Source organism: Nitratireductor luteus (assembly GCF_026162365.1).
Taxonomy (GTDB): Bacteria; Pseudomonadota; Alphaproteobacteria; order Rhizobiales; family Rhizobiaceae; genus Chelativorans; species Chelativorans luteus.
This window is the reverse complement of the sequence record NZ_JAOANW010000005.1, coordinates 282,287-395,395: the sequence shown is the minus strand read 5'-3', so window position 1 is coordinate 395,395 and position 113,109 is coordinate 282,287. Positions and strand designations below refer to the sequence as shown.

Annotated in this window: 109 protein-coding genes, 1 tRNA gene and 2 pseudogenes (2 of these 112 only partly in view); 56 read left to right on the top strand and 56 right to left on the bottom strand. The window is 62.7% G+C overall.

What is annotated here, in order from left to right:
• On the top strand, window positions 1-1,544 hold the 3' portion of the coding sequence (locus N1058_RS08870; RefSeq protein ID WP_265517167.1) for an SMP-30/gluconolactonase/LRE family protein. It extends 352 nt beyond the left edge of the window; the window shows 1,544 of its 1,896 coding nt (coding positions 353-1,896); its start codon lies beyond the left edge, outside the window; it ends in the stop codon at window positions 1,542-1,544.
• 11 nt (window positions 1,545-1,555) lie between these two features.
• On the top strand, window positions 1,556-5,104 hold the full coding sequence (locus tag N1058_RS08865; protein WP_265517138.1) for a DUF7929 domain-containing protein: 3,549 nt from the start codon (window positions 1,556-1,558) through the stop codon (window positions 5,102-5,104).
• A 158-nt stretch (window positions 5,105-5,262) separates the two neighbouring features.
• On the opposite strand, the gene N1058_RS08860 is transcribed toward N1058_RS08865, so the two are convergent.
• Window positions 5,263-7,311, bottom strand: a complete 2,049-nt coding sequence (locus tag N1058_RS08860) for an OmpA family protein (RefSeq protein ID WP_265517137.1) — start codon at window positions 7,309-7,311, stop codon at window positions 5,263-5,265.
• Window positions 7,312-7,457: 146 nt separating this feature from the next.
• On the opposite strand from N1058_RS08860, the gene N1058_RS08855 reads away from it, so the two are divergent.
• The 3 genes from N1058_RS08855 (at window position 7,458) to N1058_RS08845 (ending at window position 8,832) form a co-directional block, all read left to right on the top strand.
• A complete protein-coding gene (locus tag N1058_RS08855) occupies window positions 7,458-7,910 on the top strand; it encodes a YcgN family cysteine cluster protein (RefSeq protein ID WP_265517136.1) in 453 nt (150 codons plus the stop codon).
• A gap of 23 nt (window positions 7,911-7,933) precedes the next feature.
• Window positions 7,934-8,347 carry a ketosteroid isomerase-related protein gene (locus N1058_RS08850; protein ID WP_265517135.1) on the top strand — a complete coding sequence of 138 codons (414 nt, stop codon included), beginning with the start codon at window positions 7,934-7,936 and terminating at the stop codon, window positions 8,345-8,347.
• A 125-nt stretch (window positions 8,348-8,472) separates the two neighbouring features.
• Window positions 8,473-8,832: a hypothetical protein gene (locus tag N1058_RS08845; RefSeq protein ID WP_265517134.1), complete on the top strand. Its 360-nt coding sequence runs from the start codon at window positions 8,473-8,475 to the stop codon at window positions 8,830-8,832.
• A 75-nt stretch (window positions 8,833-8,907) separates the two neighbouring features.
• Here the strand turns inward: N1058_RS08845 and N1058_RS08840 are convergent, their stop codons facing one another.
• Entirely contained in the window at window positions 8,908-9,630 is a 723-nt protein-coding gene (locus tag N1058_RS08840; RefSeq protein ID WP_265517133.1) for an SIMPL domain-containing protein, read from the bottom strand.
• A gap of 110 nt (window positions 9,631-9,740) precedes the next feature.
• Between N1058_RS08840 and N1058_RS08835 the strand changes: the two genes are divergently transcribed.
• From N1058_RS08835 to N1058_RS08800, 8 genes are all read left to right on the top strand, one after another.
• Window positions 9,741-9,817: transfer RNA gene (locus N1058_RS08835), tRNA-Ile, on the top strand.
• A gap of 422 nt (window positions 9,818-10,239) precedes the next feature.
• On the top strand, window positions 10,240-12,057 hold the full coding sequence (locus tag N1058_RS08830) for an IlvD/Edd family dehydratase (protein WP_265517132.1): 1,818 nt from the start codon (window positions 10,240-10,242) through the stop codon (window positions 12,055-12,057).
• A 28-nt stretch (window positions 12,058-12,085) separates the two neighbouring features.
• Window positions 12,086-13,072, top strand: coding sequence for a D-erythronate dehydrogenase (gene denD, locus N1058_RS08825; RefSeq protein WP_265517131.1), 987 nt, complete (start codon window positions 12,086-12,088; stop codon window positions 13,070-13,072).
• A gap of 76 nt (window positions 13,073-13,148) precedes the next feature.
• On the top strand, window positions 13,149-14,045 hold the full coding sequence (locus N1058_RS08820) for an NAD(P)-dependent oxidoreductase (RefSeq protein ID WP_265517130.1): 897 nt from the start codon (window positions 13,149-13,151) through the stop codon (window positions 14,043-14,045).
• A gap of 41 nt (window positions 14,046-14,086) precedes the next feature.
• Window positions 14,087-14,863, top strand: coding sequence for a GntR family transcriptional regulator (locus N1058_RS08815; protein ID WP_265517129.1), 777 nt, complete (start codon window positions 14,087-14,089; stop codon window positions 14,861-14,863).
• 180 nt (window positions 14,864-15,043) lie between these two features.
• Entirely contained in the window at window positions 15,044-15,778 is a 735-nt protein-coding gene (locus tag N1058_RS08810; RefSeq protein ID WP_265517128.1) for an SDR family NAD(P)-dependent oxidoreductase, read from the top strand.
• 31 nt (window positions 15,779-15,809) lie between these two features.
• Window positions 15,810-16,652 (top strand): fumarylacetoacetate hydrolase family protein, encoded by an 843-nt coding sequence (locus N1058_RS08805; protein WP_265517127.1) that lies wholly within the window; start codon window positions 15,810-15,812, stop codon window positions 16,650-16,652.
• A gap of 21 nt (window positions 16,653-16,673) precedes the next feature.
• Complete coding sequence (locus N1058_RS08800; protein WP_265517126.1) at window positions 16,674-17,594, top strand: NAD(P)-dependent oxidoreductase; 921 nt, start codon at window positions 16,674-16,676, stop codon at window positions 17,592-17,594.
• A 133-nt stretch (window positions 17,595-17,727) separates the two neighbouring features.
• Here N1058_RS08800 and N1058_RS08795 read toward each other — a convergent pair whose 3' ends face one another.
• The 7 genes from N1058_RS08795 to pyrC all read right to left on the bottom strand — a co-directional run bounded on the left by N1058_RS08795 (window position 17,728) and on the right by pyrC (window position 25,232).
• A complete protein-coding gene (locus N1058_RS08795; RefSeq protein WP_265517125.1) occupies window positions 17,728-18,630 on the bottom strand; it encodes a carbohydrate ABC transporter permease in 903 nt (300 codons plus the stop codon).
• A gap of 11 nt (window positions 18,631-18,641) precedes the next feature.
• Window positions 18,642-19,574, bottom strand: coding sequence for a carbohydrate ABC transporter permease (locus tag N1058_RS08790; protein WP_265517124.1), 933 nt, complete (start codon window positions 19,572-19,574; stop codon window positions 18,642-18,644).
• A 103-nt stretch (window positions 19,575-19,677) separates the two neighbouring features.
• Window positions 19,678-20,994, bottom strand: a complete 1,317-nt coding sequence (locus N1058_RS08785; RefSeq protein WP_265517123.1) for an ABC transporter substrate-binding protein — start codon at window positions 20,992-20,994, stop codon at window positions 19,678-19,680.
• Between the two features lie 123 nt (window positions 20,995-21,117).
• Window positions 21,118-22,182, bottom strand: a complete 1,065-nt coding sequence (locus N1058_RS08780; protein ID WP_265517122.1) for an ABC transporter ATP-binding protein — start codon at window positions 22,180-22,182, stop codon at window positions 21,118-21,120.
• 216 nt (window positions 22,183-22,398) lie between these two features.
• Window positions 22,399-23,277 carry an SDR family oxidoreductase gene (locus tag N1058_RS08775; protein WP_265517121.1) on the bottom strand — a complete coding sequence of 293 codons (879 nt, stop codon included), beginning with the start codon at window positions 23,275-23,277 and terminating at the stop codon, window positions 22,399-22,401.
• Window positions 23,278-23,358: 81 nt separating this feature from the next.
• Complete coding sequence (locus tag N1058_RS08770; RefSeq protein WP_265517120.1) at window positions 23,359-24,063, bottom strand: orotate phosphoribosyltransferase; 705 nt, start codon at window positions 24,061-24,063, stop codon at window positions 23,359-23,361.
• A gap of 119 nt (window positions 24,064-24,182) precedes the next feature.
• Window positions 24,183-25,232, bottom strand: coding sequence for a dihydroorotase (gene pyrC, locus N1058_RS08765; protein WP_265517166.1), 1,050 nt, complete (start codon window positions 25,230-25,232; stop codon window positions 24,183-24,185).
• A gap of 165 nt (window positions 25,233-25,397) precedes the next feature.
• On the opposite strand from pyrC, the gene N1058_RS08760 reads away from it, so the two are divergent.
• The 7 genes from N1058_RS08760 to N1058_RS08730 all read left to right on the top strand — a co-directional run bounded on the left by N1058_RS08760 (window position 25,398) and on the right by N1058_RS08730 (window position 31,137).
• Complete coding sequence (locus tag N1058_RS08760; protein ID WP_265517119.1) at window positions 25,398-25,784, top strand: YciI family protein; 387 nt, start codon at window positions 25,398-25,400, stop codon at window positions 25,782-25,784.
• Window positions 25,781-27,046 carry an RNA polymerase sigma factor gene (locus N1058_RS08755; RefSeq protein WP_265517118.1) on the top strand — a complete coding sequence of 422 codons (1,266 nt, stop codon included), beginning with the start codon at window positions 25,781-25,783 and terminating at the stop codon, window positions 27,044-27,046. Before N1058_RS08760 ends, N1058_RS08755 begins: the two co-directional genes overlap by 4 nt.
• 99 nt (window positions 27,047-27,145) lie before the next feature.
• Window positions 27,146-27,502 carry a YciI family protein gene (locus tag N1058_RS08750; RefSeq protein ID WP_265517117.1) on the top strand — a complete coding sequence of 119 codons (357 nt, stop codon included), beginning with the start codon at window positions 27,146-27,148 and terminating at the stop codon, window positions 27,500-27,502.
• Window positions 27,503-27,602: 100 nt separating this feature from the next.
• The gene (locus N1058_RS08745; protein WP_265517116.1) at window positions 27,603-28,319 is read left to right on the top strand and encodes a DUF899 domain-containing protein; all 717 of its coding nucleotides are present in this window, start codon (window positions 27,603-27,605) and stop codon (window positions 28,317-28,319) included.
• Window positions 28,320-28,457: 138 nt separating this feature from the next.
• The gene (locus N1058_RS08740; protein WP_265517115.1) at window positions 28,458-30,005 is read left to right on the top strand and encodes an MFS transporter; all 1,548 of its coding nucleotides are present in this window, start codon (window positions 28,458-28,460) and stop codon (window positions 30,003-30,005) included.
• Window positions 30,006-30,100: 95 nt separating this feature from the next.
• The gene (locus N1058_RS08735; protein ID WP_265517114.1) at window positions 30,101-30,514 is read left to right on the top strand and encodes a VOC family protein; all 414 of its coding nucleotides are present in this window, start codon (window positions 30,101-30,103) and stop codon (window positions 30,512-30,514) included.
• A 182-nt stretch (window positions 30,515-30,696) separates the two neighbouring features.
• A complete protein-coding gene (locus tag N1058_RS08730; RefSeq protein WP_265517113.1) occupies window positions 30,697-31,137 on the top strand; it encodes an FKBP-type peptidyl-prolyl cis-trans isomerase in 441 nt (146 codons plus the stop codon).
• 418 nt (window positions 31,138-31,555) lie between these two features.
• Here the strand turns inward: N1058_RS08730 and N1058_RS08725 are convergent, their stop codons facing one another.
• The 4 genes from N1058_RS08725 to N1058_RS08710 form a co-directional block, all read right to left on the bottom strand.
• On the bottom strand, window positions 31,556-31,837 hold the full coding sequence (locus N1058_RS08725) for an HlyU family transcriptional regulator (RefSeq protein WP_265517112.1): 282 nt from the start codon (window positions 31,835-31,837) through the stop codon (window positions 31,556-31,558).
• Window positions 31,838-31,871: 34 nt separating this feature from the next.
• Window positions 31,872-32,291 carry a secondary thiamine-phosphate synthase enzyme YjbQ gene (locus N1058_RS08720; RefSeq protein WP_265517165.1) on the bottom strand — a complete coding sequence of 140 codons (420 nt, stop codon included), beginning with the start codon at window positions 32,289-32,291 and terminating at the stop codon, window positions 31,872-31,874.
• 44 nt (window positions 32,292-32,335) lie between these two features.
• Complete coding sequence (locus N1058_RS08715) at window positions 32,336-32,629, bottom strand: GYD domain-containing protein (RefSeq protein WP_265517111.1); 294 nt, start codon at window positions 32,627-32,629, stop codon at window positions 32,336-32,338.
• Between the two features lie 132 nt (window positions 32,630-32,761).
• Window positions 32,762-33,172, bottom strand: a complete 411-nt coding sequence (locus N1058_RS08710) for a VOC family protein (protein WP_265517110.1) — start codon at window positions 33,170-33,172, stop codon at window positions 32,762-32,764.
• Between the two features lie 66 nt (window positions 33,173-33,238).
• Here N1058_RS08710 and N1058_RS08705 point away from each other — a divergent pair, with 66 nt between their 5' ends.
• Window positions 33,239-33,817, top strand: coding sequence for a TetR/AcrR family transcriptional regulator (locus tag N1058_RS08705; RefSeq protein ID WP_265517109.1), 579 nt, complete (start codon window positions 33,239-33,241; stop codon window positions 33,815-33,817).
• Between the two features lie 47 nt (window positions 33,818-33,864).
• Here N1058_RS08705 and rpoD read toward each other — a convergent pair whose 3' ends face one another.
• The 3 genes from rpoD to N1058_RS08690 all read right to left on the bottom strand — a co-directional run bounded on the left by rpoD (window position 33,865) and on the right by N1058_RS08690 (window position 38,758).
• A complete protein-coding gene (gene rpoD / locus N1058_RS08700) occupies window positions 33,865-35,865 on the bottom strand; it encodes an RNA polymerase sigma factor RpoD (RefSeq protein WP_265517108.1) in 2,001 nt (666 codons plus the stop codon).
• Window positions 35,866-36,195: 330 nt separating this feature from the next.
• A complete protein-coding gene (gene dnaG / locus N1058_RS08695; protein WP_265517107.1) occupies window positions 36,196-38,118 on the bottom strand; it encodes a DNA primase in 1,923 nt (640 codons plus the stop codon).
• Between the two features lie 190 nt (window positions 38,119-38,308).
• Window positions 38,309-38,758: a GatB/YqeY domain-containing protein gene (locus tag N1058_RS08690; RefSeq protein ID WP_265517106.1), complete on the bottom strand. Its 450-nt coding sequence runs from the start codon at window positions 38,756-38,758 to the stop codon at window positions 38,309-38,311.
• 408 nt (window positions 38,759-39,166) lie between these two features.
• Here N1058_RS08690 and carA point away from each other — a divergent pair, with 408 nt between their 5' ends.
• A complete protein-coding gene (gene carA, locus N1058_RS08685; RefSeq protein WP_265517105.1) occupies window positions 39,167-40,369 on the top strand; it encodes a glutamine-hydrolyzing carbamoyl-phosphate synthase small subunit in 1,203 nt (400 codons plus the stop codon).
• A gap of 56 nt (window positions 40,370-40,425) precedes the next feature.
• Here the strand turns inward: carA and N1058_RS08680 are convergent, their stop codons facing one another.
• From N1058_RS08680 to N1058_RS08665, 4 genes are all read right to left on the bottom strand, one after another.
• Window positions 40,426-42,084, bottom strand: a complete 1,659-nt coding sequence (locus N1058_RS08680; RefSeq protein WP_265517104.1) for a vWA domain-containing protein — start codon at window positions 42,082-42,084, stop codon at window positions 40,426-40,428.
• Between the two features lie 88 nt (window positions 42,085-42,172).
• The gene (locus N1058_RS08675) at window positions 42,173-42,682 is read right to left on the bottom strand and encodes a DUF2937 family protein (RefSeq protein ID WP_265517103.1); all 510 of its coding nucleotides are present in this window, start codon (window positions 42,680-42,682) and stop codon (window positions 42,173-42,175) included.
• 51 nt (window positions 42,683-42,733) lie between these two features.
• On the bottom strand, window positions 42,734-43,654 hold the full coding sequence (gene ypfJ / locus N1058_RS08670; RefSeq protein WP_265517102.1) for a KPN_02809 family neutral zinc metallopeptidase: 921 nt from the start codon (window positions 43,652-43,654) through the stop codon (window positions 42,734-42,736).
• A 210-nt stretch (window positions 43,655-43,864) separates the two neighbouring features.
• Entirely contained in the window at window positions 43,865-45,196 is a 1,332-nt protein-coding gene (locus tag N1058_RS08665; RefSeq protein WP_265517101.1) for an MATE family efflux transporter, read from the bottom strand.
• A 293-nt stretch (window positions 45,197-45,489) separates the two neighbouring features.
• Between N1058_RS08665 and N1058_RS08660 the strand changes: the two genes are divergently transcribed.
• From N1058_RS08660 to N1058_RS08650, 3 genes are all read left to right on the top strand, one after another.
• Window positions 45,490-46,161: a glutathione S-transferase family protein gene (locus N1058_RS08660; protein ID WP_265517100.1), complete on the top strand. Its 672-nt coding sequence runs from the start codon at window positions 45,490-45,492 to the stop codon at window positions 46,159-46,161.
• Between the two features lie 193 nt (window positions 46,162-46,354).
• Window positions 46,355-49,849 carry a carbamoyl-phosphate synthase large subunit gene (gene carB, locus N1058_RS08655; RefSeq protein ID WP_265517099.1) on the top strand — a complete coding sequence of 1,165 codons (3,495 nt, stop codon included), beginning with the start codon at window positions 46,355-46,357 and terminating at the stop codon, window positions 49,847-49,849.
• Between the two features lie 315 nt (window positions 49,850-50,164).
• Window positions 50,165-50,518, top strand: a complete 354-nt coding sequence (locus tag N1058_RS08650) for an endonuclease domain-containing protein (RefSeq protein WP_265517098.1) — start codon at window positions 50,165-50,167, stop codon at window positions 50,516-50,518.
• A gap of 14 nt (window positions 50,519-50,532) precedes the next feature.
• Here N1058_RS08650 and N1058_RS08645 read toward each other — a convergent pair whose 3' ends face one another.
• Complete coding sequence (locus N1058_RS08645; RefSeq protein ID WP_265517097.1) at window positions 50,533-51,522, bottom strand: GlxA family transcriptional regulator; 990 nt, start codon at window positions 51,520-51,522, stop codon at window positions 50,533-50,535.
• Window positions 51,523-51,660: 138 nt separating this feature from the next.
• On the opposite strand from N1058_RS08645, the gene N1058_RS08640 reads away from it, so the two are divergent.
• Window positions 51,661-52,272, top strand: a complete 612-nt coding sequence (locus N1058_RS08640) for a cysteine hydrolase family protein (protein ID WP_265517096.1) — start codon at window positions 51,661-51,663, stop codon at window positions 52,270-52,272.
• Window positions 52,273-52,336: 64 nt separating this feature from the next.
• Complete coding sequence (locus tag N1058_RS08635) at window positions 52,337-52,783, top strand: cupin domain-containing protein (protein ID WP_265517095.1); 447 nt, start codon at window positions 52,337-52,339, stop codon at window positions 52,781-52,783.
• A 48-nt stretch (window positions 52,784-52,831) separates the two neighbouring features.
• On the opposite strand, the gene N1058_RS08630 is transcribed toward N1058_RS08635, so the two are convergent.
• From N1058_RS08630 to N1058_RS24115, 3 genes and pseudogenes are all read right to left on the bottom strand, one after another.
• A complete protein-coding gene (locus N1058_RS08630; RefSeq protein ID WP_265517094.1) occupies window positions 52,832-53,641 on the bottom strand; it encodes an ABC transporter permease in 810 nt (269 codons plus the stop codon).
• Window positions 53,638-54,648 carry an ATP-binding cassette domain-containing protein gene (locus N1058_RS08625; protein WP_265517093.1) on the bottom strand — a complete coding sequence of 337 codons (1,011 nt, stop codon included), beginning with the start codon at window positions 54,646-54,648 and terminating at the stop codon, window positions 53,638-53,640. Before N1058_RS08625 ends, N1058_RS08630 begins: the two co-directional genes overlap by 4 nt.
• Before the next feature lie 173 nt (window positions 54,649-54,821).
• Window positions 54,822-55,268 (bottom strand): annotated as a pseudogene (locus N1058_RS24115) (transglycosylase SLT domain-containing protein); the annotation flags it as partial.
• A 320-nt stretch (window positions 55,269-55,588) separates the two neighbouring features.
• On the opposite strand from N1058_RS24115, the gene N1058_RS08615 reads away from it, so the two are divergent.
• Window positions 55,589-56,134: a methylated-DNA--[protein]-cysteine S-methyltransferase gene (locus tag N1058_RS08615; RefSeq protein WP_265517091.1), complete on the top strand. Its 546-nt coding sequence runs from the start codon at window positions 55,589-55,591 to the stop codon at window positions 56,132-56,134.
• Window positions 56,135-56,568: 434 nt separating this feature from the next.
• On the opposite strand, the gene N1058_RS08610 is transcribed toward N1058_RS08615, so the two are convergent.
• The 3 genes from N1058_RS08610 to N1058_RS08600 all read right to left on the bottom strand — a co-directional run bounded on the left by N1058_RS08610 (window position 56,569) and on the right by N1058_RS08600 (window position 59,097).
• Window positions 56,569-57,180, bottom strand: coding sequence for a glutathione S-transferase family protein (locus N1058_RS08610; protein WP_265517090.1), 612 nt, complete (start codon window positions 57,178-57,180; stop codon window positions 56,569-56,571).
• Between the two features lie 103 nt (window positions 57,181-57,283).
• Window positions 57,284-58,147, bottom strand: a complete 864-nt coding sequence (locus N1058_RS08605; protein WP_265517089.1) for an EAL domain-containing protein — start codon at window positions 58,145-58,147, stop codon at window positions 57,284-57,286.
• Between the two features lie 2 nt (window positions 58,148-58,149).
• Window positions 58,150-59,097 (bottom strand): EAL domain-containing protein, encoded by a 948-nt coding sequence (locus N1058_RS08600; RefSeq protein WP_265517088.1) that lies wholly within the window; start codon window positions 59,095-59,097, stop codon window positions 58,150-58,152.
• A gap of 192 nt (window positions 59,098-59,289) precedes the next feature.
• Here N1058_RS08600 and N1058_RS08595 point away from each other — a divergent pair, with 192 nt between their 5' ends.
• The 4 genes from N1058_RS08595 to msrP all read left to right on the top strand — a co-directional run bounded on the left by N1058_RS08595 (window position 59,290) and on the right by msrP (window position 65,488).
• Window positions 59,290-60,492, top strand: a complete 1,203-nt coding sequence (locus N1058_RS08595) for a pyridoxal phosphate-dependent aminotransferase (protein WP_265517087.1) — start codon at window positions 59,290-59,292, stop codon at window positions 60,490-60,492.
• Between the two features lie 152 nt (window positions 60,493-60,644).
• On the top strand, window positions 60,645-62,177 hold the full coding sequence (locus tag N1058_RS08590; protein WP_265517086.1) for a putative bifunctional diguanylate cyclase/phosphodiesterase: 1,533 nt from the start codon (window positions 60,645-60,647) through the stop codon (window positions 62,175-62,177).
• 221 nt (window positions 62,178-62,398) lie between these two features.
• A complete protein-coding gene (locus N1058_RS08585; RefSeq protein WP_265517085.1) occupies window positions 62,399-64,432 on the top strand; it encodes an elongation factor G in 2,034 nt (677 codons plus the stop codon).
• 99 nt (window positions 64,433-64,531) lie between these two features.
• A complete protein-coding gene (msrP, locus tag N1058_RS08580) occupies window positions 64,532-65,488 on the top strand; it encodes a protein-methionine-sulfoxide reductase catalytic subunit MsrP (RefSeq protein WP_265517084.1) in 957 nt (318 codons plus the stop codon).
• A gap of 123 nt (window positions 65,489-65,611) precedes the next feature.
• Here msrP and N1058_RS08575 read toward each other — a convergent pair whose 3' ends face one another.
• The gene (locus N1058_RS08575; RefSeq protein WP_265517083.1) at window positions 65,612-66,103 is read right to left on the bottom strand and encodes a MarR family winged helix-turn-helix transcriptional regulator; all 492 of its coding nucleotides are present in this window, start codon (window positions 66,101-66,103) and stop codon (window positions 65,612-65,614) included.
• An 80-nt stretch (window positions 66,104-66,183) separates the two neighbouring features.
• On the opposite strand from N1058_RS08575, the gene N1058_RS08570 reads away from it, so the two are divergent.
• Together N1058_RS08570 and wrbA are read left to right on the top strand one after the other, a co-directional pair.
• Window positions 66,184-67,116 (top strand): EamA family transporter, encoded by a 933-nt coding sequence (locus N1058_RS08570; RefSeq protein WP_265517082.1) that lies wholly within the window; start codon window positions 66,184-66,186, stop codon window positions 67,114-67,116.
• Complete coding sequence (gene wrbA / locus N1058_RS08565; RefSeq protein WP_265517081.1) at window positions 67,113-67,760, top strand: NAD(P)H:quinone oxidoreductase; 648 nt, start codon at window positions 67,113-67,115, stop codon at window positions 67,758-67,760. The genes N1058_RS08570 and wrbA overlap by 4 nt, the downstream gene beginning before the upstream one ends.
• Before the next feature lie 226 nt (window positions 67,761-67,986).
• Here wrbA and N1058_RS08560 read toward each other — a convergent pair whose 3' ends face one another.
• Together N1058_RS08560 and trxB are read right to left on the bottom strand one after the other, a co-directional pair.
• A complete protein-coding gene (locus N1058_RS08560; protein ID WP_265517080.1) occupies window positions 67,987-68,877 on the bottom strand; it encodes a LysR family transcriptional regulator in 891 nt (296 codons plus the stop codon).
• A 134-nt stretch (window positions 68,878-69,011) separates the two neighbouring features.
• Window positions 69,012-69,986, bottom strand: coding sequence for a thioredoxin-disulfide reductase (gene trxB, locus N1058_RS08555; RefSeq protein ID WP_265517079.1), 975 nt, complete (start codon window positions 69,984-69,986; stop codon window positions 69,012-69,014).
• Window positions 69,987-70,339: 353 nt separating this feature from the next.
• Between trxB and N1058_RS08550 the strand changes: the two genes are divergently transcribed.
• Window positions 70,340-70,819 carry an Lrp/AsnC family transcriptional regulator gene (locus tag N1058_RS08550; protein WP_265517078.1) on the top strand — a complete coding sequence of 160 codons (480 nt, stop codon included), beginning with the start codon at window positions 70,340-70,342 and terminating at the stop codon, window positions 70,817-70,819.
• On the opposite strand, the gene N1058_RS08545 is transcribed toward N1058_RS08550, so the two are convergent.
• Genes N1058_RS08545 through greA form a run of 5 tightly spaced genes read right to left on the bottom strand, consistent with a single transcriptional unit; the run spans window position 70,777 to window position 75,709 of the window.
• Window positions 70,777-72,249 carry a glycosyltransferase family 4 protein gene (locus N1058_RS08545; RefSeq protein ID WP_265517077.1) on the bottom strand — a complete coding sequence of 491 codons (1,473 nt, stop codon included), beginning with the start codon at window positions 72,247-72,249 and terminating at the stop codon, window positions 70,777-70,779. The two genes, N1058_RS08550 and N1058_RS08545, sit on opposite strands and share 43 nt — an antisense overlap.
• A gap of 35 nt (window positions 72,250-72,284) precedes the next feature.
• Complete coding sequence (locus tag N1058_RS08540; RefSeq protein ID WP_265517076.1) at window positions 72,285-73,166, bottom strand: FkbM family methyltransferase; 882 nt, start codon at window positions 73,164-73,166, stop codon at window positions 72,285-72,287.
• Window positions 73,167-73,209: 43 nt separating this feature from the next.
• Window positions 73,210-74,145 carry a glycosyltransferase gene (locus N1058_RS08535; RefSeq protein WP_265517075.1) on the bottom strand — a complete coding sequence of 312 codons (936 nt, stop codon included), beginning with the start codon at window positions 74,143-74,145 and terminating at the stop codon, window positions 73,210-73,212.
• Window positions 74,142-75,227 carry a glycosyltransferase family 4 protein gene (locus N1058_RS08530; protein ID WP_265517074.1) on the bottom strand — a complete coding sequence of 362 codons (1,086 nt, stop codon included), beginning with the start codon at window positions 75,225-75,227 and terminating at the stop codon, window positions 74,142-74,144. Before N1058_RS08530 ends, N1058_RS08535 begins: the two co-directional genes overlap by 4 nt.
• 8 nt (window positions 75,228-75,235) lie before the next feature.
• Window positions 75,236-75,709: a transcription elongation factor GreA gene (gene greA / locus N1058_RS08525; RefSeq protein WP_265517073.1), complete on the bottom strand. Its 474-nt coding sequence runs from the start codon at window positions 75,707-75,709 to the stop codon at window positions 75,236-75,238.
• Between the two features lie 341 nt (window positions 75,710-76,050).
• On the opposite strand from greA, the gene N1058_RS08520 reads away from it, so the two are divergent.
• The 6 genes from N1058_RS08520 (at window position 76,051) to N1058_RS08495 (ending at window position 81,759) form a co-directional block, all read left to right on the top strand.
• Entirely contained in the window at window positions 76,051-77,181 is a 1,131-nt protein-coding gene (locus N1058_RS08520) for a PQQ-dependent sugar dehydrogenase (protein WP_265517072.1), read from the top strand.
• A 116-nt stretch (window positions 77,182-77,297) separates the two neighbouring features.
• Window positions 77,298-78,188, top strand: coding sequence for a DMT family transporter (locus tag N1058_RS08515; RefSeq protein ID WP_265517071.1), 891 nt, complete (start codon window positions 77,298-77,300; stop codon window positions 78,186-78,188).
• A 70-nt stretch (window positions 78,189-78,258) separates the two neighbouring features.
• Complete coding sequence (locus tag N1058_RS08510) at window positions 78,259-78,684, top strand: DUF3775 domain-containing protein (protein WP_265517070.1); 426 nt, start codon at window positions 78,259-78,261, stop codon at window positions 78,682-78,684.
• Between the two features lie 55 nt (window positions 78,685-78,739).
• Window positions 78,740-79,462 (top strand): extensin-like domain-containing protein, encoded by a 723-nt coding sequence (locus N1058_RS08505; protein ID WP_265517069.1) that lies wholly within the window; start codon window positions 78,740-78,742, stop codon window positions 79,460-79,462.
• 170 nt (window positions 79,463-79,632) lie between these two features.
• Window positions 79,633-80,406, top strand: coding sequence for an extensin-like domain-containing protein (locus N1058_RS08500; RefSeq protein WP_420847958.1), 774 nt, complete (start codon window positions 79,633-79,635; stop codon window positions 80,404-80,406).
• A gap of 54 nt (window positions 80,407-80,460) precedes the next feature.
• Window positions 80,461-81,759 carry a hemolysin family protein gene (locus tag N1058_RS08495; RefSeq protein ID WP_265517068.1) on the top strand — a complete coding sequence of 433 codons (1,299 nt, stop codon included), beginning with the start codon at window positions 80,461-80,463 and terminating at the stop codon, window positions 81,757-81,759.
• 104 nt (window positions 81,760-81,863) lie between these two features.
• Here the strand turns inward: N1058_RS08495 and N1058_RS08490 are convergent, their stop codons facing one another.
• The 8 genes from N1058_RS08490 to N1058_RS08455 form a co-directional block, all read right to left on the bottom strand.
• On the bottom strand, window positions 81,864-82,256 hold the full coding sequence (locus N1058_RS08490; RefSeq protein WP_265517067.1) for an acyl-CoA thioesterase: 393 nt from the start codon (window positions 82,254-82,256) through the stop codon (window positions 81,864-81,866).
• A gap of 133 nt (window positions 82,257-82,389) precedes the next feature.
• A complete protein-coding gene (locus N1058_RS08485; RefSeq protein WP_265517066.1) occupies window positions 82,390-83,277 on the bottom strand; it encodes an NAD-dependent epimerase/dehydratase family protein in 888 nt (295 codons plus the stop codon).
• Window positions 83,277-84,092: a glycosyltransferase gene (locus tag N1058_RS08480; protein ID WP_265517065.1), complete on the bottom strand. Its 816-nt coding sequence runs from the start codon at window positions 84,090-84,092 to the stop codon at window positions 83,277-83,279. Before N1058_RS08480 ends, N1058_RS08485 begins: the two co-directional genes overlap by 1 nt.
• Before the next feature lie 43 nt (window positions 84,093-84,135).
• The gene (locus tag N1058_RS08475; protein ID WP_265517064.1) at window positions 84,136-85,410 is read right to left on the bottom strand and encodes a TRAP transporter large permease; all 1,275 of its coding nucleotides are present in this window, start codon (window positions 85,408-85,410) and stop codon (window positions 84,136-84,138) included.
• Between the two features lie 2 nt (window positions 85,411-85,412).
• Complete coding sequence (locus tag N1058_RS08470; RefSeq protein WP_265517063.1) at window positions 85,413-85,943, bottom strand: TRAP transporter small permease; 531 nt, start codon at window positions 85,941-85,943, stop codon at window positions 85,413-85,415.
• Window positions 85,944-86,005: 62 nt separating this feature from the next.
• Window positions 86,006-86,989 carry a TRAP transporter substrate-binding protein gene (locus N1058_RS08465; RefSeq protein ID WP_265517062.1) on the bottom strand — a complete coding sequence of 328 codons (984 nt, stop codon included), beginning with the start codon at window positions 86,987-86,989 and terminating at the stop codon, window positions 86,006-86,008.
• 108 nt (window positions 86,990-87,097) lie between these two features.
• Window positions 87,098-88,318: an NAD-dependent epimerase/dehydratase family protein gene (locus tag N1058_RS08460; RefSeq protein WP_265517061.1), complete on the bottom strand. Its 1,221-nt coding sequence runs from the start codon at window positions 88,316-88,318 to the stop codon at window positions 87,098-87,100.
• A 226-nt stretch (window positions 88,319-88,544) separates the two neighbouring features.
• Window positions 88,545-88,862, bottom strand: coding sequence for a BA14K family protein (locus N1058_RS08455; RefSeq protein ID WP_265517060.1), 318 nt, complete (start codon window positions 88,860-88,862; stop codon window positions 88,545-88,547).
• Between the two features lie 226 nt (window positions 88,863-89,088).
• Between N1058_RS08455 and N1058_RS08450 the strand changes: the two genes are divergently transcribed.
• The gene (locus N1058_RS08450) at window positions 89,089-89,334 is read left to right on the top strand and encodes a hypothetical protein (protein WP_265517059.1); all 246 of its coding nucleotides are present in this window, start codon (window positions 89,089-89,091) and stop codon (window positions 89,332-89,334) included.
• Window positions 89,335-89,406: 72 nt separating this feature from the next.
• On the opposite strand, the gene N1058_RS08445 is transcribed toward N1058_RS08450, so the two are convergent.
• Together N1058_RS08445 and N1058_RS08440 are read right to left on the bottom strand one after the other, a co-directional pair.
• Window positions 89,407-89,760, bottom strand: a complete 354-nt coding sequence (locus tag N1058_RS08445; protein WP_265517058.1) for a DUF1428 domain-containing protein — start codon at window positions 89,758-89,760, stop codon at window positions 89,407-89,409.
• A gap of 176 nt (window positions 89,761-89,936) precedes the next feature.
• Window positions 89,937-90,332, bottom strand: coding sequence for a hypothetical protein (locus N1058_RS08440; RefSeq protein ID WP_265517057.1), 396 nt, complete (start codon window positions 90,330-90,332; stop codon window positions 89,937-89,939).
• A gap of 846 nt (window positions 90,333-91,178) precedes the next feature.
• Here N1058_RS08440 and clpS point away from each other — a divergent pair.
• A complete protein-coding gene (clpS, locus tag N1058_RS08435; protein WP_265517056.1) occupies window positions 91,179-91,484 on the top strand; it encodes an ATP-dependent Clp protease adapter ClpS in 306 nt (101 codons plus the stop codon).
• A gap of 130 nt (window positions 91,485-91,614) precedes the next feature.
• Here the strand turns inward: clpS and N1058_RS08430 are convergent, their stop codons facing one another.
• The 3 genes from N1058_RS08430 to N1058_RS08420 form a co-directional block, all read right to left on the bottom strand.
• A complete protein-coding gene (locus tag N1058_RS08430; RefSeq protein ID WP_265517055.1) occupies window positions 91,615-94,137 on the bottom strand; it encodes a DEAD/DEAH box helicase family protein in 2,523 nt (840 codons plus the stop codon).
• 226 nt (window positions 94,138-94,363) lie between these two features.
• Entirely contained in the window at window positions 94,364-97,246 is a 2,883-nt protein-coding gene (gene uvrB / locus N1058_RS08425) for an excinuclease ABC subunit UvrB (protein WP_265517054.1), read from the bottom strand.
• Window positions 97,247-97,347: 101 nt separating this feature from the next.
• On the bottom strand, window positions 97,348-97,866 hold the full coding sequence (locus N1058_RS08420; RefSeq protein WP_265517053.1) for a SixA phosphatase family protein: 519 nt from the start codon (window positions 97,864-97,866) through the stop codon (window positions 97,348-97,350).
• A 129-nt stretch (window positions 97,867-97,995) separates the two neighbouring features.
• Here N1058_RS08420 and N1058_RS08415 point away from each other — a divergent pair, with 129 nt between their 5' ends.
• Window positions 97,996-98,577, top strand: coding sequence for a DUF2239 family protein (locus tag N1058_RS08415; protein WP_265517052.1), 582 nt, complete (start codon window positions 97,996-97,998; stop codon window positions 98,575-98,577).
• Between the two features lie 103 nt (window positions 98,578-98,680).
• Here N1058_RS08415 and N1058_RS08410 read toward each other — a convergent pair whose 3' ends face one another.
• Entirely contained in the window at window positions 98,681-99,565 is an 885-nt protein-coding gene (locus tag N1058_RS08410) for a LysR family transcriptional regulator (protein ID WP_265517051.1), read from the bottom strand.
• A 79-nt stretch (window positions 99,566-99,644) separates the two neighbouring features.
• Here N1058_RS08410 and N1058_RS08405 point away from each other — a divergent pair, with 79 nt between their 5' ends.
• From N1058_RS08405 to N1058_RS08385, 5 genes are all read left to right on the top strand, one after another.
• On the top strand, window positions 99,645-100,304 hold the full coding sequence (locus N1058_RS08405; RefSeq protein WP_265517050.1) for a class I SAM-dependent methyltransferase: 660 nt from the start codon (window positions 99,645-99,647) through the stop codon (window positions 100,302-100,304).
• Between the two features lie 161 nt (window positions 100,305-100,465).
• On the top strand, window positions 100,466-101,227 hold the full coding sequence (locus tag N1058_RS08400; protein ID WP_265517049.1) for an NIPSNAP family protein: 762 nt from the start codon (window positions 100,466-100,468) through the stop codon (window positions 101,225-101,227).
• A 296-nt stretch (window positions 101,228-101,523) separates the two neighbouring features.
• On the top strand, window positions 101,524-101,736 hold the full coding sequence (locus tag N1058_RS08395; protein ID WP_265517048.1) for a cold-shock protein: 213 nt from the start codon (window positions 101,524-101,526) through the stop codon (window positions 101,734-101,736).
• A gap of 343 nt (window positions 101,737-102,079) precedes the next feature.
• Entirely contained in the window at window positions 102,080-102,292 is a 213-nt protein-coding gene (locus N1058_RS08390; protein WP_265517047.1) for a cold-shock protein, read from the top strand.
• Between the two features lie 183 nt (window positions 102,293-102,475).
• Window positions 102,476-102,949: a BA14K family protein gene (locus tag N1058_RS08385; protein ID WP_265517046.1), complete on the top strand. Its 474-nt coding sequence runs from the start codon at window positions 102,476-102,478 to the stop codon at window positions 102,947-102,949.
• 6 nt (window positions 102,950-102,955) lie between these two features.
• Here N1058_RS08385 and N1058_RS08380 read toward each other — a convergent pair whose 3' ends face one another.
• The 3 genes from N1058_RS08380 to N1058_RS08370 form a co-directional block, all read right to left on the bottom strand.
• A complete protein-coding gene (locus tag N1058_RS08380; RefSeq protein ID WP_265517045.1) occupies window positions 102,956-103,591 on the bottom strand; it encodes an MBL fold metallo-hydrolase in 636 nt (211 codons plus the stop codon).
• A gap of 177 nt (window positions 103,592-103,768) precedes the next feature.
• Window positions 103,769-104,044 (bottom strand): hypothetical protein, encoded by a 276-nt coding sequence (locus N1058_RS08375; RefSeq protein WP_265517044.1) that lies wholly within the window; start codon window positions 104,042-104,044, stop codon window positions 103,769-103,771.
• A 119-nt stretch (window positions 104,045-104,163) separates the two neighbouring features.
• The gene (locus N1058_RS08370) at window positions 104,164-105,057 is read right to left on the bottom strand and encodes a branched-chain amino acid aminotransferase (protein ID WP_265517043.1); all 894 of its coding nucleotides are present in this window, start codon (window positions 105,055-105,057) and stop codon (window positions 104,164-104,166) included.
• A gap of 237 nt (window positions 105,058-105,294) precedes the next feature.
• On the opposite strand from N1058_RS08370, the gene N1058_RS08365 reads away from it, so the two are divergent.
• The 6 genes from N1058_RS08365 to N1058_RS08340 all read left to right on the top strand — a co-directional run bounded on the left by N1058_RS08365 (window position 105,295) and on the right by N1058_RS08340 (window position 109,986).
• The gene (locus N1058_RS08365; RefSeq protein WP_265517042.1) at window positions 105,295-105,819 is read left to right on the top strand and encodes a MarR family winged helix-turn-helix transcriptional regulator; all 525 of its coding nucleotides are present in this window, start codon (window positions 105,295-105,297) and stop codon (window positions 105,817-105,819) included.
• The gene (locus N1058_RS08360; RefSeq protein WP_265517041.1) at window positions 105,816-106,553 is read left to right on the top strand and encodes a response regulator; all 738 of its coding nucleotides are present in this window, start codon (window positions 105,816-105,818) and stop codon (window positions 106,551-106,553) included. Before N1058_RS08365 ends, N1058_RS08360 begins: the two co-directional genes overlap by 4 nt.
• 129 nt (window positions 106,554-106,682) lie before the next feature.
• Window positions 106,683-108,095, top strand: coding sequence for an ATP-binding protein (locus N1058_RS08355; protein ID WP_265517040.1), 1,413 nt, complete (start codon window positions 106,683-106,685; stop codon window positions 108,093-108,095).
• 335 nt (window positions 108,096-108,430) lie between these two features.
• On the top strand, window positions 108,431-109,012 hold the full coding sequence (locus tag N1058_RS08350; protein WP_265517039.1) for a TetR/AcrR family transcriptional regulator: 582 nt from the start codon (window positions 108,431-108,433) through the stop codon (window positions 109,010-109,012).
• A 40-nt stretch (window positions 109,013-109,052) separates the two neighbouring features.
• A complete protein-coding gene (locus N1058_RS08345; protein WP_265517038.1) occupies window positions 109,053-109,340 on the top strand; it encodes a YciI family protein in 288 nt (95 codons plus the stop codon).
• 34 nt (window positions 109,341-109,374) lie between these two features.
• Window positions 109,375-109,986, top strand: a complete 612-nt coding sequence (locus tag N1058_RS08340; protein WP_265517037.1) for a DNA-3-methyladenine glycosylase I — start codon at window positions 109,375-109,377, stop codon at window positions 109,984-109,986.
• 51 nt (window positions 109,987-110,037) lie between these two features.
• On the opposite strand, the pseudogene bla reads toward N1058_RS08340, so the two are convergent.
• From bla to N1058_RS08320, 4 genes and pseudogenes are all read right to left on the bottom strand, one after another.
• Window positions 110,038-110,912 (bottom strand): annotated as a pseudogene (bla, locus tag N1058_RS08335) (class A beta-lactamase).
• A gap of 359 nt (window positions 110,913-111,271) precedes the next feature.
• Window positions 111,272-111,625 carry a tRNA-binding protein gene (locus tag N1058_RS08330; protein ID WP_265517036.1) on the bottom strand — a complete coding sequence of 118 codons (354 nt, stop codon included), beginning with the start codon at window positions 111,623-111,625 and terminating at the stop codon, window positions 111,272-111,274.
• Between the two features lie 18 nt (window positions 111,626-111,643).
• Entirely contained in the window at window positions 111,644-112,144 is a 501-nt protein-coding gene (locus tag N1058_RS08325) for a type III secretion system chaperone family protein (RefSeq protein ID WP_265517035.1), read from the bottom strand.
• Window positions 112,145-112,480: 336 nt separating this feature from the next.
• The gene (locus tag N1058_RS08320) at window positions 112,481-112,786 is read right to left on the bottom strand and encodes an accessory factor UbiK family protein (RefSeq protein WP_265517034.1); all 306 of its coding nucleotides are present in this window, start codon (window positions 112,784-112,786) and stop codon (window positions 112,481-112,483) included.
• A 226-nt stretch (window positions 112,787-113,012) separates the two neighbouring features.
• On the opposite strand from N1058_RS08320, the gene lgt reads away from it, so the two are divergent.
• Window positions 113,013-113,109, top strand: partial view of a prolipoprotein diacylglyceryl transferase gene (gene lgt / locus N1058_RS08315; RefSeq protein ID WP_265517033.1) — the 5' end (the start) only. It continues 755 nt past the right edge of the window; only the first 97 of its 852 coding nucleotides appear in the window; it begins with the start codon at window positions 113,013-113,015; its stop codon lies beyond the right edge, outside the window.

Genomic DNA, 113,109 nt, shown 5'->3' with positions numbered 1-113,109 from the left:
ATGCCGCCGCCACATCTTTCCACGGTGTGCAGATCGTCACACCGGACGAGGACGAGGACGGCAGGCCCGAGCGACGGCGGCGCGGCGAGCCCGATGCACGCTTCATGGACGGCCAGTTCGGCGCCGAGAACGGCGGCGGTCCCGGCTCGATCTGGAAGATCGACGGGCTGACCGGAACGGCAGAGCTCTTCGCCGACATCGACACCAACAGCGGCCCTGGCATCGGCAATATCGCCTTCGACCGCTCACACAGGCAGTTCTTCGCCTCGGACCTCGATTCCGGTCTCGTCCATCGCATCGACATCGACGGCAACCTGATCGACACCTTCGATCACGGTATCGACGGAAGGCTCGCGCGCGGGCTGGACGCGATAGCCGACGTTGGCGCGGTCATGGACATCCGCGGCGCGGCCTTCGACACGGAGGAAACCCGCACCTGGGGCTATACCCAGGAGGAGCGCCGCATCTACGGCCTCGCCGTTCACGGCGGTCGGCTCTACTACGCCGTCGGCGAGGAAGCCGAAATCTGGTCCATCGGCATCGCCCGCGACGGAACCTTCGCCGGCGATCCGCGCTGGGAGCTGACGGTCGACGCGGAAGAAGACCTGCCCGTCACCGACATCGCCTTCGACACCAAGGGCTTCATGTATCTGGCCCAGCGCGGCGAGATCGAAAACCGCTACGATTATTCCAGCTTTGCCGACAGCGGCGAGGCCGAGGTCCTGCGCTACTGGCGCGAGAGCCCCGACGACCCTGAAACCGAAAGCATCTGGGTCCCGGTTCCCCAAACCTACGCGGTGGGTTTCCCCCAGCCGCACCTGCAGGCGGCCGGCGGCATCGATCTTCAGTACGGCTATGATTCACAAGGCCTCATCAACACCAGTGCCTGCGCCGCCACGCTGGTGAAGACCGGCGACAAACTGCGCGACGATCCGGCATTCGCCGACCGCCTTATCGAGGGCGGGCCGCTCTCCGTCCACGGCGTCCAGCTCACCACTTCCTTCCTGGTGCGGCCGCAAAACGAGCCGCCTTTCGGCTCGTGGTTTGCCGATTTCGACGGCTTCTTCGCCGATCCGGAAGTCAAGGGCCATGTCGGCGACGTTGAAGTCTGGCGTCCTTGCGAAGGCCGTGCCGGCTGGTACGAGCCGTTGCCCTATCCCGGCGATCTGCCCGTGCCCGGCTGGCCGCCCGGATGGCCGCCAACGGACGAACTGCCCCAATGTCTCGAGGTCGAGGTGGTGGAATATTTCTGCACGCCCGCCGGTCTCGAGGCCGACCTTTATGTCCATGACCGCGCCGGCATCGGCGGTGATTCGCTGGTCAGCAAATCGCTCACCCCCGGCGTTGGCGTTTCCCCGTCAAAGCAGACGGTTCCAAGCCTGGCGACGCCCTTCACGCTTGGCGTGACCGGCCATCTGCCCGGCGAGACCGTCGACCTCGGCCTTTGTTTCTTCAAGGATGCCGATGCCAAGGCGGGCGGCTACTTCCCTTGCTGCAAGGTGACGCTGCCGCTTGAGACGCCCCTTGAATCCTGTGCGCCGTGAGGGAGGGAGAGATGACCATGTTCACTTTCGCCCCTTCGCGGGAACGCAGTTCAAATCCGGTCATGGAGACGATCATGAACCCCCTGTACCAGGCCGCGCGTGCACCGCGCTGGCTCATGGCGGCAGGCATGGCGCTCTCCACAGCGCTCATGCCGCTGACCATCGCACCTGCCAACGCGCAGGATCCCGGAGGCATGGAGCCTCGCATAGAACTCGAACCCCTGGAACCGCTGGAGCCGGCGCCGGAGCGTGAAAAGCTCGCCCCCTTCTTCGAGAAGACAGGCCGGCAGCTCGATTGCGATTATGTCCAGTACCGCCTGCGCTTCGGCGTGCGCGGTGATCCGGCCATGATCGGCCATCCGATACTGGCAACACTGCTCGACAATGTCCGCTTCGACCTCCAGGACCAGTTGCCTGGCGATCTGGCGATCGTCGATGTCAACATATCGGGTGACATAACAGGACCGGGCGGCGGTGCCGCGCCCGCTCACACGGTCGGCACGACAGCCACCCCGGACGATTCCCTGTCGCTGGCCGACTTCCGCTTGTCGGCCGCCGATCTCGATGGCGACGGCAGCCTCACGGAGCGCTATGCCATTATCGAGATCAAGGCGAAGATCGACCAGGCCGCCTTCCCGGCCGTCACCAATGTCGACAATCAGGGCAACATCACCCTGCAGCGCGCCGATGTCGGCGGCGGCCTGGGCACAATGCCCTCGCACGACCCGGCCATCCCTGATGACGGCGACTGGAAGACCGGCGCACCGACCACCATCGCCATCGACGTCACCGATTGCGAACCGCCTCCGCCTCCGCCTGGCGGTGACCCGGAAGAGGCCTGCTTCGCGGTCGAGACCGGCGAGGTCGATTGCGTGCCCGGCGGCGGCGCCTACATCTACCGCATGCATGTCGGACCGGAGATTGCGGGCAATGTCGTCATGGTCTCCTCGACCACGCCTGGCATCGTCATCGATCCGGCTTCGCAGGTGGTTCCCGCCGGCGGCGGCACACTGGAATGGAAAATCATCGGGGCCCTCCCCGGCGAGACCATCCATCTGGTGGTGACCGGCGTCGAGACCTATGCGGGTCCTGCCGAGGGCGTCGGCCTGTGTTGCTCGCAGACCGTCGATATCGAAATCCCGGAGGATCTCGATTGCCCGGACGAGGAAGGCAAGCCCGACATCAAGGTCGAAAAGCGCGCCGACGAAGCCATGTGCGAGCCGGAAGGCCCATGCGACTTCACCATCCGCGTATCGAATGCCGGCGACGCACCCTATACCGGCAAGATCGTGCTGGACGAAGTCACCGCCCCCGGCCACGCCGACATCATCGCCGGCCCCAACGCGCCCTGGACCTGCGTGCCCATGGCCAGCCCCGCTTCCTGCGAACATCCCGAAACCACCCTCAACCCGGGCGAGTTCGTGGACCTGAAGCTTGGCTTCCAGCCCGGCCCAGCATGGCCCGGAAGCGTCCTCCGCAACTGCGCCGAATACGACTACACGGCCAGCGGCAAGGATGCGTTCGGCGATCCGACCAACGACAAGGCCTGCGCATCGATCAAGATATGCAAGCCCGGCGATCCCGAATGCACACCGCCCGAGGGCGACATACCCGACATCGGAGTGCGCAAGCGCGCCGAGCCGGCCATATGCACCCCCGACGGCCTGTGCACCTACGTGGTCACGATCTACAACGCCGGCCCCGTCAACATCGCAGCTCCCATCACGGTGGTCGATACGTTCCCGCTGGGCGACGTCGCCTCGGCGAGTTTCAGCCCGACCCCGCCCTGGGCCTGCGTGCCGCTGGCCGGCAACCAGTTCGAGTGCAAGCATCCGATGCTGGTGCTGGCTCCCGGCGCCACCACCGACATCCAGGTGACGGCGGTGGTGGCGGACTACCCGTCCAACATCGTGGAGAACTGCGCCAAGGTGGAAGCTCTCACGGGCGAAACGAATCTCGCCAACAATGAGGCCTGCGCCAAGGCGACGATCCCCGACCGCCCGGGCGGCGAGCCGCAGTTGCGGATACAGAAGACCTGCGAAGCGACGGTTTCGTCGGGCTCGGTCGCATGCCGCATCACCGTGTCCAATCCCGGCACTGCCGCCCCCATGGGCCCGGTACGGGTGAACGATGCGGCGACGCTGATCGGCGGCGGTGCGCCTGTCGAGATCGGTTCTGTCTTGCCGGACGGGCCGGAATGGACTTGCGGTGCGGTTCCGGCCGCAACGCTGGCCTGCGAAATCCCCGGCGCCGTCATGATGCCGGGAACGAGCCGCCACTTCGACGTGACGGTCAATGTCTCGCCCAACGAGCGGTTCGAGAACTGCGCGCGCGGTTCCTTCGGCCCGGCGCCGGGCGACGACATCGTCTACCCGTTCGGCGAAGCCTGCGCCGAGGGCGGTACTGGAATCTCGGTCGAAAAGACCGGCGACAGCCAGTGCCTGCTGGGGCAGCCCTGCACATTCGAGATCACCATCACGAATGACGGGCCAGCCGCCATCTCCGGCCCCATGCGGATTGGCGATGCCTTGACGGTCGACGGTTTCGGCTCCACGCCGGCGACCATCGTTTCGGTGAACCCGCCCTTCGGCTGCTCGCCGGAGCCTTCGGAACTGCCCTTCGTCTGCGAGACCACCCTCGACCTGGCGCCCGGCGAAAGCCGTAGCCACGAGGTCACGGTCGAGCTGCCGCTGGATGCAGACCTGGCCAGTGAGGTCGGCAACGGTGCGCAAGGCCGTAACTGTGCCGCCGTCATCGGCATGGATGTAGACGTGCGTGAAGGCCCGCGCTCGCTGTCCGAGCCGGGTGGCGAAGCCTCGTCCCGCCCCTTCGACTGCCACGACTTCACGGTCCTGGCCGAGGAGGAGGAACAGTGCTCGCCCGGTTTCGTCCTGAACAATGACGGCCGCTGTGTCTGCCCGGAAGGCACCACCTTCCGCAACGGGCAGTGCGTGGGCGACATTCAGACGACGCCGGTCCCCGTGCCGACGCCGCGTCCCAACCGGCCGGACCCTCAGCCCAAGCAGCCCGAGCGTCAGCGTCCGCAGGCTGACCCGCAGTGCAAGCTGCTGCCGGGCCAGATCCGCACCCAGGACGGACGTTGCGTCTGCCCTCGCGGAACGCGCCTGCAGAATGGCCGCTGCGTCAAGCCGCAGGTCCAGCGTGAATGCCCGCAGGGCACGACCGGCCGCTATCCGAACTGCCGGCCGATCGTGCAGGATCGCTGCCCGCCCGGAACCGCCTTCGTGGCCGGGCGCTGCCGTAGACCGGAAGTGCAGAGGCAATGCCCGCCCGGCACCACCGGCCGCTACCCCAACTGCGCGCCCATCGTGCGGCCGCGCTGCCCGCAGGGCACAACGGGAACTTTCCCCAACTGCCGCCCGGTCGTGCAGCGCCGCTGCCCGCCTGGCACCACGGGACAGTATCCGAACTGCCGGCAGACTACCCCGCCGACGGTTACCCGTCCTCCGGTCCAGCGGCAGATACCGCAGCTTAACCGGCCCCAGTTGCAGATTCGGCCGCAACTCCTGCAGCCACGGAACAACCAGCAGATCCAGTAGATTTTGCCGCAACAAGAACCCCGCCGGATATCCGGCGGGGTTTTTCTTTGGCCTTTATTGCAGAAGACCCGGCCGGTGGAGGGACATCCGGCCGGGCTCCTTCCCGCGCTTCCCAGCCGGGGCCGGGCCAGCCTACCGGGAAATAGGGCAGGAAACCGCTACTGGCGCTCGGCCACGGGCGAGACCAGCGGCGTAATGCGGCGCACTGCTACGCGCCGGTTTTCCCGCTCGGGCTCCGGCGTATTTATCTTCAGATACTGCTCGCCATAGCCCTGGGTCACCAGGTTCTCAGGCGGCAAGCCAAAGACATCGGTGAGCGCCCGGGCAACGGCTTCGGCACGCCGATCCGAGAGTGCAAGATTGGCATTTTCGGAACCGACTGCATCCGTATGACCTTCGATCAGGAAGGTCTCGGCCGGGTTCTCCTCCAGCAACCGCTCCATCGCTGTCGCCAGCGATTCGATGTCCCGGATCTCACGTTCCTCAATGCGCGCCGAGCCGAACTCGAACTCGATGGTATCGAGGTCGATGCGCCGCACCATGTCGCGGACCCGGGGCGAACGCTTCACTTCTTCGAGCGAATAGAGCCGCTGCACCTGCTCCACCGGAGGCTGGTCGAGGAACTCGTAGTACCGTTCTGCGCTTTCCACCCGGCGCGCCTCAAGGACATACTCGCTTATCGGAATCGTGAGCCGCAACGGGCCGAGCTCGACTACCGGATCCTCATAGCGGGCGACCCTGTCGAAGCGATCCTCCGGCACATACACCAGCACATATTCCCGTCCGTCCGGCATCACCCGCACCCGGCGGAGAACATCGCCGTATCTGTTGCGGATGGTGATGATGCGCGTTCCGTCCGGGCGCTCGATAACCTCGCGCACGCGATCGCCCCGCAGGTCGTCGTAGTAGACCAGGTCGTCGCGACGCACGAGGCGGTCGTAATCGGGGCTCTCGATATAGATGTTGTTGTTGTACTGGATGATCTTCCGGTTGTCGTTGTACTCTTCGATCACCTGAGCCCCCTCCGGCACCTGTCCGAGGAGTTCCTGTCGGCGCATGCGGGTGTCTTCCGGCGTCTGGCCCAGCTCAATCCGCTCGCCCTCCTGTTCCACCATTTGGCGGATCTCCGTACGCAGCGTTTCCGGGTCCACCAGATCTACCTGGGCTTCCGCATCGCTTTCCGGCGAGGGCGCCTCCTCTGTGGCCTGTTCTTCCTGCCCGTCCTCGACCGGCTGCTCCTCGCCTTCAACCGTGGCTTCCGGCTCGGCCTCGCCGTTCTTCTGGCTGTCGAGGACCGGAGCCGCATCTTCAGATGGCGTCGCCTCGCCCTCAACCGCCGTATCGTCTTCGGCGCCGGGCTCTGCAGCCGTGCCGCCGTCGATGGGTTCTTCCTCCTCGACTGCCCCATCCGTCGGCGCGTCTGCATCCGTCTCTTCCTCGGCAGGCGGTTCGGCTGCGACGCACTCCCCGCCATCGGCTGCACGAACCGTGCCGGGCGGACAGTCTTCCACGGCCTCGCCCTCGTCCGGGACGGTCTGCTCGGCCTCTCCGGTAGGTTCGACCACGGTCTCGTCCGTGGGTGCGGGCTCTTGCGTAGCGGGGGTTTCCACTGGCTCATCGGCAGGCAACTCCTCGCTGCCTTCAACCGTAGGTTCTTCCGTCGTTTCCGCCGGTGCCTCCATGGTCTCTGCGGGCTGTTCGGCCTCCGCATCCGCAGGCGGTGTGACCTGTTCCTCGACAGGGGCGGGCTCGGATTCCACAGGCGCGTCGGCAGGGGCTTCCTCACCTTCAGCGGCCGGTGCCTCTTCGGTTTCCGCCGGCTGTTCGGCCTCCGCATCCACAGGCGGTGTGACCTGTTCCTCGACAGGGGCGGGCTCGGATTCCACAGGCGCGTCGGCAGGGGCTTCCTCACCTTCAGCGGCCGGTGCCTCCTGGGTTTCCGCCGGGGGCTTCTCCTCGGCGGAAGGCGGCTCTTCTGTGGGAGCAGGTTCGGCGGCCGGCTCCTCGCCCTCTTTTTCCACCGCTGGTACGCAGGCACCGTCAGGTCCAGTGGGCGCCGTTCCGGGCGGGCATTCCCCACCCTCACCTGCAGGCTCTTCCGCCTGCGCCAGGATAATCACGCCGTCAGGCGTAACCGGACCGCCCACGGCGCGCTCTTCGGCGGTCGCCGACCCTGCCATCAACAGGCTCAGGGCGGTTCCAGCCATAAACAATCTCGAATTCGTCATCGTCCTTCGCTCCACGGTGCGACGTCCCTACGGCCTCGATAATCGGCGGCGAGGCCGTTGGTTCCCTTGCCTCGTCGTTTCGGCCGCCGGCACAGCCCCTTGACGGCCGGCTCTGGCCGCGCGACATGCCTGCCATGGATCCATTCTGGAAGACCAAGAGCCTGGAGGAGATGACGCCGCGCGAGTGGGAATCGCTTTGCGATGGCTGCGGCAAATGCTGCCTGGCCAAGCTCGAGGACGAGGACACCGGGGAAATCCACTGGACAAGCGTCGCCTGCCGCCTGTTCGACGCCGGCACATGCCGTTGTTCCGACTATAAAAACCGCTTCGCCACCGTGTCCGATTGCGTGCGCCTCACCCCACAGAACGTGCGCACCATCGCCTGGCTTCCCGCCACCTGCGCCTACCGGCTCCTGGCCAATGGCGAGGATCTCTACTGGTGGCACCCGCTGGTATCCGGCAGCAAGGAAACGGTCCACGAAGCTGGCATCTCCATAAAGGGACGGGTGAAGGCCAGCGAAAGCGATCTCGGTGAGCCGGAAGATTACCTGCAATACATGCTGGAAGAAGAACCGTAGTCCGACCAAGGACGGAGACGAACATGAGCGAAACCGAAACCCGCGACCTCGTCGAAAACTACCTCGCAGCCTTCAATGCCGGCGATCACGAGCACATGCTCTCGCTGCTATCGGAGGACGTCGTTCACGACATCAACGAAGGTGGCCGCGAAATCGGCAAGGAGAAGTTCCGCTGGTTTCTGGGCCTCATGTCCCGCCACTACCGCGAGACCCTGTCGGACATTGCCGTGATGACGGCACCCGGCGGAGTGCGGGCCGCTGCCGAATACACGGTGCGCGGAACCTACCTGACGACCGCCGAGGGCCTTCCCGAGGCATCGGGCCAGAGCTACACGCTGCCCGGTGGCATCTTCTTCGAGATCGATGACGGCCTGATTTCCCGCGTCACCGCCTACCGCAGCCTGGAAAACTGGAAGAGGCAAATCGCGAAGGCCTGAAAGGCCGGTCTTCTATACCCGCCTGAACAGTTGCCATGAACAGCGAATGAACGGTCGGTTCGTACGGCGTTCAGGGGCGCTCCGGCAATGTCTCCTCAACATTCACACCGATGAGGAGATCCGACATGTTCCGCAAGATCCAGATTGCCGCTCTTTCCGCTTTCCTCAGTCTCGGCGCATTCGCCGCCGCGCCCACCGCCGCCAAGGCGGACGGCATCTATTTCAGCTTCGGCCAGGGCAACGGGCGGGCCGGCATCCATATGGGCGAGCGCGATCGCGACTATCGCCCGCGCCGCCCGCACTACCGTGAGGCGAGCTGCACGCCGCGCCGCGCCCTGCACAAGGCCGAGCGCATGGGCCTCCGGCATGCCCGCATCACCCGCGTCAACCACCGCGCCATCCGCGTAACCGGGCGCCAGCATCGCGACCGCGTAAGCGTCGTCTTCGCGCGCGCGCCGCATTGCCCGGTGATCCGCATACGATAGCGCTACGGCCTCCCCACCCCGAAAAAGGCCGCCGGATTGCTCCGGCGGCCTTTTTCGATTTGAACGTGGGGAAACCTACTGATCGATGCCGAAGGTCACACTTACCTGAACGGTATAGCTGTTTTCACCGGCTTCGACGGGTACAGCCGCATCGGCAGCCATCTCCATGCGCATCATCTTTCCGGCCATGGGCATCGGCGGCGGGCTGGCGGTGCGTTCCGAAAGCTCGACTACCTTGCCAAGGTTCACACCGGCGGCTTCGGCCAGCGTCCTGGCCTTCGCCATGGCGTCCTCGACGGCCAGCTTGCGCGCCTCGCTCAGCGCTTCTGTCGGGTCGTCATTGGTGAAAGTGATGTGCCCGCCCTGGTTGACGCCCAGCGAGACCGAGCGGTCGAGTATGGCACCCACCTTGTCCATGTCGCGAATGCGCACAGTCAACTGATTGGTGACCTGGTAGCCGACGATGCGCGGCTTCTCTTCGTCATTGCGCTCGTTGGGGTAAACATATTGCGGCTGGATCGAAAGCCCACTGGTCTGCAGGTCGCGCGCCTCGATGCCTTCTTCCTTGAGGGCGGCGATCACGGCCGCTATGGCCGAATTGTTGTTGTCCATCGCCGCGCGGGCCGTCTCGGCCTCACGCGTGACGGCCAGCGTGACGAGCGCCATATCCGGGCTCAGCCGCGCCTCGCCCTCGCCCGTCACTACAATCCTGGGCTGCGAGGCCTGGTCTTGCCCAAAAGCCTGAGGCACGGCGACCATCGAAGCCGCCAACGCTATCGGCAGAAAGGGACGCGTCATGGAAATCTCCTTGGTTGTTTCAGCAAATTATGGATAGAGCGCGATTATGAATGGATTGCGGCGCATCCCGCTTGTGCATGGGCAAAAAAATCACTAATCCATGCCGCACCGGGCCTGTAGCTCAATTGGTTAGAGCCGGCGGCTCATAACCGCTTGGTTGGGGGTTCGAGTCCCTCCGGGCCCACCAGAAACCTTTAATATCAATTGGTTATATGGTGGTTAGCCATCAAGGCTAGCTGCGCTTCGCGTTCGGCGCAAGCTGCGCCTACCGGGCGCGCAGCGTCAATCCGGTACGATTCCGCTATCGTCTTCCCTCCGTGCTGTGTCCGGCCGCTATCGGCCAATCCCGACCCCGTTCCCACCCAAGACAGGTCAGTCGCCAAGGCCTTCGACATAACGTATCCATAAAGGAACCTTGCGGGCTATGAATTCGGCCGGCATTGCAGTCTCAAGCGCGATGACATGCCTCCGAGTATGGAGAATTCGTCCATGGAAAGCATGGGCTTACCGCATTCTTCACATTGAAAGTCTCATGATCGCCTGTGCATCCCTTTCCCTGTGCTTTTTTTCTGTATACGTTGAGGAGCATACCAAGCAGTCGGAGATGACATGAGCAAGGAAAAAGGCAAGCCCGTTCTGCGTTCGCAGGCCTGGTTCGATAATGCGGGCAACCCGGACATGACCGCGCTCTATCTGGAGCGTTACCTGAATTTTGGCCTGTCGCAGCAGGAACTGCAATCGGGAAAGCCCATCATCGGCATCGCCCAGACCGGCTCGGACCTGTCGCCTTGCAACCGGCATCACATCGAATTGGCCAAGCGCGTGCGCGAGGGCATCCGCGAAGCGGGCGGCATTGCCATCGAATTCCCCGTGCACCCGATACAGGAAACCGGCAAGCGGCCCACCGCCTCGCTCGACCGCAACCTGGCCTATCTCAGCCTTGTCGAAGTGCTCTACGGCTACCCGCTCGACGGCGTGGTGCTTACCATCGGCTGCGACAAGACCACCCCGGCCCTGCTCATGGCCGCCGCTACTGTCAATATTCCGGCCATAGCGTTGTCTGTAGGGCCCATGCTCAACGGCTGGTTCCGCGGCCAGCGCACCGGTTCCGGCACCATCGTCTGGAAGGCACGCGAACTGATGGCCGCCGGCGAGATCGACTATGAAGGCTTCGTCAAGCTGGTTGCCTCGTCCGCCCCCTCCACCGGCTATTGCAACACGATGGGCACCGCAACCACGATGAACTCATTGGCCGAGGCGCTCGGCATGCAGCTTCCCGGTTCCGCCGCCATTCCTGCGCCCTATCGCGACCGTCAGGAGATGGCGTACCGTACCGGCCTGCGCATCGTCGACATGGTGCATGAGGACCTCAAGCCCACCGACATCATGACGCGCGACGCCTTCATCAATGCCATCCGCGTCAATTCCGCCATCGGCGGCTCCACCAATGCGCCGATCCACCTCAATGGCATCGCCCGCCATCTGGGCGTCGACCTCGACATCGATGACTGGCAGACCTACGGAGAAAAGGTCCCGCTACTGGTCAATCTCCAGCCGGCCGGCGAATATCTGGGCGAAGACTACTATCATGCCGGCGGCGTCCCCGCTGTCGTCAACCAACTCATGGGACAGGGCCTGATCAACGAGGATGCGCTCACGGTCAATGGCCGCACAATCGGCGAGAATTGCCGGAATGCGGCAATCGAGGACGACCGGGTCATCCTCCCCTACGACAAGCCGCTCAAACCTGACGCCGGCTTCCGCGTGCTCAAAGGCAATTTGTTCAACTCGGCGATCATGAAGCTCTCCGTCATCGAGGAGGAGTTCCGCAAGCGCTATTTGTCCAATCCCGACGATCCCATGGCCTTCGAGGGCCGGGCGATCGTTTTCGACGGACCGGAAGACTATCATGCGCGCATCGACGATCCCGTGCTCGACATCGACGAGCACTGCATCCTCTTCATGCGCGGCGCCGGTCCCATAGGCTATCCTGGCGCGGCGGAAGTGGTGAACATGCGGGCGCCGGATTATCTGCTCAAGCGCGGTATCCATTCTCTGGCCTGTATCGGCGATGGCCGCCAGTCCGGCACCTCCGGCTCGCCCTCCATCCTCAACGCCTCGCCCGAGGCCGCAGCCGGCGGCGGTCTGGCACTGCTGGAGACCGGCGACCGCGTACGGATAGACCTGAAGAACTGCCGGGCCGACATGATGATTTCCGACGAGGAACTGGAAACCCGGCGAAAGCGGCTGGAGGCTGAAGGCGGCTACGCCTATCCGGCACACCAGACGCCGTGGCAGGAGATTCAGCGCGGCATCGTCGCCCAGCTCGATGCGGGAATGGTGCTGGAGCCTGCGGTCAAATATCGCAAGCTCGCCCAAGGCGGCGAAAACGGCGACATGCCGCGCATCCCGCGCGACAACCACTGACAAACCACGACGGGGAGGATAGGCTGCAATGCGCATCCTGATTATCGGAGCCGCCGGTATGGTCGGCCGAAAACTGGCCGAAAAGCTGATGGGCGAGGGCAGCCTCGGAGGCCGCAAGATCGATACGATCCACGCCTTCGACGTGATCGAGCCGTCCTACGGCGCATCGGGCGGCCCGCAAATCGTATCGGAAGCGGGCGACATCGCCGACGCGGCGGTGGTCACGCGCCTGATCAGGCACCGGCCCGACGTTATCTTTCACCTTGCCGCCATTGTCTCAGGCGAAGCCGAGGTCGAATTCGACAAGGGCTACGCGATCAATATGGACGGCACGCACCATCTTCTGGAAGCCGTCCGTCATGAAGGCGAAGGCTATTGCCCACGGCTCGTCTTCACCTCGTCCATCGCCGTCTTCGGCGCGCCATTCCCGGGAAAGATCGATGACGATTTTTTCCACACGCCGCTCACCAGCTACGGCACGCAAAAGGCCGTCGGCGAACTGCTGCTGGCCGACTACACACGCAAGGGCTTCATCGATGGCGTCGGCATCCGCCTGCCCACCATCGTGGTGCGGCCGGGCAGGCCCAACAAGGCGGCCTCCGGGTTCTTCTCCGGCATCGTCCGCGAACCGCTGGCCGGCCAGGAAGCAATACTCCCGGTCTCGGAGGACGTGCGACACTGGGTGGCTAGCCCAGCAGCGGCCGTCGGTTTTCTGCTCCACGCCGCCACGATGGATTCGGCGACCCTCGGTGCACGGCGCTCGCTGACCATGCCCGGCCTGTCGATCACCGTCGGCGAAATGATCGAGGCGCTGAAGCGGGTAGCCGGCGAGGAGACCGCCGCCCTGATCCGGCGAGAGCCGGACGAGGCGATCGTCAGGATCGTCGACGGATGGCCGCGCGATTTCGATGCCAAGCGTGCCGAGCAAGCAGGTTTCAAGGCCGACGCGGATTTCGATTCCATCATCCGCGCTCACATCGCCGACGAGGAAGCGCGCAAGGTCGCGTTCGGCTGAGATACGAGGCATGATGCCCGAAAAACGGATGCCGGTATTCGGAATCAGGCTCCAACAATGAGGTGGAGGAAACCAAATGGCTGAACAGCAATGCGTGGGCTTTATCGGCGTGGGCCTCATGGGCCACGGCATGGCCAAGAACATACTGGAAGCCGGACACAAGCTCACCGTGCTCGGCCATCGCAACCGCGAACCGGTCGACGATCTCGTCAAGCGCGGCGCAACCGAAGCGTCGGACGTCGGCGAATTGGCACTTGCATCCGACATCGTCTTCCTCTGCCTGCCCGGCAGTCCTCAAGTCGAGGCGACAGTGGCCGACATCATCGCCGCCAAGGGTGACGTCAAGTTCATCATCGATACGAGCACCAGCAATCCGGTCTCAACCCGCATGCTTGCAGAGCGTTGCGCGAAGGCCGGCATCACCATGGTCGATGCCCCCCTGTCGCGCACCCCCAAGGAAGCCTGGGAAGGCACCCTGGACGTGATGGCCGGCGCGAGCGAGGAGGTGTTCGCCGAGGTCAGACCGTTGCTGGAGACCTTTGCGGGCAAGATTGTCCGGGTCGGCGAATGCGGGGCCGGCCACACGATGAAGCTGCTCAACAATTTCGTGTCCATGGGCTATGGAGCGATCTATGCCGAGGCGCTGGCCATCGGCGCAAAGAACGGTATCGATGCCGCCACGTTCGAAAGCGTCATTTCCGGCGGGCGTATGGACTGCGGCTTCTTCCAGACATTCTTCAAATATGTGGTCGGCGGGGACCGGGATGCCCACAAATTTGCTCTGCGCAACGCGCACAAAGACATGCGCTACGTCGTGTCTCTCGCCAATGAAAGCGGCATCGCTTCCCATGTCTCGTCCAGCATCAAAAACGGATACGCGACCGCCGAAGCGATCGGCCGCGGCGACGACTACGTACCCATGATCGCGGACGTCATTGCCGAGCTCAACGGCATCAAGGCTTCGAAGGGCTGATATAATTCTCAGTGATTCCGGCGCACAGACCAGGTGGAACAGTGCAGGACGAAGAAAAACAAGTCATCGAAACGACCGCCAGGCAGGGCTCCAAGGCCAGGGGCGCCGATAGGGCGCTCGTCTCTCGGCCGCGCCCCACCCTGCAGGGCGTTTCCGGCATGCCGGCCCGCGACCGAGCCTACCACGAGCTGAAGTTTCGCATTCTGGAAGGCCGTCTGCCGCCGGGAACCACCCTGCTAGAGACCGAGGTGGCAAGCTTGCTGTCGCTCAGCCGGACGCCTGTCCGCGAGGCGCTTATCCGGCTGGAGGAAGAAGGGCTGGTCGAGGTGCGTCCGCGCCACGGCATCACCGTCAAGGCGCTTTCCATCGAGGAACTGGAACAGATCTACCAGGTGTTCTCGACTCTTGAGGTAAAGGCGGCGCAGTTGGCCGCTCGCCGAGGGCTTAGCGACGCCGATTATGCGAAGCTGGACGGCATCCTCGCCCAGATGGAAAAGGCGACCAGCAAGAAGGACATCGCCCACTGGTCCCATCTCGACGACGCCTTTCATTCCGAAATCGTCGCGCTGTGCGGCAATCCGCGCCTGCAGAGCATGCTGCGCCAGCTTTGGGACCAGCAATACCGCGCACGGGTGGCCGTCGTCCATTTACGCCCCCTGCCCGTACAGTCGGATGAGGAGCACCGCGCCATCCTGAAAGCCATTCGCGACCGGGACGAAGCTGCCGCCACCCGCCTGCACCAGCAGCATCGCGACCGGGCCGATATCATGGTGCTGTCCCTGTTGCGCCACCCGGGCGCCGGTTCCCTGATCGGCTGAGAGCCGGCCGGTTGAAGACGCGGGAATGTATACGTTGATCGTGAACAGCCATCGTGCGAAACAATTCAGAGCGCCGTGCGTCCTTCCGGACGCACAAGGGACGCTCTACCTATTTTCGCATTCATGCGGACGTCAGGTGATTCCACCTGACTGCAAAATGCTCTCGGGAGGCATATCCATATGAACCGCATCGATCTTGGCGGACGCCGGGCAGTTGTAACCGGCGGCGCGCGCGGCATCGGCCTGGCGACCGCCGAGCGCTTCCTGGACAGCGGGGCACAAGTCGTCATCTGGGATGTCGACGCCGACAATCTCCAGACCGCTCTAGACCGTTTGCAAGGCCGCGCCATCGGTCAGATCGTGGAACTCACCGACGAGCACGCCATCGAAGCTGCGGCGCGTGAAGCCGGATCGATCGACATTCTGGTCAACAATGCCGGCATCACCGGCGGCAACGGCAAGACCTGGGAGCTTGCCCCCGATATCTGGCGCCACACGCTTGAGGTCAACCTTGTCGCCCCCTACCTCACCAGCCGCGCGCTGGTGCCCGGCATGATCGAGCGGGGCTATGGCCGCATCGTCAATGTCGCCTCCATCGCCGGCAAGGAAGGCAACCCCAACGCCTCGCATTATTCGGCTTCCAAGGCCGGGCTGATCGGCCTGACAAAATCGCTTGGCAAGGAATTGGCCAAGACCGGCGTCATCGTCAACTGCATCACGCCGGCCGCCGCGCGCACCCCGATCTTCGACCAGATGAGCCAGGAGCACATCGACTACATGCTCGCCAAGATACCGCTCGAACGGTTTCTGGAGCCGGCCGAGGTGGCAGCCATGATCTCCTGGCTCGCCTCGGAGGAGTGTTCGTTCTCCACGGGAGCCGTCTTCGACATATCCGGTGGCCGCGCCGTCTACTGATATTCACCAGCACACGATAAGGACTGACGATATGAAGCTTTTGCGTTATGGACCCGCGGGCAGCGAGAAGCCCGGCCTGATGGCCGATGACGGCACGATCCGCGATCTTTCCGGCATGGTCGACGACATCGGTGGCGCGGCGATCTCGCCCGAGGGCCTCGAGCGCCTCCGCGCCATAGCGCCCGACAGCCTGCCCGTGGTCGACGGCAATTCCCGCCTCGGCCCGTGCGTGGCAGGCCTGCAGAAGATCATATGCATCGGCCTCAACTACTCCGACCACGCCGCCGAAACGGGCGCCGTGCCGCCCCCCGAGCCGATCATCTTCGCCAAGGCGCTCAACGCGCTGTGCGGCCCCAATGACGATGTAGAGATGCCGCGCGGCTCCGAGGCGCTCGACTGGGAAGTCGAACTCGCCGTCATCATCGGCACCAGGGCCAAATATGTTTCCGAGGCCGACGCGATGGATCATGTCGCCGGCTTTGCCATCATGAACGACGTGTCCGAACGCGATTTCCAGGCCAAGCGCCAGGGCCAGTGGACGAAGGGCAAGAGCCACGACACATTCGGCCCGCTCGGCCCATGGCTCGTTACCCGAAACGAAATTGCCGACCCGCACAAGCTGGATATGTGGCTGGACGTGAACGGCGAGCGCCGCCAGACCGGCAACACCGATACGCTGATCTTCAACGTGCCCCATGTCGTCTCCTACCTCTCCCAGTTCATGACGCTGATGCCGGGCGACGTCATATCCACCGGCACGCCTCCAGGCGTCGGCATGGGCATGAAGCCGCCGCAATATCTGAAGCCCGGCGACGTGATGACCCTGTCCATCGCCGGCCTGGGCCAGCAGAGACAGACCGTGGTCGCGGCGTAGAAGCCGCCGGGAGGAACAGTGGTGACCATCAGGAACGTAACCCTTATCGGCACCGGCATCATGGGCGCCCCCATGGCGCGCAACATCGCCCGCGCCGGTTTCAACGTCACCGTCTGGAACCGCACGCGGGCCAAGGCCGAAGCGCTGGCCGATGTTGCCACGGTTGCCGACGATCCGCGGGAATCGGTCCACAATGCCGACGCCGTCATCACGATGGTCGACAACTCCCCGGTCGTGACCGAAATCTATTTCGGCCAGAACGGCGTGGTCGAGGCCGCGCCTGCCGGTGTGCTGTTCGTGGACATGTCGTCGATCCAGCCCGCCGTCGCTCGCGACCACGCGGCGGCAATCGCCGAGGCGGGGCGGCGCCACATGGATGCGCCGGTCTCCGGCGGCGAGAAAGGCGCCACCGAAGCCACCCTCGCGATCATGGCCGGCGGCAGCCCGGAGGATTTCGAGGATACCCGCGCCCTGTTTTCCGCCATGGGCCGCGCTACTCATGTCGGCGTCCACGGTGCGGGACAGGTCGCCAAGCTCGCCAATCAGGTGATCGTCGCCGTCACCATCGGCGCGGTGTCGGAGGCCATGCTTCTGGCTCAGGAGGGCGGGTGCGATCCGGCCGCCCTTCGCGAGGCGCTGATGGGCGGTTTCGCCACGTCGCGTATTCTGGAGCTCCACGGCGAGCGCATGATCGAACGCAATTTCATCCCCGGCGGCCCTCTCGCACTTCAGTTGAAGGATATCGAGAACGCGTTGGAAGTCGCCCGCCAGGCAGGCCTACGCCTGCCGCTGACCGAGCAGACCCGTGACGCCTTCCACGCCCTCGCCGGCGACATGCGCATGAGCCGCCACGACCACTCTGCCTATCTTTTGTGGCTGGAGGCGATCAACGACGGCAAGCGCCTGGGCACGAAGGAGACACAGGAGCCAGCGCGCGATTAGAGCACGGTCCCAAAAGCGGATGCCGGTTTTGCGGAAAAATTCATCCCAACAAGGCGATCGATCAAGATGGCGATTCAACGAAAAGCCATCTTGATCTAAAGGCGCGTTGGCGTCCGCCTTCTTGCTCCTTCGTCTACTCCTTCACCGCCCCCGTCATCGACGAGACGTAATAGTCGACGAAGAACGAGTAGAGGATGACCACGGGCAGCGAACCCAGCAGCGCGCCGGACATCAGCGCGCCCCACTCGTAAATGTCGCCGCGCACCAGTTCCGTGAGAACACCCACCGGAACGGTCTTGTTCTCCGACGAGGAGATGAAGGTCAGCGCGTAGATGAATTCGTTCCATGACAGCGTGAAGGCGAAGATGCCGGCGGAGATCAGCCCAGGCACGGCCAGCGGCAGGATGACCTTGGTCAGGATCTGCCATCGTGTGGCCCCGTCCACGAGCGCGCTTTCCTCGAGCTCGAACGGAATGGTGCGGAAATAGCCCATCAGGAGCCATGTGCAGAACGGGATGAGAAAGGTCGGATAGGTCAGGATCAGCGCCAACCGGCTATCGAAGATGCCGACATTGAAGACGATGAATGCCAGCGGGATGAACAGGATCGACGGCGGCACCAGATAGGCCAGGAAGATCAGCAGTCCCGTCACCCGCGCACCGGTGAACCGCACCCGCTCGATGGCATAGGCAGCGAAGACCGAGGCAAGTAGCGAGATGAAGGTCGAGGCGACCGAAACCAGCATCGTATTCCACAGCCAGCCCGGATAGGACGTCTCGAACAATAGGTATTTGATGTGCGCCAGTGTCGGCTCCACGACCCAGAACGGGCTGTACTCCTTGTAGTTGCTGAGCTGGTGATCCGGTTTTACCGCCGTGATCGCCATCCAGTAAAAAGGAAACAGCAATACGAAGACGAACACCGCCAGCGGCAGGTAGACGACCAGGATCCGCCGCGTCAGCGTGCTGAACTGGTCCAGGCCCGTCACATCATCATTCACGGCTATAGGATCGGAGGAGATTGTCTGTCGGCTCATCGTCATTCTCCTCAATCGCTCGCGCCCTGCTGCCATTTGCGCCGCTGCAGCCCGAAGAACGAGAACAGGATGGCGGCCAGCAGGAACGGGATCATCGCCACGGCGATCGCCGCCCCCTCACCCAACTGGCCGCCGGGAATGGCGCGCTGGAAGGAAAGGGTGGCCATCAGATGCGTGGCGTTCACCGGCCCGCCGCGCGTCAGCACATAGATGAGCTGGAAATCGGTGAAGGTGAACAGCACCGAAAACGTCATCACCACCGCGATGATGGGCGAAAGCAGCGGCAGGGTTATCTTGGTGAAGCGCTGCCACGGTGTTGCCCCGTCCAGCGCCGCCGCCTCATTCAGCGATTGCGGAATCGTCTGCAGCCCGGCCAGCAGCGAAATCGCGACGAAAGGAATGCCGCGCCACACATTGGCGGCGATCACCGAGGCGCGCGCATTGGTGGGATCGCCCAGGAAGTTGATCGGCTCGCTGATCAGTCCGAGATTCATGAGCACGTAGGAAATGATCGAGAATTGCGAATCGTAGATCCACCAGAAGGCGAGCGCCGAAAGCACCGTCGGCACCACCCACGGCAAGAGGATGATCGCCCGAAAGAGGTTCTTGAACGGCAGATGCTGATTGAGGATCAGCGCCAGCCACAGTCCCAGCCCGAACTTCAGGACCGAGGCAACGGTGGTGTATAGCAGCGTGTTGTACACCGACAGCCAGAAGATCGGGTCGTCGAAAAGCCACTCATAGTTTTCAAGGCCGATGAAGATGCCCGACCGGCCGATCTTCGTATCGGTGAAGCCGAGCCACACGCCAAGCCCCAGCGGATAGGTAAGAAAGCACAGCAGAAACGCGGCTGCCGGAAGCATGAACAAGAGCCCGAGCCCGTTCTTGCTTTCCAGCAACCATCCGTAAATCGACGATAGCCTCGTGGGCGCTGCACCCGCCATGAAATCCTGCCTTTCGTCTATCCGTATTGCCGCCGCGTCTGCCGGCGCAGGAAGCGGGCGAACGCGGATGATCGCGCCCGCCCGCCAATAATGCCGTCTTGCCTTAGCGGTAGTATCGGGCGATGCGCCGCTCCGCGTTGGCGATGGCTTCCTCCGTCGAACGCTGGCCGGTCACCGCCTCGGCGAACATGTCGACGAGGACGTAGTCCGCCATGACACCGGCCGATGCGGGCCCAAGCGGTCCTGCATAGCCGTTGGGCCGAAGCGTCTCGGAAGCCTTGGCATAGGGCGCGTGGATCGGGTTGGACGTCCACACGGGGTTGTCCTCGAAGGCCCTGAGCGGCTGGCAGCAATAGGCGCTCGCCCCCTCGATCCACTTGTTCATCTGCTCGGCCTGATACATGAAATTCAGATAGGCCTTGGCCGCCTGTGGATACTGGCAGTGGTTGAAGATCGAGATCGTCGACGTCTGGTGCAGCTCCACCGACGAGCCGACCGGCCCGACAGGAAAGTTGGTGGTACGCAGATCTTCCGCGATCTCCTGCAGCGCCTGGTCGTTGACCGCGGCGTAGTAAAGCGACACGCCATTCGCGGTAAGGGAAACCTGGCCGGCGAGGAAGGCGCGGTTATTGTTGATGTCGAGCCAGCTTTCCGTACCCGGAATGAAAGTCGCGTAGAGCGCCTTGGCATATTCGATCGCCGCCCTTGCCTCGGGGCTGTTGATCGCCGGGTTACCACTCTCGTCGACGGTCATGCCGCCATGGCTCCACAACAGCCAGTGGGCGTAGTTGTTGCCGTCGCCCACGGCCTTGCCATGCGGGAAACCGGCTGGCGTGCCGTTGGCCTTCATGGCTTTGCAGAGTTCCAGGAAGCCGGCCGTATCTTCCGGAAACGCGCTGAAGCCAGCTGCTTTCACATGGCTGTCGCGATAGCACACCGCGTTGCCGATGGCACAGAGCGGCACGGCGATGAAAGTATCGCCCTGCTTGGCATAACCTTCCACACCTTCGTACCAGCCGCCATATTGTTCACCCAGCGCTGTGGCCAGATCCGTCACGTCCACCAGCTTGTCGGGATACTGGAACGGATCGTCGAACCAGCTCATCACCATATCCGGCCCGGAGCCGACATTGGCGGCGACGGCTGCTTTCGGACGTACGTCCTCCCAACTCTCCTGGTCGATGCGCACTTCAACGCCGGTCGCTTCAGTAAAGGCCTTCGTATTGGCGTTCCAGGCTTCCTCTTCGCCCTTCACAAACGGCACCCAGCGCAGAAGGCGCAGCGAGGCCCCCTCTTCCGGCGTGAACGTCGCTGCCGAAGCCTGGGCAAGCGCATGGCGCGGGCTCAGCGAGCCCGCCAGAATGCCGCCGGCGGCCACGCCCGCCGTCCCGGCAAGGAACTTTCTACGGTTGATTGTCATTGACACTTATCCTCCTCAAATCCGCTCCCCTTTAAAGGGCGCGATCAGTGGTTCACTTCCACCATTTGGGCACACAAGGTACCCTCATCTGGCACGTCCTCCCGAGAGCGCGCCAAAACCCGTTCAGGCAGAAACCCGTCGCCCGCCATTGGCATCGAACAGATGCAGGGCAGTCGGGTCGACCGTCACCTTGATTTCCTCGCCGGGACCGGCGGAAATGCGCTCCCGGAAAACACACGTCACCTCCGTATCGTCGAGGTCGGCAATGACATGCGTCTCAGAGCCCGTCGGCTCCACCACTTTCACTTTCAGCCCGACCTCGCCGCCCAGATGGATCGCCTCGGGCCGGATGCCGCAGATCAGTTCCTGCCCGGCCTGCGCATCACCCGGATTGTCCACCTTCAGCCGCTGCCCGTCTCCGCTGACAAAATAGGCCCGATTGTCCGGGTCGAGCTTGCCGGTCACCATGTTCATGGCGGGCGAACCTATGAAGCCGGCGACGAACAGATTGTTGGGGCGGTCGTAAAGATCCAGCGGCGCCCCCACCTGTTCAACAATGCCGTCATGCATGACGACGATCTTGTCAGCCATCGTCATCGCCTCGATCTGGTCGTGCGTCACATAGACCGTCGTCGTCTTGAGCCTCTGGTGCAGGTTCTTGATCTCGGAGCGCATCGAAACGCGAAGCTTGGCGTCGAGGTTCGACAACGGCTCATCGAAGAGAAATACCTGCGGATCGCGCACGATCGCGCGCCCCATCGCCACGCGCTGCCTTTGCCCGCCGGAAAGCTGGCGCGGATAGCGGCCGAGTAGTTGGGTAAGGCCGAGTATCTCTGCCGCCGGCCGCACCTTCGCCTCGATCTCGCTGCGCGGCGCTCCCTTCAGCTTGAGCGAGAACCCCATGTTCTCCGCTACGGTGATATGCGGATAGAGCGCGTAATTCTGGAAAACCATCGCGATGTCGCGATCCTTGGGCGGCAGCTTGTTCACCACCCTGTCGCCGATCAGGATATCGCCGGAAGTAATGTGCTCGAGACCCGCCAGCATGCGCAGGAGCGTGGACTTGCCGCAGCCCGATGGGCCGACGAGGACGACGAACTGTCCCTCCTCGATGTCGACCGTGACACCATGCAGAACTTCGACCTGTCCGAACGACTTGCGGACATCCCGAAACATCACTGGTGCCATTCAATCCCCTCCCGATTAATGTATCCATTATCGTCATACTGGCTGCAATTGCGCACGAGCGCAACACGGGAATTGAAATGCATCCCGGCTTTCCGTGGATCGTTGAATAAGCAGTGCCGCACCACCGCCAGCAACGGTGGTTTCAGGTGGAAATTTCAATGTACGCATTACTGGGGGAAAAGCGCGTTGGGTCAGCGGAGATCCAGAGACGCGCAGCTAGCCGATCACATTCACTTTCGTATCGGTCTTTTCGAAAACCTCGTCAGGAACGAAGAAATCTCCGGCCAGCGCCCCCTCGACGCCCGGCGCGTATTTCGAGAAATCCGTCACGCCCTCCTCACGCAGCACCAACTCATCGATGAAGAAATTTCCGGTGCATTCGCGCGAAAGGCGCGTCAGGATCGCGTGGGCCGCATCGGCCATGACCTCTGGCGAGCGGCTGATGCTGGCCATCGCCTCCCCACCCAGGAGATTGCGCACCGCGGCGGTGTCGATCGCCGTCAGCGGCCACAGCGAATTGACGGCGATCCCGTCGCGGGCGAACTCAGCGCTCATGCCCAGCGTGCACATCGACATGCCGAACTTTGCCATGGTGTAGGCCACGTGGTTCTTGAACCATTTGGCCTTCATATCGAGCGGCGGCGCAAGATTGAGAATATGCGGATTATCCGCCTTCTTCAGATGCGGAATGCAGGTTTTGGAAACGAGGAATGTGCCGCGCGTATTGACCTGATGCATCAGGTCGTAGCGCTTCATGTCGGTCGCCAGCGTGCCCGTGAGCTGAATGGCGCTGGCATTGTTGATGCAGATATCGATGCCGCCGAAGACTTCGACGGTCGCTGCGACGGCGTCGGCCACCTCCTCCTCGTGGCGAATGTCGCACAATACGGGAAGCGCCTTGCCGCCCGCTGCCTCGATGTCGGCAGCGGCCGTGTGGATTGTGCCCGGCAGCTTGGGATGCGGCTCCGCCGTCTTGGCCGCGATCGTCACATTGGCGCCGTCGCGCGCAGCACGCAGCGCGATTGCCAGGCCGATGCCGCGGCTGCCGCCGGAGATGAACAGTGTTTTGCCCCTGAGCGAGACATTGCGCGACATGCCACGTCCTCCAGTATCTGCGCAGGCCCCGCTTGGGCTTGCAGAACCTCTACGCACGTTAGAGCAACTTTTACGTCAACGTCAACTAGTGCCGGCCTTCAACTCCGAAACTCCGCCATGAGCGGCCGACCACTTCAACGGGTCGCCAAGAAAACTCTCCACCTGAGCCAGCGTCTGCGCGTCGAAGCGCCCCTCCTTGCGGCACACCGCCAATATGTCCCACCAAGTCGTGAGATGGTGCAGCCGCATGCCCGCCGCCTCCAGGCGCTTGGGCGTGTCGGGAAAGATGTCGTAATAGAACACCGCGAACGTATCGGTGACGGTCGCCCCAGCCCTGCCGACTGCCTCGGCGAATTTCAGCTTGCTGCCTCCGTCGGTCGTCAGGTCCTCCACAAGCAGCACCCGCGCGCCCTCGGCCAGATTGCCCTCTATCTGGGCGTCGCGGCCGAAACCCTTCGGCTTCTTGCGCACATAAAGCATCGGCAGGCCCAGCCGGTCGGCGAGCCACGCCGCGAACGGTATGCCCGCTGTCTCGCCGCCCGCAACCGCGTCGAACTGCTCGAACCCCGCCTGCCGCAAGATCACCGACGCGCCGAAATCGATCACCGCCGAGCGGATGCGCGGATAGGAGATCAGCTTGCGGCAATCGATATAGACGGGGCTCGCGATACCGGAGGTAAAGGTGAACGGCTTGTCTGCCCTGAAATGCACCGCCTTGATTTCCAGAAGCATCTTGGCGACTGTCTCGGCGATCAGTGCCTTGTCGGGGAAGGTATTGGCGAACATGGGCTGGCTCTCTGCTGGGCGTCTCTAGAGCAATTCCGGGAAAAGCGGAAACCGGTCTTTCGTCCGGAATTGCGCAAAATAAAAAGGCAAACGCCCTTCGCTACCAGCATTGGGCGCGCCTAGGAAGCATTCTCCACCACTTTCCAGTGGATGGGAAATATGGGGTCGAAAACCGTGATGGTCTCGCCGCCCGCTTCGATGCTTCTCGGCATCTCGATCGGCGTATCCTGCCGCTCCAGCGTCAAGCGCTGCTCATTGGCCGGCAAGCCGTAAAAGGCAGGCCCGTGGAGCGAGGCAAAGCCCTCCAGCCGGTCAAGTGCTCCCTCCTCCTCGAATACATGGGCAAGGCAGGCCATGGTGTTGGGCGCGGTGAAGATGCCGGCGCAGCCGCAGGCGGTTTCCTTCAGCTTGTCGACATGCGGCGCAGAATCGGTGCCGAGGAAAAACCGCTTCTCGCCTGAGGTCGCTGCCTGCCGTAGCGCCTGCCTGTGCGTCTCGCGCTTGGCGACCGGCAGGCAGTAGTAATGCGGACGGATGCCGCCGGCCAGAATGGCATTGCGGTTGATGATCAGGTGATGGGTGGTGATCGTCGCGCCGACGCGCTCGTCCTGCGCCCGCGCAAACTCGACGCCGTCCTTCGTCGTGATGTGCTCCATCACGATCTTCAGTTCCGGCAGCCGCTCCCGCAACGGCGCCAGCACGCGTTCGATGAACACGGCCTCGCGGTCGAAAATGTCGATCGCCGGGTCGGTTACTTCCCCGTGCACGCACAGGGGTAGGCCGATATGCGCCATGCGCTCCAGAACGGGCATGACCTTCCCGACATCCCGCACGCCGCTCTGTGAATTGGTCGTGGCGCCGGCCGGATAAAGCTTCACCGCATGGACGAGCCCATCGGCAAAAGCCGATTCAACATCATCGGCTTGCGTGGTTTCGGTGAGGTAGAGCGTCATCAGCGGCTGAAAGCCGCTCCCGGCCGGCAGCGCCGCCAATATCCGCTCCCGATAGGCCGCCGCGTCCCGGGCTGTCACCACGGGCGGCACGAGATTGGGCATGATGATGGCACGGCCGAAATGTGCGGCTGAATGCGGCGCGACAGCCTCCAGCACGGCGCCGTCGCGCAGATGCAGGTGCCAGTCGTCGGGCTTTCGTATGGTCAGCGTCTTCATGGGTATGAGAGACATAACGGGATTCGCCCCGCGCGCAACATCTTTCCGGTTTCGAGTTTCATCGAACCTTCATTGTTCCCTGAATGGCTCCAACAACTATCTCGACCACCCCTGTCGGAATAGGGCATGCTCACCCGTCTTTCAAACGACAGGAGAATTGCAGCAATGCTCTACGCTATCCTTTGCTACCATGACGAGGACGTCGTCGAATCCTGGACCAAGGAAGAGGACGATGCGGTCCTGGCAAAGCGTCAGAAGGTCCAGCAGGCCCTCGTGGACGAGGGTCGAATGGGCCCCTCCATCCGTCTCGTGCCCACCACCGCAGCCACCACCATTCGCGCATCGGGCAACGAGCAGATCGTCATCGACGGGCCGTTCGCTGAGACCAAGGAACAGCTCCTTGGCTTCTACATCGTCGACTGCAGGAACTTGGAAGAAGTGATCGACTTCGCCAAGCGGATGAAGGAGGGCGAATCCTGCACCTTCGAAATTCGCCCCTTGCGCATTTTCAACACGGGCGAATTGCCCGAAAAAATAGAGCTTGCCGGATGAACGATATTGCCTGGATCGAGAAAGCGCTCGCGGCGGCCCGCCCCCAGGCCATGGCCGCGCTGCTGCGCTATTTCCGTGATCTCGACCGGGCCGAAGAAGCCTTCCAGGAGGCCTGCCTGCGCGCCATGAAGAACTGGCCCGAAAAGGGCCCGCCGCGCGATCCGGCCGCGTGGCTCATCTTCGTCGGGCGCAACGCCGCCCTCGACGCCGTGCGCCGCGATGCGCGCAACACGCAGCTCCCGTCCGACGACGTCCTGTCAGACCTCGACGACGCGGAGGCAGGCATGGCCGAGCGGCTGGACGACGCCCATTACCGCGACGACATTCTGCGCCTCATGTTCATCTGCTGCCACCCTGACCTTCCCGCCACCCAGCAGATCGCGCTCGCCTTGCGCATCGTCTCGGGCCTTTCCGTGCGCGAGATCGCCAGCGCCTTCCTCGCCAATGAAAAAGCGGTGGAACAACGCATCACCCGCGCCAAGCGCCGCGTTGCCGATGCCAATATCCCCTACGCCACGCCGGGCCCGGCCGAACGCGCCGAACGCTTGGGCGCGGTGGCCGCCATGATCTATCTCGTCTTCAACGAGGGCTATTCGGCCAGCGGCGGCGAGGCGCACATCAAGACGCAGCTATGCGACGAGGCCATCCGCCTTGCCCGCCTCCTGCTGCGGCTTTTCCCGACCGAGCCGGAGATCATGGGGCTTCTGGCCCTTATGCTCCTCAACCATGCGCGCACCCCTGCGCGCCTCGATGAAGATGGCCAGATCGTCCTTCTGGAGGATCAGGACCGCTCCCTGTGGAACAGCAATTTCATCGCCGAGGGCATCGCCTTGGTCGACAAGGCGATGCGCCACCGCGAGCCCGGTCCCTATCAGATCCAGGCCGCCATCGCCGCTCTTCATGCCCACGCCAAGGCTCCGAAGGACACGGACTGGCAGGAGATCGAACTGCTCTACCGCATGCTCGAGCGCCTCCAGCCGTCCCCGGTCGTCACGCTCAACCGCGCCGTCGCCGTCTTCAAGGCCCATGGGGCGGCCCCCGCGCTCGAACTTGTCGAACCGCTTGAGGAAAGGCTGTCGAACTACTTTTACTTCCACGGACTGCGCGGCGCGCTGCTCATGGAGCTTGGCCGGGGAAACGACGCCCGCATCTCTTTCGACAAGGCCATATCGTTGGCCCGCACACCAGCCGAGGCAACCCATATCCGGCAGCATATCGACCGGCTGACCGGCGACGGCTCGAAAAGACAGGAGGCCGGTTAGCCGCTGTGGGGTTGGCAATGGCAGTTTGCAAACGAGAAATGTCGGATAAGCCTGCCGCCATCCGTCCTCTGGCCGCAGACGGAAACCAGGGAGGCACCCATGCGGTATGTATGTCTCGTCTACGGCGATGGAACGGCAATCGAGGCTCTACCGGAAGACGAAAGGCGGAAGCTCGACCGCGATTCCATCGCCTATGACAAGGTCCTGGAACAAGTCGGCCATTTGATCGCCTCCGACGCCTTGGAATCGGTTTCCCGGGCGACCTGCCTGCGCACGCGCGGCGGCAAGATTGTCAGTACCGATGGTCCCTTCGCCGAATCCAAGGAACAATTGCTGGGCTTCCTTCTGATCGAGGCGAAGGACCGGGAGGAAGCCATCGCCCTTGCCTCCAAGGTGCCCATGGTCGGCTACGGCACGATCGAAGTCCGCGCGACCCACGATATCGAGGTCGACTGATAAGACCAAAAAGCGAACCTGAAAATGTAGGACCCGCACTCCCGCCGCACGTCCTCCGGCAGTCGCATCAGGCGACGCTTGCAGTGAAAGGAGAAGGAAAATGCAGAACAAGACCGTTTCCCGAGAAGAATGGCTTATCGCCCGCAAGGAATTGCTGAGCAGGGAGAAGCAGGCTTCCCGCCTGCGCGACGAGATAGCTGCCGAGCGCCGCGGCCTGCCCTGGGTGAAGATCAACAAGGAATACGTCTTCGACACGCCGCAAGGCCGCAAGACGCTCGCCGAACTGTTCGATGGCCGCAGCCAGCTCATCGTCCAGCATTTCATGTTTGCGCCGGACTGGAATGCCGGCTGCCCCGGCTGCTCCTTCGAAGCCGACCATGTCGACGGCGCGCGCCAGCACTTCCTGCACAAGGACGTCACCTTCGTCGCGGTGTCCCGCGCGCCGATCGCCAGGATCGAAGCCTATCGAAAGCGTATGGGCTGGTCTTTCCCCTGGGTCTCGTCCGGCGACAGTGATTTCAACTATGATTTCAACGTCGCCTTTCGGAAGCAGGACCTGGAGCAAGGCAAGGCGATCTACAACTACGAGGTCATCAAGGATCCCGGCATCGACGACCTTCCGGGCCTTAGCGTCTTCTACAAAGACCGCGACGGCGCCGTGTTCCATACCTATTCCACCTACGCGCGCGGCGGCGAGGAACTGCTGGGCGCATTGATGTATCTCGACCTGACGCCGATCGGCCGCGACGAGAAGACCCCGCTCGACTGGGTGCACCGTCACGACGAGTATCCGGCTCTGCAGAAGGCAGCTTCCTGACAGAGTGCTGGCAGGAGGCCTGTGCCATAAGCGATACGGGTCGCCGGCATGCGCTTGCTTCGCCGGCGGCCACTCCACGATATTCGACGTGTCCGCACGGCCATCCCTGGTCGGCAGCGTCTCTGGAAGGATCTTGTGATGAACCACGCTCACGAAGCACCGCGCGCGGGCCGGCGCGAATGGATCGGTCTGGCCGTCCTGGCCCTGCCCTGCCTGCTCTATTCGATGGACATGACAGTCCTGAATCTGGCGATACCCGCGCTCAGCGCCGATCTGAAACCGACGAGCTCTCAGCTCCTCTGGATTGTCGACATCTATGGTTTCCTCGTAGCCGGCTCCCTCATCGTCATGGGCACGCTCGGCGATCGGATAGGCCGGCGCAAGCTCCTGCTCATCGGCGCCACCGCCTTCGGCGCCGCCTCTGTCTTCGCGGCCTTCGCCACCAGCGCGGAGATGCTCATCGCTGCCCGCGCCATTCTCGGCGTGGCCGCAGCCACGCTCGCACCGTCGACCCTTTCGCTGCTGCGCAACATGTTCCACGACCCGAAGGAGCGCACCTTCGCCATCGGCATCTGGATTTCCAGCTATTCCGCAGGCGCGGCCATCGGCCCTTTGGTCGGCGGAGTTCTCCTGGCTTCCTTCTGGTGGGGATCGGTTTTCCTGATCGCCGTGCCGGTGATGCTCCTGCTTCTGGCCGTCGCGCCCTTCCTGCTGCCGGAATTCCGCGATGAAAAGGCGGGCAGGCTCGATATCCTCAGCGCCGCCCTTTCGCTATCGGCAGTCCTTGCCGTCATCTACGGCATCAAGCATCTGGCCGAGCATGGGGCAGGTCTCGTTCCGCTCGTCTTCACACTGGCCGGTCTTTGCCTCGGCGTGGTCTTCTTCCGCCGGCAGAAGCGGCTTACCGACCCGATGATCGACGTCAGCCTGTTCCGCAAGCCAGCCTTCAACGCTGCGCTCGCGACGAATCTCCTGAGCCTGTTCATCGCCTTCGGAGCCTTCCTCTTCATCGCCCAATATCTGCAACTGGTGCTGGGGCTCACCCCGCTTGAAGCCGGCATCTGGTCGCTACCGTCCAGCCTCGCCTTCATCGCCGGCTCAATGATGACCTCGGCCCTGACGGCAAGGATGCAACCGGCCACCGTCATGGTCGGAGGTCTCCTGATCGCTGCGATCGGCTTTGCGGCTTTGGCCTGGGCCGCGCTTGCGGCCGATCTTGTAATGATTGTGCTGGCATTCACGGTGTTCGCGCTAGGCCTCGCCCCCGTCTTCACCCTGACCACCGATCTCATCGTCGGCAGTGCGCCGCCGGAGCGCGCGGGCGCCGCTTCGGCCATGTCAGAAACCAGCGCGGAACTGGGCGGCGCACTGGGGATTGCCGTGCTCGGCAGCCTGGTCACGGCTGTCTACCGCAGCACGATGAACGCCGATGCGCTGCCGGGCGTACCCGGCCCGCTGACCGAGGCGGCGCGCGACACGCTGGGCGGCGCGGTCGCCGTCGCGGCCGAACTGCCTGCCGGACCGGCAGCCGTGCTGATCGATACGGCGCGGGCGGCGTTCACCAGCGGCCTGGTCGCCGCCTCCGTCGCCGCCGCGCTCATCGCCATCGCCACCGCGCTCCTCATAGCGCGCATATTCCGCCTCAAGGGAAGTCCGGACAGGGGCGCGGCCGCTGCTGCGGAATGAAAAGAAATTCCGGCGCCTGTCGGATTCCTTCAAACGTGTGCGTCTTGATCAGGACCGGTGGATACGGTCGGAACCTGCCATGAAAGGAACCAGCAATGTCGGCCATGGAACAAACCCAGGAAGTGCCGGAAACCAAGGGGGGCGTCGTCGCCTATCTATCCGTCGACGGCGCCGCCAAGGCGGCCGAGTTCTACGCGAAGGCCTTCGGGGCGGAGCAGGTCTTCGCCTATCCGCCCGACGAGAAGGGGCGCACCATGCATGTGCATCTCTACGTCAACGGCAGCTCCGTCATGCTGTCAGACTTCTACCCCGAGCATGGCCATGCATTCGAGAAGCCGCAGGGCTTCACCATGCATCTCATTGTCGATGACATCGATGCCTGGTGGGAACGCGTGTCCAACACCGAGGGCATGACGGTCGAACTGCCCTTGCAGAAAATGTTCTGGGGTGACCGCTACGCGACGCTTCGCGATCCCTTTGGCGTCTTGTGGGCGCTGGTAGGCAAGTAGGTCTCCCTCCGCCGCGCCCTTCCTCCCGGCGCGGCGGCTCCTCAAAAAAATCGGCTCCGGCGGGTTTACATCGCTGCCTCATGCCCTACCCTCAGCCAACATCCGCCTGCGAGCGGAGGTTCGATGGCGCGCGCATGAGCTGCACGCCCGACATTCACCCCAGGAACGATTGAGAACATCATATGAGCGAGGCAAAGAGCGGCGACGTCGTACGCGTTCACTATACCGGTAAGCTGGAAGACGGCACCGAATTCGATTCCTCCGCGGGCAGGGACCCGCTGGAATTCCAGGTCGGCGGCGGTCAGATCATCCCCGGACTGGAAAAGCAGATCGAGGGCATGAATGTCGGTGAGAAATCCACCGTGACGATCCCGGCGGACGAGGCCTACGGCCCGCGCGACGAGCGCCAGATCCAGAGCGTGCCGCGCGACGCTTTTCCGCCGGACCTCGACCTGAAGCTCGGCGCGAGCCTGCAGGCAACGACCCCCGAGGGCCGCCAGATTCCGCTGACCGTGGTTGACATGAACGATCAGGAAGTCACCGTGGACGCCAACCACCCCCTCGCCGGCCACGACCTGGTCTTCGACGTGGAACTGGTCGAGATCGTCGCGCAAGCTGGCTGATCCTCTCCGGCCCAGCGGCGAGGGAGCGGCCAAGCAAGGAACGCTCCTGACTTGCAGATTCTAAAGACTTAGTTTGGCTATAGCATTTTGCAGTCAGGTGAAATCACCTGACGTCCGCATAAATGCGGAAAAACAAAGAAATAGAGCGTCCTTTGTGCGTCCAAAAGGACGCACGGCGCTCTAAGCCCAAGAATTTGCTTTCCTCCTCCGCCCGGGAGAGATAGGGGACTGCGCGATCACTGCCGCTGGCGATTGGCAAGCCGCTGGCGATTGGCAAAGGGCGTTTGCACCGGCACCTATCTCCTCTCGCCAGGGGAGAAAGCAATTTCAACATTTAGCTGGGGCGAAGCGGAAGCTAAGCGTTGGAAATTGCTAGAGAGGAGGCCGGCGCCATCTGAGCGACAATTCGCAATAAACCTTAAAAGATCGACGCCCCTTGCTCGTCCACCATTTGCTTGCCCTTGCGCAGGGCTTGCTCTGCTGCAAGTTCCGCGCTTGGGAAACGGTCGGCGCGGATGAAGCGATGCTCCTTCACTTCCCCGTCGATCTCCTTGGAAACCACGCCGCAGGTCTGGAACTCGCTACCCGTGCGAAACGGCGTAGCGCGGATGGTGAAACCCTTGTGCTCCACCGGTTCGCCAACCGTTTCGCTGGTCTCACTTGCATCGCCGCCGCCAAACAGACGCTTTAGAAATGACATGCTGCCTCCATTGATGTTTCCGGTCCGGCGTGCCTCAGCTCAAATGTAGCACGATTTCACGCCGATGCGGCGCGTCGCGGTGCTCGAAGAGATAAATGCCCTGCCAGATACCCAGCATCAAGCGGCCATCCGCAACGGGAATGCCGATGGAGGTCTCCGTGAGCGCGGCCTTGATATGCGCCGGCATATCGTCGGGACCCTCGGTGCAGTGGACAACCCAATCCATGGACGCATCGTCAGAGGGAGGAACCAGCCGCCGGAAGAATACGTGGAGGTCGCGCTTCACGTCCGGATCGGCGTTCTCCTGTATGATGAGCGAACAGGATGTGTGGCGCACGAAAACCGTCAGCAGTGCCGTTTCCACACCGCTTTCCCGCACAAACTGAGCCGCCCGGCCGGTAATCTCGTAAAGACCGGGACCGGAAGTCGAAACAGTCAGGACAGTCTGCCGCATATCTCGGTGGCGCATCGGCAGGCCGCGCCTGTCAAGCGTAGCCCTCAACCAAGTGACTTGATGATCTCGCGATAGGCGGCCTCAGGGAACGCCTTGAGCGTGCGCGTACGCACGTTCCCGCCGGCACTTAGCGTCAGCGCGAACCGCGCCGCAACTGCATCGTCCGGCGCTTCGCACACAGCCACCAAGTCGCAGTCGCCCATGGTCAGATAGACGGCCTTGAACGCACCGCCCATCTCCTCGAGCAGGGCCTTGGCGGTGTCGAGCCGCTTCGGCGACTCGCGCACGTTTTTCACGCCTTGGTCTGTCCAGTTCACCAGCATGATATATGTCGTCACGTCACACCTCCCCCGGCGCCGTGACACAAGCGGAACAACCCGCTAGGCGCCGGACCTGTTACCCCACCGCCGCCATCAACTATGCGCCTGCCGCACGGGCATCGCAAGATGCCGCCGACAGCCGCTCCGACCTCAAGGCATATACTGCTTCATGAACTCCGCACTGGGCTCGATCGGCTTGATGACGTCGATCAGCACTCCGTTCGGGTCCCGTGTTATGAAATGGCGCTGGCCGAAATCCTCATCGCGCAATGTCTGCAAAACGGGCAGCCCGGCTCCCCTCGCCCGCTCATATTCGGCCTCCACGTCTTCGACCTCGAAGTTCAGTATGAGTCCCGAAACCCGGCCTCGCGCCACCTCCGGAACTGTTTCATGGTCGCCGTCGAGAACAGCCAGATTGACGCTTTGGTCCTCGCTCGACTGCAGATGCACGTACCAATCGCTCTCGAACACCGGCCGGAACCGAAAATGCGCCATGTAGAAAGCGGCGGTCCCCGATACGTTCTCGGTCATGATAACCGGATAATAGCTGGTGATCTTCATGGCTTGGCATCCTTTGGCAAAAGAAACATACTGCATGTATCTTTAATTAACATACAGGCTGCATGTATGCAACGGAAAACCAATCGCGAGCGGACGGAGACGACCCGCGCCCGCCTGCTCGAAGCCGGCCGCGCCCTTTTTGTGTCGAAAGGCTATGCCGATACCGGCACACCCGAAATCGTTGCCACGGCCGACCTCACCAGGGGCGCGCTCTATCATCACTTTCCCGACAAGCAGGCCCTGTTCGCGGCCGTCGTCGAGACCGAGGCGGCGGCCGTCGCCGCCGAGATCGAGCAGGCCGTGCCCATGACTCTTGATGCCGTGAGCGCGTTGCTGACCGGCGGCGAGGCGTATCTGAGCGTCATGCAGCAGCAAGGCCGCGCCCGCCTCCTGCTCCTGGACGGTCCCTCCGTTCTTGGCCGTGCGCGCATGGATGAGATCGACGACGCCCACGGCAACCGGACGCTTCGGGAGGGGTTGGAAGCGGCAATGAACGCCGGAGCATTGAAGCCCCTGCCTCTCGACGCGCTCACGGTAGCGCTGGGGGCGATGTTCGACCGCGCCGTCCTCGCGCTGATCGATGGAGGCGATCTACGGGATCAGATGGCAGTGCTTGGCGCTGTGATAAAGGGCCTGCAAAAATAAAGAGCCCCGACGATGCGGGGCTCCTTGTCATTCTGTTCCAAGACATTCTAGCTGTCCAGGAAGCTCCGCAGCTTGCGGCTGCGGCTCGGATGCTTGAGCTTCCTCAGCGCCTTGGCCTCGATCTGGCGGATACGCTCGCGCGTCACCGAGAACTGCTGGCCGACTTCCTCCAGCGTGTGGTCGGTGTTCATGCCGATGCCGAAGCGCATGCGCAGCACGCGCTCCTCGCGCGGCGTCAGCGAGGCCAGAACACGCGTCGTCGTCTCGCGCAGATTGGCCTGGATCGCCGCATCGATCGGCAGCACCGCCATCTTGTCCTCGATGAAATCACCCAGATGCGAATCTTCCTCGTCGCCCACGGGCGTTTCGAGGCTGATCGGCTCCTTGGCGATCTTCAACACCTTGCGCACCTTTTCCAGCGGCATGGCCAGCTTCTCGGCCAGTTCCTCCGGCGTCGGCTCGCGGCCGATCTCATGCAGCATCTGGCGAGAAGTCCGCACGATCTTGTTGATCGTCTCGATCATGTGCACCGGGATGCGGATCGTGCGTGCCTGGTCGGCGATCGAGCGGGTGATCGCCTGCCTGATCCACCACGTCGCGTAGGTGGAGAACTTGTAGCCGCGGCGATACTCGAACTTGTCCACCGCCTTCATCAGGCCGATATTGCCCTCCTGGATGAGGTCCAGGAACTGCAGGCCACGGTTCGTGTATTTCTTGGCGATTGAGATGACGAGGCGCAGATTGGCTTCCACCATCTCCTTCTTGGCAATGGCCGCCTCGCGCTCGCCCTTCTGCACCTGATTCACGATCTTCCGGAACTCGCCGATGGAGATCGCGGTCTCCTGCGCCAGGTTCTGAATCTCGGTGCGCAGCGCATCGATCGTGTCGGCCTCGCTGGCTGCAAATTCCTTCCAGCCCTTACCCGGCAGTCCGGCAACCGTCTCGGTCCAGTTCGGATCGAGCTCGTAGCCCTGGTAAGCCTTGAGGAATTCCTCGCGCTTCACGCCATAGCTTTCGGAAAGCCGCAGCAGGCGGCCTTCGTTCTGCACCAGCCGCTTGTTGATGTCGTAGAGTTGCTCGACCAGCGTCTCGATACGCTGGTTGTTAAGCGACAAGGACTTCACAGAAGTGATGAGCTCGTCCTTGAGCTGCTTGTAGCGCCGCTTCTGGCTGTCCGACAGGCTGTCGCCGTCGGCCAGGCTCGATTCTACCTGCTGGTCCTGCAGCTTGCGCAGTTTCCGGTAGGTGTCGGCGATGAAGTCGAGGGTTTCCATGACGCCGGGCTTGAGCTCGGCTTCCATCGCCGCCAGCGACAGATTGGCCTCATCGTCCTCGTCGTCATCATCCTCGGTCTGCGCCTCGCCGCCGACATTGGTGATGTCGTCGTCGCGCGAACGCTTGGGCTGATCTTCGGCCGGCTTGGCATTCTCGTCGGGCCGCTGCACCACCGGCGCCTGCTTGGCCTCGGGCCCCGCATAGGTAGCTTCCAGGTCGATGATCTCGCGAAGGAGGATCTTGCCCTCATTCAACTCATCGCGCCAGATAATGAGCGCCTGGAAGGTCAGCGGGCTCTCGCACAGCCCCGCGATCATCGTCTCGCGGCCGGCCTCGATGCGCTTGGCGATGGCGATTTCGCCCTCGCGCGAAAGAAGCTCGACCGAGCCCATCTCGCGCAGATACATGCGAACGGGGTCGTCCGTGCGGTCCGTCGGCTCCTTCTTGGTAGTCGTCGGCTGAACGGCGGTGCCGGTCTGCTCGGCGACTTCCGTGCTGTCTTCCTCGCTGTTGTCCTGCTCGGAATCCTCAGCCGCCTCGTCATCCTCGACGACGTTGATGCCCATGTCGGAAAGCATGGCCATCGTATCCTCGATCTGTTCGGAGGACACTTCGCCGGAAGGCAGGACCGCGTTCAGCTCGTCCATGGTCACGTAGCCGCGCTTCTTGGCGGCCTTGATCATTTTCTTGACTGCGTCGTCGGAAAGGTCGAGCAGCGGGCCGTCGGAGCCCTCACGTTCGGTTTCGACCTCTTCCTTCTCTTTTGTTGCCATGCTTTGCTTTCTCCAACCGGCACGCTGGCGGCATCCTGCTCACCGAATCATGCCGATGCTTTTGCGCGATGTCCGAGGCTCTATCCGCCGCTGCGTTAAAGCCCGATTAACCCTGACATCGAATGCGGGTTTCCCCGCACTTCGCCGTCGCGCATTCTACATTTACACACTTACAGCCGGATTCGGTCCACACCCTGTCGAATCGATCCTGATTCCTGCAATTGCCGCCAAGGTCAAGCGCCTGTGCCATGATTCGCTCCAAAAAAGCGAATCAGCCGGTCTTTTGCTGGCAATTCGGTTCCGATTGCCGCCATAAACGGGAAACCCTGCTCAAGATTGGCTAGCGCGACCGGAAAGAAGCCCAAAGCCTTCGATGAGCGCTTCGGTCGCTTGTATATTCCTGAGTTCAGCCTGGATCTCCACGAGGTGCCGATAGTTTTCTTCCGTCGGGTCGTCGGCGAGCGCGAGTTCCGCCGCTTTGAGCTCCTTATGTAGAGAGCCGCTTGAAACGTGCAAGTGCAAGGCCTGCAGAAACGCTTCGCGCGCGTCTTCGAGCGCTGCATCCGCCAGCGCCGGCCATTGCCGCGCACGCCGCACCAGCGCCTCCGCTTTCTCCAACGCTTCGCCGAAACCGGCCGCGGTCAACGCCTCGCGCACGGCCGCCGCCTCATGCGCAGCGCCATGGGCCATAGCGTCGAAAAGCGCACTGCGCAGCCGGGCCATGTCCGGGCTCGTCAGCGTCAGCCTCTCCGCTTTGTCGAAGTGCTCGTCCAGCAGCACCGGGTGGTTGATCAGAGCCACGACGATCGTCGCCTCCCTGAGCGTGGTGCCGCCCGTCGCCGCGCGAACCATGCCCGAACGCGCCAGGCTTTCCGAAACGGCCAGCCGGCCGGAGGCCGCGCCCGGCCGTCCCCGCCCCTGCTGCCCGTCCTTGCGTAAGTTGTCGCCCCGCCCGCGTCGGCTCTGGTCCGCGCCGAAAAAGCTGATCACCCGCTCACGCATGTCCTGTGCGTAATGGCGGCGCACATTCTCGTCGCGGATGCGGCCGGTGAGTTCGCGTAGCGCCTTTTCGAGCTCGGCCCGCCGCTCGGGCGTGTCGAACACCTTGCCCGAGGTTTCGCGTGTCCAGATCAGGTCGGCCATCGGTCGGGCCTGCGAAATCAGCGCGTCGACTGCAGCTCGGCCTTCCTCGCGCACCAGATCGTCGGGGTCCTTGCCCTCGGGCAGCAGCGCAAATTGCAGCGTGCGCCCCGCCTGCACCATGGGCAGCGCCATGTCCGCCGCCCGCCATGCCGCGCGCAGGCCTGCGCTATCCCCGTCGAAACACAGGACCGGCTCACCATGTATCCGCCAAAGCAGCTCAAGCTGGTTTTCCGTCAGCGCCGTCCCGAGCGGGGCGACGACGTTCTCCACACCCGCCTGCGCAAGCGCGATCACATCCATGTAGCCTTCGACGGCAATCACGCTCTCGCCCTTCGCCGTGGCACGGCGTGCGCGCGCATGATTGTAGAGCACATTGCCCTTGTGGAAGAGCTCCGTGTCCGGCGAGTTGAGATATTTGGCGGGAATATTGGCCGACAGCGCCCGTCCGCCAAAGGCGATCACCCGGCCTCGCGTATCCTCGATGGGAAACATGATGCGGCCGCGAAACCGGTCGTAGGAGACGGGTATGTCCGGCCCGCTATAGACAAGACCGCAGGCCTCCATCTGTTCCCTCGTGATGCCCTTGCCGGCAAGGTGCTCCTTCAGCGCGTTGCGGCTGTCGGGCGCAAAGCCAAGGCGGAAGCTCTGCTGCGTCGCGCTGGAAAGACCTCGTCCGCGCAGATAGGCCCGTGCCTCCGCCCCTTCCGGGCCATGCAGCCTTTCCTCGAAGAAGCGCGCTGCCATGTCCATGACGTCGGTCAGACTCGCCCGCTGCTTTTCCCGCTTTTCCGCCTCCGGATCGCGGGCAGGCATGGGCACGCCGGCCATCTCGGCCACGCGCTCGACGGCTTCGGGAAAGCTCAGCCCGTCGAGTTCGCTCAGAAACTTGAAATGATCGCCCGAAACGCCGCAACCGAAACAGTGATAGCGGCCCTTCTTGTCCTCGCAATGAAAGCTCGGCGTATTCTCGCCATGGAACGGACAGCACGCCCAGTAGTCGCCGCGCGCCGCATTGGTCTTGCGCTTGTCGAAGGTCACCCGCGTACCCACAACCTGCGAAATCGGCACGCGGTCGCGAATTTCATCGAGGAACGAGGGTGGGAAGCGCATGGTGTCCGGCTCTCTGTCAATCGAGCATATAAGCACAATTCCGCCGTCCCGCGAGCGCCAGCTTGCCTTCCTCACCGCTATTCACAGGCGCCGGCCCTTCATGTGGCGGCGGCTTCTTCCAGAATGCAAAAGCCGACCCGCCCGGGCCGGCTTTCCTCAACCATGATTATCCGAGGCCCAGGCTCGGTCCTTATCGCAGCATGTCCTTGACGATGCCGCTCGCCTTGCCGATATCCATGCGTCCAGGAAATTTCTCCTTCAGCGCATTCATGCAGCGGCCCATGTCGCGCAGGCCGCCGGCGCCCACTTCGTGGACCACTTCCTCGCAGGCCTTCTTCATATCGTCCTCGCCTAGCGGCTTGGGCATGAATTCGGCGATGATCGCGATTTCCTCGCGCTCCTGCTCGGCGAGTTCGAGACGATTGCCTTCCTCGAAGCCCTTGGCCGATTCCTTGCGCTGCTTCACCATGCGGACGAGCACTTCCAGAATCTCGTCATCGGTCACCGGATCCTTGCCGGCGCTGCGGTTGGCCACGTCGCGGTCCTTGATGGCCGTCTGGATAAGGCGAAGCGTCGAAATCCGGCGCTTGTCGTTCTTGGTCAGAGCGTCATTCAGCGCCTGAGCGATTTTCTCGCGCATGGCATTCATCTCCTGTCGCATTTGCGAACATAGCGCCGACATCGGGCCGGCGCAAACCGTTTCTTCATCGTTAAGCCACTGGATTCGTTGGGTAAGTTATTGCAGCCCGTTTCAGGCCGATCAATTGACCGCCAGTTTGCCTTTGTCTATTGTCCGTGCCCTGCATGGACATTAAATCACGGCCTTGAGCGGGTACCGCGCGGCCTTTCGCCGTCGCCCGTTGTGATCCGCCGCGCCATATGGCGCAAGCAGGATGGGAATTCAAGTCCCCCGGCTACGGCACCAGTTCGAAACTCGGAATCGATTTTGGCAAAGCGCGATGCTCGGATTCAGTAGTTTACAGTGTCCTTTGTGCGCCCTAAAGGACGCGCTGGAAGCGTTTCCGGCCGAATGATGGAGAGAAGAAGAATGGTGACCAGCATCGCCCCCTGGAACGAGATCAAGCCGACAGCATTGCTCGTTCTTGCCGACGGCACGGTCCTCGAAGGCCGCGGGCTGGGCGCCACCGGCGAGGCTGTCGCCGAAGTCTGCTTCAACACCGCATTGACGGGCTATCAGGAGATCCTCACGGATCCCTCCTATGCCGGCCAGATCGTTACCTTCACATTTCCGCATATCGGCAATGTCGGCGCCAATGAAGAGGACGTCGAAGACCTCAATCCGGCTGCCCGCGCCGGTGCCGTCGGCGCGATCTTCCGCGCCGAGGTTACCGATCCGTCCAGCTACCGCTCCGTCGACCATCTGGATACATGGCTGAAGCGCCGCGGCATCGTCGCCATGGCCGGTGTCGACACCCGCGCCCTCACCGCGCTGCTGCGCGAAAAAGGCGCGGCCAACGCCGTGATCGCCCATGAACCGGACGGCCGTTTCGATATCGAGGCACTCAAGGCCCGGGCCGCCAGTTGGACCGGCCTCCTCGGGCTCGATCTCGCCCGCGAAGTCACCTCCGGCCAAAGCAGCACCTGGACGCAAACGCCATGGGTGTGGGACGAAGGCTACGGCACTTTGGACGATGAAAAGATCCACATCGCCGCCATCGATTACGGCGTGAAACGCAATATCCTGCGCCTTCTGGCAAGCCTTGGCGCCAAGGTCACGGTCGTACCCGCCACCACGCCGGCCGCCGACATCGTGGCCTTGGAGCCTGACGGCATCTTTCTTTCCAACGGTCCGGGCGACCCCGAGGCCACCGGCGAATATGCCGTACCGATCATCCGGGAACTCTTGGAGACGGACATTCCCATCTTCGGCATCTGCCTCGGCCATCAGATGCTCGCGCTGGCGCTGGGCGCCAGGACACTCAAGATGCACCAGGGCCACCATGGCGCCAACCACCCGGTCAAGGACTTCACCACCGGCAAGGTGGAGATCGTTTCCATGAACCACGGCTTCGCGGTCGACGGCGACAGCCTGCCCGAAGGCGTTGAGGAGACACACGTATCGCTGTTCGACGGCACCAATTGCGGCATCACGCTGATCGGACGCCCGGTCTTCTCGGTGCAGCATCATCCTGAGGCCTCTCCGGGCCCGCAGGATTCCCACTACCTGTTCCGCCGCTTTGCAAATCTGATCCGCCGGAAGCACGGCGAACCAGCGCTGGCCGAACGCTGACCCAAGCAAAAGGGCGGCCCGATGGACCGCCCTGCCCGCCCCCAGGATCAGCCGGGCTAAGAAGAAATGCGGAGCTTCACGATACCGTCGCCGATCTTCTCGAAGACCGCGTCGAGTTGGCTGCGCGATGGCGCATCGAAGAAGTGTCCCGGCGACGAGGCGCATTCCTGCAGCATCATGCCGGTGGCCACGTCCGGTTCCTCCAGCCGGATCGTGTAGACCTCTATACCCTCATCCTTGGCGTTCTGGCATGCCTGTAGGGTCTTTTCGTTCATCTTCGTATTGGTGGCCTTGGCCCCTCCGGCCGAAATGCCCAGCCGCCCGTCCACCAGATATCCGAAGCTGGAATAGGAAGAGCCGAGTTTGACACCGCGATTGCCGAACACATTCGCACCGTCCGACAGCACCACCATGATCTTCTCGATCCGCGGATCGTTCTTGTCGTCCTTGCCCTGCGAGAACGGTTCGCCCGGCGATAGCACCCGGAATCCCCAGGCCACACCCTCCATAATGTTGGTATTGCCGTTGGCCTCGAACGCCCTCACCTTGGACTTGATACCTGCATAGCTGTTCGAAAGCGGTATGATGGGCTGGGCGAAGCAATTATTGTTCGGGCCCTTGCCTCTGGAGAAATTCTTCGGGCCAGGGACCGGTCCATATTCGACCCCCGCGGCAGGCGCGCCGTCGCCGGTCTCAGTGCTAGTGCCCGCCGCGATCTCGGCGGCATTTGTAATGCCGTATTTCTTGAGCTTGCCTTCCTTGTGCTCCGGATCCTTGCTCAGCGGGTCGGCGGGCGATTGCAGATAGCTGTTGGTGTAGACAGGCCTGCCGCCCCAATTGATGTCGTCCGGCTCGTCGATGGCGAAAGCTGGCACGAAGTAGCTGTTCTTGTCGCTCTTGTCCGCTGGCGTGTCGGCCACGTCGTGGTCACCCTTCTTCGAAGGATAGCGCGTTTCCACGCAGCCTTTCCACTCCTGCCCCAATTGATGAAACAGCTCGAATCGGCTCACATTCTTGCTCAATTCCACCTGCGGAGTGTCCGCTTTACCGTGCAAATCCAGCCATTCCGCCCCGGTTCCCTTGATGATCTTGCCTTTATCGTCGAATTTCGGTCCGTATTGCGGGCCGACATTCACGAAGCTCGAGAACGGAACGAGCGCGAATTTCAGGCGCTCCGGGTCGCTCACCTGTCCGGAGAGGTCGTCGACCAGGCCGATCACCGCATCCTTCATCGACTGCAGCTTGCCGCCGCGCATGGACCCGGTCGTATCGAGCACAAGCGCGACCTCGTAGGTCGAATAGGCGATGTCGGCGCTGGCGATGGCGTTGATGGGCTGGTTGGTGAGCCCGAACAGCCCCCCGAAGGCCAGCGACGCGTCGGTCTCCGCCTTGAGCGTCACGCGTGTTCCTTCCCGCGACACATCCAGGTTCCGGTAGATCCCGGCCAAATTGCCGGACATATAATTCTCGGCGATCCGCCGGGCTTCGCTCTTGGATATGTCCGCCCCGCGCTGGGCAACGGCCAGCACGGCGGCATCGACCGCCTGCTGCAGTTGCACGCGCGTCCGGCTCATGGTGCTATAGTCGATGGCCAGCCCGACCGCACCGAGCAACGGCAGCGAAAGCAGTGCGGCAAGCATTCCGAAATTGCCCGCGCGGTCGCGCCCGAAGGCGCAAACGGTATCCCGCAGCATTCTCGTCTTCGAAAGTTTCATGGCCCCGCCTCTCCCGTTCGATCGGGCACCATAGCGGCAGCGGCTTAAAGCGCGTTTAAGTGCAACAGTTCAATTTGCAACGATCTTTTCACCGACCCCTTACGATCGCGCGCCGTCCCCGCCGAAACGGCAGGGCGATCAGCCGCGCCGCCCCGAAACCACCCAAGGCGCCGGCGGCGGTCCAGATAAGGCCGTGCGGCGTCACCGACACGGCGGGCTCGAAATCGTTCCAGGCGCTCCCGGCCACCTTTGAGTCCGGCCCCGTCACGAGGATCACCGGGCGCAGGACAGCCGGCATCGTCTCGAAGCGGCGCGCCTGCGCGCTCAGATGCTCGAAACGATCGACGGCGCGGCGCATCGAGCGGCTTCGGTCCGCGAGGAAAGGCTCCCCTGCGGCATCGTAGGCCGCAAGCGCTTCCTCCCGCTGCAGGCCGTTCCTGGCCGCATCCGCGTCGAAATCCGCCACCACCTGTGCCATTTCATCCAGCGCCCCGCCGAGCCTCTGCCGGTATTGCTGGGCGAACTCCGGTGCCTGTGACGTGGCGATACCGCCGGCTGCCGCAACCGCCAGCGCAAAAATCGTACCGATCCTGATCATGAGCCATCGGGCCTTTCAACGTGGGCCGGGCGGGCGTCCCCTCAACATCGTTCAAACCGGTTCGTTGAACGTATCGCAGTCGGTCAGCCGCCCGTTCTTGAGCCCCCGCGTAAACCACGTGCGCCGTTGCTCCGACGTACCGTGGTTGAAACTGTCGGGCACCACATAGCCCTGGGTGCGCCGCTGCAGCGTATCGTCGCCGATCTGGTTGGCCGCGTTCAGCGCCTCCTCGATGTCGCCTTCCTCCAGCAGCCCCTTCTGCGCGGTATAACGCGCCCATATGCCGGCGAAGCAATCGGCCTGCAGCTCGACACGCACGGACATTTCATTGGCCTCCACCTGGCTCATGCGCTGGCGCATCTCGTTGAAGCGCGGCAGGATGCCGGTGATATTCTGAACATGGTGCCCAACCTCGTGGGCTATGACATAGGCTTGGGCAAAATCGCCGGCAGCGCCGAATTGGCGGGCGAGCTGGTCGAAGAAGCTGGTATCGAGATAGACCTTCTTGTCGCCGGGGCAATAGAACGGTCCGCTGGCCGAGGACGCCGAGCCGCAGGCCGAGCGCACCTGTCCGCCGAACAGCACCAAGGAAGGCTCCTCATAGTTCAGGCCCTGAGCCTCGAAGATGCCGTTCCACACATCCTCCGTCTCGGCCAGAACCACGCTGACGAACTGGGTCATCTCGTCGCTGGCACCGGAGGACGTGGGCGCCGTCTGCTGCGTCACCTGCCCGCCGGTTGGCCCGCCCGCGAGCATCTCGAGCGGATCGATGCCGCAAGCCCGCAACACGAAGAAGAGAACCACGAGAAGGATGATCCCCGACAATCCGCCGCCGCCGGCGCGTCCGGCCCGGCCTGCGGGAAGGCGTATGCGCGGCCCGCCCCCGCGCCCGAACCCGCCGGGAAACATCCCGCCGCCCTGCCCGCGCCGATCCTCGATATTGCTGCTTTGACGACGACCCTTCCAGCGCATGCTTCCTCGCATCCTTTCGACCGGTGCTGAACGGCAACAATGCGGCCGGGCCCCCGTTGCGGCAGATTAGAACATCGCCCCGCCATTTGAAATCAATTCTGTCGCGCGACCAGCTTGCAGGGAGTCTTGACTGCGGACGAGGCGAAGGTTCCGCCAAAGTGCATCACACTGCAATGCAGGGTGGAAGCCTCAATGCGGCCTGTTGGCTAGTCAAGTGGCGCGCTGCGTCATCAGCCACAGAATGCTCGCAGCAGCAGCGAGGCCCAAGCAGAAACCTGTCCAAATGCCGGGGGCACCGAGGCCGAATGGCTCAGCCAGCAGGAGCCCGCCGCCGAGACCTATCGCCCCATAACAACTTGCGCTTGCGATCATCGGCATCACCGTCCTTCTGAGACCACGGAGCGCGTGGACGAAAAGGAGTTGCCAAGCATCGAGGACGAACAAGGGTGCTGTCCAGCGCAAAAGCGATCGCATCAGGGAAACGGTTGCCGGTGCGATCTCCTGTGTGGCGAAGATCGCGACGGCACCGTCTGCGAAGATGGCGACAAGCAGCGCGAATGCTGCAGCCGACCCGCCGCTTAAAACGACGGCAATGCGAAAGAGACGCCGTGCTTCGCATCGGCGTTCCAGCGCCCGCAGCCGTGCGAGGCGTGCGGCGAGCACCTCCCCAAGCGCGCTGTTCAACGCAAAGTTCAGCTCCATTACAGCGAAAACAACCGTGCCGGCAGCAAGCCAGTCTGCCGAGTATATGCCAAGAGCGAAGAGAACCGCTACGAACAGCACGCTCTCCAGCCCCTGCTGGCCGCCCGCCGCCCATCCAAGCCTGAGCACCGCACCGGCCCACTGCAACACAGCCATGGTGCGCAACCGCACAAAAGTGAGCAAGCCCCGGCTGAAACAATAAATTGCAAGAATACCGGCAGCCCCGAGATTGACGACCACCGTCGCCCAAGCTGCCCCGGCAACGCCGAGACCCGACCATGTGCCGAAGCCGTGAACGAGGACGATGCTGCCTGCAAGATTGCCGAGAACGATACCTGCCGAGAGCCAGAAGATAACTTGAGTGCGTTCTACGGCATTCAGCACGTTTTTCAGTGCAGCGAAGATCATGGCGGGCGCAATCGCCCAAGCGAGGATTCCGGTATAGGCTTCGTAGAGCGTTGCGAGATCCGGTTCATAGCCGCCCCATGCAAGCATCCGCCCACTTTCCACCCCGATGGCAAGCGCGACCGCCGCAAACGGCAGCGTGACCAGCAGACAGGCGGCGAACACTTCTCCGCAGCGTCGTGGCGAGGGGCCTTCGGCCATGAACACTGTTCCCGCCGACAGCACCGCGAAGCCAATGGTCAGGAAGGAAAGCAGAACGGTCTTGCCCAGACCGACGGCCGCGAGCGGCGCAGTGCCGAGTGCGCCCACCACCGCAAGGTCGGTGAGGCCGACGAGAATCTCGGTGAGGTAGAAGCTCGCGATCGGGAGGGCCGGACGCAAAATGGACTGGACAATTGTCCAGCCGGTGTGCGGTGGTTTGGTCTTGCCAGTCATAGGATCACCGTGCATCGCACGGTCACCCTGAGAGCTGGTGACCACAGGCCGCGAACCCCTCAGGATAAGGAGCTGCGGGGCAGCTTACCGAGGATATGGATAGCAAGATCGCGGGTTCCGCTCAAGATCGGCAGATGTGGGAATACCAATGCCGGAGCGAGATCGTCCCTTCGCCAGTCTGTTCACGAAACTCCACCGTCTGGCAATGACAGGAGCGCCACATCCCCTCATTGTATTGCCCCAAACGTTCTCTTATTGTTCTGCCGCACGGATTTTGAATCTAGAGGAAACACATGCGGCTTTATTCGGGACCCCTCAGCCTTTTCTCGCGCAAGGTGGAGATCGCGCTTTATGAAAAGAACATCGGCTTCGAGCGCATCGAGGTCGCCTTCACGCAAGACGAAGGCTACAGGCCAAAGCACCCTGCCGTCGCCGCCGCCAATCCCAAGGGCCAGGTGCCGGTGCTGGTCGACGGAGACCTGACGATCTTCGATTCAACCGTCATCCTCGAATATCTCGAGGATGCCTATCCGGCTCCTCCCCTTTATCCCGCCGATCCCGGGGGAAAGGCCCGCTGCCGCCTGGTCGAGCTCAATGCCGACGAAATCCTGTTCGCCGACGTTCGCCGCCTGCTTTATCGCACCGAGCCGCCGCTTGCCGACGCCGGGCGCCAGAAGGCGCGGCAGGAGGAAGGCCAGCGCGGCGAGAAAGGCATACTCAGCCACTACAACCGGCTTGAAGAACAGCTCGGCACGCGGGACTATTTCTGCGGCGTCTTCACCGTGGCCGACATCGGCATGTTCATGACGATCCACTACGCCGTCAGGACGAACGGCCCGCGCCTCGACGCCTTTCCCGGCCTCGCCGCCTGGTATCGGCGCATCGCTGCGCGCCAGAGCGTTGCCCGCGTGGTGGAGGAAATTGCCGAGGCCGACCGCAAGCTGTCCTCGCCGCTCAGCCCCTGAGTTGGAACCCTGTCCTCGGCCGGGCCAACCTCCGGATGCTGCCGTCCCTTCCGCCGATTGGCCGTGGAACCCTGCATTTTCGGGGTTCCGTCCGCCCGTTCCATTGCCTATAAGGCCCGCCTAGCCTCACAATTTCCGCTTGGCCCGTCCGCTCATGCGCGAGGCGGCCTGCGGCAGCACGAACGGAACTCCCATGCCCAAGCGTACGGACATCAAGTCGATCCTGATCATCGGGGCCGGCCCTATCGTCATCGGTCAGGCTTGCGAGTTCGATTATTCTGGTACCCAGGCCGTCAAGGCGCTGAAGGAGGAAGGCTACCGGGTCATCCTGGTCAATTCCAACCCGGCCACCATCATGACCGACCCGGAACTGGCCGACGCCACCTATATCGAGCCGATCACCCCGGAAGTCGTCGCCAAGATCATCGCCAAGGAGCGGCCGGATGCGCTGCTGCCGACCATGGGCGGCCAGACGGCCCTCAACACCGCCCTTTCGCTGCGCCGCATGGGCGTTTTGGAGCGCTACAATGTCGAGATGATCGGCGCCCAGCCGGACGCCATCGACAAGGCCGAGGACCGCTCGCTGTTCCGCGAGGCGATGGCGGCGATCGGGCTTGAAACCCCGCGCTCCATGCTGGCCAACGCCTCGGAAGTCAAAAATGCCGACCGGAAGCACCACGAGGCCCAGCGCAACGAGCTCAAGGCGAAGCTGTCGGGCGACGCGCTCGACGAGGCGCTGGACGCGCTGGAAAATGACTGGAACCTCGGCGAGGGCGACCGCAAGCAGCGCTACATGAACCACGCCATGGCCATTGCCGCCCAGGCGCTCGATTTCGTCGGCCTGCCGGCCATCATCCGCCCCTCCTTCACGCTCGGCGGCACGGGCGGCGGCATCGCCTACAACCGCACCGAATTCTTCGACATCGTGCAGTCCGGCCTCGACGCCTCTCCCACCACCGAGGTGCTGATCGAGGAATCGGTCCTTGGCTGGAAGGAATACGAGATGGAGGTGGTCCGTGACCGCGCGGACAATTGCATCATCATCTGCTCTATCGAGAATGTCGATCCGATGGGCGTGCACACGGGCGATTCGATCACGGTGGCCCCTGCCCTCACGCTCACCGACAAGGAATACCAGATCATGCGCAACGCCTCTATTCGCGTGCTGCGCGAGATCGGGGTGGAGACCGGTGGCTCCAACGTGCAGTTCGCCGTCAATCCCGACACGGGCCGACTGGTCGTCATCGAGATGAACCCGCGTGTGTCGCGTTCCTCCGCGCTCGCCTCCAAGGCGACCGGTTTTCCCATCGCCAAGGTCGCGGCCAAGCTCGCCGTCGGCTACACGCTCGACGAACTGGAGAACGACATCACCGGCGGCGCCACGCCCGCCTCTTTCGAACCCAGCATCGACTATGTCGTTACCAAGATCCCGCGCTTTGCCTTCGAAAAGTTCCCGGGCGCCGGCAACACGCTTTCCACCGCCATGAAATCGGTCGGCGAGGTCATGGCCATCGGCCGCACTTTCGCCGAAAGCCTGCAGAAGGCGCTGCGCGGGCTGGAAACCGGTCTCACCGGCCTCGACGAAATCGAGATCCCCGGCTTCGACGCCGACGGCGACCCGTCGGAGAACAAGAACGCGATCCGCGCCGCGCTCGGTACGCCGACGCCCGACCGGCTTCGCATGGTGGCCCAGGCCATCCGCATGGGCACCTCGCTCGCCGAAGTCCACGCCATGTGCCAGATCGACCCCTGGTTCCTGGAGCAGATTGCCGCGATCATCGCCATGGAAGCCCGGATCCGCGAGCACGGCCTGCCGCAGGACGCGGCCAATCTGCGCATGCTGAAGGGCATGGGCTTCTCCGATTCCCGCCTCGCCTCCCTTACGAGAAAAGAGACGGAAGAGGTTGCAAGGATTCGCGAATCCCTCGGCGTCCGCCCGGTGTTCAAGCGCATCGACACCTGCGCCGCCGAATTCGCAGCCCCCACCGCCTATATGTATTCCACCTACGAGACCCCCTTCGCCGGCGAGCTGGCCGACGAGGCGCGCGTTTCGGACCGCAAGAAAGTCGTCATCCTGGGCGGCGGACCGAACCGCATCGGCCAGGGCATCGAGTTCGACTATTGCTGTTGCCATGCCGCCTTCGCGCTGGCCGATGCCGGTTACGAATCCATCATGGTCAACTGCAATCCGGAGACCGTCTCCACCGACTACGACACCTCCGACCGCCTCTATTTCGAGCCGCTGACGCCGGAGGACGTGCTGGAGATCCTGCGCGCCGAGCAGAAGGCGGGCACCCTCGTCGGCGTCATCGTCCAGTTCGGCGGCCAGACGCCGCTCAAGCTTGCCGACGCGCTGGAGCGGGCGGGCATCCCGATCCTGGGCACCGCGCCGGACATGATCGACCTTGCCGAGGACCGCGACCGCTTCCAGAAGCTCCTGACCAAGCTCGGCCTCAAGCAGCCGAAGAACGGCATCGCCTATTCGGTCGAGCAGGCCCGCGTCATCGCCTCCGAGCTCGGCTTCCCGCTGGTCGTGCGCCCCTCTTACGTGCTGGGCGGCCGCGCCATGCAGATCGTCCATGACGAGAGCCAGCTCCAGACCTACCTGCTCGACACCGTGCCGGGCCTCGTCACCGAGGAAATCCGCCAGAAATACCCGGCCGACAAGACCGGGCAGATCAACACGCTCCTGTCGAAGAACCCGCTGCTTTTCGACACCTACCTGACCGAGGCGATCGAGGTCGATGTCGATTGCCTCTCGGATGGTCGCGAGACCTATGTTGCCGGCATCATGGAGCATATCGAGGAAGCCGGCATCCATTCCGGCGACAGCGCCTGCTCCCTGCCGGTCCACTCGCTCTCGGATACGCTCGTCTCCGAACTGGAGCGCCAGACGGCGGCCCTTGCCCGCGCGCTCAATGTCGGCGGGCTGATGAATGTGCAATACGCCGTCAAGGACGGCGAGGTCTATGTGCTGGAGGTCAACCCGCGCGCCTCGCGCACCGTGCCATTCGTCGCCAAGACCATCGGCCGCCCCATTGCCAAGATCGCCGCCCGCATCATGGCCGGCGAGAGCCTGGAGGACGCCTTCGCCCATTACGGCACGATGCCCAATGCGCGCGACCTCGGACATATCGCCGTCAAGGAAGCCGTCTTCCCCTTCGCCCGCTTCCCCGGCGTCGACACGCTGCTCGGCCCCGAGATGAAATCAACCGGCGAGGTGATGGGGCTCGACTACGACTATGCGCTGGCCTTCGCCAAGGCACAGCTCGGCGCCGGCGTCGACCTGCCCCGCTCCGGCACACTCTTCGTCGCCGTGCGCGACGACGACAAGCCGCGCGTCCTGCCTGCCGTCAAGCGCCTGGCCGACCTCGGCTTCAAGGTGCTCGCCACCTCCGGCACCGCCCGCTTCCTGCGCGAAAACGGCGTCGAGGCCGAAAAGATCAACAAGGTCCTCGAAGGCCGCCCCCACATAGAAGACGCCATCCGCAACCGCCAGGTGCACCTCGTCTTTAACACGACGGACGGGCAGAAGGCGGTATCGGACTCGAAGTCACTAAGGCGCGCGACGCTGATGCAGAAGGTGCCGTATTACACGACGATGTCGGGTGCGGCGGCGGTGGCGGAGGCTATTGCGGCGCTGAAGGCGGGGAGCTTGGAAGTGCGGCCGCTGCAGGGGTATTTTTGAGGCACTAGGCGGTGCGATTCAACCATTCGTGCGCCGACGCCATCACCGTTTCCCCGACCTCGACGTAGTCGCCCCCTCTCTTGCAATTTCTAGGGGCTTGGCTTCGCCAAACCCAAGAAATTGCTTTCTCCCCCGCCAAGGGGGAGAATATGGCCGGCATCTATGTTGCCGCTAAACGTTGACGCCGGTGGTTTGCCGGGACAACGCGGCCGGTGTTATCTCCCCCTTGGTGGGGGAGAAAGCGATTTCAACATCTTAGCTGGAGCGAAGCGGAGGCTAAGTGTTAGAAATCGCAAGAGAGGGGGATAAACCGCTATGCCACGCCAGCCAATCCCGCCGCCCCACCGCACCTTCGCCCGCACCATGCGCGCTGATGCGACGCTCGCCGAAAACCTTCTATGGCAGGCGCTGCGCAACAAGCAACTCGAAGGCCTGAAGTTCAAGCGTCAGGTCCCGCTCGACGGCTACATCCTCGACTTCGTCTGCTTCGACGCACGCCTGATCGTCGAGGTGGATGGCGGCCAGCACTCGGAATCCACACGCGATCTCCAACGCGACAGGCACTTCGAGACCCAAGGCTTCAAGACCCTGCGCTTCTGGAACGACGAGGTGGTGAAGAACATCGACGGCCTCTGCCTGACGATCCTGCACGAAGCGATGGGCAAGTAACCGGCAAGGCCCGTTTACCCACCGCCTACCCCCTCACCCCGCTCCCGAAACTGCCGCCGATACGCCATCGGCGAAACCGAAAATGCCGCCGAGAATTGCTGCCGCAGCGTCACCGCCGAGCCGAAGCCCACGGCTTCGGCGACCGCTTCCATTTTGCGGTCGGTGGTTTCCAGAAGCCGCTGCGCCAGCGCCAGGCGCTGCATCAGGATCCATTGCGACACGGTAACGCCGGTCGCCTTGCGGAAGCGGCGGGAGAAATTGCGACGGCTCATGGCGGCGCGCTCGGCCAGAAGGTCCAGGCAGAGCGGTTCCTTCAGGTTTGCCGCCGCCCATTCCAGCGTGCTCGCCAGCCTATCGCCGCCCTCGGCCTTCGGCAGCGGCTGCTCGATATACTGCGCTTGGCCGCCGCTGCGGTGCGGTGCCACCACCATGCGGCGCGCCACCTTGTTGGCGATCTCGGCGCCGTGGTCGCGGCGCAGGAGATGCAGGCAGCAATCGATGGCCGCCGCCGTACCGGCCGATGTCAGCATGTCCCCCTCGTCCACGTAGAGCACGTCGCGATCCAGCCTGACGGCGGGAAAACGGGCGGCGAAATCGTCGGCCCAGACCCAATGAGTGGAGGCGGTGCGGCCGTTCAGAAGCCCCGCCTCCGCCAGCACGAAGGCGCCGAGGCACAGGCCTACCATCCGCGCGCCCCGCGCATGCGCCGCGCAGAGGGCATCGACCAGTTCCGGCGAAGGTGGCGTGTCGGGATCGGCCCAGGCGGGAACGATCACCGTGTCCGCCTCCCGCAGCGCCGACAGATCGTTCGGCACATCGAGCGAGAACCCCGAAAGCGTGGCGATGCTTCCGGGCCGTTCCGCGCACACCGTCAGGTCGTAGCGCGGCGCGCCGAGCCGGGCCAGATCGTCCCCGAACACCATACAGGGCACCGACAGGTGAAACGGGCTGATTCCCTCGAACGCGACCACCGCGACGCGGTGCACAGCTTTCTTCTGCAACATGGCCCAATCCCATCGCCTTTTGTCATTTGGGACACTTGTGAAAGAGCGCGAGGTAAACCAGTCTGCCGGTGATTACAAGATGAATAGTCAAAGACCTCTTGTTTACGTATCTATCGACACAGCGCGAAAGGAGTGCTCATGAGTAACCCCACGATCAGGACGATAGCCGGCGCCACAGCGCCACGGAGCATAGACCCCGCAAGCACAGCGCTGCTGGTGATCGACTTCCAGAACGAGTATTTCACCGGCAGGATGCCGATCCCCGACGGCACAGAGGCGCTCGCCAATGCCAGGCGCCTCATCGCCATGGCGGACGAGACCGGCATGCCCGTTTACCATGTACAGCACGTCACGCCCGCCGGCGCCCCGATCTTCGCGGAGGATGGCGAGACGGTCGGCTTCCACCCCGACATCGCCCCCTCGGCGGGTCATGAAGTGGTGCGGAAATCTTCCGTCAGCGTCTTCCCGACCACGGATATCGACAAGCAACTGAAAGCCGAGGGCATCAAGACCCTCATCATAACCGGCCTGATGACCCATGCCTGCGTTTCAGGCGCCGCGCGGGATGCCGTGCCGCTCGGCTACGACGTCATCGTCGCACACGACGCCTGCGCCACCCGCGACATCACCGGCCCGAGCGGCGCGACGGTCTCACACGATGCGCTGCACCAGGCGTCCCTCGTGACGCTGGCCGATACTTTCGCCGACGTGCTCGGCACCGACGAAATCCTGGCTCTGCCTCACGCCTGAGGCCGCCAAGACCGACCGCAAGCCTTTTCAGCACCTACCCATTTGATCGCAAAGGAGTTTCAAGATGAAGACATTCGCCAGGATCGCCCTACCGCTTGCAGCAGTGCTGTTTGCCTCCGCCGCTTCCGCCCAGGATGCCGGCATGAACGAGGGCATCGTATCCTACCCGGCTTCCGAACTGAGCTGGATCGAAATTCCCAAAACCGGCGGCATCAAATACGCCAATGTGCGCGGCGATCTCACCGGCAAAGGCCCCTACGAAGCCTTCGTCATGTTCCCCGCCGGCAAGGACAATCCGTTCCACTACCACACGCAGTCCATCCCGACCGTGGTCATGCAGGGCACGTTCTATGCGGTCGTCGACGGCAAGCGCACGGAATATCCGGCAGGCTCGTTCTACGATCTGCCGGGCAAGCTGAACCATTTCAGCGGCTGCGTAGCCGGCACCGACTGCCTGCTTTTCCAGTATCAGGACGACGGTTTCGACCTCGTGCCACAGCCCGAAAAGTAGAGACAACTCGACCGGGCGCGGTTCCACGCCGCGCCCGGTGAAGAGCGTTCAGTTACGCCGGTAAAGCCACAGCACCACCGGCGCCAGCACGAGCGTAAGCAGCGCGGGCGCGGCAAGGGCCAGAAGCACCTGCCCGCTCGTCGCCTCGCCGGCCATCAGCCCGCGCAGCGCCGTCGTCATGTGCGAGACCGGGTTGCGCACGACGAAGGCCTCAAGCCAGCCCGGCATGGTCTCGGGCCGCACCATGATGTTGGAGGCGAAGACCAGCGGGAAGATGAAGGTGAAGCCGATGGTCATCACCGTCATCGGCGTGCGGATCAAAAGGCCGAGCACGATGAATATCCAGCCCACGCCGAACCCGATAGCGATAAGAAGCGCGAAGGAGGCGACCACCCCCACAAGGCCGGCCTCCGGCCGGTAGCCCAGAGCCAGCCCGACGCCGAGAATGATCAGCCCGGCGATGATGTGGCGCAGCACGTCGCCCACCATCAGCCCGGCAAAGGGTGCCAAGGACCAGATGGGCAGCGAGCGGAAGCGCTCGAACAGCCCTTTCGACAGGTCCGTGGAAAGGCCCATGCCCGAATAGACCGAATTGAAGACCACGGTCTGCACCAGGATGCCCGGCAGGAAGAATTGCAGATAGTCGCTCGTCGAGCCCGCCAGCGCGCCGCCGAACACGAAGGTGAACAGCAGCGTGAACATGAGCGGCGTCATGATGAGGTCGAAAAGCTGCTCCGGCACATGCTTGAACTTCAGCACCGCCCGCCAGCCGAACACCAGCGCGTTCGAAAAGGCGGAAGGCTGCGGCGGGCGCGCGATGTTGGAGAGCGTCGCGGGGCTGATATTGGTCGTGCTCACTGCGCGTCCTCCTTCTCGTCCTCATCCAGTGGCTGGCCAGTGAGCGCGAAGAACACTTCGTCGAGGCTGGGCGAGCCCATGGAGAAATCGGCGAGCTCTATCCCGGCCGCGATCAGCGCCGCCAGCGCCTCGTTGGCGGCCTTGGGCGACCCGGCCACGATGGAAAGCTGCGCGCCCTCCGGGCTGCGCTGCACCGTGCCGCCAAGCCGCATCTCCAGGATCGCCTCCGCCTCGTCCAGCCGTGCCGGGTCGGCCACCGCCACATGCAGGAAGCCGGAGCCGATGGCCGACTTCAATTCGCGGCTGGTCCCTTCCGCAATCTTGCGTCCGTGATCGATGACGGCGATGCGCGCGGCAAGCTGGTCCGCCTCCTCGAGATATTGCGTGGTCAGCAGTATGGTGACGCCCGAATGCGCAAGCTGCCGGATCATCCGCCACACGCCCTGTCTGGCCTTCGGGTCGAGCCCCGTGGTCGGCTCATCGAGGAACAGAACCCCCGGCGTCACGATCAGCGAGGCGGCAATGTCGAGCCTCCGCCGCATGCCGCCGGAATAGGATTTGACCTGCTTCCTGGCCGCATCCGAAAGATCGAAGGCGGCAAGCAGCTCGTCGGCGCGGTCCTTCGCCCGCCTGCCGGCAAAGCCCCAGAGCCGGGCGAGCATGATCAGGTTCTCGCGTCCCGTCAAATCCTCGTCCAGCGAGGCGAACTGCCCGGTCATGGCGATGGCGCCGCGCACAGCCTGCGGCGCGCTGACCAGATCATGGTCCATGATCGTGGCCGAACCGGCATCCGGCGCGGTCAGCGTCGCCAGGATGCGGATAAGCGTCGTCTTGCCGGCGCCATTCGGCCCCAGTACGGCAAAGATCATGCCGCGCGGCACGTCGAGGTCGATCCCGTCCACCGCCTTCACATCGCCGAAATGCTTGACCAGCCCGCGCACTGAAATGGCAAGCGTCGCTGCTTCTCCGGCGCGGACGGGCATGCCGACCGGCGTGGCGTCATTCATTGCAGAACCCTCCGATGGTGCATCGACGTCTGGAAGACGAATTGGGCCGGTCAGATCCGACAGCGCGAAGCCATACACAACTCTGCAGTTGTTTTAAAGGCAGCCAATGCCCGTAAAGAGAACCCTCCTGCCACCTCCGAACGTGGAGGGCAGGAAAGTTAATGTGGCTCGGTTCAGCTTCTAAGCCCGGTCTCCCTCAGCAGTCCCCTGCGCTTCGCGTCGTAGTAATAGCCGCTCGCATAAAACCGCACCGCCTGGTCCTCATTGCCGCCGGCCGTCAGGTAAGCTCCGCGCAGATATTTGACGGCGTATTTGAGGTTGGTCTCGGCGTCGAGCAGGCCGCTGGCCGGCCCGCGGTAGCCCATCGTCTGCGCCGTATCGTGGCGGATCTGCATCAGGCCCCAATAGATGCGGTTGCGCGCCGCCGGGTTGAAATTGCTCTCTCGCTTCACGACCCGCCTCACCAGCCTTTCAGGCACTTCATAATAGGCGGCATAGCGGGCAATCAGCGCATCGAGCTCGGCACTGCCAGCAGCCACGGGCGTTATGGTGCCGCCGGTTTCCAGGGCTGTCAGCGCCGCTGCCTTTGGCGGTTCAGCCGCATAGGCGCCGGCGAAGGAACCTTCCTCGATCTCGGCTTCCTGCTCGGCGACCAGGCTGTTGGCAGCAAGCTCCCTGTTTCTGTCGGCAGCCACCGATGCGGCTTCAGGCGCGACACACCCGCCGAGCGCCAGCCCGGCAGCAATCATTGCAAAGGAGAAAAACAGAATCCGGGTAGATCGCGAAGGCACGGCTTGCCGCCTCATTGTTACGGGACCCCATCCACCCGCGCTTTCAATACATGAGCCGGAACATCGCATCAATAACAATCCCGTCGGGAAGATGTTCATACTATGTTCCGAAGCAGAACCGTGTTATTTTTCGATTCTCGGAGAGATAGATGCGCTGTCACATATTCAAAACCGCCTTCGGCTGGTGCGGGCTCGCCTGGAGCGATGCCGGCGTCGCTCGAACCGTACTGCCGTCCACAAGCGAAAACGAGGCGCGGCGCGGCATCACCGCGAAGGCGCCGAACGCGGCCGAGGAGGCGCCTGATGCGCTGGCCGGCCAAATCGTCACGAAAATGCAGCGCTATTTCGAGGGCGAACGGGAAGATTTCTCGGAAGTTCCGCTCGATCTCGGCCAGATGCCGCCCTTCAACCGGGCCATCTACACGGCCGCCCGGGCGCTTCGCTACGGCGAGACCACCACCTATGGCGGGCTAGCCGCGCGGGCAGGCTTTCCGACGGCCAGCCGTGAAACCGGCGTTGCGATGGGGCGCAATCCCGTGCCGCTCATCGTCCCCTGCCACCGCGTGCTCGCCGCCGGCGGCAAGCTGGGCGGTTTCTCCGCCCCCGGCGGCGTTCTTACCAAGCAAAGGATGCTGGCCCTAGAGCGCGCCCGTCCGCCCGCGTCCGACCCTGCCCAGGAAAGTTTCGCTTTCTGATCGGTGCATAAGCCCTTGATTGCACTTGCCTGACAGGCATAATCGGTGGAGGTGATTCGCTCCAGTAGCTGCCACTGACAGTTGTTTTCCCAGTTTTCGGGTTGTTCCGCCGCGTTTTCGGCAAGGGATATCTGCTGACGATCGAGCCGACTATCCGGCCGACCGGCAGGGACAGGGGGAAAAATGCATCCGATCCGCGGAGACGGTATCAAATCGCGCCTCACGGAACAGGCGGAATTGACGCTGATTGTCGACATGCTTGCGGCCAGAGACCTTAGCGAAGATCAGATCGCGATCGAGCTTACACGCAGATTTTATGTCGATATGGACGCCTTGAACGCCGTATTCGAGAACAGACGGGCGCTTCGAACGCAGAGGCAAGCGCCTCCGCAGCCCATACGCGCAGTGGCATAAGGCACCGGCAACCGCGGCAATCAGGCTCGACGCGGCTCCATCGGCACATAGCCGGGATCGTCCTCGACCTGCTTGAGCCAGCGCGAAACGGCGGGAAACGCCGACAAGTCAAATCCGCCCCCGCTCGCGTCATGCGTATAGGCATAGAGCGAGATGTCGGCCACGCTCATGGCCGCACCCGCAAGGAATGGTGATCGCTCGAGCTGCCGCTCCATGACATCCAGCGCCCTGTTGCCGCCTTCCAGCGTTTCGGAAAGGCGCTCTGGCGTCGCAAGCTTCGCTCGCTCGGGATATTTCAACAGGGAGCGTCGCACCGCCACATGGGGTTCGTGGCTATACTGCTCGAAGAACAGCCACTGATAGACAAGCGCCCGCTCGTAACGTTCCTCGGGTAACAGCCGTGTCCCCTCGGCAAGATACAGCAGGATGGCGTTGGACTCGGCGATGCAGCGCCCGTCATCCAGTTCGAGCAGCGGCACCTTGCCATTGGCGTTCTTGGCCAGATAGTCGGGCCTCCGCGTCGTCCCGTCGCGCGAACTGGTTTCGACATGCTCGTAGGGGATGTCGAGCATTGCCATGACAAGGCGCGGCTTGTAGCAGTTGCCGCTGTCGGTCATCCCGTAGAGTTTCATCGTGCTGCCCTTCCAATCCAAAGCCGATGCTGTATCGACACGGAAGGTTCGATGCGAATGAATTGTTTTTCAACAAACCATCAACGGCGTTGACAGATGAGCCTCACCGGCCGCGTTGGTCGAACAGCGGCACGACATTGCCTTCCGGCATGATAAGCTGCTCTACGGAAAGCGCGCGCGTGTCGAACAGAGTACCGGCGAAGCTGGGCATCCCGAGAAGATAGCCTTGCAGATAGTCTGCCCCCGTTTCCAGGGCCGCGCGGAGCTGCTGGCTTGTCTCGATGCCCTCGATCAGCACCTTGCGCCCTTCGCGCTGCAAGGCATTGACCAGCAATGCGAGAAGACGGACGGCGGTGGCCGCGTCGGAAATGCGTCGAAACCACTCGCCATCGAACTTCACGATCTCCGGGTCGAGCGCTCTCATCCGCTCCAGCGTCGACTGCGTCATCCCGAAATCGTCAACCGCTATCGCCACGCCCAGCCGGCGCATCTCAGTGCCAAGCTCGCGCAATATTCCCGTATCCTGGGCGAAGGCGACCTTGCAGACCAGCGTGCCGGGCTCAACGCCCATCCCCTCATATTGGCGCAGCGCCGCCTCGACTTGCCGTACCAGAATGCCGACATCCCCCTCTTCGTAGGGATCGGAGCTGAAGTAGAGGTCGAGCCCGTCAACGCCCACATTGATATAGTTGCCCAGGTGCAAAGACCGGCAGAGGGTTTCGACGAAAGGCCTGTCCTCATCGGGAGCTTCGTCGAAAAAGGTTCGCGCGCCCACCGCCCTGCCCTCGCGAAACGGGCGCGCCTGGCCGTCGATCCCGCAGGGCTCCAGCCATTCGCCATCGTTGCGCATGATAGGCTGGTAGGTCGTGCGAATGTGGAACCGGCCGTAAAGGCCCGTTTCGATGCCGACCTCATCTATGAGTGTTGCATCGAGAACGCGCCGAAGACGGGAATGAGAGGCGCTCATGCTCAATGTACTCGCTTTCCAAATGCATATTTCTGCCGCCGCTGGCGCGGCGGCGGCACGGCCCGTGTCTCCGCCGGCGATCCGGCAGGCATTGGGCCAACGACCATTGAGGAAGCCGAGGTCGCGGCGGCCTGTCCGTCCGGCCTGTCGCGGCGGAACAGTTCGAACCGCGCCGGCGCCAGTTCCGGGCGGGCAAGGACGAAGCCCTGCACCATGTTCACGCCGGCCGTTTCGGCGAATTCGAGCTGCCAGCCCTCTTCTATTCCCTCGAACACCGTGCGAATGCCCATCCCCCGGAACCGGCGAACCATTTCGAACAGAAGGCTGCGGCCGGGCTCCGTTTCCATCAGCTGGTTGACCCAGAGCCCGTCGAACTTCACCACATCCGGTTTCAGATCGAGGATACGGCGCATGTCGGAATCCTCCGCGCCATAATCGTCCACGGCAACCTGGTAGCCGAATTCCCGCAGGTGGCGGACAAAACGCAGGAGCTCGCTTTCGGTGTGGAGCTTCTGCTCGGTGATCTCGCACATGATGCGTGACGGCTGGATCTCCGCTTCATCGAGCACAAGCCGGATATCCTCAAGCGCGCCGTCGACCGCCCCCGCCCCGTCGAAATGGCTGGGATCGAAATTGACGAAGAGAAGCGCGGTCTCATCCAGGCACTGCGCATTGAGAAAATGCAGCGCGCGCGCGAGCGTTTCCACCTGATTGCGATCGGCCGCCGGTATAGAGGAGAAGAAGGCCCCCGCCCCTACAGGAGCGCCGTCGCGGAAAGGGCGCAGGAGCCCTTCATAGGCCGCCGCGACCAGCCGCCCTTCTTCAAAGGCGAAAATCGGCTGGAAGGCGCTTCTCAGCGTATGGAGGCCCCATACGCCGATGGCGGCACCATCGTCCTGCCGTGTAATCTGGGCCAATCCTACGCCGCGTGACACAATATAAACCTGCAAGCGTTCATCCGAAGCCCGCAATCTCGCACCCAACGCTTTATCTGGCGTTAATCGGAAGGCACTGGATTTATATGTTCAGCGGCATGACCTCTTGCCCGGTCTTGCGATTCCGCCCGTGATCGGACATTAACAGGCGTCGGATCGACGGTCGGTTACCGACAAACGAAAAATCCTATCAGGAGTAACCCTGCCATGGCTTTCCTTGCCGATGCCCTTTCACGCGTGAAGCCTTCCGCCACGATTGCCGTTGCGCAGAAAGCGCGCGACCTGAAAGCGCAGGGCCGCGACGTCATCGGGCTTGGCGCCGGGGAACCGGATTTCGACACGCCGGACAACATCAAGAAGGCGGCAATCGACGCGATCAACCGCGGCGAGACCAAATACACCCCGGTTTCGGGCATCCAGCCGCTGCGCGAGGCGATCGCCGCCAAGTTCAAGCGCGAGAACAATCTCGACTACGACTGGAAGCAGACCATCGTCGGCACCGGCGGCAAGCAGATCCTGTTCAACGCCTTCATGGCGACGTTGAACGCCGGCGACGAGGTGATCATCCCGGCGCCCTACTGGGTGAGCTATCCCGAGATGGTCGCGATTTGCGGCGGCACTTCGGTCTTCGCCGAAACCTCGATCGAGAACGGCTTCAGGCTGACCGCCGATGCACTGGAAAAGGCCATCACGCCGAAGACCAAATGGCTGATGATGAACTCGCCCTCCAACCCTTCCGGCGCAGCCTATACGCAGGCCGAGCTGCGGGCGCTCGCCGACGTGCTTCTCAAGCACCCGCATGTGTGGGTGCTGACCGACGACATGTATGAGCACCTGACCTATGGCGACTTCGCCTTCCGCACCATCGCGGAAGTCGAGCCCCGGCTTTATGAGCGGACGCTGACCATGAACGGCGTCTCCAAGGCCTACGCCATGACCGGTTGGCGCATCGGTTACGCGGCAGGCCCCATCGAACTCATCAAGGCCATGGATATGATCCAGGGTCAGCAGACCTCCGGCGCCTGCTCCATCGCTCAATGGGCGGCGGTCGAGGCGCTCAACGGCCGGCAGGACTTCATCGCCACTAACAAGGCCATATTCCAGGGCCGGCGCGACCTCGTCGTCTCCATGCTCAACCAGGCGAACGGCATCGACTGTCCGGTTCCCGAAGGCGCGTTCTATGTCTATCCGTCCTGCAAGGGAACGATCGGCAAGAAGGCCCCGTCCGGCAATGTAATCGAGAACGACGCGGACTTCGTGACCGAACTCCTTGAGGCGGAAGGCGTCGCCGTGGTCCAGGGCTCGGCCTTCGGCCTCGGCCCCAATTTCCGCATCTCCTACGCAACGTCTGAAGCGCTCCTCGAGGAAGCCTGCAGCCGCATCCAGCGCTTCACGGCTTCACTCGACTGATGCGACAATGGGTCAGGCTCTCAGAGCCTGGCCCGTCCGGACTCCAGGACGGCCCTCGATGCTGCGGTCGTTCTCCTGCAGTGCAGCATTTTTTTCACCCGGTATTAATCCTTCACCCTGTTCTCTGCGCCGGGACGGTTTGGGGGACAGGGATGAGCATTCTTAAAACGATCCGCAGTCATGGCGGGCCGGTGTATATTGGCGTTCAGACTCTATTAGTGCTTGCGATGGCAGCGACCGCGCTGGCATGGCATCGGGTGCCGCCGGACAGCTCCGCGCAGGGCTGGCTTCTGTTGCTTTGCGTTTCCCTCATCGCCACCGGCTCGGTTCTCCTCGATTATCTGAAGCGCCGTGTAACGGGCCGGCTGCGTCACGCAGACCATGTCGAGGCGGAACACCGCAGGCGCTCGGAAACGGATATCCTGACCGGCGCTCTAATGCGCGGGCGCTTCCTGGCGGAATTGAATGCCGCCGTCGGCACGCTTTCGAAACCTCGCCAGGTGCTGCTCCTGATGGTCGATCTCGACCACTTCAAACAGCTCAACGACAGTTTCGGCCATCATTGCGGCGACGCCGTGCTCTCGCATCTGGTCATGTGCATAGGCCGCTGTTTTCCAGACTGTATCGTCGGCAGGCTTGGTGGCGACGAATTTGCAATACTCATGCATGGCAATGATTTGGGCCGCTGCCGTCGTCGCGCTGCGAAGCTGATTGCGATGCTCGCCGAAGGCCGGCTTCAAGAAGGGCATACGATTCCGCTCAGCGCCTCGATCGGCATCGCAATGGCGCCAGAGCACGCGAGCAACGCCAAGCAGCTGATGCAGCTTGCCGATCTGGCGCTTTATGAAAGCAAGAGCGCCGGGCGCGGCCGAGCCACCGTCTTCGACGCGGAGATGCTTTCGGAAAAGCGCCAGCGCCGCTTCATGGAGCGCGAACTGCGTGCGGCAATCTACCTCAACGAGTTGGAGCTGCACTACCAGCCGGTGACCAATGCAGACCGCTCCGTGTTCGCCGTCGAGGGTCTTGTACGCTGGCGCCACCCGGTCCGCGGAATGATCTCACCGGCCGACTTCATCCCGGTGGCCGAACGCTCCAGCCTGATCGACATACTGGGCGAGTGGGTCTTCCAGCGCGCCTGCCGCGATGCCGAAAAGTTCCCCGATTGCCGCATCAGCATCAACGTTTCAGGCGAACAGTTGAAGCGCGATGGTCTCGTGCAGATGCTGCGGCGGGTCCTGCACGAAACCGGCAACAGCGCCAGCCGATTCATTCTGGAAATCACTGAGACGGTGGCCACCGCTGCCACGCCCGAGATCATCAGCCGCATTACCCGCCTCAGGGCCATGGGCTTCCACATCGCGCTCGATGATTTCGGCACCGGTCACTGCGGCTTCAACTACATCAAGACCTTGCCTATCGATGCGATCAAGATCGATCGCAGCTATATCCGCGACCTCGCTGGAGACGGCATTGCACAGGTCTTCGTCTCCGCGCTCACCCAGATCGCGCGTATCCAGGGCTTGACCATCATCGCCGAAGGCATCGAAACGGAGAGCGAGTTCGAACTGGCGCGGGCAGCCGGCTGCAACCGCTTCCAGGGATTTCTGCTCGGCAGGCCCGCCGCCACATCGCTCGCCGTCGCTGTCCCGCACAGCGCGCCCGCTGCTCTCGCTCGTTCCGCCTGATCCGCTGCCGTCAGCCACTTGCCCAAAAGGGAAAGCCGTGTGACGATGCTTTCTGGAAGAAGAACGGTGCTGTTCGGGCCGGGAAAATGGGAGCCGATACCCATCTGTTTGCAACCGACGCCCGGTGCCGCAACCGCGCGACGGCCGCACGGCCGGCCGCCGCTCATGGTCGCCAAAAGCGCATCCCGCTGGGGAGCGTTGCGTGAGAGGAGGTCGGTTTCATGGGAGAACGAGCAGGCGGAAGGCAGACGGGGCCGAAATGCATCGCTATTCTTGGCCCCTTCGCAAGTGGAAAGACCACGCTTTTCGAAGCCACTCTGGCCCGTACAGGAGCCATAGCAAAGCATTCGTCCGGCACGCACCAGATAGGAGATCCTTCGCCCGAAGCCCGGGCGCACGGGATGAGCATCGAGGCGTGCTTCGCGACATGCGATTTCCTGGACGAAAGCCTCACGCTCGTCGACTGTCCCGGTTCGGTTGAATTCAGCTTCGACGCCGAACCCGTTCTGACGGCGGCCGATGCGGCGGTCGTGGTGGTCGATGCCGCCGACAAGAAATTGCCTGCGCTTCAGGTCATTTTGCAGCGGCTCGACGAACTGGGCATCCCGCGAATGCTTTTCCTCAACAAGATGGACAAGAGCGACGCCGGCGTGCGCGAGACGCTGAAGGAGCTGCAGGCCGTCAGCTCCGTCCCGCTGCTTCTGCGCCAGATACCGCTGCGCAAGAACGGTATCGTCATCGGCTCGATCGATCTGGCGATGGAGCGCGCCTATATCTACCGCGAGCATGCGCCGAGCGAAATCCAGCCCATCCCGGACGACGACAGAGCGCGCGAGGTCGAAGCCCGCTTCTCCATGCTGGAGACCTTGGCCGATCATGACGATCAGCTCATGGAGCAGCTTCTTGAAGAGATCGAGCCTCCCCGCGACGCGATTTTCGACGATCTGGCGGCCGACCTGCGTGCCGGCTCGGTAACGCCCGTGCTGATCGGCGCGGCGGAGAAGGGCAACGGCATCCTGCGCCTGCTCAAGGCGATCCGCCACGATGTGCCCGACGTCACCGAAACGCGCAAGCGTCTTGGCCTCCATGCCGAAGGGGAAACGGTGCTGCAGGTCATGAAAACGCTGCACACCGGCCATGGCGGCAAGATCTCGGTCGCCCGGGTCCTCTCCGGCGCAATTGCCGACGGTACGGAACTTCCGGGCGCGGGCAAAGTATCGGGCCTGTACACACTTCTGGGCAGGGAGCAGAAGAAGGTGCAGAAGGCCGGTGAAGGCGACACGATCGCCCTCGGAAAACTCGACGAGGCGCGCACCGGCGCCACGCTGACCACGGCGAAAGATGCCTCGCCGACGCTCGCCTCCATCGCCATCCCGCAGCCCGTCCACACCGCCTCGCTGCGCCCGCGCGACCGCAAGGACGAGGTGAAGCTGTCGGCTGCGCTGCAGAAACTGACGGAGGAGGATCCCTCCCTCGTCGTCGACCAGAACCAGGAGAGCGGCGAGACCATCCTGGGCGGCCAGGGCGAAATGCACCTGCGGGTGGCGCGCGAGCGGCTGGAAGGCAAGTTCCAGATCGCCGTCGACACGGACACGCCCTCCATCCCCTACCGCGAAACCATCCGCAAATCCGTGACCCAGCGCGGCCGTCACAAGAAGCAGTCCGGCGGGCATGGGCAATATGGCGATGTCGTCCTCGACATAAAGCCGCTGCCGCGCGGGGCAGGCTTCGAGTTCACCGAGACGATCACCGGCGGCGTGGTACCGAAGCAATATATTCCCTCGGTCGAGACCGGCGTGCGCGAGGCGCTCAAGAAGGGACCGCTCGGTTTTCCGGTAGTCGACATCGCGGTCAATCTGGCCGAGGGTTCCTATCATTCGGTCGATTCGTCCGATATGGCCTTCCAGCTGGCTGCGCGCCTTGCCATGAAGGAAGGACTTCCCCAGTGCCAGCCGGTGCTGCTCGAGCCCATTCTGAAGGTCGAGGTGGCGACCCCGTCTGACGCTACGGCGCGAGTGACTGCGATCCTGTCGCAGCGACGAGGCCAGATCCTGGGCTTCGACACGCGCGTGGGCTGGAACGGCTGGGACGTCGTCGAAGCCATGATGCCGCAAGCCGAAATCGCCAATCTGATCATCGAGCTGCGCTCGGCCACCGCCGGCGCGGCAAGCTACGAGGCGCGTTTCGACCATATGGCGGAACTGACGGGCCGCCAGGCCGAGGAAGCGATGAACGGGAAGGGAAAGGCGGCTTAGCAAGGCGGAGACGGGTCGCGAACGCGTAAAATTGATCGCTTGTGATTGGTGCTATAGCCCGCACGCGCTACCTTCGGCGCGAACGCCATGGAGGTTCTAATGCCCGTCTACCACCGCAAGCCCCGCTGGGCCGTCCCCGAGGCACAAGCCACGCCCGAGGAGGTGTTCCTGAATCGCAGGAGCATCCTGCAAGGTATGGGCTTCGCGGGCCTCGCGCTCGCCACTGCTGCAGCCACCAAGCCGGCCCGCGGACAGGACGGCGGGCTCTACCCGGCCAGCCGCAACGACGCCTACAGGATCGAGCGCGATCTCACGCCGGAAGACATCAGTTCGCGTTACAACAATTTCTACGAGTTCGGCTCCCATAAGCAGATATACAAGGCGGCCGAAGCGCTGGTGACCGACCCGTGGGACATCGAAATCGATGGCATGGTCGAAGAGCCCATGACCATCGCCTTCGATGATCTGGAGAAAAAGTTTCCGCTGGAGGAGCGGCTTTACCGCCACCGCTGCGTCGAGGCATGGTCCATGACCGTGCCGTGGACCGGCTTTCCGCTGGCCGCGCTGGTCGATCACGCCAAGCCCCTTTCCTCGGCGCGCTACGTACGTTTCGAAACCTTCCACGATCCCGCCATGGCCAGCGGGCAGAAGCAGGTCTGGTATCCTTGGCCTTATGTCGAAGGCGTCACCATGGCCGAGGCGCGCAACGACCTTGCCTTCATGGTCACCGGCGTCTACGGCAAGCCGCTGGCAAACCAGTTCGGCGCGCCCCTGCGCCTGGCTCTCCCCTGGAAATACGGCTTCAAATCCATCAAGTCGATCACGAAGATCACGTTTACCGACGAACGCCCTAGGAGCTTCTGGGAGCAGATCGCGGCAAACGAATACGGCTTCTGGGCAAACGTGAACCCCGAAGTGCCCCATCCGCGCTGGAGCCAGGCCATGGAGCGCGTGCTAGGCACCAATGAAGATGTGCCGACGGTGATCTACAACGGCTATGGAGGCGAGGTAGCCGGGCTCTACGAAGGGCTGGAGGGCGAAAAGCTGTTTATGTGAGCGGCGGCTACCCTCCTTCTCCCCGTTCACGGGGAGAAGGTATCGGCAAGCGGATGAGGGGCAGTGCCGACACTTGTGTCGTCTACTGAATTTCGGCGAAACGACGACCCAAACCGCAACCCTCTACCCCTCCCCCTCGATCCGCGACAGATAGCGCCCCAGCATTCCGTCCAGCGCCTTGCGCTCTTCTTCCGACAGCATCGCCGTCAGCCGAGCCTGCGTGGCCACGTGGTCGGTGACGGCGGCGTCGATCACCTCCCGCCCCTTCTGCGTCAGCGAAATCCTCATGCTGCGCCGGTCGTCGGGATTATGCGCGCGGGCCACTAGGCCCGCCTTTTCAAGCTGATCGATGCGATTGGTCATGGTGCCCGAGGTCACCATCGTGGCCGCCAGCAGATCGCCGGGGCTGAGCGCGTAGGGCGGCCCCGAACGCCGCAAGGTAGCGAGAACGTCGAAACTGGCACGGTTCAGCCCATGCTTGGCAAAGGTTTCGCTCATCTCCCGCATGAGGTAGCCATAGATACGGCTGATGCGGCCGATGAGCCCCATGGGACCGACGTCGAGGTCCGGCCGCTCCCTGTTCCATTGTTTCAGAATGCCGTCGACATGATCCATGCCGCATCATCCCCAAATATTATCTTGACGTCAAGACAAATGGCATTATCTTGAGGTCAAGATAATTTCGAGGTGACGCCATGTCCAGGCACACAGACCTTCTCCTGACCGCTATCGCCCCCGCCATCTGGGGCAGCACCTATCTGGTGACGACGGAGTTCCTGCCCGACGGCTATCCGCTGACGGTCGCCATGCTGCGCGCCCTGCCCGCGGGCCTGCTGCTGCTCGCAATCATGCGGCAACTCCCGCACGGCGTATGGTGGGCCCGCGCTTTTGTGCTCGGCGGGCTCAACTTCACGATCTTCTGGTGGATGCTGTTCATCACCGCCTACCGCCTGCCGGGCGGGGTGGCCGCTACCGTCGGTGCGATCCAGCCTCTGGTGGTCATTTTCCTCGCCCGGCTGCTCATCGGCGCGCCGATACGTTTGCTTGCCGTCGTCGCCGCCGTCGCCGGCATGGCAGGCGTGGCCCTGCTCATTCTCACCCCGCAGGCGGCACTCGACCCCGTGGGCATTCTGGCCGGCCTCTTCGGCGCGTTGTCCATGGCCGCAGGCACGGTGCTGAGCCGTCGCTGGCAGCCGCCTGTTTCCTCGCTTACCTTCGCCTCTTGGCAATTGACCGCCGGTGGCATCCTGCTCCTGCCCGCCGCGCTCTTTCTCGAACCGCCCCTGCCCGCCCTTACGGGCGCCAACATTGCCGGCTTCGCCTATCTCGGCCTCATCGGCGCCGCTTTTACCTATTTCCTCTGGTTCCGCGGCATATCCAGGCTGGAGCCATCTGCTGTGGCCCCGCTGGGGTTCCTGAGCCCGCTCACCGCTGTGGTCCTCGGCTGGGCAATCCTCGGCCAGCACCTGACCCCGCCCCAATTGGCCGGAATGGCAGTCGTTCTGGCCTCGGTCTGGCTGGCTCAGACCGCCCAGCGCCGCGCCGTATCCTCCACACCCGTCCACCGGCAGGAACTGCCCCTGCCGGCAACCCAGAAACCAACGCCCAGTACAGGAGCCGCCTCATGACCCGCATACTCGTGCTCTACTATTCCGCCTACGGCCACATTACCGAAATGGCCGGGGCCGTCGCCGAAGGTGTGCGGGAAGCCCGCGCCGACGTCATCCTGAAGCGCATCCCCGAACTTGCGGCGCGCAAGGCGCCGGGCGAGCGAGACGGCGAGATTCCAATCGCGACGCCCGACGAACTGCCAGGCTACGACGCAATCGTCTTCGGCACACCCACGCGCTTCGGCAACATGGCAGCGCCGATGAAAGATTTTCTCGACCAGTTGAGCGGCCTATGGGCGGAAGATGCCCTGGTCGGGCGCATCGGCAGTGTTTTCACCTCCAGCGGCAGCCAGCACGGGGGCCAGGAGCACACGCTGCTTTCCATGCAGGCTTCGCTCATGCATTTGGGCATGGTGGTAGTCGGGCTTCCTTACACCTTCAAGGGCCAGGCCAGAATGGACGAGATAACCGGCGGCTCCCCCTATGGCGCCACCACCATCGCCAGCGATGAAGCTGGCGGGGACCGCCGCCCAAGCGCCAACGAACTGGAGGGCGCCCGCTTTCAGGGAGCGCATGTGGCCCGCATTGCCACCGGGATACGAGGGACTGATCTGACACAGCCAGCCCAGCAGAAAACTCAGCTTGCAGGGCTGAATGGTTGACCGTCACCGGCCACTCGGCCAAAAAAAAGCCGGATCGAAAGATCCGGCTTAAAATTTGGAAGTGCCTGTTAAGGCGAAACCTCCAGAGGGGAACATTCACGGGGGCAAATGGGAGGAGAACGCCCCTGTGAATGATCAAGATATGGGCATTTGATGCCCAAATAACAACCACCAGCTTTTGCATTGCACCCATGCACTTTTGCATAGGTGAACAGTCTATGTACCCTCAAAAGGTCCAGCCGCGCGATTTCGAAATCAGGAAATCACGGAAAACCTGCAATTTCGCCTGATGCTTCATCGTATCGGGATAGCAGAAATAGGTATCGAACGACGGCACCGCCGTTTCCGGCAACAACTGTACGAGACCGCTCTCCTTGCCCACGACGTAATCGGGGAGCATGGCGATTCCCGCGCCGCGCTGGACGGCCAATTTGATCGACAGGATGTTGTTGATCTGCAGCGCAACGGCGCGTTTCACGCCTTCCGGCCGGCCTGCCGCCTCCAGCCAGTTCATATCGCTGAGATGGGCGGGCACCGCCTCGCCGAAAGTCACGATCCGATGCCGGTCGAGATCGTCGATGGAGGCCGGCTTGCCGTGGCGGTTCACATAGCCGGGTGACGCGTAGAGATGGAAATGCACGGTGAACAGCTTGCGCTGGATGAGGTCCGGCTGCTGCGGCTGGCGCATGCGGATCGCGCAATCGGCCTGACGCATCGTCAGGTCCAGTTCCTCATTGTCGAGGATGAGCTGAAGCTGGATGTCGGGATAAAGATCCCCGAACTCGGGCAGCCGCTCGGTGAGCCAGCCGGTGCCAAGGCCCACCGTGGTCGAAACCTTGAGCATGCCCGAGGGCCTGTCCTTCGTCTCGGACAGGCGAACCTTCACGCTTTCAAGCTTCATCAGCACTTCGTGGGCGGCATTGTAGAGGATTTCGCCCTGCTCGGTCAGAACAAGGCCCCGCGCATGCCTGTGGAACAGGGGAACGCCCACCTCCTGCTCCAGCGCGCTGACCTGGCGCGAGATGGCAGACTGCGAAAGATGCAGCGTTTCAGCCGCATGGGTAAAGGATCCCGCGGCGGCGGCCGCGTGGAACACACGTAATTTGTCCCAGTCCAACGCCTTGTTCCCCTCGTTATGTTTTGGGCGTGCAACCGTTCTTTTGGCTCTGCCTCAGCAGCGCTTGTCTGATTGGCACCAGGCCAGCCCCTCGTGTCAATGCGACCTTAGGGCACGCCGGTGGGCCGTAATGCCTATTCCGCTGCTTCGCGGTGCGCCTCCAATCCTGCCAGGTATTTCTCCGCCTCAAGGGCAGCCATGCACCCAAGGCCTGCCGCCGTGACCGCCTGGCGATAGATATCGTCCGTCACGTCTCCGGCGGCAAAAACACCAGGCACATCCGTACGCGTGGAATTGGGCTCGGTCCACAGATAGCCATTTGGCTTCTGCTTCAGCTTACCCTCAAATAATTCGATCGCCGGTGCATGACCGATCGCGACGAACACGCCGTCGACCGACAGGTCGCTCACCGTTCCCGTCTTTACATTCCGCACGCGGATGCCGTTGACGGACGGCGGCAGCGGCGGCTTGGCTGGATCGCCGACGATCTCGTCCACCACCATATCCCACAGGACCTCGACATTCTCCCGCGCCAGAAGGCGCTCCTGAAGGATGCGCTCGGCACGGAATTCGTCGCGGCGGTGAATGACTGTCACCTTCCTTGCAAGATTGGCCAGGTACAGCGCCTCCTCCACCGCCGTGTTGCCGCCGCCAACGACCACCACGTCCTTGCCGCGGTAGAAGAATCCGTCACAAGTGGCACAGGCCGAAACGCCGAAGCCCATGAAAGTCTGTTCCGAGGGAATACCCAGCCACTTCGCCTTGGCCCCCGTCGCGATCACCAGCGCGTCGCAGGTATAGACCGTGCCCGAATCGCCGGTCAGCCGGAAGGGCCGCATGGAGATGTCCGCATCGACGATGATATCGTTGACGATGTCCGTGCCGACATTCTCCGCCTGCGCGCGCATCTGCTCCATCAACCATGGCCCCTGCACGGGATCGGCAAAGCCCGGATAGTTTTCCACATCGGTGGTGATCATCAGCTGGCCGCCCTGCTCGAGACCGGCGACGAGCACCGGCTTCAGCATGGCACGCGCGGCATAGATTGCCGCGGTATAGCCGGCCGGCCCCGAGCCAATGATGAGAACGGGCGCGTGGCGGCTGGTCATGAGTATTCCTTTCCTCGATGCGGACGGTCCGCGAAATCATCCTGATCTAAGTATTCCATATACCCGCGTGCAAGGCGAAGAACGGTTTTCCAACAGCTACATCGGTTGCAGGCCGGCATTTTCGCGAACGAAGCGCCCGAAAGAACGGCTATAGCATTTTGCTGACAGGTGGCATCACCTGGCGTTCGCCTAAATACTGGCAAATAAGGGAGCAGCGCATCCTTCGTGCGTTCGAATGGACACCCGACGCTCCCTTAGCGCATCTGCGCCCTTGGACTTGGCCTCACCTTGCTGTAGTTTTATTTCAAACATGCGACAGATTCGTGCGCAAGCCGCGTAGAAAAGGGCAAAAAATGCCGCTGAAGGCCGACCTCGACGCCATCGACTGGAAGATCCTCCGCGAACTCCAGAAGGACGGCCGCATCACCAATGTCGAATTATCGCGGCGTGTCGGCATCTCGGCGCCGCCCTGCCTGCGCCGCGTCAAGCGGTTGGAGGAAAACGGCATCATCAAAGGCTACCGCGCGCTTCTCAACAGCCCTGCCCTGGGTTTCGACGTGGTCGCGTTCTGCCTTGTCGGCCTCCATCATCAATCGGAGGTGGAACTGCGCACCTTCGCCGAGCGCTCCCGCACATGGCCCATCGTCCGCCGCGCCTGGATGGTCTCCGGCGACTCGGACTTCCTGCTTCACTGCGTGGCAACCGATCTCGGTACCTTTCAGACCTTCGTCATCGAGGAACTGACCTCTGCGCCCAATGTCGACACCGTTCGCACGGCGCTTACCATCCGTCAGGTCAAGGACGAGGGACTGGTTGCCATCGACCCCGCCTGACGCCGCTTCATGCCCGGATCCTCGCCCGCGTCCGGGAGCCGCGCCGCATCGAGCCCTTCGCGCGCAAGCAGTTCCAGATAGTCGAGCACACAGCCGCCGAAGCCCTCGGGCGACCCCCTGTCGTAGCGTTCGGTTACCACGCGGCGCAGCGCGTCAAGGCGCTCCGGCTCCTCGATGAGCCCGCGCAGCGTTTCCGCCCATGCGTCGAAATCCAGAATCGGCAGCGTAGGCATCAGCTCCTGCGCCGCCTCCCGGAGCGCCGGCACATCGGCGATGACCGTGGGCAGCCCGTTAGCCATGCACTCCGAAACCCCAAGCCCCCACCCTTCCGCGCTGGATGGGAAGAGGCCGAGCGTGGCGTTCCCGTAGAGCCAGTTGAGCTGCTTGTCGCTGATACCCGACATGATATGCACCCGCCCCTCAAGCTCCGGCGCCTCGGCAAGCGCAGCCTCGACGGCTGGCGTGGCGTTACCTCGCCGCCCCACGAGGACGAGGTCCGGCAGCAGATCGGCATCCACCGTCCGGGCCAGATGCGCCCAAACCTTGACCAGGAACGCGTGGTTCTTGCGCTTCTCGAAGGTCGAGCAGTAAAGAGCAAAACGCTTGCCAGCCAGCCCGGGAACCGGCTCGGTCACTGCATCGGTGGAAACCAGCGCCGAACCAAGCGGGCAGACCTTGATGCTGAAAGGATACCCAGCCTTCACAGTCGTCGCATCCCACCGCAACAGCTCGTCCCGCGTCGCCTGAGACACCGCGATAACGGGCTCGGGGCGCGTGAGAATGCGGTGAAAGAAGCCCTTCATCGAAGCCGTGAACCGCTCGGTAGTGAGTTCCGGCTGCAGCACCGGAATAAGGTCGTGCACGAGATGCACGGGCGACAGGGCCGATTTTGACAGCGCGCCGTCGAGCTGCCTATGCCGGTTCACCTCATGCGAGACGAGCAGAACCGAACCCGGGGCAAAAGTGTTCCCAGGCTCTCCAGCTAGGCGCCTCAGGATTTCCCGTCCGACCGAGATCAACCCCCGGCCGCCGAGATATAGCCACTGCACAAGCCGGATCAGCGTTTTGACAACGCCATATCCAAGTCCTTTACGCGGGCCGTTGGCCAGAACGGCCTGCGCAAGGCGCCGCGACGTTTCATTATCCTGATAGTTGAACTGAACGTCCAAATATTTGAACGCAGAGCAAAGACGCTTCAAGTAGCCTGCATTCTCTCCCGCCCACCGACCGCTTGCGATATACTTGAGGAAGTCGCGGTCGCGGCGGGAAAGCTGCCGGTATCTCCCTGCCACGCCGTCCAGCGCGACGAGACCGACATCCTCACGACCGAGCGCAGCGCTGCAAATGGTCAGCTCAACCCTTTGAATACCGGTGGGTGGCTGCGCACCCCAGCGAATGACGCCCGTCGTGTCGATCCAGTGCTTTTTCATGTGCCTCCTGACAGAGCAGCAATGGCGTTTAGCCCCTATGATCTCCGCGCAATGAGATCAAGATACTGGCCAGGCGGGCATGCCTCGGCAACCGTTCGCGCAACCAGTGGACGCTCCATTGCACTGTGCGGATCGAGAACGCTCAATGAGAATCCTGCGCTCGACAGTTCGGCCAGAAACGCATCAGGATCTTGTCCTTGATCGATATACCGATCAGGTGTGAATTCTAGAAGGATTGTCAGCGGCCCGCGATGGCTGTTTACGAGGCGCTGCATGCCTTTCCACACGTAATACTCGAAACCCTCAACGTCGACCTTTATGAAGGCCGGGGTCAGTTCACGGTCGATCCTCTTGGAAATGCTCGAAAGCGCCGTATCGAGTGCCACAACCTCGACTTCGTTGCTATCCCCCTCACCAAACCCCGGAACTAGAGAACTCGAACCACGGTAGTCACCGATATGTCCAAGTCTGGCACGACCCTCCGATTCGCCCACAGCAGAAGTCACAACGCTCACACGCGGCTGGAATCCGTTGACAGCCGCACTATTTCTGATGAGACGAGCGAGTTTCTCCTGGGGCTCAAAGGCTAGTACGTAGCCGGAGTGGCCAATGAGGTCAGCGGCCAGCAATGTCAGATAGCCGCAGTTCGCACCTATATCTACTACAACATCTCCGGACTTGAGTTCCCGTCGGTAGAAGGTTGCGACCCATTCCTCCCACTGTCCTGTTCGCATTATATGTGGCGATAATGAGATATCTTTCCCATCAACGTAAATTAATCGCTTGAAGATCGTTTCAGTCAGGACAATCCCGTCGCCCACATACACACATAGCCTTGGACGGTACCTCCTCGGTATACTGTTAATCTTTCTGTATAATTTTTGGAGCTTTCCCCAAGGCCACTTAGAACTACTCATGCAATCGCCCTTTATTCCGTCCACTGAATAGATCAATATTATCCTACAATTTCCTTACAAGCCGCCCGACATGATTTTTATAGACCTCATAAACTCTTATGAATGACCGTCTTGCATGCAAACCCAACTCCTGCTTTACATTCTTTCCTAGCCCAAGGAGCCGGTCAATATTCTTCTCAAGCAGACTGGAATCTATAAAGTAATTCTCCCCCAGATGCCGAGGCTCCTTCCGGTCCCATGCAACAAGCACCCCCGTTTCCGCACTCACATGCTCGTTCATCGGCGGTGCGTCGGTTGTGATGGTCACAGCCGCGCAGGACATCGCCTCCAGGATGTAGTGCCCCCATCCCTCGGCGCGCGACGGACACAAATGGATGCCGCAGCGGTTCTGCAGAAGCCTTAATTCATCGTCGTCTGTATAGCCAGAAATAAGGCGGACATTCGGCGGCACGGTCGCGGGCGCATTGTCCGCTTTCTGCACGAGCACGAGTTGCGGCCATTCGGGATGCCGCCGCCACAGGGTCAGGATGTCCTCGGTGCCCTTGAGCGTGCTGCCGCCGGCAAGGTGGAAGAATGTGTCCCAATCCTTCTCCACTTCGGGGAGATAGCGGTCCGGCGAGGCGAAGCCGCAATATTCCGTGGGAACCCCGAGCCCCGCGAAAATCGCCTCCGCGTGCCGCGACTTGGCCCAGACCTGGTCGATGAGCTTCAGGCGGCGCAGATGCCTGCGCGGAAAGCGCTCCTGGTTGGGCACCAGGATATTCGTTCCCGCGCCGCCGATCCAGGCCGGGAAAACCCGTTCCATGTGGAAGGCGATGTCGGCCTTCCTCCGCCCGAGAATGCGGTCCAGAAAGCCGCGCTGCTTCGGCGTCGCCGTGGCGACCTCGAGCCCCGCGCCCTCCAGCGCCCCCTTGAGGATCGCGGTATCCTGCGTCAAGCCATAGGCATTGTCGCGCGCAATGATGAGGGCGCGGCTCATTGCCCGCTCCAAAGCTCTTCATAGACCGCGCGCAGGCTCGCCGCCTCGTTTTCGAGGCCGAAGCTGCCGCGCACATGCGCCAGCCCCGCCGCCCCGTGCCGCTCGGCCATCGCCGGGTCTGCCAGATAGGGCTCGATCGCCCGCGCCAGCGCTCCGGCATCGCCGGCCGGCGTGACCGCACCGGTCTTGCCCGGCACGATCAGTTCGGCATAGGCGCCCGCGTCGCTCGCGACGGTCGCGGTCGACGACGCCATGGCCTCCAGCGGTGTCAGCCCAAAGCCTTCGTTGCGCGACGACGCCACACACAGGCTTATCCGCCGGTACCACGGTTTGACATCCGGCACTTCGCCGAGAAAGAGGATGCGCTTGCCAAGGCCCGCCTCCTCGATCTTTCGTTGAAGGCTATCGGCAAAGGCTCGGTTTTCCGCCGTCACCCGGCCAAGGATCACCGCCGTCCAATCAGGATAGCGCGGCAGCAGCCCGATCATCACGTCGACGAAAATATCCGTGCCCTTCTGGTGGCGAATCCGGCCGAAACAGCCGATCCCGTATTTTCCCGGCAATCCGGCCGCCTGCCACCGGTCTTCAGGTCCGGCCGGCGGATGAAAGCGCGTGATGTCGATGCCGTGCATGACCACGCGGTGCGGCACTTCCAGGTAGGAGCCGGAGCGGGTGTTTGTCGCCACCACGCGATCCATCCGGCGGATCAGCCAGCGCGTGAACGGCTTGTGGCGGCGCTGTGCCGCCGAGGTGAAGACAAGACGCACTGGAGCGCGCAGCACGTCGCGCAGCAGCACCCCGGCCAGCATCTCGATATTGCGGCGCGCATGCCATATGCGGAAGGGCCTGCCTTGCGGCCGGCGCAGCAGCCCCGGTACCTGCCGCCATGCAAGCCGGGGCAGCGTCTCGGGCAGCCCCGGTCCCAGCGTTGCAATGCAGACGGATTGCGCCTGCAGCGGAACCAGTTGCACGATGGTGCTGGTCACGCCGGAAAGCCGGCGCTTGAAATTGGGAGCGACGATCTCGACCTGGCGCACGGCCGGGCGGGAAAGGCCCCCACCCTTCCGCTCATGCGCCCCCATGGCCCGGCTCAGCCGTATTGGACCCGCAGGACCTCATAGCCCCGAGCGCCACCGGGCGCGTTGACCTCGATGGTATCGCCCGCGCCCTTGCCGATCAGTGCGCGCGCGATAGGCGAGGAGATCGAAATGCGCCCGTTCTTCACATCGGCTTCCTGGTCGCCGACGATCTGGTAGGTCTTTTCTTCTTCCGTATCCTCGTCGACGAGGACCACGGTCGCGCCGAACTTTACCGTATCGCCCGACAGTTTCGTCACGTCGATGACTTCGGCGCGTGCGATCAGGTCTTCCAGTTCGCCGACGCGCCCTTCGTTCAGGCTTTGGGCCTCCTTGGCGGCGTGATATTCGGCGTTCTCCGAAAGGTCGCCATGAGCGCGCGCTTCCGCGATTGCCTCGATGATGCGCGGCCGCTCTTCCTGCTGTCGCCAGCGCAGTTCCTCCTTCAGCGAAGCAAATCCGCCCAGGGTCATCGGGACCTTATTCATCTCATTCACCTTCCCAAAGCAGAAGATTGCCCTGCCCCCGGCCGCGATACTGCTGAGGCCGACGGCTGTTCCAAGGGTACAAAAAGAAAACGGTCCGACAGCCACAGGCCACGGAACCGTCTCGTACGAGTCCCTCCGAATATAGCAATCCCGCTATAATTTTCACCACTTTTTTTGAAGCGGACACAGGATGAAAAAGGCGGACACCATGGAGCCGGCAAAATGAGACGGTTCGCGCAGGCCAGAACAGGCGTGGCAGTTCGCCCTACAGCCTTGGCGCTATGCCGTCTCGACCTTATGTGCGCATGAGGGGAAGTTCCACAGGAACCGGAGACATCAAGATGAGAAACCTTGCTCTCACCACCGCCGCCGCGATTCTGGTGGCAGCGCCTATCGGCGCCAGTGCCCAGATTTTCGAAGCGGAGGGTGTCAAACTCAGGGCCGAAGTGCTGGCCGAAGGCCTCGACCATCCCTGGGGCCTCGATTTCCTTCCGAATGGCGCGGCATTGGTGACTGAACGCTCCGGCACCATGCGGCTTTTCTCCGATGGCAAGCTGTCGGGGCCCATCACGGGCGTGCCGGAAGTCGCGAGTTTCGGTCAGGGCGGATTGCTGGACGTAAGGGTCTCCCCCGATTTCGAGACAAACGACACGATCTTTCTCTCCTATTCGGAGCCCGGTCCGGATGGCGCCGGCACGGCGATCGCGCGCGCCCGATTGGTGCGCGAAGGCGAACCGCCCGCCCTCGATAGCGTCGAGACCATCTTCTCGATGAATCGCAAGACCGGAGTCGGCCAGCATTTCGGGTCGCGCATCGTTCCCGCGCCCGACGGAACGCTATTCTTCACCATCGGCGAGCGCGGCGAGCCGGATCGCGCGCAGGTTGCCGGCGACCATGCAGGATCGGTCCTTCGTATATTGCCCGACGGCGGTGTGCCGGAGGACAACCCCTTCGTCGGTCAGGAAGGCGCGGCGCCTGAAATCTGGTCCATCGGCCACCGCAATCCGCAAGGCGCCGTCTGGGATCCGGTCACTGACGCGCTGTGGATCGTCGAGCATGGCGCACGCGGCGGCGACGAGGTGAACCGGCCGGAAGCCGGCAAGAACTACGGCTGGCCCGTCATTTCCTACGGCCGGCACTATTCCGGCCTGCCGATCGGCAGGGGCACGGAGGCGCCAGGCTACGAACAGCCCGAATATTACTGGGACCCCTCCATCGCCCCCTCCGGAATGGCCGTCTATACCGGCACGATGTTCCCCGAATGGCAGGGCGATTTTCTCGTAGGCGCGCTGAGCTTCCAACTCGTCGCCCGCCTCGACCGGGACGGTGAAGGCAGCATTGTTGGCGAGGAGCGTCTGTTCGAGGGAGCCTTCGGCCGCATTCGCGACGTGAATGTGGCTCCCGATGGCTCTATCTGGCTGCTGACCGACGAGGACAACGGCCAGATCATCCGTATCTCACGCGCCGAATAAATCGTGACACGCTCGCTTCTGGCCCAGCAGGCAACGGGCGTCTGCCCGTTTGCGCGCGGATGCCGGCCTGCTACGGCGTTCGCCTGAAAATTGCCCGTTCATCCGCGTGAGAAGTCATGACCCGTATCCAGGCCAATCTCCTGCTGTTAACCGCTGGTGCCATGTGGGGCATGGGCTTCGTTGCCCAGTCCACGGCCATGGAGGCAATCGGTCCGCTTCTCTTCATCGGCCTGCGTTTCGCCGTTGCGGGCCTGGCGATGCTGCCTTTCGCCCTGCGTGAAAGCCGCAATGCGGCCGAGCCCCTTGCCGCGCATCAATGGCGAGCCTTTCTCATGATCGGCGTCCTGCTGTTCGGCGGCATGACCTCCCAGCAGGTAGGCCTGCTGACCACGACCGTCACCAATTCAGGGTTCCTCACCGGCCTGTACGTGGTGATGGTGCCCTTCTTCGGTGTGATCCTTTTCCGCCAATGGCCGCACCGCATCGTCTGGCCGGCAACGCTCTGCGCGCTCGCGGGCATCTGGCTGCTCTCTGGCGGGGGCGCCGTGGCGTTGCGCATAGGCGACTGGCTCACCATCTTGTGCGCGGCTTTCTGGGCGCTCCAGGTGATCTTCATCCAGCGTAGCGCCGCCGGAACGGGCCGTCCCGTGACATTGGCGGTCACGCAGTTTGCAGTCACCGCCATTATCGCGCTGGCCCTGGCCTTCGCATTCGAACCCGTCGATATGACGGCGATCAGGCTGGCCGCACCTGAAATCCTCTATGCCGGCATATTCTCCGGCGGCATCGCCTTCACCCTGCAGGTGATCGGCCAGCGCTACACGACCGCCCCCCAGGCCGCTATCTTCCTGTCGACCGAAGCGGTCTTTGCCGCATTGTTTGCCGCGGTCTTCCTCTCCGAACAGCTCCCCGCGTCAGGGTTTGCAGGCTGCGTCTTGATCTTCTCGGCCATTCTCATGGTCGAGATCGTCCCGGCCCTGCGCCGGCCACGCCAGCCGGCTGGCTAGGCCACATGCAACCTGCTGGCAGGCCTCCTGTTTTCAGCTATGATGCCGGCATCGAAAGAGCGAGCGCGCGATGAAGACAAGGAAAGAAAAGATCTGGGATTTTTCGATCAGTCCCGACACGGTGCGCATGCTCGCCGCCAAGGCACGCGCCTTCTCCGCCGCCGTCAATGATGACTACGACAGCGGCCACGAACACGAGATCGAGTTCTCCGACCAGGCCACCGATGCCCACAGCCATGACGGCCTGCAGGAAGAAGAAGAGGAAAACCTGACCGAGGAGGAGTTCCGGGAACTTGTCGCCGACCTCAATGTCGATGAAGCAGCGGAACTTCTCGCCATCGCCTGGATTGGCCGAGGCGACTACGACCGCCAGGAATGGAACGAAGCGGTGACGGGCGCGCAGCAGCGGGTCAACCAGAGGTTGGCGGGCTATCTCCTAAGCATGCCCATGCTGAGCGACTGGCTGGAAGAAGGCCTCGAAGAACTGGGCGCTTGATCAATCTGAAATGGTTTGCAAAGAAGAGATTGCAGCCAGGGATTGCCAACCGGCCATGTTCACATATCGACTCTCGCTGATGCTGCCGCTTCTCTTTCTGCCCGCCACCATCGGGCATGCGGGAACCGGAGATGTCGGTCTCCCCGACAAGGCCCCGATACCGCTGTTTCGTGTACAGGCCGATCCGCCCGTAAAGACAACCATGCCTCTGGAGGAAAAGTCGCCGCCCGCCCTGCCCGGTGACGAAAAGGCCTGCCGGCGCGACCTTCAACGCCTGGGCGTTTCCTTCTCCGATGCGGAGGCGGTCGAGGTGGAAGGCGGCTGCAGCCTGCCCCACCCGATCCACGTCACCGCGCTGGGCCCGGCAATGGCGCTGCACCCGACCGGCGTCATGAATTGCCCTACGGCGCGTGCGGCCGCGCAGCTTGTCCAACGGGCCGGCCAGAAGGCTGCCGAAACCCACTTCAAGTCGCGGATCGAGGCCGTGAACCACGCTTCCGCCTATATATGCCGGGTCCGGCGAGGCACGGAAAACCTCTCCCAGCACGCCTTCGGAAACGCATTGGATATTGCGAGCCTGACGCTCGCCGACGGGAGGCGCGTCGTCGTTCGCGAATACGAAGATGCCGACAGTCCTGAGGCGCAGTTTCTCGACGCGCTCCGCGCGGCCGCCTGCGGCTTGTTCACGACCGTGCTCGGCCCCGGAACCGACGCCGATCATGCCGATCATTTCCATCTGGACATGAAACGGCGGCGGGGCGGCGCCTATTGCCGCTAGTCTAGAAGCATATTTCCGCCACAGCTCTTAACCGCCGCGCACAGCTTTCCTTTACCCTTATACGGCAGGATTGTTCCGTTTCGACCACTTGCGGATCTTTCCGCAGAGGCGGGCGGAAGATGCCGGTGCTGTCCGACAGGGGGAAGAGCGTGTTTCAGTTCAGGCGTTCCTTGCGAAGCCTCGCACCTGGTGGCCCGCTCACGCGGGCAGCCGGCGTGCTGGCGGGTCTCCTGCTGATTTCCTCCTGTTCGGTGGACACGGTGATGCGCCCGAACGTCGATGTTGGCACGCACACCGCGGCCATAGGCGGCAGCGGGCTGCAGAACCTGGTCCCCTCCAATCCCATGATGATGAGCTATCCGCGCGTGATGCTTCCGCAAAGCCCGTCGGCGGTCATGCCCGTTGACGAGGTGTCGTGCCGCCGGCAGCTCAAGCGACTTGGCGTGGAGTTCCGGGATCTTGCCCCCATCGACGATGGCGGCGCCTGCCGTATCGATTATCCAGTGGAAGTGAGCGGCCTGTCGGGCGGCATTGAGATGAAGCCTGCCGCCACGCTCACTTGCGACATGGTACTGACGGTCGCCCGCTGGACGCGGAACGAACTCGCTCCCGCCGCGCGCACACGTTATCTCTCCGGCATCGCCACCATACATCAGGGCTCAAGCTATTCCTGCCGTCGCATCCGGGGGACGAGCGTCGCCTCGGAGCATTCAAAGGGCAACGCCCTCGATATCATGAGCATCACCCTGAAGAACGGCAACAATATCGACGTCCGCCGCCCCGGCTTCTTCGCCTTCCGGCAGAAGAGCCTGCTCAACAAGGTGCGCGCGCAAGGCTGCGGCTACTTCACCACCGTCCTCGGCCCCGGCTACGACGCCGACCATAAGGACCACTTCCACTTCGACATAAAGGACCGCCGCAACGGCTATCGCGCCTGCAGATAAGCATTCGCGCGAAAAGCGATTTCAGTTTCCCGCTCCGTACGGTAAACAGCAGACATGATTGCTGTCGAACTGACGATCCTTTTCATCCTGATCCTCTTCAATGGCTTCATGGCCATGTCGGAGCTGGCGGTCGTCTCCGCCCGCCCGGCCCGATTGAAGGCCAGGCGCGACAAGGGCGAACGTGGCGCTTCCCGCGCCATCGCGCTGTCATCCGATCCCGGGCGTTTCCTCTCGACAGTCCAGATAGGTATCACGCTCGTCGGCGTTCTTTCCGGCGCGTTCTCCGGCGCCACGCTGGGCGTCAGGCTGTCGGATACGCTCGCTACGCTAGGCGTGCCTCCGTCCATTGCCAATCCAGCCGGCATAGGCATCGTCGTCGCGCTGATTACCTATGTCTCGCTGATCATAGGCGAGTTGGTGCCCAAGCAGATCGCGCTCAAGAATGCGGATGGCATCGCGGTCAGGGTCGCGCCGATTATGGTCTGGATTGCGCGCATCGCGATGCCGCTCGTCTGGCTGCTCGACATCTCGGGGCGCACGGTGCTGACGCTGCTGGGGCAAAACTCCCAACCTTCTCGTCATGTCACAGACGAGGAAATCCGCACATTGATCGCCGAGGCCGAGCACGCCGGTACGATCGAGAGCGGTGAACGGCGCATGATCACGGGCGTCATGCGCCTTGCCGACCGCAAGGCGCGTGCGATCATGACTCCACGTGGTGAGGTCGACTGGATAGACCTGACGGTCGACGAAGAAACCATCGTCGATATGCTTCGCCGAACCGATCACTCACTCCTGCCGGCGGGCAAGGGCTCGATGAATGCGTTGACGGGGGTGATCAGAATCCGCGACATCTCCATCGCCGATATCGAGGGAAAAGGCCTCGACATCGCAGACCGCGTTCATCCCGCCCCCTTGGTGCATGACAACACGCCGGCCCTCGACGTGCTGACGCTCCTGCGCGAAGCAGAAGTGCCCATGGTCCTTGTGCACGACGAGTTCGGCACTTTCGAGGGTGTCGTCACGCCGGCAGACATATTGGAGGCCATCGCCGGTGTCTTCCGCGCGGATGCGGAAGAAGGAGAACTCGACATCATTCAGCGAGAGGACGGCTCATGGCTGCTCCCCGGCATGATGCCTGCCGACGAAATGGCCGACCATCTGAGCATCAGACTGCCACCTGAACGCAGCTATTCGACGCTCGCCGGCTTCCTTCTGACACATTTCCAGGAACTGCCGAAGATCGGCAATAAGGTCGACATCGAGAACTGGCGTTTCGAAGTCGTGGATATGGACGGCCGTCGCATCGACCAGGTGATCGCGTCCCGGGGCGGGCAGACGGAAGCTCGTTAGAGAATTTTCAGGAAAGCGGAAACGGGTTTTCCGACCGGAATGCGTGAAATCAAATAGTTGGATCACATTACCGCTTCCGTGAAATGGTAAAATGTCCGGGGCAGCTAAACCTCCGGCGGCACCGGCATCGGCTTGCCGGTAGCATCGAGAGCCACCATGATGAAATCCGCGTGAGTCACCATTTCCATTTCCTGGGAAAGATAGCGTTGCGACCAAGCCTCGACCTTGAGCTTGATTGAAGTGCGCCCCACGCTATCCACACGCGTATAGACGCACAGAGTATCGCCGATCTTCACCGGCTTTGCGAAGGCCATCTCCTTGACGGCTGCGGTAACGACGCGCCCGCGGGCGCGTTCGGCCGCGCGAATGCCGCTCGCAAGGTCCATCTGCGCCATGACCCAGCCACCGAAAATATCGCCCGCGGCATTGGCATCGCCAGGCATGGCCTGCGTGCGTAGCGTCAGTTCACCATCTGGACCCGCGGTAATTTCCGGCATGGGCTGCCTCGCATCATTATCGAGCTTATCCGGTATCCCCCGGCACCGTCTGGGTCAACGTTGCGCTCTGCATAAATCACGCAGTTTCAAGGATTTGCACAGATAGACGGAATCATTCCAGGAACTCCTTGAATCAATCTGTGAAGACAAGGGCCGGAACGGTTTTCTCTAGCAGCGCCGCCCCGCCAGGCCTCCAGCCAAGGCTTTGAAGCTTCGCGGTTTCCATTGCGTTCACGGATGACACATCTGCGGCCTCCGGTAGCTGATGCTGACAACCCGCCTGCCTCTGCACGATTGCAAGCAGGTCGCGGCGGTCAACCACGATGTCCGAGACGTTGAAGATTTCCCCTTCGGCCTCAGCGGCACCGACCTCCAGAACCAGCAGCACTGCGGCGGCGACATCGTCGCCATGAACTTCGGTCCCCACGTGCGGCGATATCGGTTTGCCGCCGAGATAATCGCGAAACAGTCCTGCCCACTTATGTGTCTTTCCGACACCGGCGGGACCATAGACGCCGGTGACACGCAAGCTCACACCACCGATTGTCCTCAGCGCTGTTTCCGCTTCGAGCTTGATCTCACCATAGAGCGTGTCGGGTCGTGCCGGATCCGTCTCGGCCAGCCGGACACCGGCCGTCCGAGGGCCATAGACGGCGCGGCTGGAAAGGAACACCGTGCGTGAGACCCCTGCCGCACGCGCCGCATCGAACAGCGCCAGGCTCCCATCGAGATTGCGCCGCCGAAAGCCGGCCGGATCGTCCCCCTCGCCGCCCCGATATTTGCCGGGCTCGTGGTCGAAGGCGCCATGAACCAGGAAATCGGCACGCGCAAAAGCCGTGCGGTCGATCGCGGAGTGCTTCAGGTCCAGCGGGACGAATGCGATGGCACGCGAGAAAAACCCCTCCGCTGGCGGCCGGCGCCCCATCACCGTAACCTCATGGCCGGCGCGCAAGAAGGCTTCCACGATGAACCGGCCGACATAGCCGGTTCCCCCGGTGACGATGCTGCGCGGCGCAGCCATCAGGAACCTGTCGGATTGGCCAGCGCGTCGACGTCGGGCACACCCTCGCCCGTATAGTAGGCGCGCCACAGATCGATCAGCGGCCGGAGCTCGACCCGCTTCGGATGATCCTTTTCCCAGGGCTTTTCGTACTGGTAGTGCACCACCGACACAGACCTCCAATCCCAAAGCTCGGGCAGGTTGAACCACACATATTGCAGCATGTTGAAAAACACCGGCAGGCCGTGCCATGCAGGAAAGAACGCCTGAAGGAATGTCTGGTCCGTCCGCCGCCAATAGGCATCGGGCGCATCGAGCATGGCGAGCATCGCCTCGAAAGTGGCCGACGATGGCCTTGCGACGAACACGCCGGAATTGAGCCGGTGGAAATCGGCAAGGCTCTCATAGACATTGGGCGCGGCGGAGAATTCCGGATAGCTGAACAGCCGGTCGATATTGCGGATGACGATGGCGTCGGCATCGATGAACACCACCCGCTCATATTCCGTCATCTGCCACAGGCGCAGCTTTGCGAAATTATCCAGCGGCGTGTGGAAGGCCGGCTTGTTGCCCTTGGTGAAGGGCGCGTCGGCGTGCAGCTTCGCCCGCTGGTGACGCTCGTTGAACGCATTGGAGGTAGGCAGAAGTTCGGCCCTTCGCAGTTGTGCGCCGAGCGCTGCCAGGGGTTCGAGCGCTCTTTCCGCCACGCCGCCGGTATGCATCACGACGATGTCCGCCGCCGTTCCTGAAAGCCGCAGCGAGCGCACCAGCGCCAACGCGCCCGTGGCATAATCGGCGTTGGTGACGAGGGTGGCGTAGGCGTTGGGTAAACTCATCCTGCGCGTTCCTAATTCAGATGGGGCCTAATTCAGATGGGGCCTAATTCAGATACGGAAGCAGACCCACGGAAATCTGCGGCAAATATGTGATGACCATCAGACAGGCAAGACATACCGCAACGAAAGGAACGAGCTTGGGCACCACCTTTTGCAGCGGCAGATTGGCCACCTGGCAGGCCGCGAACAGATTGACGCCCAGCGGCGGCGTGATCATGCCGAGCGCCAGATTGACCACCATGATAAGCCCGAAATGAATAAGATCGACCCCGAACAGAGCGGCTACCGGGGCCAATATGGGCGCCAACACGATGATCGCCGCCGACGTCTCGATGAACATGCCCACCGCGAACAGGAACAAATTGACCGCGATCAGGAAGGCGACCTTGCTTTCCACGTGGCCGGCGATCCACTCGCCGACCGCGGCCGGTACACCTGCCCGGGTCACCAGAAACGAGAACAGGCCGGCGGCTGCGATAATGAACATGATGATGGTCGACGAGATGACCGATCGGTGCAGCACCTGAAGCAGGTCGTTCCAGCCGATCGTGCGGTAGATGAAGACGCCGAGCAGCAGCGCGTAGAACACCGCGACCACTGACGCCTCCGTAGGGGTGAAGATGCCGCGATAGATCCCGCCGACGATGATCACCGGCATGAGAAGCGCCAGAAAAGCCTGACGCAGCGCCGTCAAAAAACTCAGGCGGTCCACATGGTCGTTCGCGCCCCAGCCCTTCGCCCGGCAGTAAAGATACACGAACAGCATCAGCGCGCCTGCAATCAGCACGCCCGGACCGATGCCGGCCACGAAGAGTGAACCGATCGAAACCTCGGCGCTGACGCCGTATAGGATCAGCGGGATCGACGGCGGTATGATCACGCCCAGTTCGGCGGAAGTCGCCTGCAACGCGGCGGCGAAGCTCGTGGGATAGCCATGGCGGGTCATCGCCGGGATGAGAATGGCGCCGATGGCGAAGGTCGTTGCCACCGACGAGCCGGAGACCGACGCGAAGATCATGCAGGTGAGCACGCAGGAGCAGGCGAGCCCGCCCTGCACGCCCCCCACGAGCGTCTTGGCGAACTCGACGAGCCGTGCCGAGATGCCTGCCTGTTCCATCAGATTACCCGCCAGGATGAAGAAGGGCACGGCCATCAGCGGAAAGGAGTCGATGGAGGTCATCAGCTTCTGCGCAGCCACCAGCAGCGGCAGCGGGGTGAAAAAGGCGATACCGCCCATGGAGGCAGCGGCAATGGCGATGGCGATTGGCACCCCCAGCGCAAACAAGGCCACCATGGCGAACATCATGAATGTCGACATGGCTAGACTTCCACCTCGATGTTGCTTTCCTCGGGCGCGCTGCCGACAAGCTCCTCAGCCAGCCGCGCGATCACGGCAACGACGGAAAGCGCCGCGCCCACGGGAACGGCGGCATAAACCAGCGCAATGGAAATCCGGGCTCCCGTGAAGGGATCCGTCAGCCCCGCCAGGCTCTGTGAGCTGGTGCGCATGGTCATCAGCCAGCCATAACGGATCATCACATAAAGAACCGCAAGCGTGATGGCCGCAATGGCCAGCGACAGCGCCTTGCGCAGCAGGGCCGGCGCCATGTCGAGCACCAGATCGATGGAGATGAGCGCGCCTCGTCGCAGCACCGCGACCAGGCCCAGATAGACCATCCAGATCATCAACGAACGCGCCGTCACCTCGGACCACTGCGATGGCCGCTCCAGGACGAAGCGGGTGATGACCTGATAGAATGTGACACAGGACATCAGCGCCAGAAGCGCCATGGCGAGCCCGAGCGACGCCTTCACGATCAGCCGGTCCATGAAACGCAATACGCCAACCATCGGCACCCTCCAGGCGGCGCCGAGCCCAGCGGGCCCGGTGCCGGATTAGGATCCCGAGGGGATCAGTAGTCGTGGTTGATGATGGCGTCGAGGCGGTCCTTGCCGAACCGCTCCGAATACTTGGCCATCAGCGGCTCGAGCGCCTTTTCAAATGCGGCGCGGTCGACTTCCTCGACCACTTCCATGCCCTGCTCCTTGAGCACTGCCACGCCGTTGTCGGCGTCCTCGCGCACCTTCTTGCGCATGGCGGCGGCGGCAATCTTGGCCGATTCCGTGAAAGCCGTCTTCTCGTCATCGCTGAGACCGTCCCACACGACGGGCGAAAGGATGATGAGCGCCGGCGAATAAACGTGGTTGGTCAGCGAGATATGCTTCTGCACTTCGGAGAACTTCGCGGACAGGATGACGCCGATGGGGTTTTCCTGGCCGTCGACGGTCCCCTGCTGGAGCGCAGTGAAAAGCTCGGGGAACGCCATCGGCGTGGGCAGGATGCCGAACTCGCTGAAGGCTTCCATATGCACCGGGTTCTCCATGGTGCGGATCTTCAGCCCTTCGGCGTCGGCCGGCGTTTTGACGGCGCGCTTGGAATTGGTGAGGTTTCGGAAGCCGTTCTCGCCCCAGGCCAGGGCGATCAGCCCCTGCTCGGGAAACTTGTCGAGGATTTCCTGGCCGATCGGTCCATCGAGCACGGCATGTGCATGCTCGTAGTTCTTGAACAGGAACGGAATATCGGTGATCAGCGTTTCCGGCACGAAATTGCCGACCGGGCCGGTGGAGGTGATGACCACGTCAACCGTGCCGATCTGCGCGCCTTCGACCATCTCACGCTCGCCGCCCAGCGCATTCGCCGGATATTGCTCGATCGTGTATTTGCCGCCCGTACGCTTTTCCAGCTCCTCGCCGAAAACCGTGGCGGCAACCCCGTAATGGGAGGTTTCGGAAAGCGAATACCCGACCTTGAGTTCCGCTGCCTGCACGGCGGCGGCGACCAGTGTCGAGGTGGCGGCTGCGCCGGCGAATGCCAGCGCCTTGGACATGAATGACATGAAATCCTCCCGGAAATGGAACGCGCCGTCAGCGGATGGCCGACGGCGCTCCTGTTTGAGTCCGTCAGGATGAAACTGTCAACCTCCCGAACGGCATTTTCCGCTCTGTCAGGAAACGCTCTTCAGCCGCTTGCCTTCCGGATCGCGTTCCAGGGTGGAGGCAATGTCCTTGGTCCAGGCGGAGACGGAAGGAATGCGGCTGCGGTCGACGCGGTAGGAATATTTCCTTGCAACGTCCACCACCTCGGCAAGCAGGCCCTCGGCCAACGTCGTCGGGTTGAGGCCGAGTTCCAGGAACTGCTCGTTCCTGACCACGAGGTCGTTTTCCGCCGCTTCCTTGCGCGGATTGGGAAGATAGGCGACCCGGCCGCCGGTCATGCCCGCCACCAGCTCGGCCAGGTCGCGCACCCGGTGCGTCTCGGTCATCTGGTTGAATATCTTGACCTTGTCGCCCCGCTGCGGCGCGGTCTTCAGCGCCAGCTCGATGCAGCGCACCGAATCCTGGATATGGATGAACGCGCGCGTCTGCCCGCCGGTCCCGTGCACGGTGAGCGGGTAGCCGATGGCCGCCTGGATGAGAAAGCGGTTGAGCACCGTGCCATAGTCGCCGTCATAGTCGAAACGGTTGATGAGCTGGTCGTGCAGCCGCGTCTCCCGCGTATGGGTGCCCCAGACAATGCCCTGATGCAGATCGGTGATGCGCAGGCCGTCATTCTTGGCATAGAACTGGAACAGGAGCTGATCCAGGCATTTGGTCATGTGGTAGATGGAGCCCGGATTGGCCGGGTAGAGGATCTCCTGGGTCGCCGTCTCGCCCGACAGCGTCTCCACGCCCACCGGCAGATAACCCTCGGGAATGGCCGCGCCCACCGAGGAATAGCCGTAGACGCCCATGGTACCCAGATGCACCAGATGCGCGTCGAGGCCGATCTCCACCATCGCATTGAGCAGGTTGTGCGTGGCGTTGACGTTGTTGTTGACGGTGTAGTTCTTGTGCCGGTCGCTCTTCATCGAATAGGGCGCGGCGCGCTGTTCGGCGAAATGGACGATGGCGTCCGGCCGGTGCTCGGCGAGCCATGCCTTGAGGACGTCGTAGTCGCGGGCAAGGTCGATGAGGTGGAAACGGATGCGCCGCCCGGTTTCCTTGTGCCAGATGCGGGTGCGCTCCTGGATGGAATCCATCGGCGTCAGCGATTGCACGCCGAGCTCCGTATCGATCCACCGCCGCGACAGATTATCGACGATGTGCACCTCGTGCCCTTCGGCCGAAAGATGCAGCGAAGTCGGCCAGCCGACGAAACCGTCACCGCCCAGTACAGCAATCTTCATCCTAGCGAATCCTCTCAAGCATAGTCAGCCAATTGCTTATCCGGCATTTGTGACAGCAATTCTATGCCGGACCGATCCTGTTGAGAAGCGGCGGTATCGATGAAGCCTGCCGGCGTCAATGGCGGCACAGAAGCCGGCGCCCGCGAGGGGCGCCGGCAGGCGATGGCTGCGTTGGGAGGAAAGGACGGGTCGAGGACGCAGCCAGCGCGTTCGGGACCTCCTTTTGTTACAGGCGGCAGTAATGGCGGTATCCGTCGTAGCCCAGATAGGTGTCGCTGTAGGGATCGTAGGACCGGTAGCGGGCGGCGCAGCGGGCGACATGGGCGTCCCAGCCATAGCCGCCGCCGACATGGTGGTGGCCGTGATGGCGCTGGGCCGAGCCGACGATCAGGCCGCCGACGATGAGCCCGCCGACACCGGCGATGGCGGCGGCTTCCGCCGGCGACAGGCCGCCCGCCCGGCTTTCCTGCACCGCCCCGCCGAGCGTGGCGGCGGCAATGGCTGCGGCCAGCAGGCCGACGGCGATCTTGCGCTGGAAGTTCATGGCTTTTCTCCTTCGGTTTCAGGCATTCGATGCCCGTCTGTCGGCCCGGCGGGGAGAAAGGTTCACGGCGCCAGAAATTTTTTCTCAAGATTCTTCTTGACGGCGGTTCGCTGCGAATCGAAGCTTCATTCGGCGGCCACAATCCGATGGCAAAATAGCAAGGTCGCGAGCTGGAGGGAAGGCCATTCGGGTAATGAAGGCTGTTGTCCCAGGAAGGAGGCCGGACATGATCGAGTCCGGAACAGGGAAGAACAAGAGCAACAATGTCATGCGCATGGAGAACGGCGTCTACAATGCGCGCGACATTGCCGCCATCGCCGGAGCCGTCGACGCGGTATGCGACGAGCTTGGCATCGAGCGCACCGACATGGTCGGCCGCGAGCGCGTGGCAAGCCGCATGATGCGCTCCTGGGCGGCCGGCCGGCGCACGCCGCTCGGCCTTGTCCAGGCGGGTCTCGACGGCACGGCCTGACGGCAGCAGAGCGTTGCCGCATCGGCCCGACCGCCAGGGCCGAGCGTCGAACGCGACTATCCGAAACTCCCCTCAAAGCTCCATGAACGGGGTGAACCCGCCAAAGATCATCCGCTTGCCGTCGAACACATCCTTCCACCCGTCGCCCTGCAGGCGGGGATCGGCCATGACCTTCTTGTTGATCGCATCGCGCGCCTCGCGGGATGCGTAGACGATCCACGAGAAGATGACGACCTCGTCGTCCTTCGCCTGGACGGCGCGCGGAAACGAGGTGACCTCGCCATAGGGCACGTCGTCGCCGACCGCCTCGACGGTGGCCAGCGCGCCGTGTTCCTTCCACACGGCCCCCGCAAGGCGGGCCATCGCCTTGTAGTCTTCGATCTTCTCCTTCGGCACGGCGAGAATGAAACCATCGACATAGGACATGGGAAACTCCTTTCGGTTGCTCCTCCAGGACGAAGGAGAACGCCGGAATCCGACATGGGGAAATCCGACATGGAGGAATCCGATATGGGGCATGACAAGGCGGGACTGACAGGACAGTCGCATTTCGCGGCGCGCCCTTCCCCCTTTGCCTGGCGGGCAGAGGGGGAAGGGATTGATCATTGCCACGAGGCGCCGGCGGGCCGGTCTCCATAGCCGAGCATCGCCGCCAGCACGTGATGGCGCTCCGTCTCGCAGCTCCAGGCCAGCGCGAGGGCGAGCCAGGCGGCCTCAAGGCGGGCGAGTTCGGCCGCGCTCCATAGGGGCACGCAGGCCTCGCAATCGCCGCCGAGCCCGCCGCGGCAATGGCCGCTGCGCCGGCAACGCCGGTCGGGGCAGCGCGACGGCAGGTCCATGTCGCCGGCAAGCAGGCGGAACATCACATTCATCTGCGCGCGCGGCCATGGCGGCGGCGCGAACAGGTCGTCCGGCGACTTCACGGGCGATGGCTCGGTCTCGAGCGCCTCCCCGAGCCTTTTCACCATTTCGCGCAGCCGCGGGTCGATCTTGTCCATCTCGTTCTCCTTTGGTTGAAGCTGGTTTGGTTGAAATCGGGCCGATGCCGCCGAGGGGCCATGCGGGCGCGCGCTTCATCGCCGCCACGCCCGCTTTCGCGTCTGGCCATTGATCCCTTCGACAGGGGTGGGAAGCGGGGCGCGTTGTCCGTGCCTCTCTGTGTAGTTTATGTGGCGCGATCAACGCGCCCCGCCGGCCGCTGTCCTGCGTGACCGGTCAAGGAAGGTTCCCATTGCCCTTTTGGGGCGCCCAGGCTCGTCACTGAGACGCCTGGACCGAACCTCCCGCGGCTTCTCCGCGCCCTGCGTCCTTCGACAAGCTCAGGACACAGGACTCCGGCCTGCTGCAGGCCCTCACATGCCTCCGGTACCGACCCGGAAGGGGAGGCTGCCGCCGCCCTCCCTGATCCCCGGTCCGGACCCGGTTCCCGCGAGGGCGATGGGGAGGATGATAAGGGCGGCCGGGAGAGTGGGGATAAGTCTTCGCGAGGAAAATTGAAAAGGCGTGTCGGGACAAGAGCTTGGCCGGAACGGGGGGCGTTTTCCGTCCACGGGGGCGGGTGGCTTTATGGGAATGCCGATGGCCGCCGCCAGCATTCAGGCATGGGTCCTCGGGTCAAGCCCGAGGATGACGAATGGCAGAAGGGATGGTGGCAAAACGCCGGCGCCGGCGATTGGCAAGCCCCTCTCCTCCTCGTCATCCTCGGGCTTGACCCGAGGATTCATGCCGGAACGGTGCGGACGCGCGGGGCGGTGCCCGTTCCCGGCCTTATGGACGCGCGCGGATCGCCATGCCAAAATCGGGCCGCGCATCAGCCGCCCGCCGGCCCGGAAAGGGATTTCCCGATGAGCGACACCGAAACGAAACGGCTCGTGAAGACCCGGCCGAAGATCGAGCGCCCGCGCCTGCACAAGGTCATTCTGATCAATGACGATTTCACGCCGCGCGACTTCGTCGTGACGGTGCTGAAGGGGGAGTTCCGGCTCTCCGAGGACCAGGCCTACCGCGTCATGATCACCGCCCACCGGCGCGGCGCGTGCGTGGTGGCGGTGTTTCCGAAGGACGTGGCGGAGACCAAGGCGGCGCGGGCAACGGATGCCGGGCGGGCGCAGGGGTATCCGTTGAGGTTTGAGACGGAGCCGGAGGAGTAACGTTGGAGAGGGCTTCGCACCCAGCGAAGGATCTGCCACTGCTGCTACTGGCTCTGACGTGCTCTCCTATACCAACCAGCCACCTCCCAACCATCTTCCTAAAGGGCAGACAAGGAAGCAGTACCAAATATCAGGGCCTTAACGGCTTCGTGGCCAGTCTTTTGAAAATTCCAGTAGCGGACCATTCGGCCTCTTCGCCAATCAAAGATGCACGTGCGTAGCGCTCAACCGGGGTGAGCTTGCCAAAATCCTGAACCGTAACCGTGAACGCGTTGAATATAGCCTTCATTGCCTCCCTATTTGAAAAGAACATGTGCTCAGACGGGTTGCTGCTATCGGTAACCGTGGCGGTCTCCGTGTAGACGAGTATCCCAGGAACTGAGTGTTCTGGATAATTGTCAATCGTCCACTGGTAGTGCTGAAATATTTGCCCGACCTCTTCCGAATTGAGCGACGATCCTGCTCCCTTCTCGGTCTTTAGCTCGATGGGAATCGCTGTCATCGAGTGATGATCGACCCAAAGATTGTCAGGTCCATCATTGACGTCGGTGCACGGGCGCGATGAGTCAAAGCCCAAGGCTGCACCTATGATCCGGACGGCCTCCTCGGCCTTCTTGTGATCAGCATCCTCAAACGCAGGCTGCGAATGATCGATTAATTTCGTTAAACGCCTTATGAGTTCGGGAATACTACCAACACAAAACGCGCGTAACCCTTCCTCAATGACTGTCTGTGTCGTTTGCAGGACACCGACATCGGCAGCCGGGCGGCGAGGCAGAGGAAGTTTCCCGCCAAGGCGGTTTCGGGCCTCGTCGAACCAGTCAAACATCGCTTCGGGTTCATTCTGGACACAGTTTGCCGTTCCGATCCAAAGTGCATACCAGCCTGCTAATCGAGGATTTGCGATCCGCACTTCCTCGATCCTGTCGGCCAATTGGCTAATGGCGCCAGCAGGGTCACCTTGCCAAAGCTTGAGCATAAAGTTAGCTTCTCTCTTCGCCAACTCATCGTCCAGCTTTGTGTAGGCCTCCCGATCCGTTATCCGTTTCTCCTCAATGGGGTTCTTCCCAATCTGCGCTTGGTAATATCCTAGCCATTGAGGGTCGCGCTCGATGATCTGCCTCACAATCGAGCGGACAACCTCCGGGGTGACGTTCTTTAATTGGTCGCAGAATTCTTCTGAAAGTCTGATTTGCTCCTGAAGAACCTTTGGGAAGAAGGCTTGATTAGCTACATTTCGCAACCAATTTTCGGCGTCGCTCGATTGGATAAAATAAATGCCGTAATCGTTTTTTCCGCGGTTAATTCTGCCGAAAAGTTGAGTGAGGCGATTGGCAATGCGTGGGAAGAAAGTTTGATCGAGCTTAATGCGATCGAAAAGGTAACGCTCCAGCTGCGCCGATCCGATCGGCACACCATCCACTACCATGACCCTGCAGTCGTCGTCAGGTAAGTCGATCCCGTCGTAACGCCCCATCAGAAGGAAGGCGCCTGTTTCAGCGCCCCTGAATGCGTTCAGCTTCGCAGTAAAATCGTTTGCCGTCGTAGGCGCCTCCGCCAGGTCTTTCCATTTATCGGCCACGCGGTCACTCGGCACCGCAATCAAAACTTTGGCCTGTTCACTGACGGATTTAACCCCAGTGGTGTCTTTGCTGAACTCATTCAGGGCGGACCCAAACAACATGAGGCGCTCCCCTAGCCCCGCATCGACATCGGGTTCGATCACGCGGGGAGATCTACCGAAGGCTCTGATAATATCTCCCTTTGACTGAACTGTAGCAGAAAGGAAGACCTTTGGAACGGACCGGTCCTCGAGAGCTCCCACCTGAAGTGCTGGAAGGAATGGTGGAGTTATCTCAATTGTAAACTTACTGATCGTGATTGCACAATACTGGATATGACCTCGTAGATAGTCAAACGGTAGAGCAAATCCAATATCGCTGTCGGCGAAAGCGTTGATGATATTCTCTATCTCAGCGCTTCGATTGTGAACCCCATTCGGTGGACACAATGCCACCGAGCCAGAAGAGACATCCGAAACCACCTGATCAAAGTTATGCCGCTGCCCGATGTCCTGAAAGCAGTCTCGAATCACCCTCGCCAACTGTTCGTAAAATTGAGAGTGCTTAGACTTTCTCACGGAGATTGTAAAAGCGTCTCGAACTAGACGCTCACCGACGTGGGCATCATCGAATATGACTGCTCCGGGCGTCTTCTCACCCCGGAATTTGTTGCGGGTGTTGAAGAGAGCCTGATAGCTGGTCACGCAGAACGATTTCGATCTCGCGAAATTTTCGTCCGAAAATACCTTCTGATGGTATGTGGTTGGAGTGATGCCTATGTCATTGGCTTCCTTGACTGTCTGATGAATCAGATCGATGGTCGGGCACACATAAACGACGTTTCGAAAGCCTTGATGAAGAAAACTCTGCGCAATTAGGACCCCAACTAGCGTCTTTCCGGCGCCAGTATACATCGATATCAGTGTATCTTTCTTGGGATCTTTAAACCACTCGTCCAGCGCCTGTGCTTGGCCCTGCCAAAGCTCCTTGATTTTTGCTTTTCCCGATGGGCGGTTTCTGAAAATTTCCCTTGGATTGGTCGCCTTGGCACCAGCTTTCGGCTTATCAAGCCCCCCAAAATCAAACGTCACTACGCTTCCCCCGCTACGAAAGAGCCGATCCAAATGATCGAGCGCGGTAAGGGTATCCCAACTACTGCTCATGACAACCCGAAAGGGTTCTCAGAGTGCAGTTGCACGCGCTATATCGGCATGAGCGGGTGGATCAGGTGGCGCGCCTTCGTGGGATGACCGCTCGGCAAAGGGATGGCTGACATCGGTCCTCTCTCCCGCAGCAGGAGCGATTGGGCGCCGCGCACTACCGCCCCGGCCTGCCCGTCTTCTTCGACCGCCGGCCGCGCTGGCGCTCGTCCTGGGGGTCCTCGTAGGAGCCGGTACCGACCTTGCCGCGGCGGACGGGTTTGGCGTCGTCGTCCGGCTTTTTCGGCGGGGTCCCGCCGAGCGGCTTTTCGGTGCGGCCGACGGTCATCTCGTCGAGGTCGTTCTTGCGGAACAGCGATTTGTCCTTGCCGGCGGGCACGGCGTGGGCGCCGGAGGTGCCCATGGCGTCGAGATGGGGCTTGGCGAAGAGGGAACTGCCGGAGGTGCCGGCGGACGGCCGGGACTGTTCAGGCATGGGTCCTCGGGTCAGGCCCGAGGATGACGAAGCGGAGGGGGCGGCGCCCTCTCCTGCCGGGCGTGGGGACCGGCCGCCGGGCTTACCCTTCTTGGCCGCCTCGCGGCGGCTTTTCTGGGTGTTCTCCACGCCGACGTCGCGGGCCAGCGGGTCGTCCATGATGGCGAGCTCGGTTTCCTTGAGGCGCTTGATCTCGTCGCGCAGGCGGGCGGCCTCCTCGAAGTCGAGATCGGCGGCGGCGTCGCGCATGGCCTTTTCGAGATGTTCGAGATGGGCGGCAAGGTTGTTGCCGACGAGGTTGTTGAGGTCGCCGCCCTTGGGGCCGGCGATGTCGGCGCGCACATGGTCGCGCTCGTAGACGGAGCCGAGGATGTCGCCGATGTTCTTCTTGATGCTCTCCGGCGTGATGCCGTTGGCGGTGTTGTAGGCGAGCTGCTTTTCGCGGCGGCGGTCGGTCTCTTCCATGGCGCGGGCCATGGAGCCAGTGATGCGGTCGGCATAGAGGATGACCTTGCCGTCGATGTTGCGCGCGGCGCGGCCGATGGTCTGGACCAGCGAGGTCTCGGAGCGCAGGAAGCCTTCCTTGTCGGCGTCGAGAATGGCGACGAGGCCGCATTCGGGAATGTCGAGGCCCTCGCGCAGAAGGTTGATGCCGATCAGCACGTCGAAGGCGCCGAGGCGCAGATCGCGGATGATCTCGATCCGCTCGAGGGTGTCGATGTCCGAGTGCATGTAGCGCACGCGCACGCCCTGCTCGTGCAGATACTCCGTCAGGTCCTCCGCCATGCGCTTGGTGAGCACGGTGACGAGGGTGCGGTAGCCGGCCTTGGCCGTGGCGCGGATCTCGCCGAGGACGTCGTCCACCTGCGCCTTGGCCGGGCGCACCTCGACCGGGGGATCGATGAGGCCGGTGGGGCGGATGACCTGCTCGGCGAAGACGCCGCCCGACTGCCCTATCTCCCATGAGCCGGGGGTGGCCGAGACGCAGACGGTGGCGGGGCGCATGGCGTCCCACTCCTCGAAGCGCAGGGGGCGGTTGTCCATGCAGGACGGCAGGCGGAAGCCGTATTCGGCCAGCGTCGCCTTGCGGCGGAAGTCGCCGCGATACATGGCGCCGATCTGCGGGACGGTGACGTGGCTCTCGTCGACGAAGACGAGCGCGTTGTCGGGGATATATTCGAACAGGGTTGGCGGCGGCTCGCCTGGGGCGCGGCCGGTCAGGTACCGCGAATAGTTCTCGATGCCGGCGCAGGAGCCGGTGGCCTCCAGCATTTCGAGATCGAAGCGGGTGCGCTGTTCGAGGCGCTGGGCTTCCAGGAGGCGGCCGGCCGCCTCCAGCTCGGCGAGGCGGTGCTTGAGCTCTTCCTTGATCTGCCTGGACGCCTGGTTGAGCGTCGGGCGCGGGGTGACGTAGTGCGAGTTGGCGTAGATCTTCACCGATTTGAGGTCGTCGGTCTTCTTGCCCGTCAGCGGGTCGAACTCGGTGATGGACTCTATCTCGTCGCCGAACAGCGAGATGCGCCAGGCGCGGTCTTCAAGGTGGGCCGGGAAGATCTCGATCGTGTCGCCGCGCACGCGGAAGGAGCCGCGCACGAAATTGACGTCCTGGCGCTTGTATTGCTGGGCGACGAGGTCGGCCAGGAGCTGGCGCTGGTCGAGCCGGTCGCCGATCTCCATCTGGAAGGTCATCGCCGTGTAGGTCTCGACCGAGCCGATACCGTAGATGCAGGAGACCGAGGCGACGATGATGACGTCGTCGCGCTCGAGCAGCGAGCGCGTGGCCGAATGGCGCATGCGGTCGATCTGCTCGTTTATCGAGGATTCTTTTTCGATGTAAGTGTCGGAGCGCGGGACGTAGGCCTCCGGCTGGTAATAATCGTAATAGGAGACGAAATACTCGACCGCGTTGTCCGGGAAGAAGGACTTGAACTCGCCATAGAGCTGGGCGGCCAGCGTCTTGTTGGGCGCGAGGATGATGGCCGGGCGCTGGGTCTCCTCGATCACCTTGGCCATGGTGAAGGTCTTGCCCGAGCCGGTGACGCCGAGAAGGACCTGCGTGCGCTCCTCCTCGTTGGCGCCGGCGACGAGCTCGGCGATGGCCGTGGGCTGGTCGCCGGCCGGCTTGAACTCCGTCGACATCCTCAGCGGAATGCCGCCCTCGGACTTGTCCGGACGCGGCGGGCGATGGGGCACCCAGGTGCTGACCACATTGGGATCGCCGCCCTCGATCAGCCGCGAAAGCGCGGCCACCGTGGCAGTGACGCCGCCCGATGCCAGGCCCTCGGCTTCTTCCAGCGAGACGTCGAGGCCGGCTACCGGATTGAGCCCGGCGGCGGTCCGCTCCCGCGCCGAGGCTGCGCCGCCCATCGAGGTGCCGCGCGCCGTCTTCGACGCCTCGGCAGAACGCGGCGGGATCTTCGATTTCTTCGGCTTGGCAGGCTCCTGCGCATCACGCGAAATCTGCTCGGCCCAATCAGTGACGGGGCCGGACAGGGGCTCGCCCGTCAGCTCGGGCTGGGGGGCTTCGGCGAAGCCGCCATTGTTCTTTCGCGAGGAATTGGCCATCGGCGGAATATGGAACCTCGCGCGCCGGATGGAAAGGGGGTCGCGGTCAGGAAGTTGAGACCGCCGCGCTCTGCTGACAGGAGGCTGTCAGGATGGCCTTTTTAATCCAGCGTCCTGGGGCGCAGGAAATGCCTCAGTCTTGCCGCGGCAAAGCCGACGCCCGCCCATCCGCCATCGAGCTCGAATCCGGCAAGGGCCGCGGTCGGAAACTTGGCGCGCATGGCCGCCAGCGCCTCGGCGTCGGAGCCCGGCCCGGCCAGCCCGCGCGCCAGATCCTCCATGCCGGGATTGTGGCCGACCAACAGAACGCGTGAGACATCGGCCGGCACGGCGCGAACGATGGCGAGCATCCGGTCGGCTGAAGCCATGTAGAGCGTCTCGTCATATTGCGGCCGCGGCGCCGCTCCGCCCAGTTCCGTCGCGACGCGGCGCCAGGTCTGCCGCGTGCGCAGCGCCGCCGACACGACGACGTGGTCGGGCAGCCAGCCCCGCGCGGCGATCTCCGTGCCCATGCGCGACGCCGCCTTGCGCCCGCGCGGCGCCAGCGGCCGGTCGAAATCGTCGAGCGAAGGATCGTCCCAGCTCGACTTGCCGTGCCGCATCAGGATCAGTTCGCGCAATCCCGCCTCCTTCGTCACTCTCCGCCGGTAGCACATAGGGGCCGGCTGCGTAAACGCATATTATTACCCGGGTGATATTGACTTGTCTTTTACCCGGGTATAAATGCGCTGGCAAATGGAGTGCGATCAATGGATGCGGAAACAGACGGCTTTACGGCCTTCGACGGCGAGCGCTGTGTTGCGCAAGGGGCCAAGCGCGATGTCGCGCTGAAACTGAAACGCGACGGCAGAACCGAGAACGTGCTGATATTCGACGACGCCACGGGCCGTCAGGTCGATTTCGACCTGACCGGTAGCGAAGCGGAGATGCTCGCCCGGCTCGACGTACCGGCGGCAACGCCCCCTGCCCGCACGGCCTCGCCGGCGCGCGGCCCGGGGCGGCCGAAAATCGGCGTCGTTGCCCGTGAAGTGACGTTGCTGCCCCGCCACTGGGACTGGCTCGCCGGCCAGCCGGGCGGCGCTTCGGCGACGCTGCGGAAACTGGTCGATGCAGCCCGCGCGGCCAATGGCGGCCGGGACCGTGCGCGCAAGGCCGCCGCGGCAGCCGACCGCTTCATGCTGGCGATGCTGGGCGACAAGCCGGGTTACGAGGAGGCAGCGCGTGCGCTGTATGCGGGCGACGGCGCGGCTTTCGGCAAACGGATCGCCGAATGGCCGGGCGATCTGCGAGCCTATGTGCAAAGGCTGGCCGAACCGGCTTTTGCCCGTTAGAGCGCCGTGCGTCCTTTTGGACACACGGCGCTCCAACAGGTTTGAATCTACGCATCGTGCTTTCCGAAAATCGATTCCGATTTTCGGGCCGATGCTGTAGCTCTCAACGCAGCACCTCCGCCAGTATGTCGAAGACGAGCCTGATGCGCTTGCTGGTGTGGAGCTCGCGGTGGGTGGTGAGCCAGACCGGCACGGGAAACGGTTGAAAATCCGGCAGCACGCATTCCACGCCCGGCAGCATCCGGCTCATCTCGCGCGTCATGACGCCGACGCCGAGACCGTGCTTCACCAGCTCGCACATGGCGATGCCATTGTCGGTGACGACCTTGAACTGGCTGCGGTCGACCGGCAGGCCCATGCCGTTGAGGACGGAGCGAACCCGGTCCACGGGCGCGAAGCCGACAAAGGGGAACTCCCGCAAATCATCGACCGTGGACGGGCGGCCCAGCCGGTCCAGCAGGCTGGCGGCGGCATAAAGATGGGCGGTCGTCTCCCCCAACAGGCGCGCCACCAGGTCTCCCTCCTGCGGGCGGACATGGCGAATGGCGATGTCCGCCTCGCGCCTTCGCAAATCCTGAATCTGATTGGAGACCACCAGGTCGATCTCGATCCCGGGCGCCTCCTCGGCAATGCGCTTGATTGCCTCGGGCAGCCGAAAGGCCGACATGACATCCGTCGCGGTGATGCTCACGCGCCCGCTGACGGCCTGCGAACGGCCGGAGGCGGCAAGCGAGATCTGCAGCGCGGCATCGCCCATCGCGCGAAAATGGTCGAGCAGGTCCAGCCCCGGCTCGGTAAGCCGCAGGGTGCGGCCAACGCGCTGAAAGAGCAGGACGCCGAGACCGGATTCGAGCGCGGCCACCTGCCGGCTCAGCGTGGGCTGGGTGAGCCCCATGGCACGCGCCGCAGCCGAAAAGGAGCCCGCTTCCGCTGTCGCCAGAAAGGCGCGGGCCTGGTTCCAATCGAAGGAGATGTTCTGCCAGTTCATGCAAATTCGTATGAAGCTAATGCCGATTTCGGCAGTTTATAACGAAAGTTTGCATAGCTACAATCAGCGGACGAGCAATGTGGCAGCGGCCGATGGCCAGGGCGAGGCAATGATGACGAACACGGATGCGGCTTTCTGGGACCGGACCGCCAGGCGCTACGCCAAAAGGCCGGTCAAGGACCAGGCCGCCTACGAAACGACGCTCGAGCGGACCCGCTCCTACCTTTCCAGCGAGGACCGGGTCCTGGAACTGGGCTGCGGCACGGGGACGACGGCGCTGCTGCTTTCGAACGCGGCGCGCCGCATCACGGCCACCGACATTTCCGAGGCCATGCTGGCCATCGGCAGGGAGAAGGCCGCCCGGCAGAATGTGGGCAATGTGGATTTCGAACGGGCCACGCCCTTCGACGCGCCATTCGCAGAAGCGTCCTTCGACGCGGCGCTGGCTTTCAACCTGCTGCACCTGATCGGGGACGTACCGACGGCTGTGGAGCGGATCGGCAGGCTGGTGAGGCCGGGCGGCCATTTCATCTCCAAGACGCCCTGCTTCGCCGGGCAGGGCTTTGCGATCCGCGCGCTGATCGGCTTTCTCCAACGCATCGGGAAGGCACCCTATGTGAATTTTCTTTCCACGGAGGGGCTGGAGCGGACGATCGCTGCTGCAGGTTTCGAGATACTCGAGACGGGAGATTTTCCCCGCAGACCGCCGGCTCATTTCATCGTCGCCAGGAAAATTTGAAGGAGCCGCAAAGCACCGGCAACGCCCCGGCCTGCACGGCTGGTCTGCGAATGGAGGGCAATTGCCACGCCGGGAACAGCTGCAACTATGCGGCGCTCCTGACAGGACGCTGGCAGCAGGTACGGCTTAGAACGGGCTCAACGTCCTGAATCGGAGAGAAAATGAGCCAGTCTTCGCCGTCCACGCCCTTCACAGAAGTTCTTTCTTCGCCCTTCCAATCGATTGTCGAGCTTCGCCGCTATCGTTTGCATCCGGACCGGAGAGAAGATCTCATCGACCTCTTCGAGCGAGAGTTCATCGAAAGCCAGGAAACCTGTGGCATGTCCGTACTCGGCCAGTTCCGCGACCTCGACCGGCCGGACGATTTCGTATGGCTCAGAGGCTTTGCCGGCATGCAGCAGCGCGCCGAGGCGCTTGCCGCCTTCTACGACGGCCCCGTATGGAGCGCACACAAGGACGCTGCCAATGCGACGATGGAATGTTCCGACGACGTCCATCTGCTGCGTCCTTGCGGCCCCGGCTTCGATTTCGTCGGTGCCACCCGTCCGGGCCTTTCCGAGCAGGCGCCGCCGAACCTGCTTGCGATCACGATTATTTCCCTGAAGGAAACGAAAGTGAATGACTTTGCGGAACTGTTCGACAGCACCTACAACCCCTTGCTTGTCCAGGCCGGCGCAAGCCCTTTGGGCACCTTTGCCACGTTGGACATGCCAAACAACTATCCGCGCCTGCCCGTGCGGACCGACAGGGCGTTCATCTGGATAAACCGCTTTGAGAATGCCGAACGTCACGAAGCGTTTCGGAGCGCGTTGTCGCGTTCCGGCTTCTGGAGTCTTCTGGGTGCGTCCCGAGCAAAAGGCGCATCCGCCATCGAGGCCACAGAGCTTCGGCTGGAGCCTACAGCACGGTCGCTCCTGCGCTAGCGCCTATTCCCAACTGCAACCGCAAAGCCACGCACATGACAGACGGACCCGCCCACCCTGCACACCGAAACACGATCCATCACGGGCAGAACGAAACGTCCCGTGATGGCATCGCTACTATCTTGTGCGATAATCCTTTTCGTGCGATATGAGTCATGCGCTCGGGTGGTTGCAGACCCGGAGACTGGAAGCGTTTGATTTGACGACCCCTTTCCCCGACTTGTTAAGCTCTCGACGACGGCGAAGCTGCGCACGTTGTGCAGACGCCTGCTCTCCAACGGGAAAAGGAGTTTCCCATGGCCCAGACCGGCACCGTAAAATTCTTCAACGCCACCAAAGGCTTTGGCTTCATCACGCCTGACGACGGCGCGAAGGACGTCTTCGTCCACATTTCCGCAGTCGAGGGTTCGGGCATGCGCACGCTCGTCGACGGGCAGAAGGTTTCCTTCGACGTCGAACCCGACCGCATGGGCAAAGGCCCCAAGGCCGTGAATCTTTCCGCCGCCTAAACAAGGCAGCAATCGAATTTCAAAAGGCGCGGCAGGCAACTGCCGCGCCTTTTTCTTTGACACGCGACAACCGCTGATAGGTCACAAAACTTTCGCTTGCCCGTTTTCCGAAAATGAGGGAAGATTTCCGCCGTTCGGGTATTTGCCGGCCCGGAGACTGGAATAGCATGCCCGGTATACGACATATAAGGCAGCCGGATGTCGCGCGACCAAATCCGTCAGGGATCCCAGCGTGAAGCTGACTGTTTCTTCTCCCCCAGTAAACGACCGAGACAAGAAGAGCGTGGCCTCACCGCGCCAGGCTCGCAGCACTACAGATTGACGGGAGAAAAGGATCCTTCCCATGTCACAAACCGGTACCGTGAAATTCTTCAACCACGCCAAGGGCTTCGGCTTCATCACTCCGGATGACGGCGAGAAGGACGTGTTCGTCCACATCTCGGCCGTTCAGGCATCGGGGCTCACAGGACTCGAGGACGGTCAGAAAGTAGCTTTCGACACCGAGCCAGACAAACGCGGCAAGGGACCCAAAGCCGTCAACCTGCAACTCGGCTGATCCCGGTCCGACGCAATACCAGCACAGCAGAAGAATCTTTGAAACGCCGGCCTCGCGCCGGCGTTTCTGCTTTCGAGTTCCTATTTATGCCGCGTTTACCATTCAGCTACCGTTCAGCTAGGGGGCGCTAGGTTTCTCACAGCATCGCGCCGGCTGGAAGCGCGCGACAGGAGACAGACTGCCATGACATCCATCTTGAGGAACACCATCCTTGCCGCCGCCGTTGCGGCCACCGCCGTTTCGGCCATTCCCGCCCAGGCGGGTGACGGCTGGCACGGACATGATCGCCGTGTCTATGTCGAACGGGACCGGGGCTCCGACGCCCTCGCAGCCGGCATAGCCGGTCTTGCAGTGGGCGCCATCGTTGGCAGCGTCCTTGCGCAGCCGCCAAGGCGGGCGCAACCCGTCTATATCGATCCGCCCTACGACCCCTACCCCCGTCCGGTCTACCGGACTTACCGGGAGCCGGAATATCGCTATCGCAGCTATGAGTATTATCGTCCGGCCCCGGTCCGCCGGTCGGTGACCGTGTCGGCGGGGCTCGAACCCTGGAGCCGCGAATGGTACCGGGCCTGCAGCGCGAGATACCGGAGCTTCAACCCGAGCACCGGGACATTCACCACCTATGGCGGCGAACAGAGGTTCTGCCAGCCCTGATCGGGCCTACACCAGGAACGGATTGCTTCGGCGCTCGTCGCCGAAGCGGCCTCCCGGGCCGTGGCCGCAGAGAAAACCTACATCGTCGCCGAGCGGCAACAGCTTCTCCTTGATCGAGCGGATCAGCGCGGCATGGTCGCCGCCGGGCAGGTCTGTGCGGCCGACGGAGCCGCTGAACAGGACATCGCCCACATGGGCGAAGCCCGCGGCCGCATTGTAGAAGACCACATGGCCCGGCGCATGGCCGGGACAATGGAAGACCTCGAAGACGTGCCCGGCGAAGGAGACGGTCTCGCCCTCCTCAAGATAGCGGTCCGGTGTAACGTTGCGCACGGGCTCGGTCAGGCCGAACATCCTTGCCTGCGTTGCCAGGTTCGACAACAGTTCCCGGTCGGCCTCGTGCGGGCCGATCAGGTCTACCCCCAATGCCTCCTTCAAATCCATCGCGCCGCCGGCATGGTCGATATGGCCATGCGTCAGCCAGATCGCCTCGATCATGACGCCCGTCTCGGCGATGGTCGCGCGGATGCGGTCGACCTCCCCGCCCGGATCCACCACAACACCGCGCATTTGCTCGGCGTCGAAAAGGATCGCGCAATTTTGCTGGAAAGGCGTGACGGTAACGATGGCGGCTTTGAGCATGGTCGGGGTCCGGTTTTAGGGCAGTAGGGAAGCAGGGGAATAGGGCAGCGAGGCAGCAGGGAAAGGCCGTTAAAGGACTGTCGCCCCTTGCCCTACTGCCCTATTCCCTCACTCCCCTCCTTCTTATAACAGAACGGGCGGCACTTGCCGCCCGTTCGCAACTCTTGGAAACTGGCTTCAGCTTTTCTTCATCGCGCCCATGACGGCGCCTACAATGGCGGTCAGGATACCGCCGCCGGCAACGCCGCCGACAGCATCGCCCAAAAGTCCGCCGAGCGCTCCCGCATCGCCTCCGAGGCTCGAAAGCAACGCGCCACCGCCGACGCCGCCGATGATGCCGCTCAGGATCTTCACGCCGTGACTCATGGCCGCCTGCTTGACGACCGTGCCGACGGCTTCGCCGCCGATGATGCCTGTCACCGCCTGAACGATAATTGGAAGAAGTGCTTCCATGTCTGCTCCCTCACGCAAACGCCGGCCTTGCTGACCGGCGTGTACATGAAACCGCGAATACAACCAAAGTCAAATAAGGCTGGCTTCATCGCGCTTAAGTTGCGCTGACGACAGCGGCGCTATTCGGCAGCCATGCGCTGACGGGGCCGCACTTCCTCGGCGTAGTCGTTCATCAAAAGCCGTGTGATTTCACCGACTTCGAACGAATAGCGACCGATCTCGGACACCGGGGTCACCTCGGCCGCCGTACCACACAGGAAGCACTGCTCGAAGCCTTCCAGCTCATCGGGCATGATGACCCGCTCGACCACTTCGAGGCCGCGCCGGCGCGCCAGATCGATGACGGTGCGGCGGGTGATTCCATCCAGGAAGCAGTCCGGCACCGGCGTGTGCAGCACGCCATCCTTGACGAAGAAGATGTTGGCGCCGGTGGCTTCGGCGACCTGGCCACGCCAGTCGAGCATCATGGCATCCGTGTAGCCCTTGGCCTCCGCCGCATGCTTGGACAGCGTGCAGATCATGTAGAGGCCGGCCGCCTTCGACTTCGACGGGGCGGTGCGCGGATCGGGCCGGCAATATTCGGCGATGTCGAGCCGGATGCCCTTCAGGCGCTGCTCCGGATCGAAATAGCTCGGCCACTCCCAGATGGCGATGGCCAGGTTGATGCGGTTCTTCTGGGCCGAAACGCCCATCATCTCGCTGCCGCGCCAGGCGATGGGGCGCACATAGGCGTCCTCCAGACGCTGCTTGACCAGGAGTTCGTTGCAGGCCGCGTCGATTTCCTCAACCGAATAGGGAATGGTGAAGCCAAGGATGCGCGCGGATTCATGCAGCCGCTCCGTATGCTCCCTCAGCTTGAAGATCTGCCCGCCATAGGCGCGCTCGCCCTCGAACACGGCACTGGCATAGTGCAGACCATGGGTGAGCACATGGATCTTGGCGTCCGTCCACTTAACGAATTCGCCATTAAACCAGATATAACCATCCAGTTGGTCGAAAGGAACCGATGCCATCCTAGCCTCTCCCGCATGCGCCTTCTGCCTATTCAAAAGGAGCGCGAACTGAAAACAATATGCCGGAACACTACAATGTGAAGCAAATCAAGCTTGCAGGAAGTTCCGAAAAATCGACCTGTGGACGTCTTTTTGTTCGCCATTGGCCGAAAACCTTGTCAAAAATTATCAAGCGGCCCTAATTATGTCAATATGGCTGACATAATTTTGGTCAAGCAAACGAGGAACCGCCGATCCATGAAGCCGAGCGCGCCCAAAAGGGCTGATCCATCCGAGAGCGAAGACATCGATTTCACGCTGATCGAACTGCTGTTCTTTGCCTATCGGGACTTCATTTCGGACCCCGATGCGATACTTGACAGCTATGGCTTCGGCCGGGCGCACCACCGCGTGCTGCATTTCGTCAACCGCCGGCCCGGCCTGACCGTGGCCGAACTGCTGGACGTGCTGCGCATCACCAAGCAGAGTCTTGCCCGCGTGCTCAAGCAGCTTGTCGACACCGGCTACGTGGTGCAGGTGCAGGGGCCGCGCGACCGGCGCCAGCGCGAGCTTTATCCGACGAAGAAGGGACAGGCGCTGGCGATGGCGCTGGCGCTGCCACAGTCCCGCCGCATCCGTGCGGCAATTGAGGAAGCGGGGCTGGATGACCGCGCCGCACTCGAACGGTTCCTGCGGGCCATGGTGAACCCCGAACTGAGGGTTCAGGTGGATGAGCCCTCCAGTGGCGGCGTTCCTTCGGGCGAGGGAGATTCGGACAGATGACCGCAATACAGACCAGTGAAAACAGCGTAGCCGCACCGCCAGTCGCGCCGCCGGACGACGCACCGCATCTGCTGGTGGTGGACGACGATACGCGCATCCGCACGCTGCTCAACCGGTTCCTCCGCGAGCAGGGCTTCCGGGTGACGGTGGCAGGCAACGCCGCCGAGGCACGTCGCAAGCTCGACGGTCTCGACTTCGACCTGTTGATCCTCGACGTGATGATGCCGGGCGAGGACGGCGTTACGCTGACGCGCGGGCTGCGCGCGGAAAAGAGCGTACCTATCCTCATGCTGACTGCCCTGTCGGAGACCGACAGCCGCGTGACGGGATTGGAGGCCGGCGCCGACGATTATCTGCCCAAGCCTTTCGACCCGCGCGAACTCGTTCTGCGCGTCAACAACATCCTGCGCCGCGGCGGCCAGCAGATGCCGCCCAAGCTGGAGCAGATCGTATTCGGGCCCTATACGTTTCAGATCCCAAGGCGCGAACTGAAACGCGGCGGCCACGCCATCAGGCTGACCGACCGCGAGCGCGAGATCATGGTGATCTTCGCCGAACGCGCCGGCGAGACCATTCCCCGCCACGAACTGGTGGGCGAGGAGTCGGAAGTGGGCGAGCGCACCATCGACGTCCAGATCAACCGCCTGCGCCGAAAGATCGAACAGGATCCCTCCAACCCCATCTGGCTGCAGACCGTGCGCGGCATCGGCTACAAGCTGAGCGTGGAGCAATAGTCCTCCACCCTCGCGCGGGCGAGCGATTCCGGATTCCGCGACGATTGCTATAGTGTCATCCTTCAGTATGCGTTACAGCGCCTTGCGCCTTTTTGGCGTCGGTCGCGCGCGGATGCACGGAAGGAAGGAATGGCGAGATACGAACTGCCTTTTGCCCACGGCCATGGAGCAGTGGTGCGCGCGGCGCGGTTCTGGCGGGCCTTGAACCGGCCGTGGCGGCGGTTCTGGCGGGGGATCTCGCGGTTCCTGCCCAAGCGCCTTTATGCGCGCTCGCTCATCATCGTGATCGCGCCGATGATCCTGCTGCAATCGGTCATCGCCTTCGTCTTCATGGAACGGCACTGGCAGACGGTTACGCAGCGCCTGTCGCAGGCGGTCACCCGCGACATCGCCGCCGTGATCGATCTCATAGAGACCTATCCGACCGAAGAAGACTACGCCAACATCATCCGCATCGCGCAGGAGCGGCTGTCGCTGCGGGTCAGCATCGAACCGCCCGATCCCCTGCCTGCGCCGGGGCCGAAACCCTTCTTCTCCATTCTCGACCAGACGCTGAGCGAGGAGATCACCCACCAGATCAACCGGCCCTTCTGGCTGGATACGGTGGGCGATTCAAACGTCGTCGAAATCCGTATCCAACTTGCGGACAAGGTGCTGCGCGTCTTCGCGCGGCGCAGCCAGGCCTATGCGTCGAACACTCATATCTTCCTGTTGTGGATGGTGGGCACCTCGCTGGTGCTGCTGACGATCGCCGTCGCCTTCCTGCGCAACCAGATCAAGCCGATCCTGCAGCTTGCCGAAGCTGCCGAGAGTTTCGGCAAGGGACGCCCGACGCCCAGCGACTTCCGCCCGCGCGGCGCCGAGGAAGTGCGCCGGGCGGGCAGCGCCTTCCTGCAGATGCGCGAGCGCATCGAGCGCCAGATCGAGCAGCGCACGGCGATGCTGACCGGCGTCAGCCACGATCTGCGCACCATCCTCACCCGGTTCAAGCTGCAACTCGCCCTCGCTTCCACCAAGGCCGACATGAAGGCGCTCGACCAGGACATCGAGGACATGCGCTCGATGCTGGAGGGCTATCTGGCCTTCGCGCGCGGCGAAGCTTCCGAAGACCCCGGCACCTTCGACCTGCAGACCTGCTTCGAGAGGCTGGCGGAACAGGCGAAACTGCACGAATGCGCCTTCAAGACCAGGCTTAACGGCTCACCGGAAATCACGGTGCGCCCGAACGCCTTCGCCCGGCTCCTGAACAATGTCGTGGGCAACGCCTTTCGCTATGCATCGAGCGTGGAGGTGGATGCCAGGCACGGCACCGGCACGCTGCTGATCACTGTCGACGACGACGGCCCCGGCATACCGGAGGAGATGCGCGAGGACGTGTTCAAGCCGTTCGTAAGGCTCGACACGGCGCGCAACCAGGACGAAAGCGGCACCGGCCTCGGCCTCTCCATAGCCCGCGACATCGCCCGCAGCCACGGTGGCGACGTGATGCTGGAGGACAGCCCGCGGGGTGGCTTGAGGGTGGTGGTGCGCGTGCCGGCGTGATGGGTGGCAGGTCGTGAGGGAAAGCGGAGGTTCTGGACCATGCTGGAAGCAACCTGCCATTGCGGCTGGGGCCCGATCAGCTCTGAGTCGAGGGACGCGTCGGGCAGCTAGGATCTGTAGACATCGGTTTTCGGAAAAGATCACGCTCCAGCAAGGGGATAAATCACGATGACGATAAAGAAGCGTCGTCGTGATCCAAGCGGTTATTCCGCCCGTCGGAAATGCTTCGACTTGATCCCTGCTCCTTGACTGATTAGGGCGCTTGTCCTAATTTTGGCTGTAGGTCAACCGTCCTAATTTCATAAGTGATAATGCAGCCAAAGGAGCCGAGTTCCGTGAGCGCCGAGAAAACGCGAAGGCAGATTGTCGAAGCTGCCGACCATCTGTTCTATCGGCAAGGTTACGAGCATACCTCGTTTGCGGACGTCGCCGACGTCGTGCGGATTTCACGCGGGAATTTCTACTATCATTTCAAGACGAAGGACCAGATTCTCGACGCCGTTGTTGCCCTGCGCTTGGCCAACACCCAAGAGATGCTCGATCGATGGGAGGCTGAGGGGGGTAGCCCGGCCGAGCGCATTCGAAGCTTCATCCGCATCCTCATCGCGAACCGCGCGAAGATCATGGCCTATGGCTGCCCTGTTGGAACGCTTTGTGCCGAGTTGGCCAAGCTCGACCATGTGGCACAGGACGGCGCCACGACGATTTTCACGCTTTTCCGGGACTGGCTACGCCGTCAATTCGTGCTGCTCGGTCTGAAAGCCGAGGCCGATGCACTCGCCATGCACATCCTCGCCCGCAGCCAGGGTGTGGCCTCGCTGGCCAATGCCTTTCACGACGAAGCATTCATTCGTCAGGAGGTCGACCAGATGTATGCGTGGCTGGAGGCACAGGTTCAGAAGGCCGCGTCGCCGTAGGCCCGGATGTTGATTCAACAGTTTCAGAGGAGTTCATCTCATGTTTGTCATTCTGCTCAAATTTTCCGACAATAAGGCCCATGCTGCCCAATTTATGGAAGGGCACAAGGCATGGATCCAGCGCGGTGTCGAAGACGGCATCTTTCTCCTCGTCGGCAGCCTTCAGCCCAATGCGGGCGGCGTGATTCTGGCGCATGGCACGGCGCTTGCCGAGCTCGAGATGCGCGTTCGGGAAGACCCTTTCGTCGAGGAAAATGTGGTAAGCGCCGAAATTCTCGAAATCACACCCAACCGCACCGATGATCGGCTGAGCTTCCTTATGGGCTGAACACCTGCCTCTTCCCGCACAAAAGAGCCTTCAGATGAGCAAAACGATCCCCGGGCCCGATGGAAAACCGCGCTGTCGCTGGTGTGGCACCGCGCCCGAGTTTTTCGCCTACCACGACAACGAATGGGGCTTTCCGGTTGATGACGACCGCCGACTGTTCGAAAAACTCTGCCTGGAAAGCTTCCAGTCCGGGCTAAGCTGGCGCACCATCCTTGCCAAGCGAGAGAATTTTCGCGCAGCCTTCTGGCACTTCGACTTCGACAGGATCGCGCGTTTTGACGAAGCCGATGTCCAGCGTCTGCTTGGCGATAAGGGGATCGTGCGCCATCGCGGCAAGATCGAGGCGGTCATCAACAACGCCAAGCGGGCGCAATCGCTCGTCGCGGAGGAAGGTTCGCTGGCTGCCTATCTGTGGCGCTTTGAGCCGAGCCGCAAAGAACTGGCTGTGCCGCAAACGGCCTCGACTTCCATCGCCTCTATTGCATTGTCGAAGGACATGCGGAAGCGCGGCTGGAAGTTCGTCGGTCCCACAACGGTCTATGCCTTCATGCAGGCCATGGGCCTCATCAACGACCACGCTGAAGGCTGTTCAATCCGACCCGAGGTTGAACATGCGCGAGCGGCGTTTGCTCGGCCGAGTGCCTGAGGGGTCGCCTGTTCTCTTGGTTTGGCCCGGCAAGCGGGCCGCTTCTCCAGTCTATTTGGCGATCAGTGTTGCGAGCGTGTTGCCGATCTCTGCGATGGCGGCGTTGCGCGCGTCCATGGATGCTTGGGTCTGGGTGATGTAGACGGCGGCGACGACAGGCTTGCGTTGGGGCGGCCAGATCACGGCTACGATGCCGCGCGAGCCATAGCTGCCCGCTCCTGTTCTGTCGGCGATGCGCCAGGACCCCGGCAGGCCCGCGCGCAGCAGCGGCCCGCCCACCTTGTTGCCGACCAGCCAGCTTTCGAGCTGGCCGCGCGAGCCGGACGAAAGGGTTTCGGCAAGGACCAGCTTGCGGAGGCTCTCCACGATGGCGTTTGGCGTCGTTGTGTCGCGGGGATCGCCGGGTACGGCCTCGTTGAGTTCCGTTTCCCATCGGTCGAGGCGGGTTGCTTCGTCGCCGAGGAAACGCATGAAGCGGGTAAAGCCTTCCGGCCCGCCGATGCTGCCCAGCACCAGATTGGCGGCCGTGTTATCGCTCATGGCCGTGGCGGCCTCGCACAATTCACCGACAGTCATCCCCTCGCCGGCTATGCGCAGTTCCGTGACCGGCGAGTATGTGACGAGATCGCTCTTCTGGAAGACTATAGATCGGCTCAGATCTTCCTCGCCCCGGTCGACGCGCGCCAGAACCGCCGCACAGGCGAACGCCTTGAAGGTGCTGTTGAGGGGAAACCGCTCATCGGGGCGGTGGCTCCACTTCGTTCCCGTTTCCGTGTCCAGCACGACCGCGCCGAGCCGCGCGCCCAGCCGCGCCTCGATCTCCACGAGCTTGAAGGAAAGCGGATCGTCCATCCGGGTCTGCGCCTGGGCCTGAGTAAGATGAGTACTCGAAGCAATGCCGACCGCCATGAACGCGCCGGCCGCAAGCGCGAAACCGCGCCGTGAAATAATCATATGCATGAAAAAGCTCCAAAATCGTCAATAGATCGATAGACGAAGCCCCCGCCAACGCTGGGTAGACTCGATCTGTGACGAGTATGAGGCGTAACCGCTCCCCGGCGCCACGCCGTCACCCCGGAAGCCCACAAGGGCTATCCGGGGCCTATTGGAAGAGCCGCATGGGGCACGGCCCGGTCCTCGCCCGAGTGCACTTCAGCACCGGCAGCCCTTTCTGCGGAGACCGGCTGCGCCTCTCAATGGGTGCCGGCTCTCCCTACGGTCGGCCTGGATGACGAACCGCGGGATGTCTCCCGTTTTCCAAGACGTGTCGACCAGCTTCCTCGCGCTAATGCAGCCGGCTGCCGTCAGGCACGTTCTTGTCCGGCACCGCCAGCACGACGTCGCCGGACGCGTCGGCAAAGCCGAGCGTCAGCACTTCGGACATGAACCTGCCGATCTGGCGCGGCGGGAAGTTCACCACCGCCATCACCTGGCGGCCGACGAGTTCTTCCGGCCGATAGTGCACCGTGATCTGGGCCGAGGATTTCTTCACGCCGATTTCCGGGCCGAAGTCGATCTTGAGCTTGAGTGCGGGCTTGCGCGCCTCGGGAAAGGGCTCGGCCTCGACGACCGTGCCCGCTCTAATGTCGACCTTCAGGAAATCGTCGAAGCCGATGTCCGGCGCCTTTTCCGATGACATGGGTCCCCCGGGGCTTCCTCAGGCGGTGCCGTAGGTCTCGAACAGAACGGCGTTCAGCGCCTGCTGCGCGCTGGTGTTCGACCAGATGACGTATTGGAAGGCCTGATAGTAGCACTCGCAGGCTTCCAGTGCGCTGTTGAGCATGACCTCGACCTGCTGGCCGGTCGGCTCCACGCCGCCGGCAAGCACCAGTGACTGGCGGAACATGATGACGTCCTCGCGCTCCCACAGGTCAAAATGGCCGAACAGCATCTGCTCGTTGATCAGCGAGATGAGGCGCATGACCTCCAGAGCGCGCTTTTCCGGCACTTTCAGGTCGAAGGCGCAGGCGACATGCAGTGCTTCGAACTCCTCCATCCATGAAAAGGAGACGTGGTAGTCGGTCCACGTGCCGGCCACGGCAATGGCGATTTCATCCTCGCCGTTGCGCTCGAAGCTCCAATCGTTGGAATGGGCGACATGTTCGATGACATCGACCGGATGGGCCTCACGCGCCATGTCGAGTTCAAGAAGGCTCATAAATCTGCTTTCCCGTTTATCTAAGCGAGCGCCAAAGGGCCCCGCGATGTGGCACATGCGGTTCAAGGCATACGCAACCAAAATTCCGACACACTGAGCGGAGCGACAATGAACGCAAGAACAAGGCAACGAGCCCACCCCAGCCCGGCTGCCGACCCTGTTCCGAATCATGCAGCAAATTCAGTGTATTGATGCGCTGACGCGAGACCAGCCCTTTTTTGGCGGGAAAGCTTCCTGCATGTGGATAGTCGATTTTGTGGAAGATTCAGAGGAACGCCTAAGCGACTCTCCAAACTGCACTTTTTGCAGTTTCACACAGGGTTAAGAAAGTCTGAATTATTTTTTGGAAGAAGGCTTTGGGGAAACTTTTCCACCGCCCGCGGGAGCGTCGCCGGCAGCCAGCCTTGCCTCGAGCGCTTCGATTCGAGCGGTGAGCGCGGCATTTTCCTCGCGCGCCTTGATCGCCATATCGCGCACGGCCTCGAATTCCTCGCGCTGGACGATATCCATGGAGTTGAGCACGCGCTCGGCCTGCGACCTGAACGCCGTCTCGACCTCGCGCCGCACGCCCTGGGCGGCGCCCGCCGCATCGGTCATGAGCTTTGCGAACTCGTCGAGGATGCGGTTCGGTCCATTTGTCATCTTGCTTCCTCACCGATTGTCAGGGCCGGGGACGGCCGGTTGGATTGAAAATGAGGTAGGACTCCGGCGGGCTGAATGCAAGCGTTTTGGCATTGTCGACGGGCGGGCAAAGCCTGCCCTCTTTGCTCTGGAACAGGCACGGCAAAGCAGTGCCGGCGGGCTTGACCGTGACATATTGCTCGCGCATAGCCTGCCGCGTGCCGAAAACGAGGAGGCCCAGAGCCTTATGAGCGACTATCTTCTTCTTCCCGTGGCCGCTCTGCCTTTTCCGCAGATCGACCCCGTGATCTTCCAGATAGGTCCGCTTGCCGTGCACTGGTATG

Bases quoted from the DNA above. Each gene is read 5' to 3' on its own strand.
- N1058_RS08535 (WP_265517075.1), bottom strand. From the start codon at position 74,145: ATGAGCCGCGCCCTCATCATTGCGCGCGACAATGCCTATGGCTTGACG.
- N1058_RS08605 (WP_265517089.1), bottom strand. From the start codon at position 58,147: ATGAGCGCCTCTCATTCCCGTCTTCGGCGCGTTCTCGATGCAACACTC.
- uvrB (WP_265517054.1), bottom strand. From the start codon at position 97,246: ATGGCCAATTCCTCGCGAAAGAACAATGGCGGCTTCGCCGAAGCCCCC.
- N1058_RS08325 (WP_265517035.1), bottom strand. From the start codon at position 112,144: ATGAGCCTTCTTGAACTCGACATGGCGCGTGAGGCCCATCCGGTCGAT.
- N1058_RS08710 (WP_265517110.1), bottom strand. From the start codon at position 33,172: ATGAAGATCACCAGCTATTATCCGGTTATCATGACCGAGAACGTATCG.
- N1058_RS08775 (WP_265517121.1), bottom strand. From the start codon at position 23,277: ATGTCGCGCAATGTCTCGCTCAGGGGCAAAACACTGTTCATCTCCGGC.
- N1058_RS08785 (WP_265517123.1), bottom strand. From the start codon at position 20,994: ATGACAATCAACCGTAGAAAGTTCCTTGCCGGGACGGCGGGCGTGGCC.
- N1058_RS08395 (WP_265517048.1), top strand. From the start codon at position 101,524: ATGGCCCAGACCGGCACCGTAAAATTCTTCAACGCCACCAAAGGCTTT.
- carA (WP_265517105.1), top strand. From the start codon at position 39,167: ATGGTGACCAGCATCGCCCCCTGGAACGAGATCAAGCCGACAGCATTG.
- N1058_RS08615 (WP_265517091.1), top strand. From the start codon at position 55,589: ATGCGCTGTCACATATTCAAAACCGCCTTCGGCTGGTGCGGGCTCGCC.
- N1058_RS08850 (WP_265517135.1), top strand. From the start codon at position 7,934: ATGAGCGAAACCGAAACCCGCGACCTCGTCGAAAACTACCTCGCAGCC.
- N1058_RS08455 (WP_265517060.1), bottom strand. From the start codon at position 88,862: ATGAACTTCCAGCGCAAGATCGCCGTCGGCCTGCTGGCCGCAGCCATT.
- N1058_RS08450 (WP_265517059.1), top strand. From the start codon at position 89,089: ATGATCGAGTCCGGAACAGGGAAGAACAAGAGCAACAATGTCATGCGC.
- N1058_RS08790 (WP_265517124.1), bottom strand. From the start codon at position 19,574: ATGGCGGGTGCAGCGCCCACGAGGCTATCGTCGATTTACGGATGGTTG.
- carB (WP_265517099.1), top strand. From the start codon at position 46,355: ATGCCCAAGCGTACGGACATCAAGTCGATCCTGATCATCGGGGCCGGC.
- N1058_RS08690 (WP_265517106.1), bottom strand. From the start codon at position 38,758: ATGCGCGAGAAAATCGCTCAGGCGCTGAATGACGCTCTGACCAAGAAC.
- N1058_RS08400 (WP_265517049.1), top strand. From the start codon at position 100,466: ATGAGCCAGTCTTCGCCGTCCACGCCCTTCACAGAAGTTCTTTCTTCG.
- N1058_RS08570 (WP_265517082.1), top strand. From the start codon at position 66,184: ATGTCCAGGCACACAGACCTTCTCCTGACCGCTATCGCCCCCGCCATC.
- N1058_RS08410 (WP_265517051.1), bottom strand. From the start codon at position 99,565: ATGAACTGGCAGAACATCTCCTTCGATTGGAACCAGGCCCGCGCCTTT.
- N1058_RS08540 (WP_265517076.1), bottom strand. From the start codon at position 73,166: ATGAGTAGTTCTAAGTGGCCTTGGGGAAAGCTCCAAAAATTATACAGA.
- N1058_RS08840 (WP_265517133.1), bottom strand. From the start codon at position 9,630: ATGACGCGTCCCTTTCTGCCGATAGCGTTGGCGGCTTCGATGGTCGCC.
- N1058_RS08645 (WP_265517097.1), bottom strand. From the start codon at position 51,522: ATGTTGCAGAAGAAAGCTGTGCACCGCGTCGCGGTGGTCGCGTTCGAG.
- N1058_RS08795 (WP_265517125.1), bottom strand. From the start codon at position 18,630: ATGAGCCGACAGACAATCTCCTCCGATCCTATAGCCGTGAATGATGAT.
- N1058_RS08515 (WP_265517071.1), top strand. From the start codon at position 77,298: ATGACCCGTATCCAGGCCAATCTCCTGCTGTTAACCGCTGGTGCCATG.
- N1058_RS08390 (WP_265517047.1), top strand. From the start codon at position 102,080: ATGTCACAAACCGGTACCGTGAAATTCTTCAACCACGCCAAGGGCTTC.
- N1058_RS08740 (WP_265517115.1), top strand. From the start codon at position 28,458: ATGAACCACGCTCACGAAGCACCGCGCGCGGGCCGGCGCGAATGGATC.
- N1058_RS08595 (WP_265517087.1), top strand. From the start codon at position 59,290: ATGGCTTTCCTTGCCGATGCCCTTTCACGCGTGAAGCCTTCCGCCACG.
- N1058_RS08365 (WP_265517042.1), top strand. From the start codon at position 105,295: ATGAAGCCGAGCGCGCCCAAAAGGGCTGATCCATCCGAGAGCGAAGAC.
- N1058_RS08475 (WP_265517064.1), bottom strand. From the start codon at position 85,410: ATGTCGACATTCATGATGTTCGCCATGGTGGCCTTGTTTGCGCTGGGG.
- N1058_RS08480 (WP_265517065.1), bottom strand. From the start codon at position 84,092: ATGAGTTTACCCAACGCCTACGCCACCCTCGTCACCAACGCCGATTAT.
- N1058_RS08550 (WP_265517078.1), top strand. From the start codon at position 70,340: ATGCCGCTGAAGGCCGACCTCGACGCCATCGACTGGAAGATCCTCCGC.
- N1058_RS08355 (WP_265517040.1), top strand. From the start codon at position 106,683: ATGGCGAGATACGAACTGCCTTTTGCCCACGGCCATGGAGCAGTGGTG.
- N1058_RS08750 (WP_265517117.1), top strand. From the start codon at position 27,146: ATGCGGTATGTATGTCTCGTCTACGGCGATGGAACGGCAATCGAGGCT.
- N1058_RS08505 (WP_265517069.1), top strand. From the start codon at position 78,740: ATGTTCACATATCGACTCTCGCTGATGCTGCCGCTTCTCTTTCTGCCC.
- N1058_RS08735 (WP_265517114.1), top strand. From the start codon at position 30,101: ATGTCGGCCATGGAACAAACCCAGGAAGTGCCGGAAACCAAGGGGGGC.
- N1058_RS08575 (WP_265517083.1), bottom strand. From the start codon at position 66,103: ATGGATCATGTCGACGGCATTCTGAAACAATGGAACAGGGAGCGGCCG.
- N1058_RS08545 (WP_265517077.1), bottom strand. From the start codon at position 72,249: ATGAAAAAGCACTGGATCGACACGACGGGCGTCATTCGCTGGGGTGCG.
- clpS (WP_265517056.1), top strand. From the start codon at position 91,179: ATGAGCGACACCGAAACGAAACGGCTCGTGAAGACCCGGCCGAAGATC.
- N1058_RS08725 (WP_265517112.1), bottom strand. From the start codon at position 31,837: ATGTCATTTCTAAAGCGTCTGTTTGGCGGCGGCGATGCAAGTGAGACC.
- N1058_RS08650 (WP_265517098.1), top strand. From the start codon at position 50,165: ATGCCACGCCAGCCAATCCCGCCGCCCCACCGCACCTTCGCCCGCACC.
- N1058_RS08730 (WP_265517113.1), top strand. From the start codon at position 30,697: ATGAGCGAGGCAAAGAGCGGCGACGTCGTACGCGTTCACTATACCGGT.
- N1058_RS08440 (WP_265517057.1), bottom strand. From the start codon at position 90,332: ATGGACAAGATCGACCCGCGGCTGCGCGAAATGGTGAAAAGGCTCGGG.
- N1058_RS08460 (WP_265517061.1), bottom strand. From the start codon at position 88,318: ATGAAGATTGCTGTACTGGGCGGTGACGGTTTCGTCGGCTGGCCGACT.
- denD (WP_265517131.1), top strand. From the start codon at position 12,086: ATGCGCATCCTGATTATCGGAGCCGCCGGTATGGTCGGCCGAAAACTG.
- N1058_RS08635 (WP_265517095.1), top strand. From the start codon at position 52,337: ATGAAGACATTCGCCAGGATCGCCCTACCGCTTGCAGCAGTGCTGTTT.
- N1058_RS08375 (WP_265517044.1), bottom strand. From the start codon at position 104,044: ATGGAAGCACTTCTTCCAATTATCGTTCAGGCGGTGACAGGCATCATC.
- N1058_RS08585 (WP_265517085.1), top strand. From the start codon at position 62,399: ATGGGAGAACGAGCAGGCGGAAGGCAGACGGGGCCGAAATGCATCGCT.
- N1058_RS08805 (WP_265517127.1), top strand. From the start codon at position 15,810: ATGAAGCTTTTGCGTTATGGACCCGCGGGCAGCGAGAAGCCCGGCCTG.
- N1058_RS08530 (WP_265517074.1), bottom strand. From the start codon at position 75,227: ATGGGGGCGCATGAGCGGAAGGGTGGGGGCCTTTCCCGCCCGGCCGTG.
- N1058_RS08810 (WP_265517128.1), top strand. From the start codon at position 15,044: ATGAACCGCATCGATCTTGGCGGACGCCGGGCAGTTGTAACCGGCGGC.
- N1058_RS08855 (WP_265517136.1), top strand. From the start codon at position 7,458: ATGCCTGCCATGGATCCATTCTGGAAGACCAAGAGCCTGGAGGAGATG.
- rpoD (WP_265517108.1), bottom strand. From the start codon at position 35,865: ATGGCAACAAAAGAGAAGGAAGAGGTCGAAACCGAACGTGAGGGCTCC.
- N1058_RS08330 (WP_265517036.1), bottom strand. From the start codon at position 111,625: ATGTCATCGGAAAAGGCGCCGGACATCGGCTTCGACGATTTCCTGAAG.
- N1058_RS08820 (WP_265517130.1), top strand. From the start codon at position 13,149: ATGGCTGAACAGCAATGCGTGGGCTTTATCGGCGTGGGCCTCATGGGC.
- N1058_RS08340 (WP_265517037.1), top strand. From the start codon at position 109,375: ATGAGCAAAACGATCCCCGGGCCCGATGGAAAACCGCGCTGTCGCTGG.
- N1058_RS08660 (WP_265517100.1), top strand. From the start codon at position 45,490: ATGCGGCTTTATTCGGGACCCCTCAGCCTTTTCTCGCGCAAGGTGGAG.
- N1058_RS08470 (WP_265517063.1), bottom strand. From the start codon at position 85,943: ATGGTTGGCGTATTGCGTTTCATGGACCGGCTGATCGTGAAGGCGTCG.
- N1058_RS08345 (WP_265517038.1), top strand. From the start codon at position 109,053: ATGTTTGTCATTCTGCTCAAATTTTCCGACAATAAGGCCCATGCTGCC.
- N1058_RS08680 (WP_265517104.1), bottom strand. From the start codon at position 42,084: ATGAAACTTTCGAAGACGAGAATGCTGCGGGATACCGTTTGCGCCTTC.
- N1058_RS08675 (WP_265517103.1), bottom strand. From the start codon at position 42,682: ATGATCAGGATCGGTACGATTTTTGCGCTGGCGGTTGCGGCAGCCGGC.
- N1058_RS08625 (WP_265517093.1), bottom strand. From the start codon at position 54,648: ATGAATGACGCCACGCCGGTCGGCATGCCCGTCCGCGCCGGAGAAGCA.
- dnaG (WP_265517107.1), bottom strand. From the start codon at position 38,118: ATGCGCTTCCCACCCTCGTTCCTCGATGAAATTCGCGACCGCGTGCCG.
- N1058_RS08760 (WP_265517119.1), top strand. From the start codon at position 25,398: ATGCTCTACGCTATCCTTTGCTACCATGACGAGGACGTCGTCGAATCC.
- N1058_RS08320 (WP_265517034.1), bottom strand. From the start codon at position 112,786: ATGACAAATGGACCGAACCGCATCCTCGACGAGTTCGCAAAGCTCATG.
- N1058_RS08665 (WP_265517101.1), bottom strand. From the start codon at position 45,196: ATGACTGGCAAGACCAAACCACCGCACACCGGCTGGACAATTGTCCAG.
- trxB (WP_265517079.1), bottom strand. From the start codon at position 69,986: ATGACCAGCCGCCACGCGCCCGTTCTCATCATTGGCTCGGGGCCGGCC.
- N1058_RS08385 (WP_265517046.1), top strand. From the start codon at position 102,476: ATGACATCCATCTTGAGGAACACCATCCTTGCCGCCGCCGTTGCGGCC.
- ypfJ (WP_265517102.1), bottom strand. From the start codon at position 43,654: ATGCGCTGGAAGGGTCGTCGTCAAAGCAGCAATATCGAGGATCGGCGC.
- N1058_RS08495 (WP_265517068.1), top strand. From the start codon at position 80,461: ATGATTGCTGTCGAACTGACGATCCTTTTCATCCTGATCCTCTTCAAT.
- N1058_RS08610 (WP_265517090.1), bottom strand. From the start codon at position 57,180: ATGAAACTCTACGGGATGACCGACAGCGGCAACTGCTACAAGCCGCGC.
- N1058_RS08865 (WP_265517138.1), top strand. From the start codon at position 1,556: ATGACCATGTTCACTTTCGCCCCTTCGCGGGAACGCAGTTCAAATCCG.
- N1058_RS08845 (WP_265517134.1), top strand. From the start codon at position 8,473: ATGTTCCGCAAGATCCAGATTGCCGCTCTTTCCGCTTTCCTCAGTCTC.
- N1058_RS08755 (WP_265517118.1), top strand. From the start codon at position 25,781: ATGAACGATATTGCCTGGATCGAGAAAGCGCTCGCGGCGGCCCGCCCC.
- N1058_RS08465 (WP_265517062.1), bottom strand. From the start codon at position 86,989: ATGTCATTCATGTCCAAGGCGCTGGCATTCGCCGGCGCAGCCGCCACC.
- N1058_RS08520 (WP_265517072.1), top strand. From the start codon at position 76,051: ATGAGAAACCTTGCTCTCACCACCGCCGCCGCGATTCTGGTGGCAGCG.
- N1058_RS08490 (WP_265517067.1), bottom strand. From the start codon at position 82,256: ATGCCGGAAATTACCGCGGGTCCAGATGGTGAACTGACGCTACGCACG.
- N1058_RS08705 (WP_265517109.1), top strand. From the start codon at position 33,239: ATGCAACGGAAAACCAATCGCGAGCGGACGGAGACGACCCGCGCCCGC.
- N1058_RS08860 (WP_265517137.1), bottom strand. From the start codon at position 7,311: ATGGCTGGAACCGCCCTGAGCCTGTTGATGGCAGGGTCGGCGACCGCC.
- N1058_RS08370 (WP_265517043.1), bottom strand. From the start codon at position 105,057: ATGGCATCGGTTCCTTTCGACCAACTGGATGGTTATATCTGGTTTAAT.
- N1058_RS08780 (WP_265517122.1), bottom strand. From the start codon at position 22,182: ATGGCACCAGTGATGTTTCGGGATGTCCGCAAGTCGTTCGGACAGGTC.
- N1058_RS08720 (WP_265517165.1), bottom strand. From the start codon at position 32,291: ATGCGGCAGACTGTCCTGACTGTTTCGACTTCCGGTCCCGGTCTTTAC.
- N1058_RS08830 (WP_265517132.1), top strand. From the start codon at position 10,240: ATGAGCAAGGAAAAAGGCAAGCCCGTTCTGCGTTCGCAGGCCTGGTTC.
- N1058_RS08745 (WP_265517116.1), top strand. From the start codon at position 27,603: ATGCAGAACAAGACCGTTTCCCGAGAAGAATGGCTTATCGCCCGCAAG.
- N1058_RS08770 (WP_265517120.1), bottom strand. From the start codon at position 24,063: ATGTTCGCCAATACCTTCCCCGACAAGGCACTGATCGCCGAGACAGTC.
- greA (WP_265517073.1), bottom strand. From the start codon at position 75,709: ATGAATAAGGTCCCGATGACCCTGGGCGGATTTGCTTCGCTGAAGGAG.
- msrP (WP_265517084.1), top strand. From the start codon at position 64,532: ATGCCCGTCTACCACCGCAAGCCCCGCTGGGCCGTCCCCGAGGCACAA.
- pyrC (WP_265517166.1), bottom strand. From the start codon at position 25,232: ATGAAGACGCTGACCATACGAAAGCCCGACGACTGGCACCTGCATCTG.
- N1058_RS08590 (WP_265517086.1), top strand. From the start codon at position 60,645: ATGAGCATTCTTAAAACGATCCGCAGTCATGGCGGGCCGGTGTATATT.
- N1058_RS08415 (WP_265517052.1), top strand. From the start codon at position 97,996: ATGGATGCGGAAACAGACGGCTTTACGGCCTTCGACGGCGAGCGCTGT.
- N1058_RS08445 (WP_265517058.1), bottom strand. From the start codon at position 89,760: ATGTCCTATGTCGATGGTTTCATTCTCGCCGTGCCGAAGGAGAAGATC.
- N1058_RS08380 (WP_265517045.1), bottom strand. From the start codon at position 103,591: ATGCTCAAAGCCGCCATCGTTACCGTCACGCCTTTCCAGCAAAATTGC.
- N1058_RS08510 (WP_265517070.1), top strand. From the start codon at position 78,259: ATGAAGACAAGGAAAGAAAAGATCTGGGATTTTTCGATCAGTCCCGAC.
- N1058_RS08640 (WP_265517096.1), top strand. From the start codon at position 51,661: ATGAGTAACCCCACGATCAGGACGATAGCCGGCGCCACAGCGCCACGG.
- wrbA (WP_265517081.1), top strand. From the start codon at position 67,113: ATGACCCGCATACTCGTGCTCTACTATTCCGCCTACGGCCACATTACC.
- N1058_RS08360 (WP_265517041.1), top strand. From the start codon at position 105,816: ATGACCGCAATACAGACCAGTGAAAACAGCGTAGCCGCACCGCCAGTC.
- N1058_RS08485 (WP_265517066.1), bottom strand. From the start codon at position 83,277: ATGGCTGCGCCGCGCAGCATCGTCACCGGGGGAACCGGCTATGTCGGC.